The 113,148-nt window shown below is 62.7% G+C and carries 105 protein-coding genes and 5 tRNA genes (2 of these 110 only partly in view); 53 read left to right on the forward strand and 57 right to left on the reverse strand.

Going from position 1 to position 113,148, the window contains the following annotated elements:
* Positions 1–1,730, forward strand: the 3' portion of a protein-coding gene (locus tag JV18_RS0103830) for a DEAD/DEAH box helicase (protein ID WP_200879066.1). It extends 100 nt beyond the left edge of the window; 1,730 of the gene's 1,830 nt are visible here — the last part of the coding sequence; its start codon lies beyond the left edge, outside the window; its stop codon occupies positions 1,728–1,730.
* Complete coding sequence (locus JV18_RS0103835; RefSeq protein WP_033073477.1) at positions 1,727–2,587, forward strand: DUF3883 domain-containing protein; 861 nt, start codon at positions 1,727–1,729, stop codon at positions 2,585–2,587. Before JV18_RS0103830 ends, JV18_RS0103835 begins: the two co-directional genes overlap by 4 nt.
* On the opposite strand, the gene JV18_RS0103840 is transcribed toward JV18_RS0103835, so the two are convergent.
* The 3 genes from JV18_RS0103840 to traA form a co-directional block, all read right to left on the reverse strand.
* Positions 2,588–4,213 carry a DNA cytosine methyltransferase gene (locus tag JV18_RS0103840; protein ID WP_033074919.1) on the reverse strand — a complete coding sequence of 542 codons (1,626 nt, stop codon included), beginning with the start codon at positions 4,211–4,213 and terminating at the stop codon, positions 2,588–2,590.
* A gap of 391 nt (positions 4,214–4,604) precedes the next feature.
* Positions 4,605–5,303, reverse strand: coding sequence for a DUF6118 family protein (locus tag JV18_RS14585; RefSeq protein ID WP_052071717.1), 699 nt, complete (start codon positions 5,301–5,303; stop codon positions 4,605–4,607).
* Positions 5,304–5,312: 9 nt separating this feature from the next.
* A complete protein-coding gene (gene traA / locus JV18_RS0103850; RefSeq protein ID WP_033073478.1) occupies positions 5,313–8,225 on the reverse strand; it encodes a Ti-type conjugative transfer relaxase TraA in 2,913 nt (970 codons plus the stop codon).
* A gap of 172 nt (positions 8,226–8,397) precedes the next feature.
* Here traA and JV18_RS0103855 point away from each other — a divergent pair, with 172 nt between their 5' ends.
* Together JV18_RS0103855 and JV18_RS0103860 are read left to right on the forward strand one after the other, a co-directional pair.
* Positions 8,398–8,721 (forward strand): conjugal transfer protein TraD, encoded by a 324-nt coding sequence (locus tag JV18_RS0103855; protein ID WP_144243858.1) that lies wholly within the window; start codon positions 8,398–8,400, stop codon positions 8,719–8,721.
* Positions 8,722–8,737: 16 nt separating this feature from the next.
* The gene (locus tag JV18_RS0103860; protein ID WP_033073480.1) at positions 8,738–8,968 is read left to right on the forward strand and encodes a conjugal transfer protein TraD; all 231 of its coding nucleotides are present in this window, start codon (positions 8,738–8,740) and stop codon (positions 8,966–8,968) included.
* Here the strand turns inward: JV18_RS0103860 and JV18_RS0103865 are convergent.
* The 5 genes from JV18_RS0103865 to JV18_RS0103885 all read right to left on the reverse strand — a co-directional run bounded on the left by JV18_RS0103865 (position 8,940) and on the right by JV18_RS0103885 (position 11,739).
* Complete coding sequence (locus JV18_RS0103865) at positions 8,940–9,152, reverse strand: hypothetical protein (RefSeq protein ID WP_033073481.1); 213 nt, start codon at positions 9,150–9,152, stop codon at positions 8,940–8,942. The two genes, JV18_RS0103860 and JV18_RS0103865, sit on opposite strands and share 29 nt — an antisense overlap.
* Positions 9,149–9,589 carry a MucR family transcriptional regulator gene (locus JV18_RS0103870; protein ID WP_033073482.1) on the reverse strand — a complete coding sequence of 147 codons (441 nt, stop codon included), beginning with the start codon at positions 9,587–9,589 and terminating at the stop codon, positions 9,149–9,151. Before JV18_RS0103870 ends, JV18_RS0103865 begins: the two co-directional genes overlap by 4 nt.
* 13 nt (positions 9,590–9,602) lie before the next feature.
* A complete protein-coding gene (locus JV18_RS0103875) occupies positions 9,603–10,532 on the reverse strand; it encodes a HEPN domain-containing protein (RefSeq protein WP_033073483.1) in 930 nt (309 codons plus the stop codon).
* 62 nt (positions 10,533–10,594) lie between these two features.
* Positions 10,595–10,849: a sigma factor-like helix-turn-helix DNA-binding protein gene (locus tag JV18_RS0103880; protein WP_033073484.1), complete on the reverse strand. Its 255-nt coding sequence runs from the start codon at positions 10,847–10,849 to the stop codon at positions 10,595–10,597.
* Positions 10,846–11,739, reverse strand: coding sequence for an ArdC family protein (locus tag JV18_RS0103885; protein WP_033073485.1), 894 nt, complete (start codon positions 11,737–11,739; stop codon positions 10,846–10,848). Before JV18_RS0103885 ends, JV18_RS0103880 begins: the two co-directional genes overlap by 4 nt.
* Positions 11,740–12,194: 455 nt before the next feature.
* On the opposite strand from JV18_RS0103885, the gene JV18_RS0103890 reads away from it, so the two are divergent.
* Entirely contained in the window at positions 12,195–12,428 is a 234-nt protein-coding gene (locus JV18_RS0103890; protein ID WP_033073486.1) for a helix-turn-helix transcriptional regulator, read from the forward strand.
* Between the two features lie 57 nt (positions 12,429–12,485).
* On the opposite strand, the gene JV18_RS0103895 is transcribed toward JV18_RS0103890, so the two are convergent.
* Complete coding sequence (locus JV18_RS0103895) at positions 12,486–12,809, reverse strand: DUF736 domain-containing protein (protein ID WP_033073487.1); 324 nt, start codon at positions 12,807–12,809, stop codon at positions 12,486–12,488.
* A 567-nt stretch (positions 12,810–13,376) separates the two neighbouring features.
* Between JV18_RS0103895 and JV18_RS15165 the strand changes: the two genes are divergently transcribed.
* Positions 13,377–13,826 carry a hypothetical protein gene (locus tag JV18_RS15165; RefSeq protein WP_144243859.1) on the forward strand — a complete coding sequence of 150 codons (450 nt, stop codon included), beginning with the start codon at positions 13,377–13,379 and terminating at the stop codon, positions 13,824–13,826.
* A complete protein-coding gene (locus tag JV18_RS0103900) occupies positions 13,823–14,992 on the forward strand; it encodes a hypothetical protein (RefSeq protein WP_033073488.1) in 1,170 nt (389 codons plus the stop codon). Before JV18_RS15165 ends, JV18_RS0103900 begins: the two co-directional genes overlap by 4 nt.
* A 109-nt stretch (positions 14,993–15,101) precedes the next feature.
* Here the strand turns inward: JV18_RS0103900 and JV18_RS0103905 are convergent, their stop codons facing one another.
* Together JV18_RS0103905 and JV18_RS0103910 are read right to left on the reverse strand one after the other, a co-directional pair.
* Positions 15,102–16,406 carry a tyrosine-type recombinase/integrase gene (locus tag JV18_RS0103905; protein ID WP_081944670.1) on the reverse strand — a complete coding sequence of 435 codons (1,305 nt, stop codon included), beginning with the start codon at positions 16,404–16,406 and terminating at the stop codon, positions 15,102–15,104.
* A 184-nt stretch (positions 16,407–16,590) separates the two neighbouring features.
* Positions 16,591–16,664: transfer RNA gene (locus tag JV18_RS0103910), tRNA-Gly, on the reverse strand.
* A gap of 100 nt (positions 16,665–16,764) precedes the next feature.
* On the opposite strand from JV18_RS0103910, the gene dinB reads away from it, so the two are divergent.
* Positions 16,765–17,901: a DNA polymerase IV gene (gene dinB / locus JV18_RS0103915; protein ID WP_081944671.1), complete on the forward strand. Its 1,137-nt coding sequence runs from the start codon at positions 16,765–16,767 to the stop codon at positions 17,899–17,901.
* Positions 17,902–18,004: 103 nt separating this feature from the next.
* Here dinB and JV18_RS0103920 read toward each other — a convergent pair whose 3' ends face one another.
* The 4 genes from JV18_RS0103920 to JV18_RS0103935 are packed head-to-tail and all read right to left on the reverse strand — an operon-like array spanning position 18,005 to position 23,667.
* Positions 18,005–19,600: a peptide chain release factor 3 gene (locus tag JV18_RS0103920; RefSeq protein WP_033073489.1), complete on the reverse strand. Its 1,596-nt coding sequence runs from the start codon at positions 19,598–19,600 to the stop codon at positions 18,005–18,007.
* 46 nt (positions 19,601–19,646) lie between these two features.
* The gene (locus tag JV18_RS0103925) at positions 19,647–21,008 is read right to left on the reverse strand and encodes a PepSY-associated TM helix domain-containing protein (protein WP_052071718.1); all 1,362 of its coding nucleotides are present in this window, start codon (positions 21,006–21,008) and stop codon (positions 19,647–19,649) included.
* Positions 21,005–21,589: a hypothetical protein gene (locus JV18_RS0103930; protein ID WP_052071719.1), complete on the reverse strand. Its 585-nt coding sequence runs from the start codon at positions 21,587–21,589 to the stop codon at positions 21,005–21,007. The genes JV18_RS0103925 and JV18_RS0103930 overlap by 4 nt, the downstream gene beginning before the upstream one ends.
* A complete protein-coding gene (locus JV18_RS0103935) occupies positions 21,589–23,667 on the reverse strand; it encodes a TonB-dependent siderophore receptor (RefSeq protein ID WP_052071720.1) in 2,079 nt (692 codons plus the stop codon). Before JV18_RS0103935 ends, JV18_RS0103930 begins: the two co-directional genes overlap by 1 nt.
* A gap of 170 nt (positions 23,668–23,837) precedes the next feature.
* On the opposite strand from JV18_RS0103935, the gene JV18_RS0103940 reads away from it, so the two are divergent.
* Together JV18_RS0103940 and JV18_RS0103945 are read left to right on the forward strand one after the other, a co-directional pair.
* Positions 23,838–24,563: a hypothetical protein gene (locus JV18_RS0103940; RefSeq protein WP_033073490.1), complete on the forward strand. Its 726-nt coding sequence runs from the start codon at positions 23,838–23,840 to the stop codon at positions 24,561–24,563.
* Positions 24,564–24,683: 120 nt separating this feature from the next.
* On the forward strand, positions 24,684–25,487 hold the full coding sequence (locus JV18_RS0103945) for an enoyl-CoA hydratase-related protein (RefSeq protein ID WP_033073491.1): 804 nt from the start codon (positions 24,684–24,686) through the stop codon (positions 25,485–25,487).
* Positions 25,488–25,586: 99 nt separating this feature from the next.
* Here the strand turns inward: JV18_RS0103945 and JV18_RS0103950 are convergent, their stop codons facing one another.
* Positions 25,587–26,183 carry an HD domain-containing protein gene (locus tag JV18_RS0103950; RefSeq protein WP_033073492.1) on the reverse strand — a complete coding sequence of 199 codons (597 nt, stop codon included), beginning with the start codon at positions 26,181–26,183 and terminating at the stop codon, positions 25,587–25,589.
* A gap of 167 nt (positions 26,184–26,350) precedes the next feature.
* Between JV18_RS0103950 and JV18_RS0103955 the strand changes: the two genes are divergently transcribed.
* The gene (locus tag JV18_RS0103955) at positions 26,351–26,824 is read left to right on the forward strand and encodes an RrF2 family transcriptional regulator (RefSeq protein WP_033073493.1); all 474 of its coding nucleotides are present in this window, start codon (positions 26,351–26,353) and stop codon (positions 26,822–26,824) included.
* An 82-nt stretch (positions 26,825–26,906) separates the two neighbouring features.
* Here the strand turns inward: JV18_RS0103955 and JV18_RS0103960 are convergent, their stop codons facing one another.
* Positions 26,907–27,143, reverse strand: coding sequence for a hypothetical protein (locus tag JV18_RS0103960; RefSeq protein ID WP_033073494.1), 237 nt, complete (start codon positions 27,141–27,143; stop codon positions 26,907–26,909).
* A 153-nt stretch (positions 27,144–27,296) separates the two neighbouring features.
* Complete coding sequence (locus JV18_RS0103965) at positions 27,297–27,674, reverse strand: DUF3703 domain-containing protein (protein WP_033073495.1); 378 nt, start codon at positions 27,672–27,674, stop codon at positions 27,297–27,299.
* A 336-nt stretch (positions 27,675–28,010) separates the two neighbouring features.
* On the opposite strand from JV18_RS0103965, the gene JV18_RS0103970 reads away from it, so the two are divergent.
* On the forward strand, positions 28,011–28,619 hold the full coding sequence (locus JV18_RS0103970; protein ID WP_033073496.1) for an outer membrane protein: 609 nt from the start codon (positions 28,011–28,013) through the stop codon (positions 28,617–28,619).
* Positions 28,620–28,804: 185 nt separating this feature from the next.
* Here the strand turns inward: JV18_RS0103970 and JV18_RS0103975 are convergent.
* Positions 28,805–28,880: transfer RNA gene (locus JV18_RS0103975), tRNA-Ala, on the reverse strand.
* A gap of 124 nt (positions 28,881–29,004) precedes the next feature.
* Positions 29,005–29,325: an FYDLN acid domain-containing protein gene (locus tag JV18_RS0103980; RefSeq protein ID WP_033074926.1), complete on the reverse strand. Its 321-nt coding sequence runs from the start codon at positions 29,323–29,325 to the stop codon at positions 29,005–29,007.
* 124 nt (positions 29,326–29,449) lie between these two features.
* On the opposite strand from JV18_RS0103980, the gene aroA reads away from it, so the two are divergent.
* The 5 genes from aroA to JV18_RS0104005 all read left to right on the forward strand — a co-directional run bounded on the left by aroA (position 29,450) and on the right by JV18_RS0104005 (position 34,351).
* A complete protein-coding gene (aroA, locus tag JV18_RS0103985; RefSeq protein ID WP_033073497.1) occupies positions 29,450–30,802 on the forward strand; it encodes a 3-phosphoshikimate 1-carboxyvinyltransferase in 1,353 nt (450 codons plus the stop codon).
* Positions 30,799–31,068, forward strand: a complete 270-nt coding sequence (locus JV18_RS0103990) for a CBU_0592 family membrane protein (RefSeq protein WP_033073498.1) — start codon at positions 30,799–30,801, stop codon at positions 31,066–31,068. The genes aroA and JV18_RS0103990 overlap by 4 nt, the downstream gene beginning before the upstream one ends.
* A complete protein-coding gene (locus JV18_RS0103995) occupies positions 31,065–31,694 on the forward strand; it encodes a (d)CMP kinase (protein WP_033073499.1) in 630 nt (209 codons plus the stop codon). The genes JV18_RS0103990 and JV18_RS0103995 overlap by 4 nt, the downstream gene beginning before the upstream one ends.
* A 467-nt stretch (positions 31,695–32,161) precedes the next feature.
* A complete protein-coding gene (rpsA, locus tag JV18_RS0104000; RefSeq protein WP_033073500.1) occupies positions 32,162–33,871 on the forward strand; it encodes a 30S ribosomal protein S1 in 1,710 nt (569 codons plus the stop codon).
* A 180-nt stretch (positions 33,872–34,051) separates the two neighbouring features.
* The gene (locus tag JV18_RS0104005; protein ID WP_160174159.1) at positions 34,052–34,351 is read left to right on the forward strand and encodes an integration host factor subunit beta; all 300 of its coding nucleotides are present in this window, start codon (positions 34,052–34,054) and stop codon (positions 34,349–34,351) included.
* 109 nt (positions 34,352–34,460) lie between these two features.
* On the opposite strand, the gene JV18_RS0104010 is transcribed toward JV18_RS0104005, so the two are convergent.
* Positions 34,461–35,228 carry an ABC transporter permease gene (locus JV18_RS0104010; RefSeq protein ID WP_033073502.1) on the reverse strand — a complete coding sequence of 256 codons (768 nt, stop codon included), beginning with the start codon at positions 35,226–35,228 and terminating at the stop codon, positions 34,461–34,463.
* Positions 35,225–36,172 carry an ABC transporter ATP-binding protein gene (locus JV18_RS0104015; protein WP_033073503.1) on the reverse strand — a complete coding sequence of 316 codons (948 nt, stop codon included), beginning with the start codon at positions 36,170–36,172 and terminating at the stop codon, positions 35,225–35,227. Before JV18_RS0104015 ends, JV18_RS0104010 begins: the two co-directional genes overlap by 4 nt.
* 90 nt (positions 36,173–36,262) lie before the next feature.
* Between JV18_RS0104015 and JV18_RS0104020 the strand changes: the two genes are divergently transcribed.
* The 4 genes from JV18_RS0104020 (at position 36,263) to JV18_RS0104035 (ending at position 40,652) form a co-directional block, all read left to right on the forward strand.
* A tRNA-Leu gene (locus JV18_RS0104020) sits at positions 36,263–36,349 on the forward strand.
* 128 nt (positions 36,350–36,477) lie between these two features.
* Positions 36,478–37,992: an ABC transporter substrate-binding protein gene (locus JV18_RS0104025; protein WP_033074927.1), complete on the forward strand. Its 1,515-nt coding sequence runs from the start codon at positions 36,478–36,480 to the stop codon at positions 37,990–37,992.
* 41 nt (positions 37,993–38,033) lie between these two features.
* Entirely contained in the window at positions 38,034–38,456 is a 423-nt protein-coding gene (locus tag JV18_RS0104030; RefSeq protein WP_052071721.1) for a DUF4112 domain-containing protein, read from the forward strand.
* A gap of 78 nt (positions 38,457–38,534) precedes the next feature.
* Positions 38,535–40,652, forward strand: a complete 2,118-nt coding sequence (locus JV18_RS0104035; RefSeq protein WP_033073504.1) for a prolyl oligopeptidase family serine peptidase — start codon at positions 38,535–38,537, stop codon at positions 40,650–40,652.
* A 136-nt stretch (positions 40,653–40,788) separates the two neighbouring features.
* On the opposite strand, the gene JV18_RS0104040 is transcribed toward JV18_RS0104035, so the two are convergent.
* Positions 40,789–40,874, reverse strand: a tRNA-Tyr gene (locus JV18_RS0104040).
* A 78-nt stretch (positions 40,875–40,952) separates the two neighbouring features.
* Between JV18_RS0104040 and rlmB the strand changes: the two genes are divergently transcribed.
* A complete protein-coding gene (gene rlmB, locus JV18_RS0104045) occupies positions 40,953–41,720 on the forward strand; it encodes a 23S rRNA (guanosine(2251)-2'-O)-methyltransferase RlmB (RefSeq protein ID WP_033073505.1) in 768 nt (255 codons plus the stop codon).
* Positions 41,721–41,929: 209 nt separating this feature from the next.
* Here rlmB and JV18_RS0104050 read toward each other — a convergent pair whose 3' ends face one another.
* Complete coding sequence (locus tag JV18_RS0104050) at positions 41,930–42,247, reverse strand: 2Fe-2S iron-sulfur cluster-binding protein (protein WP_033074929.1); 318 nt, start codon at positions 42,245–42,247, stop codon at positions 41,930–41,932.
* Between the two features lie 100 nt (positions 42,248–42,347).
* Here JV18_RS0104050 and JV18_RS0104055 point away from each other — a divergent pair, with 100 nt between their 5' ends.
* Positions 42,348–42,965 (forward strand): DNA-3-methyladenine glycosylase family protein, encoded by a 618-nt coding sequence (locus JV18_RS0104055; RefSeq protein ID WP_033073506.1) that lies wholly within the window; start codon positions 42,348–42,350, stop codon positions 42,963–42,965.
* Positions 42,966–43,030: 65 nt separating this feature from the next.
* Positions 43,031–43,237: a hypothetical protein gene (locus tag JV18_RS0104060; RefSeq protein WP_081944810.1), complete on the forward strand. Its 207-nt coding sequence runs from the start codon at positions 43,031–43,033 to the stop codon at positions 43,235–43,237.
* Positions 43,238–43,370: 133 nt separating this feature from the next.
* On the opposite strand, the gene JV18_RS14590 is transcribed toward JV18_RS0104060, so the two are convergent.
* Positions 43,371–44,378 carry a FecR family protein gene (locus tag JV18_RS14590; protein ID WP_052071722.1) on the reverse strand — a complete coding sequence of 336 codons (1,008 nt, stop codon included), beginning with the start codon at positions 44,376–44,378 and terminating at the stop codon, positions 43,371–43,373.
* Positions 44,375–44,917, reverse strand: coding sequence for an RNA polymerase sigma factor (locus JV18_RS0104075; protein WP_052071723.1), 543 nt, complete (start codon positions 44,915–44,917; stop codon positions 44,375–44,377). The genes JV18_RS14590 and JV18_RS0104075 overlap by 4 nt, the downstream gene beginning before the upstream one ends.
* 312 nt (positions 44,918–45,229) lie before the next feature.
* On the opposite strand from JV18_RS0104075, the gene JV18_RS0104085 reads away from it, so the two are divergent.
* From JV18_RS0104085 to JV18_RS0104095, 3 genes are all read left to right on the forward strand, one after another.
* Positions 45,230–48,487, forward strand: a complete 3,258-nt coding sequence (locus tag JV18_RS0104085) for a TonB-dependent receptor domain-containing protein (protein WP_235302841.1) — start codon at positions 45,230–45,232, stop codon at positions 48,485–48,487.
* A 180-nt stretch (positions 48,488–48,667) separates the two neighbouring features.
* The gene (locus tag JV18_RS0104090; RefSeq protein ID WP_033073511.1) at positions 48,668–49,168 is read left to right on the forward strand and encodes a hypothetical protein; all 501 of its coding nucleotides are present in this window, start codon (positions 48,668–48,670) and stop codon (positions 49,166–49,168) included.
* A 187-nt stretch (positions 49,169–49,355) separates the two neighbouring features.
* Positions 49,356–51,605 carry a hypothetical protein gene (locus tag JV18_RS0104095; protein WP_033073512.1) on the forward strand — a complete coding sequence of 750 codons (2,250 nt, stop codon included), beginning with the start codon at positions 49,356–49,358 and terminating at the stop codon, positions 51,603–51,605.
* A 35-nt stretch (positions 51,606–51,640) separates the two neighbouring features.
* On the opposite strand, the gene JV18_RS14595 is transcribed toward JV18_RS0104095, so the two are convergent.
* On the reverse strand, positions 51,641–52,402 hold the full coding sequence (locus JV18_RS14595) for an IclR family transcriptional regulator (protein WP_052071724.1): 762 nt from the start codon (positions 52,400–52,402) through the stop codon (positions 51,641–51,643).
* A 51-nt stretch (positions 52,403–52,453) separates the two neighbouring features.
* A complete protein-coding gene (locus JV18_RS0104105) occupies positions 52,454–53,485 on the reverse strand; it encodes a hypothetical protein (RefSeq protein WP_033073513.1) in 1,032 nt (343 codons plus the stop codon).
* Between the two features lie 86 nt (positions 53,486–53,571).
* On the opposite strand from JV18_RS0104105, the gene JV18_RS0104110 reads away from it, so the two are divergent.
* The gene (locus JV18_RS0104110) at positions 53,572–54,549 is read left to right on the forward strand and encodes a fumarylacetoacetate hydrolase family protein (RefSeq protein ID WP_033073514.1); all 978 of its coding nucleotides are present in this window, start codon (positions 53,572–53,574) and stop codon (positions 54,547–54,549) included.
* Positions 54,550–54,770: 221 nt separating this feature from the next.
* Here the strand turns inward: JV18_RS0104110 and JV18_RS0104115 are convergent, their stop codons facing one another.
* From JV18_RS0104115 to JV18_RS0104170, 12 genes are all read right to left on the reverse strand, one after another.
* The gene (locus JV18_RS0104115) at positions 54,771–56,183 is read right to left on the reverse strand and encodes an aldehyde dehydrogenase family protein (protein ID WP_033073515.1); all 1,413 of its coding nucleotides are present in this window, start codon (positions 56,181–56,183) and stop codon (positions 54,771–54,773) included.
* The gene (locus JV18_RS0104120) at positions 56,180–57,172 is read right to left on the reverse strand and encodes an amidohydrolase family protein (RefSeq protein WP_033073516.1); all 993 of its coding nucleotides are present in this window, start codon (positions 57,170–57,172) and stop codon (positions 56,180–56,182) included. The genes JV18_RS0104115 and JV18_RS0104120 overlap by 4 nt, the downstream gene beginning before the upstream one ends.
* A gap of 2 nt (positions 57,173–57,174) precedes the next feature.
* Complete coding sequence (locus JV18_RS0104125; protein WP_052071726.1) at positions 57,175–58,140, reverse strand: fumarylacetoacetate hydrolase family protein; 966 nt, start codon at positions 58,138–58,140, stop codon at positions 57,175–57,177.
* Between the two features lie 29 nt (positions 58,141–58,169).
* Complete coding sequence (locus tag JV18_RS0104130) at positions 58,170–59,456, reverse strand: aromatic ring-hydroxylating dioxygenase subunit alpha (RefSeq protein ID WP_033073517.1); 1,287 nt, start codon at positions 59,454–59,456, stop codon at positions 58,170–58,172.
* A gap of 112 nt (positions 59,457–59,568) precedes the next feature.
* Positions 59,569–59,778, reverse strand: a complete 210-nt coding sequence (locus JV18_RS0104135) for a DUF2783 domain-containing protein (RefSeq protein WP_033073518.1) — start codon at positions 59,776–59,778, stop codon at positions 59,569–59,571.
* Positions 59,775–61,370: an FAD-dependent oxidoreductase gene (locus JV18_RS0104140; protein WP_033073519.1), complete on the reverse strand. Its 1,596-nt coding sequence runs from the start codon at positions 61,368–61,370 to the stop codon at positions 59,775–59,777. The genes JV18_RS0104135 and JV18_RS0104140 overlap by 4 nt, the downstream gene beginning before the upstream one ends.
* 6 nt (positions 61,371–61,376) lie before the next feature.
* On the reverse strand, positions 61,377–62,336 hold the full coding sequence (locus JV18_RS0104145; protein ID WP_033073520.1) for an MBL fold metallo-hydrolase: 960 nt from the start codon (positions 62,334–62,336) through the stop codon (positions 61,377–61,379).
* Between the two features lie 14 nt (positions 62,337–62,350).
* Positions 62,351–63,538: an amino acid aminotransferase gene (locus JV18_RS0104150; protein ID WP_033073521.1), complete on the reverse strand. Its 1,188-nt coding sequence runs from the start codon at positions 63,536–63,538 to the stop codon at positions 62,351–62,353.
* 78 nt (positions 63,539–63,616) lie between these two features.
* The gene (locus tag JV18_RS14475; protein WP_160174160.1) at positions 63,617–64,822 is read right to left on the reverse strand and encodes an FAD-binding oxidoreductase; all 1,206 of its coding nucleotides are present in this window, start codon (positions 64,820–64,822) and stop codon (positions 63,617–63,619) included.
* A gap of 209 nt (positions 64,823–65,031) precedes the next feature.
* A complete protein-coding gene (fahA, locus tag JV18_RS0104160) occupies positions 65,032–66,288 on the reverse strand; it encodes a fumarylacetoacetase (protein ID WP_033073522.1) in 1,257 nt (418 codons plus the stop codon).
* 45 nt (positions 66,289–66,333) lie between these two features.
* Positions 66,334–67,686: a homogentisate 1,2-dioxygenase gene (hmgA, locus tag JV18_RS0104165; protein ID WP_052072056.1), complete on the reverse strand. Its 1,353-nt coding sequence runs from the start codon at positions 67,684–67,686 to the stop codon at positions 66,334–66,336.
* Between the two features lie 11 nt (positions 67,687–67,697).
* Positions 67,698–68,609, reverse strand: coding sequence for a DJ-1/PfpI family protein (locus tag JV18_RS0104170; protein WP_235302843.1), 912 nt, complete (start codon positions 68,607–68,609; stop codon positions 67,698–67,700).
* Between the two features lie 310 nt (positions 68,610–68,919).
* Between JV18_RS0104170 and JV18_RS0104175 the strand changes: the two genes are divergently transcribed.
* Together JV18_RS0104175 and JV18_RS0104180 are read left to right on the forward strand one after the other, a co-directional pair.
* A complete protein-coding gene (locus tag JV18_RS0104175; RefSeq protein WP_033073524.1) occupies positions 68,920–69,513 on the forward strand; it encodes a carboxymuconolactone decarboxylase family protein in 594 nt (197 codons plus the stop codon).
* A gap of 68 nt (positions 69,514–69,581) precedes the next feature.
* Positions 69,582–69,902, forward strand: coding sequence for a thioredoxin family protein (locus JV18_RS0104180; RefSeq protein ID WP_033073525.1), 321 nt, complete (start codon positions 69,582–69,584; stop codon positions 69,900–69,902).
* 570 nt (positions 69,903–70,472) lie between these two features.
* Here the strand turns inward: JV18_RS0104180 and JV18_RS0104185 are convergent.
* Positions 70,473–72,590 carry a TonB-dependent receptor gene (locus JV18_RS0104185; RefSeq protein WP_033073526.1) on the reverse strand — a complete coding sequence of 706 codons (2,118 nt, stop codon included), beginning with the start codon at positions 72,588–72,590 and terminating at the stop codon, positions 70,473–70,475.
* A gap of 502 nt (positions 72,591–73,092) precedes the next feature.
* Between JV18_RS0104185 and JV18_RS0104190 the strand changes: the two genes are divergently transcribed.
* The 4 genes from JV18_RS0104190 (at position 73,093) to JV18_RS0104205 (ending at position 78,211) form a co-directional block, all read left to right on the forward strand.
* Positions 73,093–74,343, forward strand: coding sequence for an MFS transporter (locus tag JV18_RS0104190; protein ID WP_081944676.1), 1,251 nt, complete (start codon positions 73,093–73,095; stop codon positions 74,341–74,343).
* Positions 74,344–74,457: 114 nt separating this feature from the next.
* Positions 74,458–76,128 (forward strand): thiamine pyrophosphate-binding protein, encoded by a 1,671-nt coding sequence (locus tag JV18_RS0104195; protein ID WP_200879067.1) that lies wholly within the window; start codon positions 74,458–74,460, stop codon positions 76,126–76,128.
* A complete protein-coding gene (gene argE, locus JV18_RS0104200) occupies positions 76,128–77,357 on the forward strand; it encodes an acetylornithine deacetylase (protein ID WP_052071728.1) in 1,230 nt (409 codons plus the stop codon). Before JV18_RS0104195 ends, argE begins: the two co-directional genes overlap by 1 nt.
* Positions 77,358–77,392: 35 nt before the next feature.
* Positions 77,393–78,211 carry an IclR family transcriptional regulator gene (locus tag JV18_RS0104205; RefSeq protein WP_160174161.1) on the forward strand — a complete coding sequence of 273 codons (819 nt, stop codon included), beginning with the start codon at positions 77,393–77,395 and terminating at the stop codon, positions 78,209–78,211.
* Between the two features lie 53 nt (positions 78,212–78,264).
* On the opposite strand, the gene JV18_RS0104210 is transcribed toward JV18_RS0104205, so the two are convergent.
* Genes JV18_RS0104210 through ectA form a run of 7 tightly spaced genes read right to left on the reverse strand, consistent with a single transcriptional unit; the run spans position 78,265 to position 85,562 of the window.
* Positions 78,265–79,608, reverse strand: a complete 1,344-nt coding sequence (locus tag JV18_RS0104210) for an MFS transporter (protein WP_033073529.1) — start codon at positions 79,606–79,608, stop codon at positions 78,265–78,267.
* Between the two features lie 18 nt (positions 79,609–79,626).
* Positions 79,627–80,883 carry an MFS transporter gene (locus JV18_RS0104215; RefSeq protein WP_033073530.1) on the reverse strand — a complete coding sequence of 419 codons (1,257 nt, stop codon included), beginning with the start codon at positions 80,881–80,883 and terminating at the stop codon, positions 79,627–79,629.
* A gap of 21 nt (positions 80,884–80,904) precedes the next feature.
* Positions 80,905–82,350, reverse strand: a complete 1,446-nt coding sequence (locus tag JV18_RS0104220; RefSeq protein ID WP_033073531.1) for an aspartate kinase — start codon at positions 82,348–82,350, stop codon at positions 80,905–80,907.
* Positions 82,347–83,267 carry an ectoine hydroxylase gene (thpD, locus tag JV18_RS0104225; RefSeq protein ID WP_033073532.1) on the reverse strand — a complete coding sequence of 307 codons (921 nt, stop codon included), beginning with the start codon at positions 83,265–83,267 and terminating at the stop codon, positions 82,347–82,349. The genes JV18_RS0104220 and thpD overlap by 4 nt, the downstream gene beginning before the upstream one ends.
* 30 nt (positions 83,268–83,297) lie before the next feature.
* Complete coding sequence (locus JV18_RS0104230) at positions 83,298–83,711, reverse strand: ectoine synthase (protein WP_033073533.1); 414 nt, start codon at positions 83,709–83,711, stop codon at positions 83,298–83,300.
* Between the two features lie 20 nt (positions 83,712–83,731).
* The gene (gene ectB / locus JV18_RS0104235) at positions 83,732–85,039 is read right to left on the reverse strand and encodes a diaminobutyrate--2-oxoglutarate transaminase (protein WP_033073534.1); all 1,308 of its coding nucleotides are present in this window, start codon (positions 85,037–85,039) and stop codon (positions 83,732–83,734) included.
* 46 nt (positions 85,040–85,085) lie between these two features.
* Complete coding sequence (ectA, locus tag JV18_RS0104240; RefSeq protein WP_081944814.1) at positions 85,086–85,562, reverse strand: diaminobutyrate acetyltransferase; 477 nt, start codon at positions 85,560–85,562, stop codon at positions 85,086–85,088.
* Positions 85,563–85,831: 269 nt separating this feature from the next.
* Here ectA and JV18_RS0104245 point away from each other — a divergent pair, with 269 nt between their 5' ends.
* Positions 85,832–86,338: a MarR family winged helix-turn-helix transcriptional regulator gene (locus JV18_RS0104245; protein WP_033073535.1), complete on the forward strand. Its 507-nt coding sequence runs from the start codon at positions 85,832–85,834 to the stop codon at positions 86,336–86,338.
* A 29-nt stretch (positions 86,339–86,367) separates the two neighbouring features.
* Here the strand turns inward: JV18_RS0104245 and JV18_RS0104250 are convergent, their stop codons facing one another.
* A complete protein-coding gene (locus JV18_RS0104250; RefSeq protein ID WP_033073536.1) occupies positions 86,368–86,835 on the reverse strand; it encodes an Lrp/AsnC family transcriptional regulator in 468 nt (155 codons plus the stop codon).
* A 127-nt stretch (positions 86,836–86,962) separates the two neighbouring features.
* Here JV18_RS0104250 and JV18_RS0104255 point away from each other — a divergent pair, with 127 nt between their 5' ends.
* Positions 86,963–88,015 (forward strand): Leu/Phe/Val dehydrogenase, encoded by a 1,053-nt coding sequence (locus JV18_RS0104255; RefSeq protein WP_033073537.1) that lies wholly within the window; start codon positions 86,963–86,965, stop codon positions 88,013–88,015.
* 93 nt (positions 88,016–88,108) lie between these two features.
* Here JV18_RS0104255 and tig read toward each other — a convergent pair whose 3' ends face one another.
* Together tig and JV18_RS0104265 are read right to left on the reverse strand one after the other, a co-directional pair.
* On the reverse strand, positions 88,109–89,653 hold the full coding sequence (tig, locus tag JV18_RS0104260) for a trigger factor (protein WP_033073538.1): 1,545 nt from the start codon (positions 89,651–89,653) through the stop codon (positions 88,109–88,111).
* Between the two features lie 84 nt (positions 89,654–89,737).
* Positions 89,738–89,822, reverse strand: a tRNA-Leu gene (locus JV18_RS0104265).
* Between the two features lie 169 nt (positions 89,823–89,991).
* Here JV18_RS0104265 and JV18_RS0104270 point away from each other — a divergent pair.
* Together JV18_RS0104270 and JV18_RS0104275 are read left to right on the forward strand one after the other, a co-directional pair.
* Positions 89,992–90,201 (forward strand): hypothetical protein, encoded by a 210-nt coding sequence (locus tag JV18_RS0104270; protein ID WP_033073539.1) that lies wholly within the window; start codon positions 89,992–89,994, stop codon positions 90,199–90,201.
* Between the two features lie 91 nt (positions 90,202–90,292).
* Complete coding sequence (locus JV18_RS0104275; RefSeq protein ID WP_052071729.1) at positions 90,293–91,996, forward strand: amidohydrolase; 1,704 nt, start codon at positions 90,293–90,295, stop codon at positions 91,994–91,996.
* A gap of 138 nt (positions 91,997–92,134) precedes the next feature.
* On the opposite strand, the gene gatB is transcribed toward JV18_RS0104275, so the two are convergent.
* The 4 genes from gatB to JV18_RS0104295 all read right to left on the reverse strand — a co-directional run bounded on the left by gatB (position 92,135) and on the right by JV18_RS0104295 (position 97,243).
* Complete coding sequence (gene gatB, locus JV18_RS0104280) at positions 92,135–93,601, reverse strand: Asp-tRNA(Asn)/Glu-tRNA(Gln) amidotransferase subunit GatB (protein ID WP_033073540.1); 1,467 nt, start codon at positions 93,599–93,601, stop codon at positions 92,135–92,137.
* A gap of 1 nt (position 93,602) precedes the next feature.
* Positions 93,603–95,084: an Asp-tRNA(Asn)/Glu-tRNA(Gln) amidotransferase subunit GatA gene (gene gatA, locus JV18_RS0104285; RefSeq protein ID WP_033073541.1), complete on the reverse strand. Its 1,482-nt coding sequence runs from the start codon at positions 95,082–95,084 to the stop codon at positions 93,603–93,605.
* Entirely contained in the window at positions 95,084–95,386 is a 303-nt protein-coding gene (gene gatC / locus JV18_RS0104290; RefSeq protein ID WP_033073542.1) for an Asp-tRNA(Asn)/Glu-tRNA(Gln) amidotransferase subunit GatC, read from the reverse strand. The genes gatA and gatC overlap by 1 nt, the downstream gene beginning before the upstream one ends.
* Positions 95,387–95,482: 96 nt before the next feature.
* Positions 95,483–97,243 carry a DUF4153 domain-containing protein gene (locus JV18_RS0104295; RefSeq protein ID WP_235302845.1) on the reverse strand — a complete coding sequence of 587 codons (1,761 nt, stop codon included), beginning with the start codon at positions 97,241–97,243 and terminating at the stop codon, positions 95,483–95,485.
* 197 nt (positions 97,244–97,440) lie between these two features.
* Between JV18_RS0104295 and JV18_RS0104300 the strand changes: the two genes are divergently transcribed.
* From JV18_RS0104300 to JV18_RS0104325, 6 genes are all read left to right on the forward strand, one after another.
* The gene (locus tag JV18_RS0104300; protein ID WP_033073544.1) at positions 97,441–98,718 is read left to right on the forward strand and encodes a DUF3089 domain-containing protein; all 1,278 of its coding nucleotides are present in this window, start codon (positions 97,441–97,443) and stop codon (positions 98,716–98,718) included.
* A gap of 97 nt (positions 98,719–98,815) precedes the next feature.
* Complete coding sequence (gene ruvX, locus JV18_RS0104305) at positions 98,816–99,277, forward strand: Holliday junction resolvase RuvX (protein WP_033073545.1); 462 nt, start codon at positions 98,816–98,818, stop codon at positions 99,275–99,277.
* 9 nt (positions 99,278–99,286) lie between these two features.
* On the forward strand, positions 99,287–99,604 hold the full coding sequence (locus tag JV18_RS0104310) for a DUF1294 domain-containing protein (RefSeq protein WP_033073546.1): 318 nt from the start codon (positions 99,287–99,289) through the stop codon (positions 99,602–99,604).
* Positions 99,605–99,617: 13 nt separating this feature from the next.
* Positions 99,618–100,613: an aspartate carbamoyltransferase catalytic subunit gene (locus JV18_RS0104315; RefSeq protein WP_052071730.1), complete on the forward strand. Its 996-nt coding sequence runs from the start codon at positions 99,618–99,620 to the stop codon at positions 100,611–100,613.
* Positions 100,610–101,821: a dihydroorotase gene (locus JV18_RS0104320; protein WP_033074940.1), complete on the forward strand. Its 1,212-nt coding sequence runs from the start codon at positions 100,610–100,612 to the stop codon at positions 101,819–101,821. Before JV18_RS0104315 ends, JV18_RS0104320 begins: the two co-directional genes overlap by 4 nt.
* 434 nt (positions 101,822–102,255) lie before the next feature.
* Complete coding sequence (locus JV18_RS0104325) at positions 102,256–102,732, forward strand: hypothetical protein (protein WP_033073547.1); 477 nt, start codon at positions 102,256–102,258, stop codon at positions 102,730–102,732.
* Between the two features lie 337 nt (positions 102,733–103,069).
* On the opposite strand, the gene JV18_RS0104330 is transcribed toward JV18_RS0104325, so the two are convergent.
* Both JV18_RS0104330 and serB read right to left on the reverse strand, forming a co-directional pair.
* Positions 103,070–103,639, reverse strand: coding sequence for a septal ring lytic transglycosylase RlpA family protein (locus JV18_RS0104330; protein ID WP_052071731.1), 570 nt, complete (start codon positions 103,637–103,639; stop codon positions 103,070–103,072).
* A gap of 4 nt (positions 103,640–103,643) precedes the next feature.
* Positions 103,644–104,528 carry a phosphoserine phosphatase SerB gene (gene serB / locus JV18_RS0104335; RefSeq protein ID WP_033073548.1) on the reverse strand — a complete coding sequence of 295 codons (885 nt, stop codon included), beginning with the start codon at positions 104,526–104,528 and terminating at the stop codon, positions 103,644–103,646.
* A 40-nt stretch (positions 104,529–104,568) separates the two neighbouring features.
* On the opposite strand from serB, the gene miaA reads away from it, so the two are divergent.
* The 9 genes from miaA to JV18_RS0104380 all read left to right on the forward strand — a co-directional run.
* A complete protein-coding gene (gene miaA / locus JV18_RS0104340; protein WP_235302847.1) occupies positions 104,569–105,486 on the forward strand; it encodes a tRNA (adenosine(37)-N6)-dimethylallyltransferase MiaA in 918 nt (305 codons plus the stop codon).
* A gap of 85 nt (positions 105,487–105,571) precedes the next feature.
* Positions 105,572–107,326: an acetolactate synthase 3 large subunit gene (locus JV18_RS0104345; protein WP_033073550.1), complete on the forward strand. Its 1,755-nt coding sequence runs from the start codon at positions 105,572–105,574 to the stop codon at positions 107,324–107,326.
* Positions 107,327–107,331: 5 nt separating this feature from the next.
* Entirely contained in the window at positions 107,332–107,847 is a 516-nt protein-coding gene (gene ilvN, locus JV18_RS0104350) for an acetolactate synthase small subunit (RefSeq protein WP_033073551.1), read from the forward strand.
* A gap of 107 nt (positions 107,848–107,954) precedes the next feature.
* On the forward strand, positions 107,955–108,995 hold the full coding sequence (ilvC, locus tag JV18_RS0104355; protein ID WP_033073552.1) for a ketol-acid reductoisomerase: 1,041 nt from the start codon (positions 107,955–107,957) through the stop codon (positions 108,993–108,995).
* A gap of 84 nt (positions 108,996–109,079) precedes the next feature.
* Positions 109,080–110,210 (forward strand): 8-amino-7-oxononanoate synthase, encoded by a 1,131-nt coding sequence (locus JV18_RS0104360; RefSeq protein ID WP_033073553.1) that lies wholly within the window; start codon positions 109,080–109,082, stop codon positions 110,208–110,210.
* Positions 110,207–110,821: a dethiobiotin synthase gene (bioD, locus tag JV18_RS0104365; protein WP_033073554.1), complete on the forward strand. Its 615-nt coding sequence runs from the start codon at positions 110,207–110,209 to the stop codon at positions 110,819–110,821. Before JV18_RS0104360 ends, bioD begins: the two co-directional genes overlap by 4 nt.
* 5 nt (positions 110,822–110,826) lie before the next feature.
* Entirely contained in the window at positions 110,827–112,083 is a 1,257-nt protein-coding gene (locus JV18_RS0104370) for an adenosylmethionine--8-amino-7-oxononanoate transaminase (protein ID WP_033073555.1), read from the forward strand.
* Between the two features lie 81 nt (positions 112,084–112,164).
* Positions 112,165–112,584 carry a hypothetical protein gene (locus tag JV18_RS0104375; RefSeq protein WP_033073556.1) on the forward strand — a complete coding sequence of 140 codons (420 nt, stop codon included), beginning with the start codon at positions 112,165–112,167 and terminating at the stop codon, positions 112,582–112,584.
* A gap of 54 nt (positions 112,585–112,638) precedes the next feature.
* On the forward strand, positions 112,639–113,148 hold the 5' portion of the coding sequence (locus JV18_RS0104380) for a YceI family protein (RefSeq protein ID WP_033073557.1). The gene runs 138 nt beyond the window's last position; only the first 510 of its 648 coding nucleotides appear in the window; it begins with the start codon at positions 112,639–112,641; its stop codon lies off the right edge, out of view.

Consider the following 113,148-nt stretch of genomic DNA (forward strand, 5'->3'; position numbering starts at 1 on the left):
CCTATGACGCGAGCCAGGACGCGACGCTCGAAGGCGTTGCAGGCTTTTCCCTCCCTTGGTGGGCTTTCGTCGGGTCCCGGGACCAGTTCCTGCAGGTATTTCGCGCCAACGGACTGAAGCTCGGAACTGGCCTCTTCATCACCCCTGAAGCCACGGCCCTTTTGCAGCAATCCCAACGGGCAGCTGCAAGTTACCGAGCCGCGTCGGGCGCCGCACCATTGTCTCTCGACGCGCTGAAAGCCTCGCTCGAAAACTCGGGCTTCGGCCGCTCCCTTTCCGAACACCAGGGCGCGAATGTGGCGCGCCTCGCCGCCTTGCCGGCGGCCGCGACCTTTTCGGTGCCAGGCGCCGGGAAGACAACCGAAGCGCTTGCCTTTTTCACCCTTCGCGCACAGCTAGGCGATCGGTTGCTCGTGATCGCGCCGAAAAATGCCTTCGCGGCATGGGATGAACAGATTCAGGAGTGCCTGGGGGACACCGCTGGTAGCTTTGTCCGTCTTCGCGGCGGACGCGACCGCATACAAGCAAGTCTTGCGGACGACCCGCCGCTGATGCTGATGACCTATCAGCAGCTTCCGCGGGTCCAGGATTTGATTGCGCAGCATCTGGCCCGCTATCGAACCTTTGTGTTTCTGGATGAAAGTCACCGTATCAAGTCGGGTGTGAGCGGCGCGAGTGGACGCTCGATTATAGAGCTATCCCATCTGCCGGTCGGCAAGCTGATCATGAGCGGTACGCCAATGCCCCAGTCGGTTAGCGACCTGCTCCCTCAGTTCCAGTTTCTCTATCCCGAGGTCCGGGCCGAGGAAGCGACTGTTGTCGATCTGGTGCGGCCGATCCATGTGCGAACCAACAAGAGGCAGCTTGATCTTCCCGAGGTCACTCGCAATCTCATCTCCTTGCCGATGGCACCGGTCCAGCAAGAGCTTTACGAGCTGATGCGTCTGGAAGTGGCGCGGGAGGCTTCGGTCGTGCTCGATGCCCAAGGCAAGCAGACTTTCAGGGCCCTCGGCCGCTCCGTGTCCCGCCTGCTTCAGTTCGTCTCCAACCCCTCGCTTCTCGCCGCCCAGATCGGCTTTGCTCACCACGACCTTCTCGCGGCCGTGCTCGCGGAGGGGGAAGGTCCCAAGCTCGACTATGTGCTCCGGCGGGCGCGCCAGCTTTCACGCCAGGGGCACAAGGTGCTGATCTGGTCGTCCTTCGTCCGCAATGTCGAATATATGGCCTCACGGTTGGCGGACCTCGGCGCGGTCTACATCCACGGCGGGGTGGACGCTGGCGACGAAGACGATGCCGACACTCGCGAAGGCAAGATCAAGGCGTTCCACGACGATGAAACCGTCCGCGTGATGGTGGCCAATCCGGCGGCGGCCAGCGAGGGGATCAGCCTCCACCGCGTCTGCCACCACGCAATCTATCTGGACCGCACGTTCAACGCTGCACATTATCTTCAGTCGGAAGACCGGATTCACCGGTTCGGCTTGGGGAAGGACGAGGAAACGATCATCGAAATCGTCGAGTGCGCCGGAACAGTTGATGAAACCGTCCGCACCCGGCTTGGGTTCAAGATCGGGGAGATGGCCAAGGCGCTCGATGACTCGTCGCTTGCTCCAGATCCCATTCCGATTGATCCCGTCCAGGTCGGCACCGCGGATGTCGAGGATTATGTGACCGGCCTCCAGGTAGATGACATCCGGGCGATCGCTGCGGATCTCGGTTCGCCGAAGTGACGCTCGCCCTGTCGCCCGGCCTGGCTCAGGCGGGCATTGCCCTTCTCGACCTGCTGCAAAGGCGGCCCCTGTCGGCAGCAGACCTGCTTTCCGGCCTTCCCAAGGTCGGCGGCATGTCGTCGGCCTCCGCCCTATCTCTGGCGGAAGCTCTGGCTTGGCTGGACATAAATGAAGCGGGTGAGTTACAGGCGTCAGCGGCGGGAGTGCAGGTCTGCGACGCCGACGGGTATGAAGCCGCCTTGCGCTCTATCCTGCTGCATTATGTCGACACCCAAAATCCCGATTGGCTTCAGAATGCGACCTTCGGCCGTTCCCGGGTTTTAAACTTCTGCCCCGTCGGTGTGCGCCAAGTCTTCGTCGAGGCAGGCCTGGCCGGCGCGCTGGACGACGAGGTGGTCGCCTTCTGGGACTGGCTCGCAGCGATTGCCCGAGGACTTCAGAAGGATCAGCTCGTCAGCATCGGGCGCGAAGGGGAGCGATTGACCCTGATCCATGAAGAGGCTCGCACCGGAGCCAAGCCCCGCTGGATAGCAATTGACAGCAATCAGGACGGCTACGACGTTCTTTCGGTCAGGGCGACAGACGATCGCGCCTTTCTCTCTATCGAGGTCAAGGCCAGCCGCAGTGGGAGGAATGGGTCGCTGCACCTCACCCGCCACGAATGGGAGATCGCACTCGATCGCCCCTTTCATCTGTTTCACCTCTGGGATTTGTCGTGCGCCCCGCCAAGGCTTGCGAGTGTCGGAATGGACGAAATGGCGGCGCATGTTCCAATTGACGCCGGTGCCGGGGGTTGGGAAAAGGTCGAGGTCCCGTTTAAAGCCTTTGAAAGCCTTTTCGGTCCGGCTCTGATCTGACTAGGCCGCGGACTTCTCAAGGCGATGCCAGGGCAAGGTGTTAAACCAAGCGCCGACCAGCAACCCGCTCAGGATTGCGAGCGCATGGGTCGTGAGTTTTTTCGATCCCGGGATGCTGTCGCCTACCTCGCCCTCGGCCGCTGCCTCCATGACATAGCCGATAACCGCATGCTGGTCATCGATCGAGGCGGAGCGGAGCCGCTCGTGGACCCTGTCGGCCAGTTCGCCCAGAAAATCCGTGACCTGATAGGGGCGAAGCCCGCCAGCCCGGTGCGACCACGCCGCCTGGAGATCATCTGGGGTGCTCGTCTGCAAAATTTGTTCGATCCTAGCGAATTCGACGCCCAGCGCCATCATCATGGTCCGGATCAACGGCGAACTGCGGAGCTCGCGAAGCAGTTCGCCATCGAGGGTGATCTCACGAATATCGATCGATGGCCCGAAGAAAAATCGCACTTGCCAGTCTCGCTCCCGCCCGCGTCCGTTGGCAAGCTCGAACCTCATGCCGCTCTTGAAACGCAGGCCAGGCAAAGCGGCCCGGAAACTGCGCCCGGCGGGGTAGGTGCGCCCTTGCGCCGTCGGCGGAGTCACCGGTGCCGCCATCTCGGGCGGCCGCAGGTACGAGCCGGCGCTCGCATATGGGAGCAAGTCATCAGCCGAGACCCCCTGGCACGCCCGTGCGACCAGATAGGTGAAGGTAGGCGGAATGGCGTTGCCGACCATCTTTGCCTTTTCCGGGAAGGAGCGAGCATAGAATTGGTAGGTGATCGGGAAGCCCTGAAGGCAGGCGCGTTCCCGGATGCTCAGCCGGCGGAAGCCTTGGACGCTATCGCCGATGACGATGCTTTCGCGCGACACGCGGGTGCAGGTCGCTGTAACGGTCCGGGCCGGCAAATCCATCCCGTCGGGGAAGGCCATGTTGTTGTAAACCGGATGATAGGTCTTGGCCTCCCGGTTCATGCGAAGCTCTTCCGCGTTGAGGACGCCTTCGTTTTCCCGCTCCGTCACCGTCGCCGTCGCCAGCGCGCAACCCCAGACGGGATCGACGATAGTCTCGTCAGCCGCGATTGCTGAAACAACATCGCCGAGGGTCCGCCGCGGCAGGCGCGGCTGGTAAGCTTTGATCAGTTCGAATGGGATATTTCCCGCGATGCAGCGCCGGCGCGACTGCGGCGTCCCGTAATCGGAGAAGTCGATGATCTCGATTTGCATGCCGAGGTTGCGGAACCGATAAAGCGGATGGTCCGGATCGGCCATGCCTCGCTCGAGCACCTTCGCCACGCGCGGCACATTCTCCAGCGCCCAGAACCTCGGCTTCACATGTGCGACGACTTCCAGAAACCGCACGAGGTCCTTCAGCCCCTCGTCGAGGTCGCCGCCGCCGCCGCGGTTCGAATAGGAAAATTCGGTGCAGGGCGGGCTGCCGACGACCAGATCGATATCCGGCGGCAAATCATCGACCTGCAACTGGCGAACGTCGGTCGGCTTCAGAGCGCCGCCGTGATTGCCATTATGCGTATCGACCGCCGGCTGCCACCACTCATAAGAGGCAACGACCTCGACGCCGGCCAAACGCAGCCCGAGGCTCCATCCTCCGATGCCGGCGTAGAGATCAATTGCTCGCATTCGCGATCACCCCAGCGCGACTCACGCGCAACTTCCAAAGCAGCGTGATTGTTTAGCGAGCTGAGACCAAAGTGCAAGATCCAGCTGCCATTTAATTCCGCTGCGATCTTGAGAAACTGGACAATCTCGACAGGCCCATCAACGCGAGAAATCAAGCCTGACAGCCGCTTCGGCCTCATTGGACCCTCGGTTGGCCGCTCACAAGTTATCAATGCGGTGTCGCCGTTCGGCTCTACCTCCCTGCGCCCGCGATCACATAGCCGAGCTAAATGCGATCGGGCAATTCGATAACTGAAGAACAGAGGCCGCCATGGCTCATGGACGGAGTGGCCGCTTTCGAGCACTGTCGAAAGTCAACGTATGCCCGACATCAGGCGCAAAGCTGCCAGGCCTAAGGCGCTACCTTCGGTGACACGCCAATGGAGCAGGTTACCGCCTTCTTGCGGCGCTGCGCCTGCTCCTCACACGCGGTGATGGCGGTCCGGTTCTCGTCATAAAGACGCGCGCTTCTGGCCAGCCCGTTCCAGCTGTCGGGGTCGGCGACCTGCATCATCCGAACGCCCGCACTCCACATATCACGCGATAACTGACTCGCTGCGCGCTTCTCGGGCCAGTGCCAGCTCTCGGGAGCTGCCCGGCTCACCGCCGACGGAATGGTGCACCCTGCGAAGAAGGCAAGAATGGCCGCGATCCCGGCGCCAACGCCGATCCATTTGTTCTGCTCGTCGCGGGTCCGCGCCGCGCCGAGCCTCTGCTCAAGAGAACGGGCTACCGCTTCGAGCTGATTCTGCGCGCTTTGCCACCGGGCATGATCGGCTTCACGAACGCGCCGCCCCGCCACTTCGATCTGGTCGGCGATCACCTCGGGCGTCAGTGTCATCGCGGGTCGGGCCGCAAGGTTCTGGAAGACCTCGCGCGCTTTCTTCCAAGTTTGATCGATCCGCGCGAGATCCTCGCTATAGTCGCGCCCCACGAGTTCGTCCTGGCGAAGGCCGAACCGGTCGAACGCCGCGGTCAGCGTGTGGATGCGCCCCGAGAGCCGGTCGAAGGCTGCGTCGAGGGCGATGTTCTCGGGGTCGGTGTCACTCATCCCCCCGCACTAGAGGCCGAGCCCGCGCGAACGCGAGGGCGCGAGATAGTCGTGGAGCGCCTGGGACAGCGATTTCTTCTCAAGCGATCCCAGCCCCAGTTCGCGGGTTCGGTTGCGCAGCAGCGACTCGAGCTGCGGGTCGCGGTGCAGGCTTTTCGCCATCTCGCCGAGCTGCGCGCCCTCGCGCTCGGCGCGGGCAACATCATAATCTTCCCTATAACGGCGCAGCTGCCGCGATCGCGCCTGCCATTCGGCGACGAAGCGGTCGGCGCGCGCCGGGGCATCGATCCGTAGCGCACGCTCGGCGCGCATCGCCTGCATCGCGCGCTGGGTGCGTCCATTCGCTGCCTCGCTGATCAGAGTCGGATCATTGCGCAACGCCGAAGCCAGGTCCTTGGCACCATCGCTGCCGAGCGCGTCAAGATCGCGCGTTGCTGCCGCCAGGCTATTGCGCTGATGAGCGACCGGCGACAGATTCTTGGAGTGCATTCCCGCGATATCCTGATGCGCGCGGGCATAGCGCTCGATAGCCTTGTCGAGCGCCGACCGCTCCGGACCCGCGCCGAGCGTGCGGGCGTTAATGCGAACAGTCTTCGCTGGAGGATCGCGCTGCGGTTCGGGGACGGACTTCCCGAGCGCGCTGATGGCGATCGTGGGCTTTAGCTTGAGACCGGCGAAGATGCTGCGCTTCGGTACCTCCGCATTCGTCGCCTCTGGGGGCCGATAATCGCTCGCCATATCCTTGCCGCGCTCGCGCGACGCGGCACGGACGAGCTTGGCCTGGTTCGCGAAATCGTCGCGGCCATAGTATAGCTCTACCGTCTCGCGATGTCTGGACAGCGCCACGTAGGTCGAATGGCTGTCGACCCCCGGCGTCGCGAGCACTTGCACCCGGCCGACGGTCATCCCCTGCGCCTTGTGGATTGTCGCCGCATAGCCACGATCGATGTGCGCATAGTCCTTGAGGTCGAACGCCAGGCTGCGGCCGTCGTCGAGCAGCACCTCCATCCGCATCGCGTTCACTACCTGAACCGACCCGAGTGACCCGTTCTTGACGCCGAGCGAGCGCTCATTTCTGAGGAACATCACGCGGTCGCCAACAGCGAACGCGCGCGTCCCGCGCTCGACCGCGAGCGTCACCTCTTTCCCGAGCGCGCCACTCGCCTTCAGCCGCTCGCGTGCCGCTTCGTTGAGCGCCCGCACTTCATCATTGGTGTGGGTGAGGATGATCCGGCTCGCGTTGGGCGAAGCCTGCCGATCGCGGTCCCACGCATCGACCAAGTCGGCGCGCGCCGCTTCGCGCGTTTCGGCTGCATGCACAAAGCCAGCGTCAGCATAACGCCCGATCGCCTCTCCGGTCCGCCCGGTCGCGAGCTCGCGCGTCGCCTCGCGCTGCCAGTTCTCCTGATGGCGGCGGATATCGATGATCTCGACAGCGCCGTGGCGTTCGGCGGCCGCGCGGAACGCGGCACCCGCCTCGATCGCCTGGAGCTGCTGCGGATCGCCGACGAGCACGATCTTCGCGCCCTGCCGCTCGGCTTCGGATACGACGCGTTCGAGCTGGCGCGTGCCCACCATGCCGGCCTCGTCGATGACAAGGATATGCTTGTCGGTCAGCCGCTCGCGATCTTGTCCCCACTGATGTTCGAGGCTCGCGAGCGTGCGCGAGGCGATGCCCGAACCATGCTCGAGACCCTCGGCGGCGATGCCCGACAGCGCGGCGCCCTGCACCTGGTAGCCCGCCGCTTCCCACGCCTCGCGTGCGACCCCGAGCATCGCGCTCTTGCCCGTCCCGGCATAGCCGATGACATTGCTGATGCCGCGTGCGCTAGTCACATGTTCGAGCGCGCCGCGCTGCTCGACCGACAGCTTCAGCCCACGCGCCAATGCGCGTTCAATCGCAAGCTCGCGGTGATGTTCGCTGACGCCATGACGTCGCCGCGCATCGAGCGTTGCGGTCGCGCGTTCGAGCCGCTGCTCGGTCTCGATCATGCCGCGCGAGGTAAAGCGCTCGTCACCCTTCCCGTCCTTGCCCAGCGCGACCAGCTCGGGAGAGGATTTGACTGCGCCCAGCACTGCATCGAACTGCTCTTTGCCGTCGCTGTGGCGATGGACGAACATCGCAAGGTCGCGGGTCGTAAACGTCGCTTGCTTGTGCGTGATCGCGTCGAGCGCGATGCCGGGATTGGCGAGGATCTTGTCGCCATTCGACCGCGCGATCTCGCGATGCTCGGCAAGCCGCTCGGCTTTGAGCCCCTGCCCTGCCATCCGCGATGCTGCGGGACCGATCTTGTGCTGCGGTTCGAGGTCGATCCCCTGCGCTTCCAGACTGCGGTGATCGACGCGTGCATCGATGTCGAGCGAAGCCAGCCGTTCGTTGACATGATCGGCCCACGCCTCGCGCCAATGGGAGAGTAACTCGGTGCGATTCCACTCGCGCACCTTCGCGCCGAACCCGACCTCTCCATCCTCGCCGATCCGGATCTCGCGCATCGTCAGCATCACATGCGCGTGCGGCTTCGCGAGCCCGTCGGCGCCGATGTCCCAATGGACATTCAAATCGGCGACCATACCGCGTGTTACAAACTCGCGGGACACGAACTCGCGAGCGAGCGCGATCCCCTGCGCTTGGGTCATCTCGCGCGGAATAGCGAACTCGATCTCGCGGGCAAGCTGCGCGTCCTTCCGGACCTCCGCCGCTTCGACATCGTTCCACAGCTGTTCGCGATTGCGCCAGCGCTCGTCTGTCCCTTCGGGCAGCAGCACCTCGCTGTGAACCACGCCCGCCTTGTTCGAGAAATCATGGGCACGGCCAAGCCGCTCGTCGTGCAGCCGATCGGCCGAGCGATAGGCCGCGGCGGCCACCGCGCTGCTGCCCAAGCTGCGGGAGATCACTTTTGCCGAGAAGTGGTAAAGCGCCATAGCGCCGTACCATTTACAGCAAAACGGGCACATCGGCACGACGTATAAGCGCGCCCTCACACGATTTCATCGCGCTCGGGATCACAAAGTCTCGGGAGATTTCAGCTACTTGTTCGCCGCTGAGACCCGGCATAGCTGGATCGTCCGACCCCATTTCATGGAAGGACCAACGATGCGCAAACCGCGTGATTACGACGCCGAACTCCAGGCACTCACCGACAAGGCGAAGGCGCTCAAGACGAAGAAGCAAGGCCAGCTCGGCGAGCTCGTGATCGCCTGCGGCGCCGATGCGCTGCCGATCGAACAGCTTGCCGGCGCACTGCTCGATACCGCCCAGGCCGACGCCGCGCGGAAGGAGGCGTGGCGCAAGCGCGGCGCGGCATTCTTTCGCGGTGAAGGTGCCCGCGCTCGCAAAGGCGCTGGCAGCGACGCGGGCCGCGCATCGGCGAGCGGTGCAAGCGCGCAATCGCGTTCAGGCGAAGCGGGCGCGGCATGACACGCGGGCGTGGCAGGTGAAGCGCCGCGAACGCACGCGCCAGCTGATCGAACTTGGCGGCCTCGTCGCCAAGGCCGGTCTCGTCGAACTGACAGGCGACGATCGCGCGGCCATTTTGGGCCTGCTCGTCGAGGCTGCGGCGAAGCTGCGCGGCGAAGCCCGCGAGCAGCAGCTGACGCTATGGCGCCGTCGGGGACGACGCGCGTTCGCCGATGGCGTCAGCGGCGATGCGATATCGAGGTCTTGACCGTATTGCAGAATCCGCTGGGTCGTTTGTCGCGGGCGTAGCCGCCCACGCCGCCGAGACCGCGCGTCACGACATTGGCCTGCGAGCGGACCGACAGATTAAGCCTGTCGGTGATGCAGTCATCGCAGATCGCGACGCCTTCGAGGCGCTGGATCAGCGCCTCGATCTCGGCGGCGATAGTCATTTCGTCCGGGCGCGTCCGCGCCCTGCGGGCTTGCGGCCACCGCCGCGGCCCTTGGTGCCGAGGCCGATTTGCTTGGCCAGCGCGCGGCGCTTCTCGGTATAGTTGGGCGCGGTCATCGGATAGTCTTTCGGCAGATTCCATTTCGCGCGATACTCATCGGGCGTCATGCCGAAGTTGGTCATCAGGTAGCGGCGCAGCATCGTGAGCTTTTTGCCGTCTTCGAGGCAGACGAGATAGTCGGGTTTCACCGACGACCGGATCGAGACGGCGGGCTGTTGCGGTTCGGGTTCGGGTTCTGCGTTCGACGCCAGACCGGCGAGCGCCTCGTGCACCGAGCAGATGACGAGCGGGATATCCGATATGGCGACATTGTTGTTGCTGACGTGCGCGGCAACGATGTCGGCGGTCAGCGTGACCAGCGTTTCACGGTCTTCCATAGGTGTACTTTCCCTAACCCGCCTCGCGCGCGGTGTTTTCCAGTTCGGCGATACGTTCGTTGCAGATGGCCTCCACGATGGCCGCGAGCTGCTCGACGCGTTCGCCAAGCCACGCAAGTTCCTCCTGGGTGATCCGGTAATGCTTGCTGTAGCGCGCCTTCACATAGGCATCCTTGAGCTTCTCGAAGCGGGCGCGATCCTTGCGGTCCTCACGTGGCCATGCGTCGATCAGGCGCACGTCGATTCCTTCAGCCTGTGTCCGGAGGAACGCTAGGTTATGACTGTGGGGTGTGTAGAATTTGCAGACCAACAAAACGCAGTCATATAACCGTTCCGCGGTTTGGTGCATGAGGAATGCTGCATCCTTTAGCCGCCCCTCGCGCTCACTGAACTGCGCTGTCGCGAGCATGCCGGTCGCGGCGGGCAACCACTCGTCAAAATACTCCCGCGCCATATCGAGCGCCGCGTGCGGTGTCATCGGCTTGGGCTCGGCAAGCTCGCTGTTATGGTCCTGGTAAAGCGCGATGCCGTCGCGTGCGACATCAATGAAGAAATAGCGCCCATGGCTGAGCCCCGCGTTCACCTCGTCGAGGCTGTGGACGATGAAGTTGACCGGCGTGCGGAGCGTCCTCGTCACGCCGAATTCGCGGATCAGCCGGTCGTCGAGCTTCGCCCAATATTCGATGCGGTCAGTAAGCCGCTTGTCGCTGACAATGATGAGCAGGTCATAGTCCGACTGATAGCCCTTGGCGGTGTGCGGTTCGTCGACCCAGCCGCCCCGCGCATAGCTGCCGTAGAGGATGATCTTCGATATGCGCCCCTTCTTCTTCCAGCCTTGGGTCGCGAGCGCCAGCGCATCCTCGAACTCCTCGAAGATGATCTGCACCACACGCTCGAGCTCACGCTGCTTGTGCGGGGGAAGATGATCGATGTCGCTGCGCATGTCGGACCCGACCTTAGAAAGCCGTTCGACCCGATGGCAAGCGCCATCGGATCGAAGTTGGATTATAGCCATGGCCAGACGAGCGACGGGAAGCGCGCGTGCAGGCAGCGCGACCAGATCCGAAGCGCGCGGGCGAAGTCGGTCGTGACCTGACCGAGGGTGACGCCATGCCGCGCCGCCAGTTCCTCATAGGAAGTGCGGTCGAAGCGGATCGACAGGAAGATGTCGGCCTGCCGCGCGCTCATTTTGGCGAGCGCAATGACCAACCGCCGCTCCAGATCCTCGATCGTGACGGTGGAGAGATCACGGCGCCTCATTGTTCGTCCCCCGCAAAGGCGAGTAGGTAATCGCTCGACTTGCTTGCCGCGCTCGCGGCGCGAAAGATTGCCTTCTCGTCGCCGCGCAGCACCGAGAGCCACGACGCGATATAATCCGCATGGCGCACGGTCGGTGAGATGCCGAGCGAAGCGCAGGTGAACGCCGCCGCCATCTCGGCGACCAGTTCTTCCCGTGCATAAGCCTCCGACTCGAACCCGCCCTTCTGATCGCGGTCGAGGCGGCTGGCGTGTCCGGTCCAATGGCCAAGCTCGTGGAGCGCGGTGCGATACCAGTTGATCGGCTCATGAAAGGCCGCCTGCGGCGGCACCTGCACAAAATCATGGCTCGGGCTGTAAAAAGCTTCGCCGCCGCCGATATTCACCGTTGCGCCGCTCGAGGCGATCAGCGCGTCGGCCTCAGCGATCGCCAACACCGGATCAGGGCTGACCATCGGCGCAGTATAATCCTCGGGTAGTCCCTCGCACTGGTCGACATTGAACACGGTAAAGCGCTTGAGGAACGCCACCTGCCGGGCGTCGCGATCTTCGTTGCGTGCCGCTTCGGCTTCGGCTTTGGGCGTGAACCGGTCGGCGTAACAGATGATGGTGCCCTTTTCGCCGCGCCGGACATTGCCGCCGGCGCTTTCCGCCTGCCGGTAGGTCAGCCAGCGCTGCGAGACATAGCCCTTCGCAATCCCTTCGGCCCAGAGGAGCAGCACGTTGATGCCGCTATATTTGCGGGCCGTTCCCGCATTCTGCGGCATGGTGCATCCGCATGCCGCGCTGTCCCAAGGCTGCGCCCATGGCAGCCGCCCCTCTTCTAGCTCGGCGATGATCCGGCTCGTGACCTCGGCATAGAGGCTCTGCCGTCCGACTTTCTGATGTTTCATATCCCTTCTCCTTCCAACCACCGCACCCCGGCCCGGAAGGGGGCGGAGGGGGACGGCAGGAATGAGCCGGCAGACCCGCACGATCGGGCGGGCTGCATCCGTCAGGACCGCAATGCAATGGAGGACCCGCGGCACGCGGGTTGCGGCCCGGCCGGGGGGGGGCTAAGGCGAGTGACGCCCGCCTCCGCCCCCGCCTTGCCGGGACCACCAAGCGCCGCCGCGAAGCGGCGACCATCTGCGCGCCAAAGCCGGGAAGATGATTCGCGCCGCGAGCGGCGCGGCCATCGCAAATCGCATCGTCTGCGATTTGATCTGATGATGTTTATGAAGCGCCAGGCGGCGCCTTGCCGCGCCACGGGGAATCCAGGCGTCTCACCCGATTGACGCGACCGCCCGACATGCGAGCGTTCGCGCGAGCGCAGACATCGCTGCCCCCAATCGACAAGGACCCCACCATGCCAACCCATGCTCCCGTCCGCTATCTCCGCCTTCCCGCGGTGCTCGAGCGAACCGCGCTCAGCCGCGCGACGCTCTACCGCAAGATCGCCGCGGGTACCTTCCCGCAGCAGGTCAAGCTCGCCGCGCGGTGCTGCGGCTGGCGCGAGTCCGAGGTCGAGCTGTGGCTCCGCAACCCCATGACCTTCACCGTCGCCGACCTCGAGCGCGACGAGGACCGCGACGCCGCCTGATTGCCAGGCATGGCGATAGCCCTGCGCCGCCGAAGCTGTGCGGGGCCGGTCGCCCGCTCAGTCGGCGGGGTTCCAGATCAGCGCATAGGCATCATCGCCATCCTGGCGGGCAGCGCGCCCGAGGTTGGCATAAAGCCGGCGCGGTCCGAACTCGGGAGCCGCGAGGCTCAGCGACACATAGCGTTCGCCCGAAGCTTGGCCGACGCGGATCCAGCCCGCACCGATTTCGACGCCTTCGGAATAGACCCGGTAGTCGGGCTGAACGTCGCCCGCCTTCGAGCGGTTGGTCCGGATTTCGATGCCTGCGCGGATCGAGAGGGTTTTAAGCTGGCCCACGAAGCCTGCTTCGATGGTGCCGTTCACAAAACCGATTGCTGCCATTGGTCGTCTCCTTGAATTAGCCGCGGGACCATCCCTGCGGCATGGGCGGACCAGGGGCCGGCGCGTGAGGGTCCCCGCGAACCCCAAAGGGGCCGCAGCACAAGCGGAGGAGTGCGGCGGCGCGATTATTTGAAGCGAAACGGCCGCGAGGAGCGTGCGCAGCACGCGGGGAAATAATCGCGCCGCCGCGCTTTCGCGGGACGCCGGCCCGGTTCAGGTCACATCGCCCGTCGCCGGGATGGTCCTGCGGTCGGTGCGGATGCGTCCATGCCAACATCGCGTGAGTGCGAGTGCGCGCTCGTTGGAGGCCGCTCTCGATCGTACAACGGGAATACTCCCGTTTTCAGCCGTAGGCGATCACGTAATCTCGCCCACAAAAGCGGACTTAGCTGAACAAGGAGGACTCTGTCTGGCGAAGCGGAGGCCGCTATAAATTGGCGTAAAACTGACATTTATTGCCCACGCGGTGGCGTTTGGCCATCATAGCGCGTCCCTCCGTGGGCATGGTTTCTGCCATCGACATGACTATAGCTTTTTTACGATATTCGTATATTTGACGGTCTTCGTATGGGGAACGCTACTAAGAACGATCAAAAAGACGATGCTACAGGGACGTTTCCGACGACCTTTCCCGCCAATTGTCCGGCGTTAGGGCAAGCCGTTGATGCGACAATCTTTCATGGTTGCGAACATACGCCGCCGGACGGCGACGACTTCGTTCCGTTCGCCTATTCCACCAATGAAGGTAGGCGAAAACGCGCCGCCCGCAAAGGATGCGATGGATGGGGCATTTCGTGCTGGATAAGCGAAACTGCGGCCCGTCACGCGCAAGAGGCATTTGGCTGGGCCGCACGGTGGCACATCTACAAGGGCGATGTGACTTCGAAGGACGGCAAGCTGGCGCATACGCCTTCGGGTAATCAAGCAGAACATCACACGTTTTGGTGCTATGACGGGGTGAGCATCAAGGAGCGTTTCGCGTATGCGCTCCCTCCAAATCATGGGTTCGGCAAATGAAGTGGGCCGATTGGACAACCGGGAATACCGCATGGCCGTTTGGGACGCTCGTTCCAGACGACGTGCTGTATGAGTTCGGTGGGCCAGCCATCTTCACAAAAAGCATTGGACTTGACGATTTTCTTTTTTACAAGTCTGATGAATACAGCGATGGAGATTACTTCGTTGCCGTGGGCGTTACACCTGATGAAATTGACGCCCTGAAGCGTGGTCGCCTTTCTATTCGGGGCGCGCTCAATCAGTCCAAATGCTATATATTCGATGTTGATCTTGACCTAAACGTTCGGCGTTTTGAGCGAAAGAAGATATCGCAACTCGCCTCGCTTCTTCCGAGTAGCGGCGTTCCGCTATACGCTAATTTTAAGACCGCGCCTGATTCTGTCGTGCAATCTACGTCGCCGCTCGCGTTCAAATTTTTTGGCGATGAGTTGCAAGACGGTTTGATGCCGTTGGATATTTTCAAGACGCTCGTAACCAACGTATATGATGTTGTGCGCCGTTCATTCGTTCCGCCGTCACTTAGCGCGAGCAGAGCGGGAGATTTACTAGCATTTCCGATGCGTCAACCTGTGCTAGCTAGTTTGCTAATTGCGATTGATCATCCGTCGATTGACGTGGGCCGACTTCGTCGTAGAAACAGCACAAAGGGTCTGGACCCCAATCAACTTGTGGTTGAAGCTGAAGCGGAAGGCGCGCGGTTTGTTGAGAGTGTTGAGCGAACTGTTGATGTAGCTATGGCGGGGAAAGTCACAAAGACTTTTGCGCGGGATAATTTTTCATTGTTTGATAACATTAATGATATTGTGCCCGGTGAGCATGGCGACGTTTCAAAGCTTCAACTGTCTTCCTATCTAGCTGGACAAGATGTTTTCATCGAACTTGATCGTGAAGTCGGTGAAAAAATCCGTTTTGCTTATAAATCCGTTCGCGACAAGTCCGTTGATATCACTGGCGTGATTGTTGGCATGATTGAGAAAAGCCGCTCGTTGATCCTTCGGAACCGTTTTGGGCGTGAAGTGACATGTTACTTCGTTCCTTCGATTTACGACGACCTTCTTGTGCGAGGGGAATTATTCATCGGTCGTCGGTTGTTAGTGTCCGGCGGGTTTCAAAAGCGCGACAATCGCGACCTAATCAAAGTCGATGGTGCCCCCAAGCTTCTTTGATGGCGGAACCTACGTCCGCCATAATCGCGAGTGGCAACTAACCGATTCTGTGAATCCTAACCCGACATTCTGCTGTCGCCCAGTGCGTCTCAAAAATGGAGATCGACCGTTACCGCCGCCTAGAGGAACGACGCCAACCATTCTCCGGCCGGATCAGCACCGAACCAGGGTCGGTACAAGGCTCTACTGCTTTTATGATTTGTCGAGTGTCAGCGCCCGTTCCCGCTCTTAACTCGTCCAGATAATCAGACCACCATTGCGCCATGGCGACGCGCTCCTCCCAATGAGCGCCGCGGTGGTATGCAGCTCGCACGCGGTTGTTATCGCCGTGGGCAAGCGCCCGCTCGATCGCGTCGTAGGACCATTTCCCTGATTCATTTAGCAGCGTACTGGCCATGGCCCGGAAGCCGTGGGCCGTCATCTCGCTGCTGGTATATCCCATCCGACGCAGCGCGGCGTTCATAGTGTTGTCGGACATCGGTCGCTTCCTCGACCACAAGGAAGGAAAGATGTAGCTCCAAGGTTTGGTGATCTCGCGGATTTGCTCAAGGAGCGCCACGGATTGGCGGGACAGCGGCACGTTATGCGGCTTGCGCATCTTCATCTTCTCGGCTGGGATGGTCCAAACACGCGCATCAAGATCAAATTCTTCCCACTGGGCCGTGCGAAGTTCCCCCGGGCGGACGAAGACGTGCGGCGCCAATTTCAAAGCCCAGTCCGTCATTCCCTGGCTCTTGTAGCCATCGATGGCACGAAGAAGCGGCCCGACCTGGCTTGCATCCGTGATCGCTCCATAATGAGTGACGGTCGGATTGATGAGCGCGCCGCGCAAATCCCGCGTCGGGTCGGATCGTGAGCGCGCCGTCGCGACGGCATAGCGGAAGACCGACCCTGCTAACTGCATCGTGCGTCGCGCACTTTCGAGTTTGCCCTGCGCTTCGATCTTCCGCACAGCGGCCAAGACATCGATCGGCTCAATCTCCTGGATCGGCATCTTTCCAATGCTGTTATCGAGAAGGCTGAGCAGATACTCGCATCGCCTCGCAGTCGATGGTGCCCACGCCTTGTCGCCATCGCGGCGGCGCTTGTCGCAATACTCTCGCGAGATGCCCGAGAAGGTATTTTCAACGCTGGCGTGGGCACGCAGCTTGTTGCGCTTCTTCTCATAGGATGGATCGATGCCCTTGGTAATCATGTTGCGCGCCTCGTCGCGCTGAACGCGGGCATCGCGAAGGGAGACGCGAGGATATGGTCCGAAGCTCAGCTTCTTCTCGCGCCCATCGAATCGGTACTTCATTTTCCAATGCTTGCTGCCGTTGGGCATGATGTGGATATAAAGACCTTCGCTGTCGGCCATCTTGTAGGGCTTGTCGCGCGACTGAGCATGGCGAACGGCAGAATCGGTTAGTGGCATCACGATCTCTCCATTTGGCCGACTCCAATTTGGAGCGGAGGATCGGCAAAAATCGTCCCCGATAGGGGCCCCTTTTTGGAGGCGCTGCCATGAGATAATATGACACGCGACGAGCCGATAAATGGCAGATTACCGCCATTTTTTCGGTTTTGTAAATGGTGTGAGACGCCCTGAAATTGGCTTCTGGAGCGGGTAGCGGGAATCGAACCCGCCTAGCTAGCTTGGAAGGCTAGAGCATTACCACTATGCTATACCCGCATATCCAAGGTGGCGGCGATTGCCATTTTGGCGGGGCTTCGTCAAGCATATCTGTCGCCGCAGCATTGAGAACATTGCGCGAACATGATATGCGAGGCGTGTGAGCAGCAACGAAGATGGTGATGATCCCGCGCCCGAGGCCCCGGTGCGCAAAATCATCCATGTCGACATGGACGCCTTTTTTGCCTCGGTCGAGCAGCGCGACAATGTGGCGCTGCGCGGCAAGCCCGTGGCCGTCGGCGGTTCCTCGCGCCGGGGGGTGGTCGCGGCGGCTTCCTATGAAGCGCGCAAATTTGGCGTGCGTTCCGCCATGCCCAGCGTCACCGCAAAGCGCCAATGCCCCGATCTGATTTTCGTGCCGCATCGTTTCGAGGTGTACCGCGAAATTTCGCAGCAGATCCGCGCCATTTTTCGTGACTATGCCGATGAGGTCGAGCCGCTGTCACTCGACGAAGCCTATCTGGATGTCAGCAGCGACAAGGCCGGATTGGGCAGCGCGACGGCGACGGCGCGCGAAATTCGCGCGCGCATCCGCGCCGAAACCGGGCTGACCGCCTCTGCCGGCGTTTCCTATAATAAATTCATCGCCAAACTGGCGTCGGACCAGAATAAGCCCGACGGGCTGACCGTCATTCCCCCCGGCAAGGGGGCTGCCTTTGTCCAGACGCTGTCGATCCGGCGCTTTCACGGCATTGGTCCGGTAACCGCGGCAAAGATGGAGGGGCTGGGCATTTATTCGGGCGCCGACCTCGCGGCAAAGGATAGGACGTGGCTGGCCCGGCATTTCGGCAACAGCGCCGAATGGCTGTATAATCTGGCGCGCGGGATCGACCACCGCCGGGTCAAATCGCACCGCCCGCTGAAATCGCTGGGCGGCGAGCGGACCTTTTTCAACGATCTGGTCAGCGACGGAGAAATTGAGGAAGCGCTGGCGCATGTCTGCACCGTGGTCTGGGATCGCGCCGCCAAAAAGGGCGCGCGCGGACGCACGGTGACGCTGAAGCTGCGCTATGCCGATTTTCGCACCATCACCCGCGCCCGATCTTTTCCGCGACCCATTGAGGATGGCGCGGCGTTGCTCGCGGCGGCACAGGCCATTCTGGCACCGCTGCTGCCCGTTGAGCAGGGGGTGCGGCTGCTCGGCGTTACGCTGAGCAAGTTCGAGGGCGCGGCCGAGCGGCAGGAAGCGGAGGCGCCAGCAGAAGATGCGGCGGGCGACCTGCTGAGCTTGATTTGAGGGCTGTGGCGTCGCCGCGAAGGCCGGGACCGACATAGCACAGGACGCGGAAGGGCGATGGCGGCCCCCGCCTTCGCGGGGGCGACGGTGGATTGGTGGGCGGTCAGCCCTCGCCTGCGAAGACGCGTTCCTTGGTGGCAGTGAAGCGGATCCCAGGGTGGCGCTGGGTGACATAGCCGACTTCCCACGCATCCTTGGCCATGAAGACGGGCGCGCCGTCGCGGTCGGTCGCGCTCGCGCCGCGATTATCGGCCTGAAATTGCTTGAGCGCCGCCGCGTCGTCGCTCGCAATCCAGCGCGCCGTGTCCCAGGGGGAGGCCTCCAGCTTGGCTTCCACCTTATATTCGGCCTCCAGCCGGCTGATGAGCACGTCGAGCTGAAGCTGGCCGACGACGCCGACGATCATGTTCGCGCCGATTTCGGGGTAGAAGACCTGGATAATCCCCTCCTCCGCCATATCGTCGAGCGCTTTGCGAAGCTTTTTGGTCTGGGTCGGGTCGACGAGCGCGACGCGGCGCAAAATTTCGGGCGCGAAATTGGGAAGGCCGGTGATGGTGACATCGCTGCGTTCGGATAATGTATCGCCAACGCGCAGCGTGCCATGGTTTGGAATGCCGATGATATCGCCCGGCCAGGCTTCTTCGGCCATTTCGCGGTCCTGCGCGAGGAAGAGCATCGGGCGGCTGATCGCAATCGCCTTGCCCGTCCCGCCCTGCGTCAGCCGCATGCCGCGCGTGAATTTGCCCGAGCAAAGCCGCATGAAGGCAATGCGGTCGCGGTGGGCGGGGTTCATATTCGCCTGCACCTTGAACACAAAGCCGGTGACGGCGGTGTCATCGGGGTCGACCGGCGCAGGCTCGGCCGGCTGCGGCTGCGGCCCCGGCGCATGGACGGCGAGCGCGTTCAGCAGCTCTTCAACGCCGAACTCCTTGAGCGCCGATCCGAAATAAACGGGGGTGAGGTCCCCGCCGCGATAGGCGGCGGCGTCAAAGGGGGCATAGCCCGCCCCGGCCAGTTCGACCTCTTCGTTAAACTGTTCGAGCGCGCGGGTATCGACCGCGGCGGCGAGGCGGGGGTCGTCATGGCCCGACAGCGCGAGGCGCTCGCCCTCAAAAGCGCGCGAGGCTTCCTTGCCCGGCAGCGCCAGCGAAGGATTCACGAGATCGTAGAGGCCCGAAAACGTCCCGCCCATGCCGACGGGCCAGTTCATCGGGCACACATCGAGCGCGAGCCGGTCGGCAACTTCGTCGAGCAGTGCGAAAGGCGCCTGCCCTTCGCGATCGACCTTGTTGATGAAGGTGATGATCGGCACCGAGCGCAGGCGGCAAACTTCGAACAATTTGAGCGTCTGCGGCTCGATGCCCTTGGCGGCGTCGATCACCATAACCGCGCTGTCGACCGCGGTCAGCGTGCGATAGGTATCCTCGCTGAAATCCTCGTGCCCCGGCGTATCGAGCAGGTTGAAGGTCAGCCCGGCATGATCGAAGGTCATAACCGAGGAGGTGACCGAGATGCCGCGCTGCTGCTCGATCTTCATCCAGTCCGATCGCGCGCGCCGCGCCTGCCCGCGCGCCTTGACCTCGCCCGCCATATGAATGGCGCCGCCCGCGACGAGCAATTTCTCGGTCAGCGTCGTTTTACCCGCGTCGGGGTGCGAGATGATGGCGAAGGTGCGGCGGTCGGGACGAGCGTTGGACATGGCGCGGGCGCGTAGCAGGCCCGGGGCTGGCTGGGAAGAGGCTGGCTCAGACGATGAAGGCAGCCAGCCCGGCGATGAACGCTGCGAGCGCCGAAAGCCAGCAGGCGCGTTGCAGCATCGGCTTGACCGGCCGCCACCGCGCCGCAACGGTCGCTGCAAGGAGCAGCAGCCCAAGCCCGATCCAGAAAATGGCCGTCAGCGGCGCCGCATTGCCCAGCACGATGCGGGCGACAAAGCAGAGCGCCAGCACCGTCGGCGTGCCCCACACGACGCCGTCCCACCAGCCGCGCAGCCGCGGTTGGAGCACCCCGCGCCGCTCGCGCTTGCCGAGCCAGATCGACATGCCCGTCGCGGTCACGACGCAGAGCGCAAGGCCCAGCAGCGCATAGACGATCTTGACCGGCAGCCCGCCATAATTGCCGAAATGCAGATGATAGTTGGAAGCGGCAAGCTGTTGCCCGAGCTTGCCATCGGCCAGCCCCGCGCTGCCGGTAAAGCGTCCGGTATCGTCGAAATAATAATTTTCGCCATAGATCAGCCGCCGCGGATGTTCGGCGATAATCTGCACCATCTGTCCGCGCGTTTCGGGGTCATGCACGATGACATAATAGGGATGAACGCCGGGAAAGCGCGCCTCCATCGTGCGGAGCGCTGCGGCGATGTCGGGCAAGGGCGCCCTGGCGGGGTCCACTTCGGCATCCTTGCCGAAAATGGGGGTGTAAACCCGCTCTATCTCGCCCTTGTAAAAGCCTTCGGCCAGGCCATAGCTGACAACCGAGCCAAGGCCGATCACCGCGCCGGTCAGCGCAATGGCGATGGCAAAGGGCAAGGTCCACACCCCCAGCCGGTTGTGCCAGTCGGCGATCCCGACCCCGCCATTGCTGCGCGCGCGCAAACGAAAGGCATCGCGGAAAATACGCGGATGCGCGAGCACGCCCGACAGCGCCAGCGCCACCATCATCACCCCCAGCGCCCCGACAATGGTGATCCCCAACGTCGAGGGCAGGTGGAGCCGGTAATGGAGATGCAGCAGGAAATCGGCCCAGGCATTCTGCTCGCTGACCACAAGCCGCCCGCTCGCATCGGCGTGGGCGGCCTGCGTGTCGGTGATTACGGTGGTGCGCGGCAGGTCGCCGGTCGGCAAATGCACATAAAGATGGGTGGTCGGCGGCGTTCCTGCTTTTTGTTCGCGCGCCAGCATTTCCGCGGCGGCGCGCGCGACCGCTTCGGGCGCCACCGCGCTCATTTCGGGCGCGGCAGGCTGTTCGACCCGCTGCCACTCGTCATAAAAGACGAGCAGGACGCCGGTAACGCTGATCAGATAAAGCAACGCCCCCGCGAGCAAGCCGATGGCGGCATGCCCTGACAGCGCCCGCTGGACGAGCTGCTTGTCGATAGTGAAACTCATAAACTTCCCCCCGCCAGCGTAGCCGCCGTTCCCCCGATCAGGGGAAGCGCGAGCCAGACCCATTGCCGCATCCGGCGTGTTTCAAGCAACAGGATCGTGGCGAGCAGCGCCCAGAAGATCGGCACCGCCATGAAAGCCAGCACATTGGCATCGGCGTCCGCCCAGCCGAGCGCTCCGGCCCCGGCGCGCAGCGCAAAAGCCGCAAAGGTGGCGGCAAGAAAGGCAAGCGGAACGCTGATCACAAAGGTCATCAGGCGCGCGCCAAGGCGTAGCGGCTCCTGCCCCTCCGGCAGCATGTGTACCCGCCGCTGCGAGGCGGCCGGCACGCGTCCCGCCGGGGCGGTCCACGCCGCCTGCCCAAGGAAGACCGCGGCGAGCGTCATGGCGGCGAGCGAGGCGATGGCAACGCCCCAGGCCCCCTGCCCCGCCCCCGCGATCAGCACGCCCGCGAAGAGCAGCGCCCAGGCCAGCCCGTTCGCTGTTGCCTTGCGGCGCGGCAAGTTCCACGCGCGGCGCAGCAAGGCCACGCCGCCAGCGCTGGCGATACTTCCCGCCGCAACCAGCATCGCCCCGCCGTCCATCAGAAGCGATAGCCCAATGTGCCCATCACATTGCGCGGCGCGCCGACAAAGCAGTCGCCGCGAGCAAGGCAGGAGGCGTAATAGTCATTGTCGAACAAGTTGGTGGCGTTGACCGCAAAGCGCCAATTGTTCCAGCTGATCTCCGCCAGCGCATCGACCGTGGTGCGCGCCGGGGTGGTGATCGACCAGACGGGGCTCGTCGATACGCTTTTGCCGCTATAGACGACCCCCGCGCCAAGGCGGAGCTGCGCGCCGCCCGCCGTACCAAAGCTTTTGATCGACCAGAGCGAAGCGGTGTGGCGCGGCATATAGTTGAGGCTGGTGTCGCTTTCCGATTCCAGCTTGGAATAGCCATAATTGGCGAGCAGCTCGAAATTCTCGGGCAGCGTGTGGCTCGCCTCAAGCTCGACCCCCTTGGTGTCGAGTACGCCCGACTGGGTGGTGCCGCCGCCGGGAAGGTAAAGGACGCGGTTGCGCTCCTTGATCTTGAAGGCCGTGGCGGTGACGAGGGTGTTGGGCGCCGGCTGCCACTTCACCCCGGCTTCAAACTGGGTGCCGGTCTGCGGGACATAGGGGTCGCCGAAGCTGCCGTCACCATTGTCGATCCGCCCTGCCACCGGCAGGAAGCTTTCAGTGTAGCTGAAGAAGGGGGAAAGGCCCGCGCCAATTTCGCCGATGATGCCCGCGCGGAAAGTGGTGGCATTATCCTTTTGCCCCGACGATCCGGTCACCCGGTCACGCCGGGCGCCCAGCACGACCGAGACGCGGTCGAAAAAGCGGATCTGGTCCTGGACATAGAGGCCCAATTGCTTCTGGCTTTCCACCGCAAAGGGGCCGCTCGGTTCATAGGATTGCAGTGCATCGCCGTCGATGTCGTACAGGTCGACAATCTCGAAGCCGCGCACCTGCCGCTTCTGCACCTTGTTCCAGCTATAATCGAGCCCGACGAGCAGCTTGTGCTCGATATTGACGCCGGTGTTGAAATCGATCTGCAGATTATTGTCGGTCGAAAACACATTCATCCGCGCATCGCTGGCGCTCGCGATCAAGCCGATCGTCCGGCCATCGGTCCCATAGACCGAAAAGGGATCCTGCGGGTTCGAATAGCTGTCGGCATAATGGGTCTTATACTCAAGGTCGCTGTCGATATAGCGCGCCTTGAGGCTGAGCTGCACGGCTTCGGAAAAACGGTGCGTCACCGACCCGCCGCCCTGGAGCAGACGGCCATCATAACGGTCCCAGCCGGGCTTGCCGACAAAGGGATAGCGGCCAAGCTGCTCGCCCGCGACAGGGTTGGGGCGGAAGGTGCCGATGATCGGCAGGAATTGCGAGGTCGAGCCGGTATCATCCTCCTGATAGAGGCCGGAGAGGACCACATCGGTATCGGGGGTCGGCTGCCAGCGGATCGAGGGCGCGATCATCACCCGGTCGTCGGGCACATGATCGACATAGGTGTCGGCATCGCGCGCACGGCCGACAAGGCGGACCGCCAGATTGTCCGAGGCGGCGAGGTTGATGTCGCCGAGCACTTCCTTGCGGTCATGGCTGCCATAGACAAGGCTCATTTCGCCCTGCGTCGTAAATTCGGGCGTCTTGCTGACGAGGTTGATGATGCCGCCGATCGACCCTTGCCCGAACAGCACCGATGCCGGGCCGCGCACGACCTCTACGCGCGAGAAATTATAGGGGTCCGCAGTGATCGAGGCATAATAGCTGAAGATATCGCGCATACCGTCGCGAAACTGGAGCGCCTCCAGCCCGCGCACGCTGAAGCTGTTGACGCGCGTGTCGCGGCCATAGGGGCTGGCCACAACGCCTGCGGCATATTTAACCGTATCGCTGATGCTGATCGCGCCTTGCGCTTCATATTGCTCGGCGGTCACGACCTTGACCGGTTGCGGCAATTCGGTGAGCGCCGTGTCGGTCTTGGTCCCGGCATAGCCAGTGACCACAATCGTATCGCCCTCTGCACCGGCATCGGCTGCGGCATCGGCTGCAACGTCGTCGGCAGCGGCGGCAAAGGCGGGCGATACACAAAGCGCGGAACAGGCCAGCAAAGCGAATTTGGTGAATTTCATAAAAGCCCTTTTGGATGACGGAGCCCCGACGCCCCGTTCGAGTCGCCGACCCCACTAATGCGAGTCACTTTCATTATCAACTCTTGTGTACGCCAAAGCTGAACCAGATCGAGGCAGGACAAGTTAACCGGGGGGTGGCGGCACGGCCCGTAAAAGCCCTAGATAGGCCGATGCGATTCCCGCTTTTTCCCCTCGCCCTTTCCGCGCTCCTCGCTGTCCCGACGGCGGCAGGAGCGAAGCCCGGCACCGACGCGAGCGGGCGCGCGGTGGTCGTCGATGATGCTCGCGAAGACGCGTTAGAGGAGGGCCTGCCTCCCTTTGGCGATTACCGCATTGCCGATGGTCCCGATGTTGGCGGCGGGCTGCGGATCGCGGCCGAAGGGCATTTCTTCTACAGGCTCGTCGCCGGGGCACTCGACCAGCGCGCCGAGGGGCGCTGGGAAAAGCGCGGCGAGGCCTTTTGCCTGATCACCGAGCCAAAACCGATACCGCCGCTGTTCAGCCGGGTGGCGCCGGTCGCCGTCGATGGCCGCATCCCCACCATCTTCGCCAGCTGGCCGCGCGGAACGGGAATTGCCGGTATCGATTTCGTAATCGGCTTTGACGAAGGCGAACCAATCCACGGCTATACCCAGACCGATGGCTGGATGCTGCCTGCCGAAGAGACGCGCACCCCGCGCTGGGTCGAGGTGCGCGAGCCCGTCCATGATGTAACCGCGCCGCGCTTCCTGCTCGATGAAAGTGACGGTGGACGGCTGCACGTGCGCCTTACCCCCAATCATATGGGTATTATGGATTTTGACGGGACAAGCTGCGTGCAGCGCATGGGCGATGCTTTCCGGCTTGATCACCCCGATGGGCCGCTCCGCCTGCAATGGATGGGCGGGGAGGAATAGCCCCCCTCTCCCCCCTTGCGCCGGGACGTCAAATCGGTCACAAGTTTACGTGAACGTAAAGGTAAGGCTTGTCCGCGCCATCCAAAACCAAAGAGCAAGACCAGAGAGGATGTCTTCCCCATGACCGACCTGCCCAGCTTTGAGATGATCAAGCTCGAATGCGCCGACAATGTTGCGACCATCACGCTCAACCGGCCCGACCGGCTCAATTCGATGCCCCCCGCCATGGCCGACGAAATTCGCGCCGCGCTCGACTGGATGGGCGTGCTCGGCGCGCGCGCGCTGCTGATCACTGGCGAAGGGCGCGGCTTCTGTTCGGGCGCCGATCTGGGCGGCGACCGCAGCGCATCGGCCACGGGCGGCGGCGCGAACAGCCGCAAGGCGTTGCGGAGCCATTATAATCCGATGCTGCTCGCGCTCGCCAATCTCGACATTCCGGTCGTCACCGCGGTCAATGGCCCGGCGGCGGGCGTGGGGTGCAGCTTTGCCCTGTCGGGCGACTTCACCCTTGCAGGCAAAAGCGCCTATTTTCTGCAGGCATTCGTCAATATCGGACTGGTGCCCGATGGCGGCTCCTCCTGGCTGCTGCCGCGCCTCGTCGGCGTGCCGCGCGCCTTGCAGATGATGATGCTGGGCGAAAAAATCGGCGCCGATCAGGCCGCCGAATGGGGCATGATCTATAAAAGCGTCGCGGACGACGCGCTGATGGACGGAGCGCGCGCGCTGGCGCAGCGGCTCGCGCAGGGGCCGACACTGGCGCTCGGCACGATGCGCAAGATTTTGCGCGACGGCCTGTCGCAAAGCTATGCCGACACGCTCGATGCCGAAGCCAAGGGGCAATATATCGCCGGCAACAGCGCCGATGCGGTCGAAGGCGTCATGGCCTTTGTCCAGAAGCGCAAGGCGGCGTTCAAGGGCGCCTGACGCGCCCTCTCCTTCTATCCCGACCGTCATTGCGAGCCCGGCAAAGCCGGGCGCAGCAATCTCCCGTCCGCTGGCTTCCCGCAAGGACAGGCAGGCCGACTATTCCGCCTCGGCCATCACCTTCTTGTAGATGCTCTGCTTGGGCTTGGCGCACAGGCGCATCACCATCGGCTCGAAAAATTCGAGCGGCAGCGTGTCATAGTCGGGGTCAAAAGCCGGCTGGTCATATTTTTCGCAGAAATCGACGCACGCCTGATAATAGGGATGATCCCTATATTCCTCGCGCATGTCGCGGTTGAGGCCGATATAATGAAAGAAATAATGGCCCTGAAAAATGCCGTGATGCTGCACGATCCAGTGATTTTCCTCTGACAAAAAGGGTTTGAGGATCGCGGCGGCAATATCGGGGTGATTATAAGCGCCCAGCGTGTCGCCAATATCGTGGAGCAGCGCCATGACGACATATTCCTCATCGCGCCCGTCGCGATGCGCGCGCGTGGCGGTTTGCAGGCAATGCGTCAGCCGATCGACCGGAAAGCCGCCATAATCGCCCGCGAGCAGCTTGAGATGCGCCAATATGCGCGCGCCATTGTCGGGCGCGAACTGCCTTTGCTCGGCGGCGATAATATCCCAGTCCTGCTGCGTTCCCTCGGTCATGGCGCGGAATTTGGCGCGCGGATGCGACATGTCGTTCATCGTCTGGCTCTCCCTTGTGGGACCGAGATTAATGCACTGGTTGCATTTTGCAACGGCTCTCCCCCAAGGCCGCTATGAGTGGCGACATGCGCTTTTTCGGTCACAGCCGGGGAAATCTCATCCAGACAGGTTGAATTAAGCAAATTTATGGCTCACTAGGCCCCGTCATGCTTTCGCAAAAGACTCGCTACACCATCCGGGCGTTCCAGCATCTTGCCGACCATTGGGGCAAGGGGCAGGTGCAGCTTGCCGATATTGCCGAGGCACAGAATATCCCTCCCAAATTTCTGACCGTCATCCTGTCGGAAATGGCGCGCGAAGGATTGCTGATTTCGCAGCGCGGCCGCGATGGCGGCTATCAGCTTGCGCTGCCCCCGGTCGATATCAGCTATGGCGACCTCGTCCGGCTGACGCGCGGCTCGCTCGCGCTCGTTCCCTGCGCGAGCCGCAACGCGCATGAACATTGCAAAAATTGCCTGCCCGAATCCGAATGCCGGATGCGCAGCCTGATGCTGAAGGTGCGCGACGACACCGCCGCCATCCTCGACCGCATCACCCTCGCCGACCCCATTCGCATGGAGCCGGTCTTTGATCCGGGCAGCGAAAGCACCGCGCGGTCGGAAATGGAAACGGCCGTCTGACGCGGAAACACTGAGACGCGCCGCCAAAGAAAAGGCCGCCAATGCGGCGGCCTTTATATTATTCGATCACCAGGGCGGTTGATCAGGGGCTGACCGGATCGTCATCATTGTCATCGGCCGCCAGAACCATGGCCGTTACGCCGCCGATCAGGCCGATCAGACCGATAATCCAGCTTGCATTTCCGCTCAATTCGCTTTGATCGCTTGCGGACGAGATATCCACGCCCTGCGCGGCGACTGGGGCCGCCAAAGCGGCAACGGGGGCTGTCACCACGCTAGTGGCAGCGAGAATGGCGGCGGTTTTCTTAAGAAAAGGCATGTCTTCCTCCTTCCGGGATCGTACCGTGCGGCATGATCATGGCGCCAGCGAAACGTCTCACTGATTAATATGATCCGCTTTTCGGCCCGGTCAGGGCACCGTTCGTCGCCTAACGCGCCCGAAAATGGAAGTATTGGACCGCGGACCAAAGGGTCATTCCCGTCCTAGCCTCCCCTCAGCGCCCAGCGCCCGGGCGAGTATCGCCTGGATATCGGGCGGAACAGCCATGGGTGCGAAAGCGCTGACCCGCGCCCGTCCGTTGTTCCCGGCTGGTGTGCGCCCCGTCACCGCGCCCAGCGGCGCCAGCGCCAACCGCAAGGCTTGTCCCGCGACTTCCCGGATGTCGCCCAGTCGAAGGGCATAAATCAGCATCCAGCCATGGACACGCAGATGCGGAATCAACAGCGGCTGCGACAGGATATGCGCGCGCTCGAGCGCGCGCCAGGCTCCAGCCGGATCGCCAGTCCCCGCCGCCGCAACAAAGCGGCTCCGCTCCGCCGCAACCGCCCTTTTCAACAGCAAATCGTCCATGATCCCGCCCTTTCCGCAAATGGTGCGGGCGCCGATTTAACGCCTGTAGCCGCTACAGGGTCAAGCCCGCCAAGGGGACGGGCTGTCCCGGCAATCGACAGGGCGCGGAGGAAACCGCTCTGAAACCATGCCGATTTACTTTGCATCGGGTGCCCCATCGCGAATCCATCAAGTAGGCATAATATCGCTCTCCTTGAATATTCTTTCCGGCAAGCATTGTTGCCTTGTCGCCACAGTTAAGAATTTTTCTATGACCCATATAAATTTGAGTTGATAAGAAATTATTCGCCGCTATCGGCGCGTTCGAGCGCGTCGCTCACTATAGAGGAGAGTAAGGTGAAGAAATTAGCATTTGCAGCAATTGCCGCGTCGCTCATGGCTACCCCGGCATTTGCGCAGGAAGCCGAAGGAATGGGTGGCTTCAAACTTGGTGCGCTCGTCGGCTATGACAGCCTGTCCTTCAAGGTCGATGGCGAGAGCGATTCAAAGGGCGGCCTCGGCTATGGCGTGGTCGCGGGATATGATTTCGACGCGGGCGGCGCCCTCGTCGGCGTCGAAGCCGAATATGCTGATTCGACGGCGAAATATTCGGCGCGCGACATTGAAACCCCCGGCGACGAAGCCTCGATCAGCGCGGGCCGCGACCTCTATGTCGGCGCTCGCCTGGGCGTTCCGGTCTCGGCGAACATGCTCGTCTATGCCAAGGGCGGCTATGCCAATGCCAGCATCAAGATGCGCTATGACGATGGCACGGACGCTGCATCCATTTCGGAAAATGTGGACGGCTTTCGCCTTGGCGCCGGCGCTGAATATGTCAGCGGAACGATGTTTGCGCGCGCGGAATATCGCTATTCTGACTATGGCAGCTTTGAATATGAAGGCATCGATACCGGCCTGAAGGTTTCGCGCCATCAGGGCGTCGTCGCTGTCGGCTATCGCTTCTAAACAGCGGCCCCATGACGAACGCGAAGGGCGGGACGCTGTTCCCGCCCTTTTTCTTTGCCCGGACAAGAGGGCGATGCGGCGCAGATGGATCCCGGATCAAGTCCGGGATGACGAAACCGCTAGCGGGATCGAACCGCTGACCTCTAATATGCCATGAGGAGCGCTATACCGCGCCAAGGAGAAAATGGTGGAGCCTAGCGGGATCGAACCGCTGACCTCTACAATGCCATTGTAGCGCTCTCCCAGCTGAGCTAAGGCCCCATGCCATTTTCAAGCCGATCGCGTCTGGGTGATGCGATCGGGACGCCGCCTTTACCAGCGCGGGCGTCCGATGCAAGGGGGCAAATGCGTCTTGTGACGCTTTTTTGTCCCCTTGCCGAAAAACTCAGCTTTCGTCGTCGTCGTCGTCCGCCTTGGTCACGCCAAGATCGTCGTCGCCGCCAAGGTCGACGTCATTGTCGGGCGAATCGCTATCTTCATCGACATCGACGTCAAGATCCAGATCGTCATCCGCGACCTCTTCCTTCGCCTTTCCGGGCTTCTCAGCCTCTTCAAAAGGAATGGGTTGCTTTGATTTCAGGACCGATTCCGGGATCCAGGCATGACCGCAATTGATGCAGGTGACCGGATCATCCTTGGTCAAATCATAGAATCGGGTGGCGCATTTCGGGCAGCTCCGCTTGGCGCCCCACTCAGCCTTTACCATATGTGCCTCATAAATCCTTGAAAGGGGATATAAATTTCTTGAAAAGAGCAGCATAGCTATTGCTGCCCGTCAAATCGGCGTGCGCCTTGCCAGATTGTCGGGCCGCTGTCAAAAGCCGCACGCCATGACAGATCAGACCGCAACACCGCGCCGCTTTTCGGCATCCCCGCCGCTCAAGGGCGAAATTACCATTCCGGGCGACAAGAGTATATCGCATCGCGCGCTCATGTTCTCTGCGCTCGCCGTCGGAACCAGCCGGGTGACCGGCCTGCTGGAAGGGCATGATGTGCTCGCCACCGCCGACGCAATGCGCGCGATGGGCGCGCAGATCGAACGCAGCGAGGACGGCGCGTGGCGGATCGACGGCGTCGGGGTCGGCGGACTGCTCCAGCCGCGCGCTGCGCTCGACATGGGCAATAGCGGGACGTCAACGCGGCTTCTGATGGGGCTGGTCGCGAGTCATCCGATCACCTGCACGTTCGTGGGCGACGCCAGCCTGTCGGGCCGCCCCATGGGCCGGGTGATCGACCCCCTGTCGCAAATGGGCGCCGATATCCGCGCCACCCCCGGCGCGGGCGGCAGCCAGACGTTGCCGCTGATGGTGCGCGGCATTTTGCCCGCCGTCCCCCTCTCCTATCGCCTGCCCATGGCCTCGGCACAGGTGAAAAGCGCGGTGCTGCTCGCCGGGCTCAACACGCCCGGCATCACCGAAGTGATCGAGCCGGTACCGACACGCGACCATAGCGAGCGGATGCTGCGCGGTTTCGGCGCGGATCTGTCGGTGGAAACGGACAGCGAGGGCACCCGTTACATCCGCCTGCGCGGCGAGGCTGATTTTACCCCGCAAAATATCGTCGTGCCGGGCGACCCTTCTTCGGCGGCCTTTTTCATCGTCGCCGCGCTGCTGGTGCCGGGGTCGGATATTCTGATCGCCAATGTCGGCATCAACCCGACCCGCGCCGGGCTGATCCACCTGCTGCGCGATATGGGCGGCGATATCAGCCTGCTCAACGAACGCGAAGTGGGCGGCGAACCCGTCGCCGATCTGCACGTGCGGCACAGCATGCTGACGGGCGTAGAGGTAGACCCCGCCATCGCCCCCAGCATGATCGACGAATTTCCGATCCTTTTCGTCGCCGCGGCGCTCGCGAAGGGGCGGACGGTGACCAGCGGGCTCGATGAATTGCGCGTCAAGGAAAGCGACCGCATCGCCGTCATGGCGACCGGCCTGCAAGCCATTGGCGCGCGGGTCGAAGAGACCCCCGACGGGCTGATCATCGACGGCACGGGGGGCGAGCCGCTTCCCGGCGGCGCCAGCGTTGCAGGCCATCTCGATCATCGCATCTGCATGAGCTTTGCCATCGCCGGGCTGGTCAGCAAGGAAGCCGTCGAGATTGACGATATCGCTCCCATATCGACGAGCTTTCCCAATTTCGAGGCGCTGCTTCAGTCGCTGAGCGGGGAAGCCGACGCATGATCGACCTGTCGAGCCCCGTCGCCAATGCCATCGGCCTGTGCGGGACGGCCTGCGTCCTTGCGGCCTATGCCTATATCAATATGGCGACGAAGCCCAATCCGATCCTGTTCAACGGCGTCAACCTCGCCGGCGCGCTGCTGCTGCTCGTGTCGCTGATGGTTCACTTCAACCTCGCCTCCTTCCTGCTTGAAATCGCCTGGGGGAGTATTGCCATCTGGGGCCTGGTGCGCGGTTGGCGGCAACGCCGGGCGAGGAGCGCACAATGATTATCGCCGTTGACGGCCCCACTGCGTCGGGCAAGGGGACGATTGCCCAGGCGCTGGGACGGCATTTCGGCTTGCCGGTGCTCGATACGGGGCTGCTTTACCGCGCGGTCGGTTTTCAGACCCAGCAGCGCGGCGGCGACCCCGATCGGGCGGCGGACGCCCTCGCCGCCTGTGACTTCCCCGATACGCTTCTGGAGAATCCGGCGCTGCGCCATGAAAGCAGCGGGGGCCTCGCCAGCCGCGTCTCCATTCACCCCGAAGTGCGCTCCGCCCTGCTGCAGCGCCAGCGCGATTTCGCCAATCAGCCGGGGGGCGCGGTGCTCGACGGTCGTGACATCGGCACAGTGATCGCTCCCCATGCCGATGCCAAGCTGTTCGTGACCGCCACGGCCGAAGAACGCGCGCGGCGGCGCCATGGCGAAATGGTCGAGCGCGGCATTTCGCTCGGCTATGAAGAAGTGCTCGCCGATATCCGGGCGCGCGATGCCCGCGACATGGGCCGCGCCGATGCGCCGCTGATCCGTGCCGAGGATGCCATGCTACTCGACACCAGCCGCATGGACCGCGCCGCCGCCATCGCCGCCGCCATCGCGTTCGTCGAAGGGAAATTGGCGACACCGGGCTGAAGAGGAATTCGCGCCGAGGCGCAGAGAGCGCAGAGGGATTGAATTCACGCGGAGACGCGGAGGCGAGAAAGAAAGCCGCTTCGCGGCAGGCGCGCTCTCTCTCCGCGTCTCCGCGTCTCCGCGCGAAACTTCCCGCCCCCCCTCTGCTCTGGGCCTCTGCGCGAATCCTTCCTCTCCCCCTCCGGGCCGCACCCGCCTTTTTCCTTGCTGATGCCTGCTTTTCCGCCTATACGCGCGCGGTCCGACGGGCATTGCCGGTCGAGGCACGGTCAGACCGTCGCTCCCTATAATCGAGCGTCGGGCGTGATGGGGATGCACCCGTCGCGCCCTTTTTGCTTTGCCCACGCCTTGATCCCGGCCTTGTTCGAAGGATGTCTTGCCGAGCATTCGGCTGGCAGGACGGATCGGCCAAAAGACCAGCGGAACCAACCGCTTGGCCGGAACAAATGAAGTAAGGAATGTAGTTTATGGCCTCTACGGCTTTTCCGACGCGCGACGATTTCGCCGCGATGCTCGATGAATCGCTGGGCGGCGCCGACGGCGGCTTTGAAGGCCGCGTTGTCAAGGGCACCGTAACCGGCATCGAAAATGACATGGCAGTGATCGACATTGGCCTGAAGAGCGAAGGCCGCGTTGCGCTTCGCGAATTCGCCATGCCGGGCCAGAAGGCCGATCTGAAGATCGGTGACGAAGTCGAAGTTTATGTCGACCGTGTCGAAAATGCCAATGGCGAAACCATGCTGTCGCGCGACCGTGCGCGCCGCGAAGCTGCGTGGGACCGCCTTGAAGAAGAATTTACCAAGGAAGCCCGCGTCGAAGGCGTTATCTTCGGCCGCGTCAAGGGCGGCTTCACCGTCGATCTCGGCGGCGCCGTGGCCTTCCTTCCCGGCAGCCAGGTCGATATCCGCCCCGTGCGCGACGTCGGCCCGCTGATGGACCTGCCGCAGCCCTTCCAGATCCTGAAAATGGACCGTCGCCGCGGCAATATCGTCGTGTCGCGCCGCGCCATTCTGGAAGAAACGCGCGCTGAACAGCGTTCGGGCCTGATCCAGAACCTCGAAGAGGGCCAGATCATCGAAGGCGCGGTGAAGAATATCACCGACTATGGCGCCTTCGTCGACCTCGGCGGCATCGACGGCCTGCTCCATGTCACCGACATGAGCTACAAGCGCGTCAATCACCCGAGCGAAATCATCAACATCGGCGACACGGTCAAGGTGCAGATCATCCGCATCAACCGCGACACGCAGCGCATCAGCCTTGGCATGAAGCAGCTGGAAGCCGATCCCTGGGAAGGCGTCGCCGCCAAATATCCGGTTGGCGCCAAGCTTTCGGGCACGGTCACCAACATCACCGACTATGGCGCGTTCGTCGAACTCGAACCCGGCATCGAAGGCCTGGTCCACGTCAGCGAAATGTCGTGGGTCAAGAAGAATGTTCACCCCGGCAAGATCGTTTCGACCAGCCAGGAAGTCGAAGTGCTCGTCCTCGAAGTCGACAGCGAAAAGCGTCGTATTTCGCTGGGCCTCAAGCAGGCGCAGTCGAACCCCTGGGGCGCCTTTGCCGATGCGCATCCCATTGGCAGCGTCGTCGAAGGCGAAGTCAAGAATGCGACCGAATTCGGCCTGTTCGTCGGCCTGCCCGGCGACGTCGATGGCATGGTCCACATGTCGGACATCGCCTGGGGCATTTCGGGCGAAGAAGCGCTGCACCTCCACCGCAAGGGCGAGCAGGTGCAGGTCGTCGTTCTCGACGTCGATGTCGAGAAGGAACGCATCAGCCTTGGCATCAAGCAGCTTGAAAAGGGTGCGCCTGCCGTGGGCGCCGGCGCCGCTGCCGGATCGCTCAAGAAGAATGACGTCGTGACCGTCACCGTTCTTGAAGTGCGCGACAATGGCCTTGAAGTGCAGGCTGGCGACGATGGCGCCACCGGCTTCATCAAGCGCGCCGACCTTGGCCGCGACCGTGACGAGCAGCGCCCCGAGCGCTTCCAGGTCGGGCAGAAGTTCGACGCGATGGTTGTTGGCTTCGACCGTTCGAAAAAGCCGAACTTCTCGGTCAAGGCGATGCAGATCGCCGAAGAGAAGCAGGCTGTCGCCCAATATGGTTCGTCGGACTCGGGCGCCTCGCTCGGCGACATCCTTGGCGAAGCGCTGAAGGCTGGCAAGAAGGACTAATCTTTCTTTCACGCCAAATAATGAAAGGCCCGCAGAGTGTCCCTCTGCGGGCCTTTTGCTTTGGGCGATATATTTTGACGCCCCCTTGTTTCATGATAATCTTGGCTTTGCGTTGGGAGGGGGCCTTACGCATCCGTGCCGCAGCACTCCGGTTTCAAGAGTGTCGGGAGGGCGCGCGCGATGTGTCACAAGGGGAAGTATATGATCCGGTCCGAACTGGTTCAAAAGATCGCCAACGAGAACAGCGACTTGCGTCTCGATGAAGTCGAACGCATAGTCGATACTTTCTTTGATTCCATTGTCGAGCAACTGGCCGCTGGGGGGCGCGTGGAGTTGCGTGGCTTTGGCGCTTTTTCGACTCGCGCCCGCGAATCACGCACGGGCCGCAACCCCCGCACGGGCGAGCCGGTGGCCGTCGAGGCCAAAAAAGTGCCCTATTTTAAGCCCGGCAAGGAAATGCGCGAGCGCTTGAACGACTAATTCTTCGTTACGGCCATGGCCACACAGCAAAGCGATCTTTGGCTTTCGTGCCGAAGATCGCTTTGCTGCATTTCCCTTCCAGGAAATGTGGGGAGAGGGTTAAGCCCAATCAGTTTTTGAGGCGGTATCCGGTACGGAACATCCAGAAAATCACTGCCAGGCAAAGCAGGAAGAAAAAGCTGACCGCGGCCATGCTCACCCCGATGCCGACATCGCCTTGCCCGAAGAAAGTCCAGCGAAACCCGCTGATCAGATAGACGACGGGGTTGAACAAGGTCACCGTCTGCCAAGCCTTGGGCAGCATATCGAGCGAATAGAAGGCGCCGCCAAGAAATGTCAGCGGATAGACGACCAGCATGGGTATGACCTGAAGCTGTTCGAAACTTTGCGCCCAAATGCCGATGATGAAGCCGAAGAGGCAGAAGGTCACCGCCATCAAAAGCATGAATCCCACCATCAACGCGGGATGCGCGACCTGAACATCGACGAACAGGTGGGCGGTTGCGAAGATGATCGTTCCGATGATCACCGATTTGGTCGCCGCCGCGCCGACATAAGCGATCAGCAACTCCAGCGGCGACATGGGCGCCGAGAGCATTTCGTAGATCGTGCCCGTCCATTTGGGCATATAGATGCCGAAACTCGCATTACTGATGCTTTCGGTGAACATGGTGAGCATCATCAGGCCCGGCACGATGAAGGCGCCATAGGATATGGCGTTCACCTCGGTCATCCGGCTGCCGATCGCTGAACCAAAGACCACGAAATAAAGCGCGGTCGTAATCACCGGCAACATCAGGCTGGTCCAGAAGGTCCGGCCAAAGCGGGCCATTTCGAACATATAGATGGCGCGAATGCCGCGCATATTGCCGATCATTGCGCCTGCTCCTGCGCGTCAGTGCGGTCGCGGACAAGTCCGACGAAAATATCCTCCAGCGAACTTTGCCGCGTGTTGAGGTCTTTAAAAGCAATGCCAAGATCGCTCATCCGGCGCAGCAGCGAGGGCACACCTGTCGCTTCTGCCTGGCTGTCGAATTCATAGACAAGCTCATGCCCCTCCCCCGCCAGTTCGAGTGTCCAGTCGGACAAGCCTTGCGGGATAGCCGCCAGAGGTTCGGCGAGATTGAGTGTCAGCGTTTTACGTCCCAATTTCTTGATCAGCGCATGTTTCTCTTCGACCAGGATCAGGCGGCCCTTGCTGATCACGCCCACGCGATCGGCCATTTCCTCGGCCTCTTCGATATAATGGGTAGTGAGGATGACGGTGACGCCGCGTTCGCGCAGCCCTCGCACCATGTTCCACATGTCGCGGCGCAGCTCGACATCGACTCCGGCCGTGGGCTCGTCAAGAAACAAGACTTCCGGTTCATGGCTGAGCGCCTTGGCGATCATCACCCGGCGCTTCATTCCCCCCGATAATTCCATGATCTTGGCATCGCGCTTGTCCCACAGGGAGAGGTCGCGCAGCAATTGCTCGATAAAGGCGGGGTCGCGCGGCTTGCCGAACAGGCCGCGCGAAAAGGTCACGGTGGTGATGACCTTTTCAAAGGCGTCGGTGTGCAGCTCCTGCGGCACCAGTCCGATCATCGCCCGCGCCGCGCGATAGTCCCGCTGATGATCGTGGCCGCCGACGGTCACCGTCCCACTGCTGGGAGTAACAATGCCGCAGATAATGCTGATCAGCGTCGTCTTGCCCGCCCCATTGGGGCCAAGGAGAGCAAAAATCTCCCCTTTGGCTATGCTGAGATTGACGTCCGAAAGCGCCCGGTGGCCGCTTTTATACTCTTTGCCGAGCCCGGCAATGTCGAGGACCATTTCCATGCCACCCTATGTAGGGGCACGATATGACAAGTAAAAGCCGCAAACATCACTTGACCTGACGCGCGCCATCGGCTTTCCCGTGCGCGGTGCGCGGACGTGGCGGAACCGGTAGACGCAGCAGACTTAAAATCTGCTATCCATATGGGTGTGCGGGTTCGAGTCCCGCCGTCCGCACCAGATTTCTCCAATATAAGCGGCACAAGAAACGCGACACGGTCTTTGCCCCAAAGCCGCGCGGCACCGGTTCCCGTAGCGCGCCCGGCTCGCTATGCTGCATGCCATCGGCGCATGACGAAAGGATGGAAATGACGGCAGAAACGAGCCGCACAGGCGCAGGAAAAAGCCTGGCGACGCGCGCGGCGGCCGCGATGCTGCTTTTTTCCACAGCCAGTTGCGGCCTGTTTGGCGAGCAGGGACCCGTGCGTGTCGCCGCGATCGGGCCGCTTAATCCCGCCGCCAATCCCATTAATGGCGAGTTGTCGGCGCCCAACGTCGCCCTGCTTGATGCCACCTCGCAAGGATTGGTGGCTTATGATGGCGACGGCCAGATCGAGCCCGGGCTTGCCGAACGCTGGACCGTTACCAAAGATGGCCGCAGCTATATTTTCCGTATTCGCGAGGCGCGCTGGACCGATGGAAAAAAGGTTCTGGCCAAGGATGTAGCGGGAATTTTGCGATCCTATGTGGGGCCAAACAGTCGCCATCCGCTGAAAGATGATTTCCCGGAAATAGAGGCGATCCGGGCGATGACCGAAAGCGTCGTCGAAATCCGATTGCTGGTGCCGCAGCCCGAGCTGCTGGAACTGCTGGCGCAGCCCTCAATGGCCATTGTTCGCAAAGGTGGCGGATGGGGGCCGATGCGCGCCCACAAAATCGGGCGCGCGATGCTGCTGTCCCCTGCCCCCGACCCCTTGGCTGAGGACCCGGAAGTCGCCGAAGCCGCGGCGCGCAATCCGGCCGCTGCAATCGAGCTGATTGGTACCGATGCGCCGCGCGCGTTGGCCCGGTTCAAAAATGGTTATGCCGACGGCGTGCTGGGGGGCCGTTTTTCCACGCTCCCTTATTATGTTGCATCGAACATCGGGAGGGCGCGCCTAGTGGTCGATCCTGCGCCAGGGCTGTTCGGCCTGGCCTTTGTCCAGGCAGAGGGTTTTCTGGCAACGGACAATAATCGAGACGCGCTTGTCCGCCTGATCCGTCGCCAGCGGGTGATCGGCGCCTTCGGCCTGTCGGAGTGGAACACACAGGTGACGCTTCGCCCGGTTCATCACCTTCGCGATGACAACGGCCCGCCTTTGCTTCCCGGATGGGCCGAATATGACGATGCTTCGCGCATCGCGCAGGCCAAGCGGGTGGTGGATGCCTGGCGGCGCGCCGGACGCGATATAGCTCCGCTGAAGATTGCCGTGCCCGACTTGCCCGGCGGGCGTATCCTTTTCGCCTATATCGCTGCCGATTTCGCACAGGTCGGGATTGAGTGTGTACGCGTGTCGATGAAAGAGAAAGCCGACCTCAAACTCATCGATGAAGTGGCCCCGCATGACGATCCGATATGGGCCCTGCGCCGTCTTTCGTGCCGCCCGGACACGCTGTGCAATCGCGAAGCGCAAAATCTGATCGACCAAGCGACGCTCAACACCGATCCGACCCAACGCGCAGAGCAAATGGCGCAGGCCGAGAAAATCCTCGAACGCTATGCTCCCTTCATTCCGTTGGCGACCCCGCTCCGCTGGTCGGTTACAAGCCAGCGGCTGACGGGACTGCGCGCCAATGCCCATTCGCAGCACCCGTTGAATCGATTGGTTGCGCCCCCCAAATAGCAGCAACGCGCTCGCTTCCGGGCGCTTGGAAAGGACCCCCTATGGCCCCTTCAAAAGTAGATCCCGACGCCATTTTCGACGCGATCGTTGCCGACCGGACCAATCCCGCCGCCCTGCGGAAACGGGTCGAAATGCTGGAAATGATATTGGAGCGCAGCTTTGTCATCCCGGGGATCAACCGTCCCATCGGCCTTGACGCCATTGTCGGGCTGGTTCCGGTCATCGGCGATGTCATCACCGCTGTCATGGGCGCCTATCTGATCTGGGAAGCGCGCAATCTGGGCATGCCAAAATGGAAAATCGCCCGGATGATGGGCAATTTGGGAATCGATACGGCGCTGGGCGCCGTGCCCCTGGTCGGCGATGCCTTTGATTTCATGTTCCGGTCGAACACCCGCAATCTGCGGATCATCATAAAGCATCTCGACAAACATCATCCCGGCAGCCGGATCATCGACCAATAGCGCGCGACGCTGGCCGCTTCCCCGGGGTGTCTGATGATGCTAGCACAGCATCAGCTATAATCAGATGGAGAGCCCCCCATGATCCGCACCGGCCTGCTCGCGCTTGCCCTGTCCACCACCGCCGTCGCCGCCATTGCGGCCGACCAGAATACAGCCGACCCCTGGCTGTGGCTGGAGGAGATTGAGGGCAATAAGGCGCTGGGCTGGGTAAAGGCCGAAAATGCCGAGGCCGATGCCCTGCTGTTGGGCAGCGAGGGCTATGAAGCCGACCGCGCCCGCGCGCGCGCCATCCTCGACGATGACCGGCAGATTGCGATGCCGGGCACGGTCATGGGCGGCCAGATCACCAATTTCTGGCGCGATGCCAATAATCCGCGCGGCATATGGCGGCAAAGCCCGCTCGATGCCTGGCTGGCCGGAAAGCCCGAATGGACGACGCTGATCGACGTCGATGCGCTGGGCAAGGCCGAAGGAAAAAGCTGGGTCTGGCATGGCGCCGACTGCCTTGCCCCCGATTATCGCCGCTGCCTCGTTTCGCTCAGCCCCGGCGGCACCGATGCCGATGTCGTGCGCGAATGGGACCGCACGACCAAAAGCTTTGTCGAAGGCGGCTTCACCCTGCCCGAAGCGAAGAGCAGCGTAACCTGGGAAGATGCCGACACTTTGCTGGTCGCCACCGACTTCGGGGAAGGCAGCATGACGGCATCGGGCTATCCGCGCATCGTCAAGCGGTGGAAGCGCGGCACGCCGCTGGCGAGCGCCAAAACCCTCGTCGAAGGACAGGCGGATGACGTCGGCATGGGCGTTTATGGCGTCATGGACGGCGACAACCGCTGGACGCTGATCAGCCGCAACAAGAGCTTTTACACCAGCGATTATTATCTGCCCGCGGCCAAGGGCGGCGCCTATGTCAAGGCGGCCATCCCCGACACCGCCGACCTGCGCGCGCTGCTCGATGGCCAAGCGATCATCTTCCTCAACAAGGATTTTGCGGGCCATGGCCAGGGCGCGCTCATTTCCATGCCGCTCGCCGAACTGGCGGCCGGTCGCAAGCCGGCGGTGACCCCGGTCATGACCCCCACCAAGGCGCAGGCGATCGAAGAGGTGGCGACAAGCGACCATCTGCTCTGGGTCAAGGCGCTCGACGATGTAGAGGGCAAGCTGTTCGCGCTGCGCCGCGATCCCGCGACGGGGGAGTGGAGCCAGCAAGCCGTGCCGGTGGCCGACAATGCCACGGTGAAGATCGCGGGAACTGTTGGCGCGCGCGATCTGGCGCTCGTCACGGCGGAAACGATGATCGCCCCGCCGACGCTTTACGCCGTCGATGCCGCCAAGGGCGCAAAGCCGAAGGTCGTGCAGAGCCTGCCCGCCGCCTTTGACGCCGCCGGGATGAGCGTGGAGAAACGTTTCGCCACCTCGCGCGACGGAACCAAAATCCCCTATTTTCTCGTCCGCAAGGCGGGCGCCACCGGCCCCGTTCCCGCGCTCGTCCACGCCTATGGCGGCTTTCGCGCCGCGCAGACCCCCGGCTATCTGACCGGCCAGCCCTATCGCGCCGGGCCGCTGGGACTGTTCTGGGTCGAGGATGGCAATGCCTATGTCCTCGCCAATATCCGTGGCGGGGGGGAATATGGCCCGCGCTGGCATGATGCGGCGCTGCGCGAAAAGCGGCAGAACAGCTTTGACGATCTGCATGCCGTCGCCGAGGATCTGGTAGAAACCGGCGTCAGCGCCAAGGGCAAGATCGCCATTTCGGGCCGGTCGAACGGCGGCGTGCTCGTCGGCGCGGCGATGACGCAGCGCCCCGATCTTTATGGCGCCGTCATCTCCGGATCACCGCTCAAGGACATGAAGCGCTATAACAAGCTGCTCGCCGGAGCCTCCTGGGTCGCCGAATATGGCGATCCTGACAATCCGGACGACTGGGCCTTCATGTCCCAATATTCGCCCTATCAGAATATCCGCAAGGGCATCACCTATCCGCCGATCTTCCTTTACCTCTCGACCAAGGATGACCGCGTCCATCCCGGCCATGCGCGCAAATTTGCCGCACGGCTGAAAGAATATGGCAATCGCGTCTATTATCACGAGCATCTGGAGGGCGGCCATTCGGTCGGCGCCGACCATGCCGAAGACGCGGTGCGCGCCGCCATGCTCCACGCCTTTCTGAAGCGCGAACTGGTCGATTCCGAATAAGGCCTTCACCCCTGCCCGGCTTTTCCCGCAAAGGCCGGGCAAGCCCTTTGCGCGTCCCGAAACGGGCTGAACCCGGACGCGGAACAGCGCGGCGCCGAAGCGCCGCTCCTTCAAAATTGTCGAAGAAGAAAGAAGATGGTGGACAGGGCTGGATTCGAACCAGCGTACGGAAACCCGGGCAGATTTACAGTCTGCTGCCTTTAACCACTCGGCCACCTGTCCATGGGGCCCGTCTGGGAAGCGGTCCAATGGCGAAACGAGGCTTGCCTGTCAATGCCAGTCGTGGAAAAGGCCACACCTATGAGGCAATTTTCTCGACATCGTCGCCCCGCAGGGCAAAATTCGCGCGGCCAGGGCATTCGTTTCTGGGGCCGCCATGCCGTTTTGGCGGCGCTCGGCAACCCCGACCGCCGGGTCAAGCGAATCTGGGGCACGCGCGAAGCGCTGGGCCAGCTCGACCTGCCGCCCGTCATACCGATCAGCTATGCCGATGTCGCCGATCTGGCGCGACTCGTGCCGCGTGATGCGCCGCATCAGGGACTGGTGGTGGAGGTCGATGCGCTCGACGGCTATCATCTCAGCGATATTCTGCAGGCCGAGGTCGATGCCGAAAGCAAGCGGCCGCTGATCATCCTCGATCAGGTCACCGATCCGCATAATATCGGCGCCGTGCTGCGCTCCGCCGCCGCGTTCGACGCGGCGGCTATTATCACCCAGGATCGTCACAGCCCGCCTGAAAGCGGCGTCATTGCACGCGCAGCATCGGGGGCGCTGGAAAGCGTGCCCTGGGTGCGCGTCGTGAACCTGTCACGCGCGCTCGAAGAAATTGCCGAAGCGCAATATTGGCGCATCGGCCTGATGGGCGATACGCAGACAACGCTCGCCGAAACCCTCGATGGCAGCAAGGTGGCGCTGGTGCTGGGGTCCGAAGGCGACGGGATGCGGCACAATGTCATGGAACATTGCGACGTGCTCGCCCGCCTGCCCATTTCGCCGCGCATGGAGAGTTTGAATATCTCGAACGCTGCCGCGATTGCCCTTTACGCCGTAGCCACGGCGGCGGCCTAAGTTCAAACGCCGCCACCGCGAAGGCGGGGCATCGTCATTGCGAGGCGCCCGGATGCAATCCGGGAGCCGAAGCAATCTCCAGCTATCGGCACATCACGACGATAGCGGGAGATTGCTTCGTCGCTGCGCTCCTCGCCATGACGCAACCGATGCGCGAAGGCAGCCGGACAGGGCACCAACCTTGCCCCCGCCGTCGCGGGGCAACGCGATCAATCCTCTTCGGCGATACGGACCTTCAGCCCGTCGAGCGCGTCGGTAAAGGGAATCTGGCACGACAGCCGCGAATTGGCGTCACGGTCCGTCGTCGAATCGAGCAGATCATCCTCGTCTTCGCTTATCGCGGGAATCGCATCCTTGTTGCCCGCTTCGACATGAACATGGCAGGTCGCGCAGGAACAGCATCCGCCGCACAGCGCCAGCAATTCATCAAAGCCCGCGTCGCGGATATTCTCCATCACGGTCAGGCTGGTGTCGCCCTCGATCTCATGTTCGGTTCCATCACGCGTCACCACAATCAGCTTGGCCATGCTCATCCCCAATTATTTGTGTCGGGGGCGCTATGTCGCGCGTTGCATGGCAAATCAAGACTTGCTACGCCCAGAGCCGGGAACAAAAGGAGAATATGCGGTGGGCCTCAGTCAGGAAGAGCTGAATCGCGGCATTGATGCGCTGGCCGCACGCGATAGCAATTTCGCGCGCGCGCTCGGCCATGCCGGCTATCCCCCGCCGCGCATTCGTCCGCCGGGCTATACCACCTTGCTGCGTACCATCGTCGGCCAGCAGGTCAGCGTCGCTGCGGCGACGTCGATCTGGAACAAGCTCGAAGCCGCTTTTGGTGAAGGCTGCCCGGTGGAGGCCATTGCCGCCGCGGATTTTGATGCGCTGCGCGCCTGCGGCCTGTCGGGGCAAAAGCAAAGCTATGCCAAAAGCCTGGCGGAGCTCATTATCGCGGGCGAACTCGACGTCAGCGCCCTGCCCGCCGATGATGAGGAAGCCATCGCCTTGCTCACCAAGGTGAAGGGGATCGGTCGCTGGTCGGCGGAAATCTATCTGCTCTTTGCCGAGGGACGCCCCGATATCTGGCCTGCGGGCGACTTGGCGGTGCAAGAAGCCATTGGCCGTATTTTTCAGCTCGGCGCCCGCCCCAGTGAAAAACAGACGCGCGAACTGGGCGAGGTCTGGCGCCCCTATCGGGGCGCGGCAGCGATTTTCAGCTGGCATTGCTATAATATGGACGTGATCTGAGGAAATTGCGGCGGCTTGACGCCATGACTGGACGCGGGGGCCCGCTCCCGCTAACGGCCTGCCGCATGGCTATTACCGCAACCATCATGAACAGTTCCACCGGACAGCCCATCCAGCAGATGCGCTTTGAACGCATGCCCAAGCCGTGGGCAAGCTTCACCCTCGCTTCGGGCGAGATGGTCACTGCGCAGCGCATCGACGTGGGCAAGCCCCCGCCGGGAAAATTCGCCGCGCCTATTCACATTTGGGTGACCTCGAAACAGGCGGGCTGAGCGCGCGCGCGTCGGCGATCACCCGCCCCTGTTCGGTAAGATCAAACGCTGCGAGAGCTGAAGACGGCTTTCTCGCTCCGCTTCTCACAATAATGCCTGAAATTCATGAGGGCGAGCGACACGGTCGCCCGGATCAGGGAAGCGGCACCAGCTCGATCCGTTCCTCGCTGGTTGCACTGCGCCGGGCGATGCCGTTCAATTCCAGCGCCGTGACAAAGCCCTCGACATCGCCGGTTTCGAACACACCGACAATGCGGCGGTCGGGGGCCGCGCCGCCTGCAAATTCCAGCTTGCGGTCCGAATAGCGGTTCACCTGTGCGATGGCGTCGGCCAGCCGGTCGTGCATGAAGATCAGCCGCCCTTCGGTCCAGCTCGTTTCCTTGTCGACATCGACCCGGTTCAGCGTCCAGTTACGGTCCGCGCCGATGACGAGGCGCCGCCCCGGCACCATGTCGGTGCCATTGCCTCCCCCCGCGACGCCATCTTCGACGCGGACCTTGCCTTCGGCCAATATGACCCCGACCTCACCATCTTCAAAGCTGACCTCAAATGCTGTGCCGACGGCGCGGATACGCTTGCCGCCGGCGCGGACGATGAAGGGGCGCGCGCGGTCGGGCGCAACGCGGAAATAGGCGCGCCCGTCAACCAGTTCGACCAGTCGCTCGCCCGGCGTGTCGTCAAAGCGGATTTCCGTATCGGAATCGAGCGTCACTTCCGATCCATCGGTCAGGGTAACTGTCGTGCGCTGCCCGGTGGCGGTATGAAAGGTCTGATCAACCGCGCTTTCATTTTGCGACAAGAGCTGCCAGCTCAGCGACCCCAGCGCGACCATCAGCAGGATCGAGGCGGCAATGGCCAACGCCCGCCAGCGGCGCGCCGGGGCCTCTGCCTGCGCTTCCGCCTCCGTCTCCGCAGGCGCCAGAGCCTCGCGACCGAGCGCAGGATCGTTGATCGCAGCGCCCGCGATGCTCCAGGCGCGGTCGATCGACTGATAGGCGCGGCGATGTGCTTCCGATTGCTCCAGCCATTGCTGGAAACGAAAATCATCCTCCGCGCTCATGTCTCCCGACAGGCGCAGGTTGAACCAATGCGCCGCTTCGGACCGGAGCGCCGCCGGATTGTGAAAAGAGCCGTCGGTCATGGGTCCATCTCCATTTCCTCGGCAATGCGGGTGAGCGCGCGGTGCATCAATTCCTTCACTGAATGTTTGGAAATACCCATCCGCCGGGCGATGGCCTGATAGGTCATATGTTCAAAGCGGTGGAGTTCAAACGCCTGCCGCGCGCGGGGCGGCAGATTGACGATCGCCTGCACCACGCGGCGATATTCATCCTGTCCGATTGCGATGCGTTCGGGTGAGAGGGGGTCCCCGATTTCATAACCGGGGAGCCAGGCCTGGCTGAGCGCGCTTTTATGTGCGGCCTGTTTGCGATAGCGGCTGGCCAATACATTACGCGCCGTAGCAAAAAGATAGCCTTCGACATTATCAATGGGCGCGGCGAAACGCGCGGCTTGCAGGCGAAGGAACACATCCTGCACCAGATCATCGACGTCCGCCTCCGGCGCGCGGCGGCGAAAGAAGCTGCGCAGCCCCGGGGCATAGGCGGTGATCCATGCCTCCAGATCAGGGTCGGGCCGCGGTGCCGCCATCGTCAGATATTGCCTTTCCAGCGCCTGCATATCCTCTTGCTCATTCCTTTGCGATTCCTCCCTACCTTGCCGGCCCAGCCTCATCCCATTTTTCTCGCCGCCCCCTGTGCGCCGGAGGCTTACCCTTTCAAGACGCACGCCAGCCAAAAGAGGGGGGATAAAAAAAGCGCCGAAGAAAAAAATTTTTCGCAGTTAGCCTAGGCTTACATTAACATCACTGAAAATAATGCAGACGCCCATCCCCCCTCTTTTGGCTGGCATGCGTCTAGCAGGATGACACCGGCGAACGGCGTCACAAACAAAGCGGGAAAAACCCCGCGCGAACAAACAGGGGAGAGGGACATGCAGTTGCATGCATCTGATTTGCGTAAATTTCTGTTGGGTGGGGTAGCGGTCGGCTGCATGGCGCTGGCGTCGGCGCCCGCGACGGCGCATGAAAATGCCTATGCGCGCGAAGGCGCGGTCAGCTATCGCATTCCGGCGCAACCGCTGGGCCGCGCGCTGCGCGATTTCGGCCTGCAGAGCGGCATGACCATTTTGGCCGACACGATGATCGTCAATGGCAAGCGCAGCCAGAGCCTCAGCGCCAAGACCGACGCCGAAAGCGCGCTGCGCGTGCTGCTGGGGGGCACGGGACTCAGCTTTCGGCGCGACGGCAATATTTTCGTGGTCCAGCCGGCGGGAAACGCCGCGGCGCCCGCCGCGCGCGCGGAAAATGACGCCGAGATCGTCGTCACCGCGCAAAAGCGCGAGGAAAGGCTGATCGACGTTCCCATCGCCATCAGCGCCTTTTCCCCCGAAGCGCTCGACGAGAAAAAGGTGGAGGGCGGCGCCGAGCTGGTCCGCACCGTTCCCAATGTGAATTTTTCGAAGAGCAATTTCTCGGGCTATGATTTCACCATTCGCGGGATCGGGACTAAGGCGATCTCCGCATCGAGCGACCCGGCGGTCGCGGTCAGCTTCAACAACACGCCGCTGATCCGCAATCGCCTGTTCGAACAGGAATTTTTCGACCTCGAACGCGTCGAGGTGCTGCGCGGGCCGCAGGGCACGCTTTATGGCCGCAACGCCACCGGCGGCGTCGTCAACATTATTCCCGCCATGCCCGTCTATGAATTTGAAGCCATGGCAAAGGGCGAAGTCGGCAGTTTCGACACAAGGCGCCTGAGCGGCATGGTCAATGTGCCGCTCAGCGACAGCTTCGCCGTGCGCGCGGCGGGCGCGATGACGAAACGCGACGGTTTCGATTACAACAGCTTCACCCAAAAGCATGTCAACGACCGCGACCTCTGGTCAACCCGCGTGTCGGCGCAATGGGAACCCAATGACGATTTCAAGGCCAGCTTCGTCTGGCAGCATTTCGAAGAGGATGACCAGCGCTCGCGCACCGGCAAACAGCTTTGCACCCGCGACCCGGGGCCGGAGATGTTGAACGACACGCCCGTTCCTATCCATTTGCGCGGCAAGCTGAGCCAGGGCTGCCTGCCCGGTTCGCTCTATGACGATGCCGCTTTTGGCGCGCCCAATGCGTCCAGCTTTGCCTTCGTGTATGCCGCCGACGCATTGATTGACCTTGGAAACATCTTTGATCCGGGGGCCGGTCGCAACAATGCCGTTCCCGTCATCGATGCCACCCGCGACCCCTATGCCAATGTCGTACAATCGCGCAACTTACGCGAAATTTCGACCAGCTACGATCCGTTGTTTCGCGCCAAAAATGATGTGTTCCAGCTCAATCTGGAGGCGGGTGTCGGCGACCTGCGCCTCTACTCCCAAACCGCTTATTCGCGCGACCGCTATTATTCCTCGCAAGACTATAATCGTTTTGTTTCGGCCCCCCTTTTCAACGATTCCACCGATCCCAACCTCGTAAACCCTCATGGGCTCCCCCTGAGCGTCCCTGGCCCTACACCGGGCGGCATTTATACCGACCCCCAGCTTGGCCCTTCGGATCGTATGATTGCGGTGGACCTCAATAGATCGCGCAACTCGCAGTGGTCGCAGGAATTGCGCCTGCAATCCGACTATGCGGGCCCCTTTAATTTCAGCATCGGCGCCAATGCCCTGAACTTCAAATCACAGGATGATTATTATGTTTTCAGCAATATTTTTAGCCTGCTAGCTGAATACGCCTATAATCGTCATCCCGACCGCACTATCAATGGCATTGCAACCCAAAATTGCGATGGCCCCAATGAAGCACGCGAATGCGTCTATGTCGATCCCAACCCAATCGACCAGATTAATGGCGAAGGGCATAATTATTTCCGCAGCAAAAATGTCGTGCAAACCCGGTCGTGGGCGCTGTTCGGCGAAGCCTATTGGGAGATTGCTCCCGATGTAAAGCTGACCGCCGGTGCGCGCTATACCAATGACAAGAAGAAATCGACGCCCTATCCCAGCCAGCTTCTTCTGGGAGCAGAGCAATTTGGTAAAGTAACAGGGGAATCGAGCGGTGGACGGATCAGCCGGGGCTATCCCGCGTTGCCCCCCGTACATCAGAAATGGGAGGCTTTTACCGGGCGGCTCGTCATCGACTGGAACCCGCAGACCAGTTTCAGCGACGATACATTGCTCTATGCCTCCGCCTCGCGCGGCTACAAGGGCGGCGGATCGAACCCGCCACGCGTCGATATCGACCCCAAGGTCATCCAATATCAACCGCTCGCGGAAACCTTTGAGCCCGAATATGTCAACGCCTTTGAAGTGGGGATGAAGAACAGCTTTGACGGCGGACGCTTGATGCTCAATGCCACTGCCTTCCTCAATCTGTACAAGGATTATCAGGTTTCGCAGATTGTCGATCGCATTGCGCTCAACGAAAATTTCGATGCGACGACCTGGGGGCTGGAACTGGAGGCGGCATGGCGCCCGACGCGCAATTTCCGCATCGACAGCAATTTGGGCTATTTGCGCACGCGCATTGGCAAGGGCGAACAGTCGATCGACGTGATGAACCGCACCCAGGGCAATGAGGATTGGGTGGTGGTTCGCCCGCAACTTGGCGTGCCATCCAATTGCATCGCCCCAAAAGAAAAGGTGGAAGCCATTCTGAACTCCCCCTTTGCGGGACCCGGGAATCTGGGTGATTTGATGATCTCGGCACTATGTGCCGGGTCGAAACGCTATGGCAGCTTCAGCCCCAACGTCGACACTCGCCTCCGCTGGGACCGCTTTCTGGGCTTCACGCATGACCCGCTCACCGATGCTCCCAATGGTGGGCGCGGTTTCTATGCCGACCTCAGCGGCAATGAACTGCCCAATTCACCGCGTTATACCTTCAATATCGGTGCCCAATATACATTCTTCATGGATGATTGGAATCTCACCTTCCGCGGTGATTATTATCGGCAGGGAAAAAGCTTCGCGCGCGTCTACAACACGGAATATGACCGGTTGAGAAGCTGGGACAATGCCAATCTGGCGGTCACGCTCGAGCGGCCTGAATCGCAGTTTGCAATGCAGCTTTATGTCAAAAATCTGTTCAACGACACGCCGATCACCAACACCTTCACCAACAGCGACGATACGGGGCTGAGCGCCAATATCTTCACGCTCGACCCGCGCATCATCGGGTTCAATGTATCCAAGAAATTCTAGAGGTCCGGCACCGGCCGACTCCCTCCTGGGCGCGCTTTCGGGCGCGCCCTTTTTTTATTTTTCGATTTTTTTCAGTTTTTTTGAGAAACCATCCCCCCTCTTTTGTCCGGGCTGCGTCTTACAGGATGGAAAGACCAAAAGGGTCCTTCCGTTCACTGTAAATATGAGGAGAGGATTATCATGAAGAAGTTCACGAAAATCTCCATCGCCACGCTGGCAGCGCTCAGCCTGACCCCGGCGACGGCGCTGGCTGGCACCTATTCGCCGTCGGGCGCGGGTTCGGCCAGCGGTCAGCAACTTGAGGTCCGGAAAGGCATGACGCTGAAATGCGATGTCAATGCCGGTATCAACTCGGATGGCACCATCTCCAGTTCGGGTGCTCCCAGCGGAACCGACATTACCAGCATCTCCCTGAGCAATGGCTCCTTCTGCGGTGCCGTCGCCTTTACCAACTTCCCCTATGACGTTTCCGCGACAAGCGGCACCGGCATCGTCATCCATGATGTTGTCGTGCAGGGAATCACGGGCGATTGCCGGGGCGATATGGCAGCGACCATGTCGGGCGGTGTGATCACCTTCAACCACGCCAACACCATCCCGTCGGACCCGCCGGGCGGTTCGCCGTGCAGCATGGCTGGCAGCATCACGACCAGCCCCACCGCTTCCTACACCTATCCCTGACAGGCGCTGAAGCAAAAGGCCGTCTGCCCTTCTTTCCGGGGGCAGGCGGTTGCTGCTTTTCGCCGTTCTCCCCTCTCCCGATATTTGCAAGACCGTCCGCCATGGTCGGCGGAAGAGGCTGGACCCAAAGTCCCGCCACAGCATAATGGGGCGCCATGATTGCCAGAGAAGAAACATCCTGACTGTCATGGCGCTTCCCACCCCCCAGGATCGCGCCATCCCCGGACGCCGCCTGTGCCGCCTATCCGCGTTCAGCCTCTCCTTATCCGCCTTTATCTTCGTCCCCGTCGCCGCGGCGCAGGACACACTCCCACCCCTCCCCCCCGGCGTGGAGGAAATCATCGTCACGGCTCCCTATGGCGAAGCCCGCGTCCCGGCGGAAAGCCAGTTGGATGAGGAGGCCATCGCCGCCTATGGCGCCAACAGCATCGGCGAATTGGTCACCCAGATTACGCCGCTGACCGGGCGTCCTGACGAACAGCCGATAATCCTGATCAACGGCGAACGGGTCGATGGCGCGGGCGGCATCAACGGCTTTCCGCCCGAAGCCTTGGCACGGCTCGCCATTTTAAAGCCCGAAGCGGCGGCGCGCTATGGCTATGCGCCGGGAAAGCGCGTGGTCAATTTGGTGCTCAAGAAGCAATTTGCCTCCTGGCAGGGCGCCGCCGATATCAAGGCCGCCACCGCAGGCGAGCGCTTTGGCGGCGAAATATCCACCGCCCGCTTTGTCATCGACGGCAAGGCGCGCTGGAACGCCCGCACCGAATGGGGGCAGGAGGATCGGCTGCTCGCTAGCGAACGCGGCGGCACCGGGCCGGGCGACCGGCTACGCAGCCTGTTGCCCGCCAGCGATTCCGCCGCGCTGCAATTGGGGCTGGCCCGTCCGCTCGGCGATTATCAGGCCATGTTCGATATCAGCGCCAATCGCCGCAGTCGCCAGCAATGGCTCGGTTCGGCTTTCCCGGATGACGCAGGCCGTTCGCGTGCCCTGCGCGCCGATCAGGACAGCGCCAACCTCGCCCTCTCCGGCACGTTGACCGGCCGGATCAGCGGATGGCAAAGCAATGCCGCGCTGCGCTATTCGCGTCAGTGGTCGGACAACCGGATCGAAGAGGCGCCATCCGCCGCCGCGACATCGCGCTCACGCGGCGACAGCCTGAACGGTCAGATCACGGCGAACAAGCCCGTAATATCCCTTCCGGCCGGGCCGCTGACCGCCAATTTGTCGGTGAATGCGATACGCAGCACATCGACCAACCGGCGATGGGCCGCCGATGGGGTGGAAGGACCGGAAAACGGATTTCGTCGCAGCCAGCTCGATACGCGCGCCGCTTTCGTCCTTCCCCTATCGACTGACAGCGCGGAAGGATTTTCTGCACTTGGCAATTTGTCCGCCAATGTCGCGACCAGCCTGTCCTTTGCGAGCGGCGCCGCGCGGCAGCATCGCTATGATTTTGGCCTCGACTGGACGCCCCTGCCCGCCATCGAGCTTCATGCCACGGCCAGCTTCGCCGATCTGATCCCTACCGCCGATCAACTCGGAGGGCCCCTGGTTGAAGATGTCCGGCGCATCTATGATTATGGCGCCGAGCAATTTGTCGATGTGATCTGGATCACCGGCGGCAATCCCGCGCTGCGGAGCGGGACGCAGCATCTTTATTCGCTGCGCGCGACCCTGCGCCCCTTTGGCCCGCGCCTCAGCCTCAGCAGCGATTATAACCGCCAGCTTTCCATCGGCGGCGTCGGCGCCTTTCCCGATTTCAGCCCGGCGGTAGAGGCAGCCTTTCCCGAACGCATCCGCCGCGGTGCAGACGGCAAGCTGATCTCTGTCGACGCGCGCTCCATCAGCATCGCCCGTGCCATCGACGAAAGGTTCGATCATCATCTGACGCTGATGCTCAGCCCCGGTCCGGCGCGGGGGGGGAGGGAGGCGGATGAAGGGGATCCGAAAGCCGCTTCACCGCCCTGGCGCACCACCTTGTCATTCCATCATAGCTGGTTGCTCAAAAGCCAATTGCACCCCCATGACGACCTGCCGCCGCTGGACCGCTTGAGCGGCGACAGCGCCCAGTCACGACACCGGCTGCGCCTGCAACTGACGGCCGGGCTACCGGGAATGGGCGCATCGGTCGACGGTATATGGCAGAGCGGATTTCGGCTAACGAACCCCGCCGTTCCAGACGGCAGCCAAGACTATCTCCATCCGCCCATGATGCTGTGGAACCTGCGCCTCTTCGCAAACCCCGACCGGCTGATAGGTAAGAAGAAGGCTCCAACATGGCTGTCGAACCTTCAGCTCACCCTGGATATCCGCAACATGTTCGATGGCTATCGCCGGGTGCATTTTCCCGGGGGCGATATCCCCCCCGGCTATCGCCGCTATGACGCCGATTCGCTGGGCCGCACCGTTCAACTATCGGCACGGAAGCGCTTCTAACGCCGCGATCGGAGCAGCCCGGCATCCCCCCGCAGTTACGCCTCGCGCGGCGGCATCAAGGGCGATGTGGAGCCTTCCGCATATTCAGCCTGAAGACAGGCCGCTACATAGCTGACTTGCTCAAGCAAATCGCCCTCGGGTTCGGGCATGAGGAGCGAGGACGACAAGATGATCCCTAAAGTCCCCGCAATCAGACCGTCCGGTTCGAAAATGGGAGCGGCAATGCCGCCAAGGCCACTCCCGTGCGGATTGGCTTCAAAATCGACCCCATATTGACGCAGATTTGCCGCGACCCGCGGCGGCGTGGGCTTTTGATCCTCAAAGAAATAGATTAATCGTGCGGCTGGCGAGGTGGGCAATGTCAACAGCATGCCCGGATGAATCATTATCCCTGGCTCAAACTGGTTATTGACCGACGACACCACCATGGCCCCCCCGCGCGTGGGGGTTGCCAGAAGGGCTGTGTGCCCGGTGCTATTGAACAATTGCTGCAGAAAGGGCCGCGCCAGTTCGACCAGATTGCTGCGATAGACCGCCGCGCGGCCGAACTTCAGCAGCTTGCGGCCGAAAACATAGCCCTCCCCCTCGCGCGCACGGTCGACCAGGCCGAGACGGGTCAGCGTCTGCAGATGGCGCGACACGCGCGCCTTGGTCATGCCCAGCCGCCGCGCCATGTCGGTGACGCGCACGGGTTCGGTCGCCTCGGTCAGCACCTCCAATATCTGGACGGTAACCTCGACGCTTTTGACGCGCGCCGAACCCACATCGTCTTCGGCATTTCCGTTATCATCGGTCATGATGCCTCCTAACACGCGGCTTCGGATACGAGAAGGGAGAGCCGACAGAATCTATTCGCCCTGATTCCAGAGGGTAAAGGCACAGGAAGAACCGGTGCCGCCCTCTGTCCGATAGAGTTTCTGATAATCGACGAGCTGCATGTCGAGCCCTGCCGCATCCATCGCGGCCGAGGTCGCGATCCAGCTCTTGCACTCCGACGTTCCCGCCATCAGCTCATTTTGGGGAATCGACCGCAGCCACTGATGGTCGCGCGTCCGCATCGCTTCCAGAAAGCGGTGATCCCATTCGGGATCGACGACGAAATGGGTAAGCCCGCCAGTGGTGAGCACCGCGACGCGCGCGTCGCTGTCCCACGCCGCGATCGCCTGCGCAACGGCGGTGCCGAAATCATGGCTGCGCGCCGCGCTGGGGCTGTTGTCATAATACCAGCAATTGACGTCGACCGGCACATGCGGGCGGATATGGTCGCGCATGATATTCTTGTACAAAAAGCCATAAGCGTGCGGCATTCCATAAAGCAGCGACTTGTCATTCCGCACCGTCGGCTTTTCGTGGCACAGCGTCACGTCGAAACCGCTTTCGCGCACCAGATGACGCGCCAGATGCGTCCCGAAAGCACGGTCACCGGGATAGACGGTCGCCGCGTCGGGCAAATGGCCATGGTCCGAAATCTCAATCCCCACCGGCAGCCGCGCCTTTTGTTCGTCGGTGCGCGGAACATTGGCGATCTCGTCCGCCGCGATCACCGCAAAGCTGGGGACGATGTCCGAGAATATCTCGTGCTGGTCGTTGCCGATGATCACCACCAGATCGGGCGCCGCCGCCTTATAGGCTTCGTGCAGCCGGTCCATCGCGGCGAAGCTGGCGTCGAGCGCGGCCTGTCGCGTCGCGAGGTCGAGCTGGTCGCCGATTCGTTCGCCCGCGCGCTCGCGCTCCAGCTCGGCATAGCGAAGCTTGCGCCCCTTGAACCACAGCGGGATGCCGTCCTGCCGGTCGCGGGCGGCGCGAATATCCCAGTCTTTTGCCACGGTATGAAGCTGCGGCGTGTGCGCGCATCCGATCCCCAAGACTATCTTCGCCATTTTTCCTCCTCAACCGATTGACGACGCCAACTGTAGCGCTATGCGTGACACTGTAGCGAATTACGATATAAATGTGGAGAGCAAAGATGAAACTCGTCACTTTCGATGCCGGACAGGGCGAACGGGTCGGCGCGGTCGCCGCCGACGGGTCGATCGTCGACCTGGCCGCGAACGCCGCAGAGGCCGCACGCCCCGCGCTGGCGTCGATGCTGGCGCTGATCGAAGGCGGCGAGCCGGCGCTGGACCTGGCGCGCGACCTTCTGGCGCGCAACCGCGGCGACCACCGCCACGCGGCCGGGGCCGTCCGTTATTGCCCACCGCTGCCCATCCCCAATTCGATCCGCGACTTTTCGAATTTCGAGCTGCATTGCCTGCAGGCGCTGGAAACGAGCATGCGGATGCGCGCGGCGGCGCAGCCCGACCCCGAGGCCGCCTATACCCGGTTCAAGACGAGCGGCGCATACGACCTGCCCGCGAGCTGGTATGAACGCCCCTATTATTTCAAGGGCAACCGCATGACCTGTTCGGGGCATGAATCGACGATCCGCTGGCCCTGGTTCAGCACGACGATGGATTATGAGCTGGAATTCGCTGCGATCATCGGCAAGCGCGGGGTCGATATCGGCGTCGAGGATGCCGCCGACCATATCTTTGGCTATACCATCTATAATGATTTTTCCGCGCGCGACGAACAGGTGCGCGACCAGCAGTTCCGCATGGGCCCGTCGAAGGGCAAGGATTTCGACACGGGCAATGCGATGGGCCCGTGGATCGTCACCCGCGACGAAATCGCAGACGCATCGACGCTGGCGATGGAATCGCGGATCAATGGCGAGGTGCAGGGGCGCGGCAATTCGTCGGGGATGCAGTTCAGTTTCGAACAATGCATCGCCTTCGTCTCGCGCGCCGAAACGCTGTACCCCGGCGACGTCTTTGGATCGGGCACCGCCGGCAATGGCTGCGGGTTCGAGACCGGCCGCTATCTGGAACCCGGCGACGTGATCGAGCTGGAGGTCGAGGGCATCGGCATCCTGCGCAACCGCATCGGCGACCGCCGCATCTGATCCACCAACCCCTGGGGAGGGGTGGTCCGGCGCGCGGACGGCACGCCGGACCTTCTGCCCCAAATGATGCGGACGAAGCGGCGCGACATGATGAAGGATGAAAAGACAAGTGCGCCGGTTTATTGCCTGCGCTCATTTCTTGCAGGATGGCTGTTCGTCCCGACCCCCTGACCGGCCCGTCGCCAAGGGTCGAATAAGGCGACGGGGACCGCAGGCGCGCGTTAGACCTTGTTCACGCGCACCGTCTGAAGCTGCATATACTCCTCCAGCCCGTGGAGGCCGAATTCGGCACCAATACCCGATTGCTTGGCCCCGCCAAAGGGCACGTCGGGCGAGATGACGGCATGATCGTTGACCCACGCCGTCCCGGTTTCGAGCCGCAGCGCAAGCGCCGCCGCCGCGTCGGCGTCGGACGACCAGACCGACCCGCCAAGGCCGTTTTCATTCGCATTGGCGCGCGCCAGCGCATCTTCGGGATCGCTGAAGCGGATCAGCGGGACGATGGGGCCGAACTGTTCTTCATCGACGATGCGGTCGCCGTCGGACACATCGACCACGACCGACAGCGGGAAGAAATAGCCCGGTCGGTCGAGCGGTTCGCCGCCCGCAAGGAAGCGTCCGCCGCGCGCGCGCGCATCGTCGGCGAGCGCGCGGACGAGGTCGAACTGCGCGCGGTTCTGGACCGGGCCATATTGGGTCGCGGGATCGTCGCCCGGCCCGACCACCGCCGCGCGGGCGAGGTCGGCGATCTTTTCGGCCAGCGCATCGTGCAGGCTGTCGTGGACATAGATACGCTTTACCGCCGCGCAAATCTGGCCGCTGTTGCCGAACGCCTTTTGAAACAGCTTTGGCGCGACCTTATCGACGTCGGCGTCGGCAAGCACGATCGCGGCGTCGTTACCGCCAAGTTCGAGCGTCAGCCGCTTTAAATTGCCCGCGCCGCTGGCCATGATCGACCGGCCGGTCGGGGTCGATCCGGTAAAGACGATCTTGTCAATGCCGCGATGTTCGGACATGGCGCGGCCGATGTCGCCTTCGCCGGTCACCGAATTGACGACCCCCGCGGGCAGGTGCGCGGCCATGATCTCGATCAACCGCAGCGCCGACAGCGGGGTGTAGGAGGAAGGCTTCATCACCACCGTATTGCCGGTGAGCAGCGCGGGGATGATGTGCCACACCGCGATCATCACCGGGAAGTTCCACGGCGTGATCGACCCGACGACGCCGAGCGGTTTGCGACGGATTTCAACGCGCATCGCGTCATCGTCCTGCACCACCTGTACCCCCGGGCGGAGCTTCGCGGTGGCGCGCGCCCAGCCGATTGATCCGTTGATTTCGCCCGCCGCCCCGCCATGGCGGGGCTTGCCCTGTTCGAGCGAAAGGAGCGCGGCGAGCGCGTCCTTTTCGGCCTCGATCGCGTCGGCGATCGCGTCGATCGCCTTTGCGCGCTCGTCAATCGGGGTCGCCGCCCACGCAGGAAAGGCGCGCCGCGCCGCCGCGACGGCCTTTTCCAGATCGCCCACATCGGCGAGCGGAGCGTCGGCGAAGGCTTCGCCGGTGGCGGGGTTGACGACCGGGAAGGTCGCCGCCGCGGCGTGCGCCCGCCCGTCGATGATCAGCGAGAATGTGGTCATAGTTTGAACAGCTTTTGTGCGGTGAGGCTCTTGATCTGGCGTGCGGCGCCCGCGTCTAGCGCATTCACCCGGCCAAGGCAGCCTTCCATATCGCCGATATTGTGCGGATAGTCCGACCCGTACATCAGCCGTTCGGGCCCGCCCGCAACCTCGATGCACAGATCGAGCGCCGATTTTTCATAGACGACGCTGTCATAATAGATTTTGCGCAAATAGCTGGAGGGCTTGTCGCTGATCTTTTCGGCGCAGGCCGGGATCATTTCGTGGCAGCGATCGAGGCGCCCTGCAAGATAGGGCAAGGTCGCCCCGCCATGGCCCGCGATGATTCCCAGCTTTTCATAACGGTCGAAAAAGCCGTCGAAGATCATCCGCGAAATGGCGAGCGTCGTGTCGATCATGAAACCGACCGGCGGCACCAGCCCATATTCGTCGAGCTGGAGTTCGACCGACCCCTGCGGCGCGGTGGGGTGGACGAGGACGGGGAGCGCGAGCCGGTCGATCGCTTCCCACACCGGGGCGAACCGAGGCGCGGTCAGGCTTTCGCCGTCGATATTCGCCGACACGAACACGCCGACGGCGCCGGCCTTTACCGCCCGTTCAAGCTCTGCCACCGCGCGGTCGGCATATTGCCAGGGCAGCGAGGCAAAAAAGCGGAGCCGGTCGGGATAGCGGCCCTGCTGATAGGCCATGAGGTCGTTCATAGCGGCCGCCGCCGCGGTGCTGACCTCTTCGCCACCCCAATAGACATTGGGGCAGGTCAGCGACACGATCGCGACATCGACCGCCGCCTTGTCCATATTGGCGATGCGCAGGTCGTAATCGAACATTCCCGGCGTCAGCGTGACAAAGGGGTTGCCGCCCAGATAGACCGATTCCTGCCCGGCCTTGGTCGGCTTGACCTCATATTTGGGTCCGCCATGGTCGCGAAGCATGGCCACCCATTCTGCGCTGAGCATATGGGTGTGGACGTCGATAACCGGCCCCGACATGCTCATTTCTCCAGATTGATGCGGTTCGACAGGCGGCCGAGTCCTTCGACCTCCACATCGGTCAGATAACCGTCATATTGGTTGAGATAGGTGCCGATATTGCCGCGCGGGTGCTTTTCGGTACCCTTTGACGCGGTGCCGGTATGGATGCAGTCGCCCGGTTCCATCGTGAACCATTTCGACGCTTCGGCTATCACCCGTTCGACCGAGAAGAAATAATTGGCGGTCGAATCGTCGGCATAGCATTCGTCGCCGATATAGCCGCGAACGGTGAGCTTGTTCGGATCGGCGATCTCGTCCTTCGTCGTCAGCCAGGGACCCATCGAGGCGAAGGTGTCGGCGGCCTTTGACTTGGAATGATAGATGAAGAGCAGCCAGGTATCGTCGCCTTCGAATTTCGGGCGCCAGGCGGTGTGGTGCGGCTTGACGATGTCGGCGGTCTGTTTGAGCGCGATCGAGTCCTGGGTGAACTTCACCCCGCTGGCGGTCACGTCGTTGGTGAGCGTGTAGCCGAACACATAGTCGAGCGCCTCTTCGGGCGAGACATTCTTGGCCCTTTTGCCGAACACAACGACGGGTTCGGGTTCGGGGATCGAGGGGCCATGATCCTTCAGAATGTCGATCGTCTTGTTGTGCGCGGTGAGCGCCGAACGGCCCTTGATGAAGAACATCGGGGCGGTCATCGGCTTCATCGCCTTGTTATTGAGATTATTGTTGTTGACCGCGCAGCCAAGGATTTTCGACGGGCGCGGATTGGGCGGCATCCAATCGGCGTTCGACACGTCGATGACCGGCAGGCGCCCAGCCTGCGCCGCGACGATCGCTTCGTGCGCGGCGTCGAGCCCCGCCGCCTCCGCCTCGATCAGATCCTCCATCCAGCGATAGGCGTCGATCGCGACCGCGCGGTCGCCCTCGACGCGCGCGATCACCAGCGGCGTGCCTTCATGTCGTATCATTCCCAGCTTCATGGCCGTCCACTCCTTTGAAATATTGTCGATTAGATGGTTTCGGTCGCGTCTTCGGGGATCATCCCCATCGCGATCTGATATTCGCGCTTCACCGCTTCGGGCTGGCCGACCTGGTGCTGATAATCGGGGCGGTTGATCCGATATTGCAGCGTGTCGCCGAGCCGCCGGCTTTCCTCGAGCGTCATCGAGGCGGTGAAGAGTTCCTTGTGCTTGATCGGCAGTTCGACGCAGCGGTTGAATTCCGCGTCGCGGATCACCGCCTTGGGATCGCCCTCGCCCGCCTCGACCAATTTCATGTTCGCTTCGAAGCTGCGGCGCATCATGACGATGCCCCAGTCGCTCTTGCCCAGATGTTCCTGCGTGCGGTCGGCGATCACCCCCTGCCCGGCCCAGGCGACAATGTCCTGGTTCATCACATGGCTGGTGATCCACTGGCCCCGATCATCCTTTACCGGCCCCTTCCAATAAGGGATGCGCTGCTGGGAGAAGGGTTCGCGGTCGGCGGGGACGCGGTGGAACATCCAGGTGACCGACAGCGTGTTTTCATCGTCGACAGGCACGCGCCATTCGATGTGGTCGCCCAGGAAAAAGGCGTTGGGCCAGAGCGCGGTCGCGCCCACGGTCCAGTGCGGATTGTCCTTGTCGGTATCTTCGCGCACGCGCTTGTAGATATGGCCGAACTCAAATTCCTCGAACGCCAGTTCAAGATGGGTGGGGCCATAGCTGCCGTCGCCCTTCAGCACCGACGACCAGTTGCGGTGCATCCATTCGAAATGGACGGGATCGCAACTGTTTTCCTGGCACTGGAACCAGTTGCACGGCACGTCGGCAAAGACGATCTGCTGAAAGCCATTGGCCCAGGTGAAGGGTTCCCAATTGGGAACGAGCGGCGCGGGCTGCGGCCCCATATAGGCCCAGAGCATCCCCGCCTTTGCCTCCACCGGATAGGCTTTGGTGCGGATCTTGTCCTTGAAGCGCGCCTTGGGGTTGGCGATATCCTCGAACGGCTGTTCGAGGCACTGGCCCGACCCCGCGAAGCACCAGCCATGATAGCTGCAGCGCAGCCCTTCTTCCTCGATAATTCCGTTCGCCATGTCGGCGCGGCGGTGCGGGCAGTGGCGGTCGATGAGGCCATAGCTGCCATTTTTCGACTTGAACGCGACCAGATCCTCGCCAAGAAGGCGCAGGGGCTTGATGCCCAGATCGTCGATTTCGGCGACCGCCGCAAAGGGGTGCCAATAGCGCCGGAGCAACTCGCCCATCGGGGTGCCCGGTCCCACCTGTGTGAAGCGTTGATTCTGTTCGGCCCGCACCATGCGTCTCCCTAATTTATGAGACGTGTCTGGCTTTCTGGAACGCTATACGCAACACGAGCTGCTCATAGTTGCACATATCGCAACAAGTCGCAGATCTGACATAATCGCCCAATCAGCGCGGTTTGCCTTTCCGGCGCTGGGCGGCGAGCGTGATGGCCTCTGCCACCACTGCCGGATCGCCGATATGGTTGATCAGGATCAGGTTGAGCCGCGCCGCCAGCTTCAGACTCTCTTCGGTCGAGGCATCCGCGTGCATCGCGATCAGCCTTTCATAGATGTCGTCGACCCCGGCGATATTGGGTTCGGTGATCAGGCCGGTCATAGTTCCTTCCCCTTTGCCCGCGCGATCGCCGCACGGACGGCGTCGGCATCGGGATGGCGCCAGCGCGCGCAGACATAATGATCGGGCCGCACCAGACAGGCGGTGCCGGGTTCGATCGCATAGCGCGCGCGCAGCACATCATCCCCCGTCCCCGGTTCGATGAGCGCAAAGCCGTCGGCCGCCGCGGCGGTCGCGCCGTCGGCCCAGCCGTCGGCGATCAGCGTGAAGCCCGCGCCCAGGCTTTCGAGGAGCCAGCCGGTACCGAGCGGCGCGTCGAGCGCAGGAAAGCCCGGCGCGATGCCCGCGCCGCGCCAGTCGTCGGCATCGGGGGTGTTCAGCGGGCTGGCGGGCAAGGCCACCGCGGTCGACAGCCGCCCCGAATTGACGAAGGGTCGCGCGAAGGGCAGCTCGTTCGCGAGTTCGAGCACCGCGTCGCGATAGGCGCTGCTCGCCGCCGTTTTTGGCGTCATGAAATCGGTCGAGCGGCTGGAGTTCAGGATATTCTCGTCGGCGATCGCGATCGCTTCGGTATCATAGCTTTCGAGCAGCACCGCCCCCGCCTCGCCCTTCAGGATCAGGTCTAGCTTCCACCCCAGATTGTCGACATCGGCGAGGCCGCCGTTGCAGCCGCGCGCGCCAAAGGGCGAAACCAGATGCGCGCTGTCGCCCGCAAAGACCACGCGGCCGTGGACGAAGCGCGCCATGCGGCGGCACTGGAAGGTATAGACGCTATACCATTCGGGTTCATATTCGACATCATCGCCCAGCATAGCGCGGACGAGCGGATCGACATTTTCAGGTTTTACAGCGGCTTCGCGGTCAATGTTCCAGCCAAGCTGGAAGTCGAGCCGCCACACATCGTCGGGCTGTTTGTGCATCAGCGCCGACTGGCCGGGGTTGAACGGCGGGTCGAACCAGAACCAGCGTTCGGACGGCCGATCCCCCTTCATCTTCACATCGGCGATGAGGAAATTATCCTCGAACACCCGGCCTTCGAAATCGAGGCCGAGCGCGTCGCGCACCGCCGAGCGGCTGCCGTCGCAGGCGATGAGCCATTCGGCGTCGATGCGATAGCTGCCCTCTGCCGTTTCGACCGTCACGCGGACGCCGTCGGCGTGTGTCTCTACCCCGCCCAGCCGATGGCCCCAGCGCAGGTCGACATTGGGCAGCGCGCCGAGCGCGTCGATCAGCCGATCCTCGACATGATATTGCTGGATGTTGATGAAGCCGGGGCGCTTTTGATTTTTGACCGGCAGCATGTCGAACTGGAACACCGGTTCTTCGCGGTTGCCCCAGAACACCTTGCCGACGTTCCAGACCACGCCCTTTTCGACCATCGCGTCGCCGACCCCCAGCCGGTCGAAAATGTCGAGCGAGCGTTTGGCAAAGCAGATCGCCTTTGACCCCGCCGCCACGAAATCGAGCTGTGCGAGCAGCACCACCGGATGGCCGCGCCGCCCGAGGTCAAGCGCCATGGCGAGACCCACCGGCCCCGCCCCGACGATGACCAGCGGCGCCTGCTGCAACGATGCAGCGGGGTGCGGCGCGGCGCCGATATCGCGCCACACCGGAATATTCGCGACATTGGCCATGGCGCGTCAGCCCTGCAACTGGTCCCAGACCTCTCGGTCGCGCTCCATCGTCCAGATGCGCGGCCGTTCGATCCCGTCAAATTCGTCCCACAGGCGCTGGACGTTGAACGGCAGGCAATGTTCGAAGATCGGCCAATGGCCGAATTTGGGGGCGAGCGCCGCATGGGTCGCCTCGAACGCATCTTTGAGCGTCCCGCCGCGCTTGTGCGCCGCGCCGACATGTTCGATCATGCCGTTCAGAAATTCGCGCGTCTGTTCGACCGCGGCGTCAACCTGTGCCCGCCCGTTCGCGACGGCGCCGCGTCCGCCGACCAGATGTTCGGCCTGAAACGCCTTGACCCGGTCGAGCGTGTCCGACGCCCAGTCGAAGTGAAAGGCATCGCCGGTGTAGAGCGCGGCCTGCGCCTCGACCAAGTCGCCCGCGAAGAGCGTGCCGCTCTTTTCATGCCAGACGGCGATGTCGCCCTCTGTATGCCCGCGTCCGCAAAATTGCAGCTCAAGCCGCCCGCGATCGCCGCCCAGTTCGATCACATGATGGTCGGCAAAGGTGATTGTCGGGCGCGTGAGGCCGGGAATTTCCTCCGGCTGTTTGAACAGGCGCGGCATCCGGCCGAACTCGCTGGCCCAATCCTGTTCGCCGCGTTCCTCGACCAGCGCGGCGGTCGCGTCGCTCATGATGATGTCTTGGGCATCAAAGGCGCTGGCGCCGAGCACGCGGACGGCGTGATAATGGGTGAGCACCAGATAGCGCACCGGCTTTTGCGTGTGCTGGCGCAGCTGCGCCAGCCAGTCGCGCGCGGCGGCGGGGGTGGCCCGCGCCTCGATGCAGACGATGAAATCCTCGCCCTCTACCGCGCCGACATTGGGGTCGCCCTCTGCGGTCAGCGCATAGACGCCGTCGGCCAGAACCTCGAGCGTTTCCTTCTTTTCGGTCATGTCGGCCGACGATGCGAACGGCTTTGCCATGGCGATATTCTCCCTCAGTCGCGGCTGACGGCCGCGATCGCATCGGCGACCCGGTCGACATTATTGTTGTTGAGCCCCGCGATGTTCACGCGGCCCGAATTGGTGACATAGACATGATGATCGCTGCGCAGCTGCTCAACGCCTTCGGGGGTGATGCCCAGCATGGTGAACATGCCGCGCTGGCGCGCGATGAAGCTGTAATCGCGCGCGCTTTGCCCCGCGAGGCGCGACGACAGGCGCGCGCGCATCGCATTGATACGGTCGCGCATCGTGCGCAGCTCAATCTCCCACCCGCGGCGCATGTCGGCATCGCCGAGCACGCGCGCGACGACCGCGGCGCCATGATCGGGCGGCATCGAATAGAGGGTGCGTGCGACGGGCAGCGTGTGCGCATGGGCAAGCGCCGCATCCGTTGCATTGGCGCCCACCAGCGTCAGCGCGCCGACCCGTTCGCGATAGACCGCGAAATTCTTGGAATAAGAGCTGGCGACGATCATTTCGGGCAGCCGTTCGGCGAGCAGGCGAATGCCCGCCGCATCCTCGTCGATCCCGTCGCCGAGCCCCAGATAGGCAAGGTCGACGAGCACCCCGGAGCCGGTCTTTGCGACGATGTCGGCAACCGTGCCCCACTGATCGAGGTCCAGGTCGGCGCCGGTCGGATTGTGACAACAGCCGTGGACGAGCAAGGTATCGGCGCTGGTCATGCCGGCAAGGCATGCCATCATCTCGTCAAAGCGCAGCGCCCCGGTGGCGAGATCATAATAGGGATAGACGACGAGTTCGTGCCCGCTTGCCTTCAGCAGCACGGGATGGTTCGGCCAGGTCGGGCCGGGCACGAAGATGCGCCCGCCGGGGCGCAGCCGCCGGATCAGGTCCGACGCCAGCCGCAGCGCGCCGGTGCCGCCGGGGGCCTGGATCGTCCGGCTGCGCTGGTGTGCGTCGCTGCCTTCACCGAAGAGAAGCGCGCGGGTGTGGTCATTATATTCGGGATGCCCCGCCGACGACAGATAGCGCTTGCTCGGCTGGTTTTCGACCAGCCAGCGTTCCGCGGCCTTGACGCAGTCGAGCACGGGGGCCTGGCCGTTTTCGTCATTATAGATGCCGATGCCCAGATCGACCTTGTCGGGGCTCGAATCGCTCGCAAGCAATTGGGCGAGCCCAAGAATGGGATCGACCGGCGGATCGGGAAGCTGAGCAAACATAATCTCTCCATCTGTTCCATTATGCGATACAGCGTAGTGCATTGCGTTACAATAGGGCAATCGCCCATGCGGCGAAAATCACCCCGAAAGCGGCGCCGCTTCGCCGAGCATGTCCACCAGCGCACCGGGATTCATCGCTTCGGCCGGATCGAGCGCGCGCTTGACCGCGCGGAACAGGTCGATTTCGACCGTCCCCACCGCGCGCGCGACCGCGTCGCGCATGCTGCGCCCGACACCATGTTCGGCGCAGATCGACCCGCCAAGCGACAGCACGATCGCCTCGATCGCGGCGCTGATCGACGGCCCCGCGGCGGTGAGCGAAGCGGGTGCGTGCGCGCCGCGATGGACCGAGAAATGGATATTGCCGTCGCCCACATGCCCGACGCTGAGGCATTGGCTGCCCGGCAGCAGGCGTTCGGCGGCGGCGCTTGCCTGATCGATGAAAGCGGGGACGGCGCCAAGCGGCACCGCGACATCGACGCTGACCGACGGTTTCTGCGCAATCTTGCCCTCCACCACCATTTCGCGGATGCGCCACAATTCGCGCCGCTGCGTTTCATTTTCGGCGAGCGTGCCGCCGCGGACCACCCCATCGTCAAAGCCCTGCGCAATCGCCTGTTCGACCGCGGTGCGGATCGGGAAATCGGCGGCGGAGGACGCAAATTCGGCAAGCACGAACCAGCCATGATCGCCCATGTCGGGGACACGCAGCGCGGGGTTGCGCAGCAGAGCCCAGTCGCACCCGCGCCGCTGGACCAGTTCGAACGCGACGACCAGATCGCCGAGCGCGGCGCGCAGCCGGTGGAGCAGCGTGAGCGTCGCCGCAGGGCTGTCGACCGCCAGCCAGGCGGTTTCGACCTGCCGCCACGCGGGCACGATGCGCAGCGCAGCGGCGGTGACGACGCCCAGCGTCCCCTCTCCCCCGATGAACAGCTGTTTGAGGTCATAGCCCATATTATTCTTTGCGACGCGGCGCAGCCCGTCCCACACGCGCCCGTCGGGCAGCACCACCTCCAGCCCCAGCACCTGGGCGCGCATCACGCCATGGCGGAGCGCGCGCACCCCGCCGGCATTGGTCGAAACCAGCCCGCCGATCGTCGCGCTTCCCTCTGACCCCAGCCCGAGCGGGATCGCAAAGCCATGTTCGGCAGCGACCGCCTGCACATCGGCGAGGATGCAGCCCGCGTCGGCGACGATCGCCCCCGCGTCGGCGTCGACCAACCGGATGCGGTCCATCCGCCGCAGCGAGACGAGCAGCGCCGGGCGGCACGATCGCGAGGCCAAGGGCGACCGCGCAGCGCACGACATCGGCCAGCTCCGCCGTATCGCGCGGGCGCGCGACCGCGACGGCGTGCGCCGGCCAGCGCCCCGTCAGGTCGCGATAATAGCTTTCGCAATCCTGATCGCCGTCGAGGACAACTCCGCCGGGAAAGGCGGCCTTCAGCGCCGCCACCGCATCGCCGTTCCGCATCGCCATCCCCCCTTCTCGATCGTCAGCGCGCGTAGGGATCGGCGAGCGCGGGAAGCACCCGCGCGCGGCATTCGCCAAAGCCGATCTCATATCCCTCGCCAATGCAGCGGCCGCGCAGGTCGAGCGTGTCGCCATCGGCGACGAAGCTGCGCGTGCCGCCGTCGCCAAGCTTCAGCGGTTCCTTGCCGCCCCAGCTCATTTCCAGCAGGCTGCCATAACTGCCCGGCTCGGCGCCCGAGATGGTGCCGGTGCCCAGCAGGTCGCCAACCTCCATCCGGCACCCCGCGCTGGTATGATGCGCGAGTTGCTGCGCCGCCGAATAATACATGCTGCGATAATTGGTGCGGCTGATCACCGTTTCCGTCCCGCCGTCGGGGGTCAGCGCGACGTCGAGCGCGATGTCATAGAACATCGGCCCCGGTTCGGTAAGATAAGGGAGCAGCGGCTTTTCGCGCGCGGGCGCGGCGACGCGAAACGGCTCCAGCGCGTCCTTCATCACGATCCACGCGCCGATCGTCGTCGCGGTAGCCTTGCCCTGAAAGGGACCGAGCGGCTGATATTCCCATGCCTGGATATCGCGCGCCGACCAGTCGTTCAGCAGCACATAGCCAAAGATCATCGCGTCGGCCTCTGCCACCGTCACCGGCCCGTCGGACGGCTGGCCGACGATCGCGCCCAATTCGAGCTCGATGTCGAAACGCGCCGAAGGGCCAAAGCGCGGCGCGGCATCGTCGGGACCCTTCACCTGCCCCCACGGCCGCCGCACGTCGCGGCCCGACACCGCCACCGAAGAGGCGCGGCCATTATATCCGATCGGAAGGTGCAGCCAGTTGGGCGGCAGCGCATTTTCAGGCCCGCGGAACATCGTGCCGACGTTGAAGGCATGCTGGCGGCTTGCGTAGAAATCGGTGAAGCCCGCGACGCGGAAAGGCATATGCATCACCGCGCCATCCTGCGGCACCAGACATGCCTCGACCGCCGCGCGCGCCTCTGCGCCTTCGCCGAGCAGGTCGGCAAGCCGCCCGCGCATTGCGCGCCACACCGCCGGTCCCGCCGCCATCACCGCATTCCACGACGGCGCGCCGAACAGCGGGGCGCCATCGAGCACGATCAGCCCCGCCGCCTCCAGCGCCGCCATGTCGACGATATGGTCACCGATCGCGACCCCGCAGCGCGGCGCCGCGCCGCCGTGGCTGAACACCCCGCACGGCAGATTGTTGAGCGGAAAGGGACAGCCGGGGGCATTGGCACTTTCGAGCCACGAGTGCATCAGCGCCATAAACAACTCCTTGGAAATTTTCTCTCTATAAACAAACCATATAGGTTATAACGGATCGCGGCTTCCATCGAACTTGCGGTCGATCCCCGCCCAGCAATCGGCATAATCGTCCTGCATCGGCGCTTCGTGCGCCGCCCAATGGGTAAGATGCTGGGGAAAGCGCGTTTCGAACATGAAGCTCATCGTATCGTCGAGCTTTTGCGGCTTGAGGTCGGCGTTGCTCGCGCCCTCAAAGGCTTCGCGATCGGGGCCGTGGGGCAGCATGCAATTGTGGAGGCTCATCGCGCCGGGGGCAAAGCCATTGGGCTTTGCGTCATATTCGCCGTAAATATTGCCCATCAGTTCCGACATCACATTCTTGTGATACCACGGCGGCCGGAAACTATGTTCGGCGACCAGCCAGCGTTCGCGGAACAGCACAAAGTCGATATTCGCCGTCCCCTCCACTTCCGACGGCGCGGTCAGCACGGTGAAGATCGACGGATCGGGATGGTCGAACAGGATCGCGCCGACCGGGCTGTAGGTGCCGAGGTCATATTTGCATGGCGCATAATTGCCGTGCCAGGCCACGACGTCGAGCGGGCTGTGGCCGATCTCAGTCTGGTGAAACTGGCCGCACCATTTCATGATGAGGGTCGAGGGCGCCTCGCGATCCTCGAACACCGCCACGGGCGTCTTGAAATCGCGCGGATTGGCCAGGCAATTGGCGCCGATCGGGCCGCGGTTCGGCAGGTCGAATTTCTGCCCGTAATTTTCGCAGACGAAGCCGCGGCACGGCCCGTCGAGCAGCTCGACGCGGTACACCAGCCCGCGCGGCAGGATCGCGATTTCGCCGGGTTCGATGTCGACGATGCCAAGCTCGGTCGCAAAGCGCAGCCGCCCTTGCTGCGGCACCACCAGCAATTCGCCGTCGGCCGAGCAGAAATATTCGTCGGTCATCGACCGGGTGACCAGATAGATATGGCTGGCCATCCCCGTTTGCGTGTTGACGTCGCCCGCAGTCGTCACCGTCCGCATCCCGGTCACCCAGGTCAGCGGCGCATCTTCGTGCGGCACCGGATTCCAGCGATATTGGCCAAGGCTGGCGACGCCGGGAAGGATGTGCGGCGCCGATTTCCAGTGCGGCAGCGCGATTTCCCGAAAGCGGCCGACGTGGCGCACGCTGGGCCGGATGCGATAGCACCAACTGCGTTCATTCTGCCCGCGCGGCGCGGTGAAGGCGGTGCCCGACAATTGTTCGGCATAGAGGCCATAAGGGCATTTCTGGGGCGAATTCTGCCCCTGCGGCAGCGCGCCGGGAAGCGCCTCTGTCTCGAAATCATTACCAAAGCCCGGCATATATTGCGGGGCATTGCTTCCCTTGTTCGTCATCCTGCCCTCTCCACCCGGCAAAGCCATAATCCGTTCCTTCATTGTAGCGCGGCGGTGCCGCCCGCGCTGCCAGCCACGTCCGCCCAGCCCGCCGCGACCGCCGCCGCCTGTTCGCGGGCGCGCAGCAACGTGGGCCGGCGTGCCGCGCTGACCGCCTGAACAATCGCGGGCGGGGCCGTTTCGGGCGTGCCCGCGTGAAAGGGCGGCGCGGGCGCATATTCGATGACAAGCTGGATCCGCTGCGCCGCCTCCTCTCCCCGAATCAGCGCGGCGAGCGTCAGGCCGAAATCGATGCCGGCAGTGACGCCGCCGCCGGTCAGCCGATTGCGATCGACCACGACGCGATCGGCCGATGGAATGGCGCCGAGCAGCGCCAGTTCGTCGCGCACCGTCCAGTGGCTGGTTGCGCGATAGCCGCGCAGCAGCCCCGTCGCGCCGAGCACGAGCGAACCGGTGCAGTCGCTGGTGACATAGCGCGCGCGTGCGCCGCGATCGGCCAGGAAGGCGAGCACTTCTGCATCGGCCATCACCGCGACCGACCCATCGAGCCCGCCGGGCACGAACAATATGTCGAGATCGGCCGGACAATCGGCCAGCCGCGTCGTCGGCGTCACAGCGATGCCGACGTCGGTGGCGACGGGGTCGAGCGTTTTCCAGACCAGGTGGATATCGGCGCGCATCATGTTGAAAACGGTGAGCGGTCCGACAAGATCCTGCAGCACCATCTTGGGATGGACAAGCATGGCGATCACCGGCCGGTCGCCACCGGCCGCGCGCTGTGCGCCCGCCCCGGGCCCCGGGACCGAAGGTGTCGCTGGCGCTGGCCCGGCAACATTGCCCTGCCCCGCCTGCGCCGCCCCAGCCGAGGCGTCGAACGCCGCCGTCGCCATCGCGCCGCTCAGAAACCCCCGGCGGCTGGCGCCTGAAACCGGATCGAAACCACTGGTCATCGCCTCTCTCCTCTCACTCTTTCCACAGGCGCCGTCGCGCGCCAGGGCTGCAATGATCGCGGCTAACAGTTTCCATCGACAGCGACAATGATTTACGTTACGATGTTTCGCAATGCGATACAGATTGACTGGCATCACGCCGATGGCGGCACCTCAACCCGAAGTAGTTTGTTGCGCAATGCGCGACTAAATCTCATAGGAAGAGACATGATATCTCGGCTGTGCGATGCTGATTGGCAGGTAGGTGTCGGCGTCGTCCGCGCCGATCCGCACGTTGCGGGCCATATTATGAAAGGGAGACTGAAAGGCAATGGCACATCTCAGACCGCTTGAACTCGACGAGGTGCAGGACGAGGAAATCCTGGCGGCGTGGAAGGAGGGCATCAAGAAGCGCGGCTTCGTCGTCAACGCCGCGCGCACCATGGCGCGCCGCCCGAACATATTGAAGGCCTATACCAAGCTCAACAATGTCGTGATGTACGAAGGCACGGTCGACGGCCCGCTCAAGATGCTGCTCACCTTGGCCCGCAGCCTGGCGTCGGGATGCCGTTATTGCCAGTCGCACATGACCAACTTGTCGAACCGCTATGGCGCGTCGGACGAAAAGATCCAGGCGCTGTGGGAGTTTGAAACGAGCGAGCTGTTCAGCGACGCCGAACGCGCCGCGATCCGCGTCGCCTTCAAGGCCGGGCAGCTTCCGAACGAGACGACCAAGGAAGATATCGACGCGCTGCTCGAACATTTCGACGAGGGCGAAGTGATCGAGATCGTCGCCTGCATCTGCCTGTTCGGCTGGCTCAACTGCTGGAACGAAACGCTGGCGACGCAGGCCGAGGATGTCGCGGTCGAAGCGACGAGCCGCATCCTGGGCGGCCAGGGCTGGGAACCCGGCAAGCACGCCTGACCGGCCAACGCCCGCGGCAGCGACCCTAAACGCCGCCGCGGGCCCTTTTGCGCGAGAAGGAGAATGCGATGGACATTCACGACGCCGATTTCGAACAACAGGTGCTGAAGGCCGAAGGCCCGGTGCTGGTCGATGTGTGGGCGCACGGCTGCGGCCCGTGCAAGATGGTCGGCGCGGGGCTGGAACGTATCCACGCGCGCGATCCCGGCGCCTTTACGCTGGTCTACGCCAATCAGCAGGATATTCCCGAAGCCGCCGCGCGGCTGAGCGTCCGCGCATCGCCGACGCTGATCCTGTTCCACGATGGCGAGGAAATCGCCCGCCGTTCGGGCGCGCTGATCGAATCGCAACTGGTCAATTGGCTCGACCAGTCGCTGCCGAAGAGCTGATCCGGCACCAGCGGCGGCCGCATGAGTGGCCTAGCGAATGGCCCCGTCGGGAAAGGCGGGGCCTTTTTCGTGCGGGTGTTGAGGTGGTCGGTTCAGAACGGCGCGAAGGACCGAATAGGGGTGGAGAAGGTGGAGTCGTGAGAACTCATCGGCTTCAATTTGATTACTGAAGATCCCAACATTTGGCGAATGCAGACAAGACGCAGAGGAATGGTGCGACCGTAAGTGACAGCGGCATCGCCAGAGAATGTCCGCCATCGGTCGCTAGCCGACGAACCGCCTTTTCCGCTCGTGTCAAGCGAAGTCGAGACACCCGTCGACACAGCACCTGGCCCGAGAGGCATCTCGACTTCGCTCGATGCGAACGGGGCTTAGATAGGCTCCAACGTCCACACCTGGCCGTTTCCTGCCAAACCTTTTCTTTGTCATCCCGGTCTTGGTCCGGGATCCATTTGTGCGCCAGAGTGACCGAAAGCCACCATGTGCGGAGATAAAAGGACCCGCCTATCCCGGGGGATAAGCGGGCCGATTTTCGCGGGGTCATTTTATGGGGAAATGCCCCGCGAGCTTCTAGAAGTTATAGCGCAGGTTCATGCCGAACTCGCGCGGGCGACCGACGTCCATCTGGCGCATTCCGATCGTTTTAGGCGTCGCGAAATCGATGCCGCCGATGAAATACTCTTTGTCAGCAAGGTTGGTGGCAAAGGCCGCGATGCTCCATCGGTCGTCGGGCGCATTATACTGAATGCGCGCGGTCAGCAGGCCATAGGGGTCGAGGATGACGGTGTTACCGTCGCTCGATGTCGTGCCTTGGCTCGACCGGTAGTTATAGTCCATGTTCGCGACGATTTCACCGGCGCCCACCGGCTGGCGGAGCTGGGCGCCGACTGTATAGTTCCACTTCGGCGCACGCAGCACACGACTGTCCGTGGTCAGGCCCTGCGCCGACCCGATGCTCTTATACTGGGCATCGAGATACCCGAGTGTCCCCTGGAGCCTTAGCCAGTCGGCCACGGCCAGCGTCGATTCCAGCTCAAAGCCTTTGAACACCGATTTGCCCACATTCTGGATGTAGGTGATGTTCTGCGACGCATCGAAGGCACTGAGCTGCTGGTCGCGATATTTGCTGTAAAAGCCCGTTAGGTTGAACCGCAGAATATCGAGCGGGTCCGACCGGAGGCCGATTTCATAGGTATCGACCGTTTCAGGGTCATAGGCCAGGAAGGGCTGGATGCGGCCGCGATAGCTTTGCCCCGTACCCGGTTCGGTCGAGAGAAGATTTTCGTTGAAGCCGCCGCTGCGGAAGCCGCGGGCCCATGACGCATAGGTCATGACATCGGGCGTCCACTGATATTCGACGCTGATGCGCGGCGAGAAATTATCCCAGCTCTGCTTGTCGCGGCCTTCCAAAATCCCGTTGGGATAGGGGGTGCCATCCGGCCGCGGGGTCAGATTGCGCGCCCGGCCCGACTTCGTATCCTTGCTGTAACGCATTCCCAATGTCGTCGAAAGTTTGTCCGTCAGTTTGTAGGTGCCTTGGAAAAAGGCCGCATAGCTGTCGACCTTGTGATTATCGATCAACAGCCGGGGATGCGGAAACTGGGAATCAAAAGTCGTCGATTGCATCCGCTGATCGCTGGGCGTTTCCTGCATATAATAAAGGCCGCTAACCAACTTCAGCCGATCGTCGAACAAGGCGCCCGACAATTGCAACTCCTGCGAGAACTGCTCGATCTTGCGATCATAGGAAATGTCATAGAGGGGGATGGGCGTGCCGTCCCAATCAGAATCGATCAGCACATTTGCATTGAGGTAAGCCGTTACCGACTTCAATGATATGGTATCGGAAAGATCTACATTGACGACCCCGGACAGGCCATAACCGTCATAATCATAGCCCGTGTTCGTACCCCCATAGAGGGTGTAATGATCGGGGCTGAGATAGGTATCGTCATAGGTGATGCCGAGCTTCGTCTGCGTGGTGCGCGAGAAGAGCGCATCAGGGCTGATCTTGTCGATGATGAACGCCCGCCCCCGGGTTTTGGTGCGGATCTTGTTGGCTTCCAGGTCGATCGTGACGTTCTCGCCCGCCAGAAAGCGCATTTCCAGTCGGCCAACGCGCGTATTTTCGTCGCCATCGCGCTTGTCGTCGATGACATGTTTGACGAAGCCGTCGCGCTGCAAAGCCCCTAAGGTCGCCTTGGCGAAGACATTGTCACTCAGCGGAACATTGACAACGGCCTTCAGGTCGAGGCGGTCGAAACTGCCCACTGTGGCATCGACATAGCCACCGAAATCTGGCCCTGGCTTGCGCGAAATATAGCGGATAGCGCCGCCAATAGTATTCTTGCCATATAGGGTGCCCTGCGGGCCACGCAGCACCTCGATGCGCTCTACGTCGACGATGTTGATCAACGTATTGTCGCTGCGGCTATAGAAAACATCGTCAATATAGAGGCCGACGGCCTGATCAAAGGTGATGCCCGACCGGTCCTGGCCGAAGCCGCGGATGAAGAAGCCGCCATTCTGGGCGCCAGTGGTCGATTGGCTGCCAACGAGAACATTCGGCGCGATACTGCCGACGTCGAGCAGGCTGGACACATTTTTCGCTTGAAGGTCGGATTCGCCGAGCGCGGTAATCGCAAGCGGAGTTGTCTGAAGCCGCTCCTCCTGTCGCCGCGCCGTCACGACGATATCAGCTATCGCATGACGATCCGCGCTGTTAGCCGTATCCGATGCAGCCGTCGCTTGCGCTTGGGCTTGTACCGGAGCTACTAAAGCAGCGCTCGCCAATAACCCGGCTGTAAGCTGGCGCCCCACAGATATGCTGTCGCTTTTGTAAAACATGCAATCCTCCCTCACCTGTCTCGCATTTTGCGTTTTTGTCTCGCATAGCGCGATACATGTGAGCAGAAGAACCGAAAACAGACCAAGGGGCGGAGTTGCACTAGGCGATACTCCTTCGCAATGGCAACGCGAGCGAATTTGTGTTTCTTAATGCCAAGCGCCGACGCCTGGCTTCCTAAACGCCCGGGAACGCTTGTCTGCGACTAGGACGCCCAGTAAACCCCCTCATGTCGTCTCGTATGGCGATACTCAATTTCGATTGACGCGACAAATCTCCTGCTCCATTCTTCTAAAATCCAAGGATGAGCGACCATAGTCGCCGTACACTTGAGGAGGGGAGCGAATGACCAGTTTAACCGCGACGGACGACCACCGCCATGCAAAGTGGAATGTCGCTTGCGCCTTTATCATTTTCTTTGCGGTGCTGGGCATTCCGGCCATTATGATACCCGTATTATACGGGCCAATCATTGACGAAACGGGCTGGTCTCGCGGTGACGTCGCCTTATTAAGTTCCCTGAAATTCGGCGCGGGCGCTATCGCCGCATATCTCACTGGCCCGTTGGTAGAGCGCTACGGGGTGCGCCCCGTCACTATCATATGCTCCATTTTATCGGGAATCGCGCTGCTAATGATGGTCGGTGTGGACAGCCTTTGGACCCTCTACGCCGTTGGCATCTTTCTGGGCATCAGCGCCCTGGGGGTCGCAACCGCCATGAAAATCCTCGTGTCGCAATGGTTTTCGCGTAACCAGGGGCTCGCGATCGGCATAGCGCTGATGGGCATCAGCGTCGCTGGGGTTATTGTGCCTTATATCACCACGCTGCTTTCCCAGGCCTATGGCTGGCGCATGGCATGCGCCATTATGAGCCTTGGCATATGGGGCATTGCCCTTCCGCTCTTTATCATGCGCGCCCGTGAACGCAGCACGGAACAAGCGACCGCTGCGGTACAACAACTGGCGCTGGATCATCCCGACGCCCCAGGTTTTGCCGACATTCGCTTCACGCGCTTTTTCATCACTGCGGCGATCATCAACGTGCTGATCGGCATGGTCGACCATGGCATGTCGACCCATCTTATCATCTATCTCGACCGCGATGTTCAATTGGGCGCCGGAGTGGCCGCGCTCGGCTTTTCGGCGGTGATGGTAATGAGCAATATCGGCAAAGCCGGTTATGGCTGGCTGTTCGACCGCTTCTCGGTTCGCGGCGTCGCCTTTTGCTGGTTCGTCGTCGCGGCCGGGGTCGCGCTGACCTTCCCCATCGCCGGGACCGCGACGATGCTTCTTTTCGCATTCATATATGGCCCCACCCAGGGCGGCATGATGATCAACGTGCCCATTCTGGCGAAACATGTGTTCGGTCCGCGCGCCATGGCGCGCGCGATCGCGGTGCTGACCACCTTTTTCATGGCGGGCAGCGCGATCGGCCCCGCGCTGGCAGGATATCTGTATGACGCCACCGGGTCCTATCACCTGCCCTTTGCGATCTTCATCGTGTCGGCGCTGGTGGCGGGCGTGCTAGCGCTGACTATCCGCCCCGCCTTTCGGCCGATGCCCGAAGAAGGCGGAAAACTAGCCCCCGCGAACTGAGTTTCCGACAGCAGAAGCCGATTCCGACAAAGAATCCGCTTGCGCTTTGGATCGAAATTCGCAACAAAGTCTCGTATTACGTTACAAACTATGCAATCGACAGAAAGGGGCGGCATGGCCACCGTAGTGAAGATGGAAGCAAGCGATTCGAACCGGGCGACCCGCATGACGGGCGGCGACGCACTCGTCGCGGGCCTGCACCGTTGGGGCGTCGACACGGTCTTCGGGGTTCCGGGCGTCCAGCTCGACGAATTTTTCGATGGCCTGTCGCGCGGCGGCGGCGACATCCGCCTGTACCACACGCGCCATGAACAGGGCGCCGCCTATATGGCGCTGGGCTATGCCATGGTCACGGGCAAGCCCGGCGTGTGCGCGGTCGTCCCCGGTCCCGGCGTGCTGAACGCTGGCGCCGCGCTGTCGACCGCCTATGCCTGCAACGCCCGCGTCCTGTGCCTGACGAGTACGGTGCAAAGCGCGCTGATCGACCGCCGTTATGGCGCGCTGCACGAGATCAACGACCAGACGGGCCTGCTGCGCAACCTGTCGAAGTGGAGCGCGCGCGCCACCTGTGCCAGCGAGATCCCCGCGCTGCTCGACGAAGCGTTCTGCCAGCTGATGTCGGGCCGTCCGCAGCCCGTATCGCTGGAAGTGCCGCCCGACATTCTGGCGCAGACCGCGATGATCGCTTACCCCGACGCGCTGCCGTGGCTGGCCAACCCGATCCTCGACCCCGAACAGATCGCCCGTGCCGCCGCGCTGTGCGCCGATGCGAAGAATCCGATGATCGTCGTGGGTTCGGGCGCGCTGGAAGCGCGCGAGGAAATCCGCGCGCTCGCCGAACTGCTGCAAGCGCCGGTGGTCAGCCGCCACATGGGCCGCGGTACGCTGCGCGCCGACGATGATTATGCGCTGCCCGCCGCCGCCGCCCTGCCCCATTGGGCAGAGGTCGACCTGGCAATCGGCATCGGCACCCGCCTGACCCAGCTTCGCGAATGGGGCATGGACGACGCGCTGAAGGTGCTGCGCATCGACCTGGACCAGGCCGAGATCACCCGCATCGCGCCGCCGACCCTGGGCATATGCGCCGACGCCGCCGAAGCGACCGCGGCGCTGAACGCCGAACTGGCATCGCGCAACGTCCAGCGCGCACCGCGCGTCGAGGAATTTCGTGCAATCAAGCAGGCGTTTCGCGACGAGGTGGAACGCGATATCCAGCCGCAGGTCGGTTATCTGGACGTCATCCGCGAAGCGATGGCCGACGATGACATCTTCGTCGATGAGATGACGCAGGTGGGCTATGCCGCGCGCTATGCGTTGCCGATCTATGAGCCACGCACCTATGTCTGCTCCAGCTATCAGGGCACGCTGGGCTATGGCTATGCCACCGCGCTGGGCGCGCAGGTCGGCGCGGGCAAGCGCCGCGTCATCTCGGTCAACGGCGACGGCGGCTTCATGTACACCATGCCCGAACTCGCGAGCGCGGTGCTGCACAAGATCCCGCTGATCGCGATCGTCTTTGCCGACGGCAATTTCGGCAATGTGCGCCGCATCCAGGCCAATAAATATGCAGGCCGCGTGATCGCTTCGCACCTGCACAACCCCGATTTCGTCGAACTGGCGCGCAATTTCGGCGCGGTCGGCATCCGTGCCGAAGGCGCCGAAGGGCTGCGCGCGGCGCTGGAAGAAGCAAAGGCCGCCGACGGTCCGGTGCTGATCGAGGTTCCAATGAATCTGGAAACCACCGCATCGCCGTGGAAGCATGTCCACGGCCGCAAGGTCCGCTGATGCACGGGGCCACCAGCCGCCGGCGCCCGTCCGACGCGACGGTAGCGATGCTGGGCCGGTTGGTGGCCTTTCCCACGGTCAGCCGCGATTCCAATCTGGAGCTGATCCATTATGTCCGCGGCTATCTGGCGGACCATGGCGTCGCGAGCCGCCTCACCCACAATAGCGAGGGCAATAAGGCCAATTTGTTCGCGACGATCGGCGCGGGCGAAGGCGGCCTGTTGTTGTCGGGGCATAGCGATGTCGTCCCGGTCGCGGGACAGGCATGGGCCAGCGATCCCTTTGTCCTGACCGAGCGCGACGGCCGCCTTTACGGGCGCGGCACCTGCGACATGAAGGGATTTATCGCGGTCGTGCTGGCGAAAGTGCCTATGCTCGCCGCGCGCGCGGGCGGCAGTCCCTTTCATATCGCGCTGTCTTTTGACGAGGAAATCGGCTGCAAGGGCGTCGGCCATCTGATCGCCGACCTTGGCGAACAGGATGTTAGCCCCGCTGGCTGTATCGTCGGCGAACCCACCGACATGAATGTCGTCGTCGGGCACAAGGACGGCACCGCCTGGCGCTGTACGGTCGAGGGGCGCGAGGTCCACAGCTCGCTGGCCCCGCACGATGTCAACGCCATCGAATATGCCGCGCGGCTAATCGTCAAGATCCGCGAAATTGCCGAGCGGCTGGAGCGCGAGGAACCGCGCCATTCGGGTTATGAAATCCCCTTTTCCACCCTGCAGACCGGGGTGATCGAGGGCGGTCAGGCGAGCAATATCGTGCCTCGCCATTGCAGCTTTCGTTTCGACGTCCGCACCCTGCCGGCAACGGAGAGCGCCAAACTGATCGCCGAGATTCGCGGCTATGCCGAGCGCGACCTGCTTCCCGCGATGCGCCGGGTCGCCCCCGACGCTGCGATCCGCATCGAACAGCTGGGGCGCGTGCCCGGCTTTGCCATCGACCCCGAAGCGCCGCTGGTCCGCCATGTCCAGCGCGCCGCGCGCAGCAATGCCGCGCCCGGCCATGTCGCCTTTGGCTCCGAAGCCGGATTGTTTCAGGAAGCCGCAATCCCCTCGGTAATCTGCGGCCCCGGGTCGATCGCACAGGCGCACCAGCCCGACGAATATGTCACGCTGGACCAACTCGCGCGCTGCGAAGCCTTTATCGACCGGTTGGCCGACACCCCCTGGCGGCGCCTGAAAGGAATGCCCCATGTCAGAACGCGCAACATATCGACTTATTAGTTGCGGAGAATGCAACGATGCTTAAAATGATGGATATGGATAGCAGGGATGTCCGCCGCCGCGCACCGCAGGCCACTTCCGCCAAGATCGAGGCGGTGGCGACCGCGTCGGCGATCATCGATTTCCTGGCCGAGAGCGAGCAGCCGGTCGGCGTCCAGCATACCGCCGCGACATTGGGCATGACCAAATCGCGCGCGTCGCGCCACCTGGCCAATCTGGAATCGCTGGGGCTGGTGATGCGCAATCCCAGCGGGCGCGGTTTCCAGCTGGGCTGGCGGGTGATGCGCTGGGGTCAGATTGCGTCGGCGCGGCTGGACTTTGCCCGCACGCTGGAAGAGTCGTTGCAGCAATTGGGTGCGCGGATCAATCGCACGGTCCTGCTGTGCGCGCCCGCGGGCGGCGACGCGATCGTTGTCAATTGCATCCCGGCGCAATCGGGGATCCGCATCGACGTCAAGATCGGGCTGGTACTGAGCCTGCCTCATTCACCGACTGCGCGCGTCTGTTACGCCTTTCAGCAGCGCGAACAGCGACAGGCGCAGCTGGCCGAACTGCAAGCGCGCGAGCCCGATTTCCGGGTGGAGAATGAGGCGCAGTTCATGCGCCAGGTCGCCGATATCCAGCGCAACTATTATTGTTGGGACCGCGACAAATATGGGCTGGGCTATGCCGCCATCGCGGCGCCGGTGTTCAACCAGAACGCCGAACTGGTCGCCGCAATCGCGATCATGCTGCCATCGTCCGAACTCGACAGCTCGCTGGGCGACCATGTCCGCGAGCTTTTGATTTCGGCAGAACGCTGTTCGCGGCTGCTGCGGTCGCGGATGAAATATCCTATTCCCCCTATGCGATGACAGCATAGAATTGCAACGCTCCGCCCACCGCGCGACCTCTACTCGCTTCCCGTTCAGGCGATCTGCGGTTCCGGGGACTTTGCGAACAAGTCGCTGCGGAGCGAACGCCCCGCGCTTTCAGGCATGAAGCGCAGCGCGATCAGGCCGACGATGCAGGCCAGCATCATATAATAGGCCGGCATCAGATAATCGCCCGTCGCGCTGATCAATGCGCTGCCAATGGCAGGAGCTGTCCCGCCGAAGATCGAGGTCGAAATATTATAGGCGATGGCAAAACCGGCAAACCGCACGCTGGTCGGGAACATCGCCGGAAAGGTCGCTGAAATCGTCGCAAGCTGCGGTACGTAAAGCAGGCCAAGCAGCATAAAACCGATCACCGCGCCCCAAAAACCGGTGCCGATCAATATATAGAGCGGCGTCACCATCACGAAGAGGCCGATCAGCGACCAGCGCCACATCGGCTTGCGTCCAATGCGGTCGGACAAGGCGCCGGCAAAGGGCAGGAAGATCATCATGAACAGCATGCCGATAATCGGCACGATCAAAGCCTCTTCATTCGAGAGGCCGATGCGCCGCTGAAGATAGGTCGGCATATAGCTGAGCAGCGTATAATTAACGACGTTGAGCGCGACGACGAGACCACCTACAACGAGCAAGGGGCGCCAATAATCGCGCATGATGGCGCCAATACCGGGGGCGGCCCGTCCTTCGGCCACGACCGATTCCTCCACGAAAATCGGCGTATCGTCCATGCGCGAACGCAGATACATGCCAATCAGCCCCATGGGTGCGGCGACTAGGAAGGGAATGCGCCATCCCCAATCGTGCATGGCCGCATCCCCCAGCAGAAGCGAAAAGCCGAGCATGAGGATGGCGCCCAGCGAAAAGCCCGCAAGCGTCCCGAATTCCAAAAAGCTGCCGAAGAAACCGCGTCGGTCATCGGGGGCATATTCGGCCATGAAGGTCGCCGCGCCGCCATATTCGCCGCCGGTCGAAAAGCCCTGAATCATGCGCAGGATGATGAGCAGCGTCGGCGCCCAGAAACCAATGCTGTCATAGGAAGGGATCAGCCCGACGCCGAGGGTTGCCCCCGCCATCATCAGGATGGTGAGCGCCAGCACCGACTTGCGTCCAATCCGGTCGCCGAGCGGCCCCCAGAACAGCCCGCCGAGCGGGCGCACCAGAAAGGAAATGGCAAAGGTCGCGAGCGCAAACAGCGTCGCTTCCTCTACGCTGCCCGGAAAAAGCGCGGCGGAAATATAGGTCACACCATAAGCGTAAATGCCATAATCGAACCATTCGGTCGCATTGCCGAGCGCAGAGGCCGCGATGGCGCGGCGCAGCGTCGCCGGGTCTGTTTGCGAGGCCCCCGCAGGGGTGGCAGTGGTCGATGTCATGGCATTTCCATCCTATGGTTATGTTGTTGGGGGCGGCGCCTCGGGCGCCTCCTCTTCGGGTCCGGCGGGGTCGAGCAAGGCGGCCACCGGCGTGGTACGCGGGAGTATCTGGAAATCCTGCTGGCCTTCGACGGGAACCGCATCGCTGGCCGCCAGACGCCACAGGCCAAAGGCAAACATGGCGGCGGCGCACAGGGCGATGAAGAAGAAGAGCCCGCCCGGCCCGGTGAAGGTCATGGCGGCTGCGGCGCCCAGAGGCCCCAGCGCGGCCCCGGCCGAATAGAGAAGGACAAGCTGCCCGCTCGCCGTCACCCGCTCCGACGCTTCCAACCGGTCATTCGCATGGGCAACGCTCAGCGGATATAGCGCAAAGCTCAATCCCCCGAACAGGAAACCGAGGATCAGTAACAGCCACGGCTGTGCAGGCTGAAAGGCCATTGCAAGCGTCACCGCCCCGGTAATACCGAAACCGCCCACGAGGACGCGCCGCCGGTCATAAAGGTCGGACAAATGACCCAGCGGCCATTGCAGCGCGACGCCCCCCAGAATAACGATCATCATGAAATTGGCGGTATCGCCCAGCGACAGCCCGGTCCGCCGCGCATAAATGGCGGCGAGGCCGTAAAAGGCCCCCAGCAGCAAACCGGTGATCCCCGCCCCCACGACCCCCAGCGGCGATGCTTCAAACAGGCGGCGGATGGGAAGCGATGCCGCTTCGCCCAGATGCGGCGCCGCCGCGCGCGTCAGGCAGATGGGGATGATCGCAAGCGATATGAGGATCGACGCCAGCTCGAACGGCACCGCCGGCGCCGAACCGCCCGACCGCAACAGAATCTGCCCCACCGCCTGCCCCAGATAAAGGACGACCATATAGGAAGCGAGGACGCTGCCCCGTGTTTCCGGCTCGGCGCGGTCGTTGAGCCAGCTTTCAAGGCAGACGAACACCCCCGCCACACAAATGCCGTCGATAACGCGGAGAAAACCCCAGAGCAGCGGATGCTGATAGAGCGCATAGGTCAGCGTGCTCGCCGACAAAAGGGCGACAAAGGCGGCAAAGGCGCGAATATGCCCCACTTGCCGCACGACATCGCCTGCCCGGACAGCCCCCACCACCAGCCCCGCAAAATAGGCGGTGGCGACCAGGCCGATCACAATCGTACTGCTTCCCGCCCGCTCCAGTCGCAAACCGATCAGGGTGGATAAAAAGCCACTTCCCGCCATCAGGGTGAAAATGGCGACAAGCAGGCTGCGAACGGGCTGGATGATTGCAAGCATCAGTCTAGCTAAAAGCCTGCGTCAGGCGGCGCAACGACCTTCCGCCGCGCCTTCCTCATCCTCGACCAGCGCCTTGTGAAGCGCGACGATCGCTTTTTCAAAATCCCGGCTGGGAACAATAAATTGCACGTCGACATTGCGAATCTGGTGCTGCATCGCGATCATGTCGATCCCCGCCTCTTCGAGCGCGAGCAAGGCGTCGGGGACAAGGCCGGGACGCGAAATATCGCTGCCGATCACCGACACCATCGCCACCGCTTGCGCCGAAATGGCGGCGTCGGGATATTGCTTCTGCAGATCGGCGATCACCTTCTTCACCGCATCGGCGCTCGCCGACAGATAATGGGTGATGGTGTTGGCATTCGACGATTTGCTGACAATCCAGATGCCATGCCGCGTCAGGGAATCGAGGATAGCGGCGTCATAGCCCTTTACCCCCACCATATCCTGTTCGAAAAATTGCAGCGCCTGCATCTGGCGAATGCCGGTGACAATTTCGACGCGCGGCACATCGGAGACATATTTGCCCGAAACCACCGTGCCCGGATCCTCGCGGTCGAACGTATTGCGAACCCGCAGCGGAATGTCGGTCTGGCGCAGACCGCGCCCAGCTCCCGGATGGATCGCCTCCATCCCCAGATTGGCGAGCTGGTCGGCGACGTCATAATTGGTGCGGCCGATCTTGCGCGCCTTGTCCTCGCCCACCAGCTTGGGATCGGCGCTCGACAGGTGAAATTCCTTGTGAATGATCGCCTCGCGCGCGCCAGTCAAAACGGCAATGCGCGAGAAGGTCATTTCGGTATAGCCGCGCGAGAAACGCCGGACCATCCCGCCCTGACAGCCTGCATAGCCGGTGACGATCGGCAGCGTCGTCGTCAGGTCGATATCGGCAAATGCCTCTTCGATCCGTTCATCAAGCGTCCGCAAATCATCCTGGTCCCAGGCGGTCAGATCGACCAGCAGGGCGTTGACGTCGCGGTCGCGCAGTAACAGCGCGGTGCTGTGCGCGCTATGCGCCTCGCCCAGCCCCGCCAGCAATTCGCGCGCCGTGACAAGCTGTTCCTTGACGCAAAAGCGCCCATGGCTGCGGAGCCGTGCCAGATCGTCGAGGCAGGCCGAAACGGCGTCGAGGCGTTCATCGACAAATTGATCGGCCTCCGCCCGGCTTTCCTCACGCGCGAACATGGCGGCGTTGCGGTCGCGCATGGCGCTACGCACGGCGGCCATCGCGTCGACCCAGCCCTGCGCGCCTTCGTCATCGGCGACGAAGCGGCCGTAAACGCCGGGTTCGCCGGTCTTCTTGTCCTCAAGAAGCAAGTTGGTGATCCCCGCATAGGCCGAAACGACCACGATACGGTTGTAAAGATCGGCGCCCGATCGTCCCGCAATCAGGACGTTGTCGAACAGGGTGGCGGTGGCCGCCATCGATGTGCCGCCAATCTTCTCGACGGTATGCTGACCGGTCATGCGGGCACCGCCTCTCCAAAGGCGCCATGGCGGACGGACAGCGGCTCGGGCACGCCGCGATGTCCCAGAAACCACGGGCGCGGCTTTTCAACGCCAAAGGGCTTTTGCAGGCGGTTGCTCACCGCATTATAGACCATGAAGGCATTGGCGCGCGGGAAAGGCGTTATATTGCCATTCGATCCGTGCATCAGGTTGCAATCGAACAGGATCACCGTTCCCGGCTTTCCGGTCGGCGCCACAATGCCGTGGCGATGGGCAAGCTCGGCAAGGCTGTCTTCGTCAGGCACGCCATATTCCTGTTTTTTCAGCGAGCTGAGATAATGATTGTCCGGGGTCTCGCCGATGCAGGTCAGATAACTGTGGTGCGATCCCGGTATCAGCATCAACGGGCCGTTGTGCGGCGTATTTTCAGCGAGAAGCACCGACATGGACAGGGCGCGCATTCGCGGCATTCCATCTTCGACATGCCAGGTTTCAAAATCGCTGTGCCAGTAAAATTCCTTGCCCTTGAAGCCGGGCTTATAGTTGAGACGCGATTGGTGGATATAAACCTCGTCCCCCAGCAGGAAACGGGCAACCTCGGCCAGACGGCTGTCGGACGCCAGGCGTTCCATGATATCGCTTTGCCGGTGAATCTCGAAGATTGACCGGATTTCCTTGCTTTGCGGCTCGCTGATGATCGTTTCCGGATTGAGCGCGGCCGGGTCGGACAACAGATTGCCCGCGGCACGCTGAAGGAATTTCACCTCGTCGTCCGAGAAAATATCCTCAAGCACCAGATAGCCGTCGCGTTCAAATTGCTCGGCCTGCGCCTTTGAAACCGGGGCCTCCTCGGTCCATTCGCTATAGACGACAGGATCCTGTCGCGGCAGCATCTCTGGCTCGGCCGCGTGGCGGGATGGGTAGATGTCTTGCATGGGACTTCCCCCTTTCATGTGGTGGAAAACTCAGTCGGCGGCGACGGTCTCGCGCACCGCGTCGGGATCGGCCGGATAGGCACCGCTTTCATCATGGACTTCGCGGCCCGTCACGGGCGGATTGAAGACGCAAGCGGTCAGAATGTCCGTTTCCGGCCGCACAATGTGCCGGTCATGGCCGTTGAGCGCATACATGACGCCCGGCTGAAGCTGGTGGATCTCGCCCGTCGCCAGATCCTCGATCGTGCCCTTGCCCTTCAAGATCAGCACGGCCTCCAGATGATTCTGATAATGCATCTTCAGTTCAGAGCCGGCGAAAAGCGTGGTGACATGGAAGGAAAAGCCCATGCCATCATCCTTCAGCAGCAGGCGGGCGCTGGCCCAGCCGTCCGAACGGACATTGCGGTCGGTTTTGCGGATATCGCCAAGATTGCGAACGATCATATGATTATCTCCTGTTTTTCTTATTCGGCGGCGACAGCAAAATCGCTGTCCAGCGCATCGCCGATCTTTGCCTCAAGAATATCGAGGCCATGGGACAGCACGGCATCGTCGATCACAAGCGGTGCGAGGACCTTGATCACCTCGTCATGCGCGCCGCTCGTTTCAATGATCAGCCCGGCGTCAAAGCAGGCCGCCGTGACGGCGCCGGCAAGCTCTCCGGACCCGACATTGATGCCCCGCATCATCCCGCGCCCGCGGGTTTCAAAACCATGTTCCTCCGCCAGCGCGGTCAACCGCTGTTCGAGCAGCGCGCCGCGGCGACGCACATCACCAATGAAATGATCATCGCTCCAGAAATGGCGCAGCGCCGCCGTTGCCGTGACAAAGGCGTGATTATTGCCGCGGAAGGTGCCATTATGCTCGCCCGGCGACCATTGGTCGAGCTCGGGGCGGAAAAGCGTCAGTGCAAAGGGCAGGCCCATGCCCGACAGCGATTTCGCCAGCGTGACAATGTGGGGGGTGAAGCCCATGTCTTCAAAACTGAAAAAGCCGTTGGTCCGCCCGCAGCCCGCCTGAATGTCATCGACGATCAGCAGCGCGCCATGCGCCTTGGCGATGCCGGCGATCTTGCGTAGCCATTCGGGCGACGCCGCGTTCAGTCCGCCTTCGCCCTGCACCGTTTCGACCAGAATGGCCGCCGGGGCGTCCAGCCCGCTCGACGGATCGGCGAGCCGCTGTTCGAGCAGATCGGCAGTGTCGACTTCGGGGCCATAATAGCCGTCATAGGGCTCATGGCTGACATGGCTCAGCGGAACGCCTGCGCCGCCGCGCTTGGCGGCGTTGCCGGTGCAGGCAAGCGCACCAAGCGTCATGCCGTGAAAGCCGTTGGTAAAGGCGATGATCATCTCGCGGCCCGTTACCTTGCGCGCCAGCTTGATCGCGGCCTCGACCGCATTGGTCCCGGTGGGCCCGGTGAACATCGCGCGATAATCGAGTTTGCGCGGCTTGAGGATCACGTCCTCAAATGTTTCGAGAAACGCCTCTTTCGCCTCGGTGTGGAGATCAAGGCCATGGGCGATCCCGTCGCCCGCGATATAATCGAGCAGCGCCTGCTTCAAAATCGGGTGGTTATGGCCATAGTTGAGCGTCGAGCAGCCCGACAGAAAGTCGAGGTAGCGCCCGCCCTGATTGTCGTGCATCCACACGCCTTCGGCCTTGCCGAATTGCCGCGGCATGGCGCGGGCATAGCTGCGAACCACGGATTCGCGGCGCTCATAAATGCCTCGATCGGGGATGAGGTCCGACGGTTTGGGGGTAATGGTCGTCATATGTCCCTGCTCTTCCTGCTTTGATCTTTTTGATATTGTTCAATTATCAAATGTTCAGCGGCCCGATTCGGGCCTGATATTCGGTGTCGTGCGCCCCGGCGAAATGAACTTCGCGCTCAAACAGCGCGCTGCGCTCCAGGGGCGCCTTCCAGTCGCGCGCGAGGCCATGAAACAAGGCCCAGGAGGCGGCATTATCGTCGGTCACCGTCGTGATCAGATGGGTGACCCCCGCCTGTTCGGGGCGCGCCAGCAACGCCTTGATCATGCGTCCGGCCAGCCCCTGCCCGCGCCCTTCGGCTGCGACCGCGACCTGCCAGACGAAAAATTCGTGCGGACCGGACGGAGGGCGATGCCCGGAAACCCATCCAATGATCCTGCCCTGCTTCTCTGCCACGATGCAGTGAGCGGCGAAATGCGTGCACTGGATCAGGTTACAATAAGCGGAATTGCGATCCAGCGGCGGACAGGCGGCAATCAACGCCGTAACCGCCGGACCGTCGGCTGCGACGGGGCGGCGAAATATAAGGTCCGGCGACGCGGATGATGCGTACAAATCTTTCCCTTGAGGCAATGACTCGTCGTCTTTTTGCCGATCAAATATCGTTCATCTCCTGAAACATCTGCCCTGACCACCCGGCGACGGGCGATTTGAAAGCGCGCGAAACATAAGGATTTATCACAATGATGCAACCCCGCAGCCGACAATATGTTTCACAGATCGAAATATTTATTTCATAATCTGCAGCACGAATTGTCGTTGGTCCGCGCTCAAAGCCCCGCTAAACGGGGGCCATGGATATCCAGATTGCCAATGCGACGCTGAAGGCCGTGCGGCGGATCCTGCGCGCGACCGAAGCGGGACGGCGGGGCCTCGCCGCCGCCACGGGACTGACGCCGTCGCAGCTTCTTGTCCTGCGCGAAATTCACACGCGCGCGGGCGTGACCCCCGGCGCCATCGCCCAACATCTGCAATTCAGCCATGCGACGATCACGGCCATTGTCGACCGGCTTTCCGCGCTCGGCCTGGTCACCCGTACCCGCAGCGAGCGCGACAAGCGGCAATTTCTGCTCGATGTCACCGAAGAAGGTCGCCGCCGCCTCGCCGAGGCGCCCGACATGCTGCAGGAAAGCTTCGCGACCCGCTTCACCGCCCTTCCCGCCTGGGAACAGGCGATGATCCTTGCCGGAACCGAACGGCTCGCGGCGCTTTTGGGTGCTGAAGATATAGACGCCGCCCCCCTGCTCGATACCGGCGCAATAGACCGTGCGGGGGCCGAACCGCCCACTAGTAGCGGCTGAGCGCGCAGCGAAGAGAAGTTATTCGTCCCCTATGGATAAAGGGGCAGTTCGGTGGTCGACTTTATTTCCGACAGGGCAACGGTCGAGTTGATTTCCTGAACCCCTGGCAATTTACTGAGGCAGTCGAAAAAGAAGCGTTCATAGGCATCAATGTCACGCGCCACGATGCGCAGCATGAAGTCCATACTGCCCATCAGCACATAAGCGTCGAGCACTTCCGGAAAGGATTGGATTGCCGCGCTGAATTCATCGAGATTGGCACGGCCGTGCGCATTGAGCTTTACCTGAGCAAAGACATGCGCGTTCAATCCCACTTTTCGCCGATCGACAATCGCCACCCGCTGGCGAATATAACCCTCGCGCTGCAACCGGTCGATCCGCCGCCAGCAGGGTGAAACCGACAGCCCTACTCGCTCCGAAACTTCAGCCGTGGTCAGGCTGATGTCACGTTGAAGCTCGCGAAGAATTTTTACCTCATAGGGATCAAGATCGGTCATTTTATCCTTCCTATCCAGGACAATCCGAAATTCTATTTCGATTTATTTCAGAAGCAGCGAAAAATCGAGCAAGTTTATCCCCAATCCCGGTGACATGATGCGGCCTCTGTGTTGAAGGAGATATTTAATGGTTTCACGCCCCACCCGTCTGACGCCGCCACTAGAATGTGTGCGACTATTCGATCCGGCCACCGGGCTGGACGGGGTGATTGCCATTCACTCACTCGCTCTCGGCCCCGGCGCCGGAGGATGCCGCTTCTGGGATTATCCCCATGCGGACGATCTTCTCGCGGATGCGCTCCGACTTGCAGAAGGCATGAGCTATAAAAATGCCCTGGCAGGTCTACCCTTCGGAGGCGCCAAGGCCGTGTTGCGCCGTCCCGCAGAGTCTTTCGATCGCGCGACCCTCTTCCGTGCCTTTGGCCGCGCTGTTGATGCGCTGGGTGGCAATTATGTCACCGCGGAAGACGTCGGCACCAGCGTCGCCGATATGCAGGAGGTGGCGCGCCAAACCCGCCATGTCGCCGGCCTGCCCTTTCGGGAGGGGCGCGCAGGCGGCAACCCATCGCCATGGACCGCCCGCGGTGTTTTCGAAGCGATGCGCGTTGGCGCCGAGCGTGTGTTTGAGCGCGAACTTTCGGGATTGACCGTCGCGGTACAGGGCACAGGTCAGGTCGGCACCAATCTTTGTCGCCTGCTCGCTGATGCGGGCGCACGGCTGATCATCGCTGACCCCAATCCGCTGCGCCGGGACCGACTAAAACATATTCTGGATGCGCAGCTCGTCGACTCTACGGAAATTGCTGCGGTGGAAGCCGATATCTTCGCTCCCTGCGCCTTGAGCGGCGCGCTCAACGAGGCCAGTGTCGCGGCCATGAAAGCACGGCTGGTGTGCGGAGCGGCCAATAATCAACTCGCTGTCCCCGCCATCGCCGACAGGCTGATGGCGCGCGGAATTACCTATATTCCTGATTATGTCGCCAATGCGGGCGGGATCATCAGCGTGGCCGCAGAATATCTGGCCGAGAAGCCGGATCATGTTGCCGGGCGGGTCGACGCCATCGCCCCACGCGTCGCCGCGCTGCTAGATCGCGCTGCGCTCGAAGGCCGGTCTCCCGCGCTGGTCGCCGATGAAATGGCCGAAGAGGTGATCGCCGGGGTAGGACGCCGCGCTGCTTGACGCCCCTTCCCTTTCGCGGGAAAGGCGCTGACATATAAAAGGCCGGGCGGATAATCTCCACCCGGCCTTTTCTTTGGCTTTTTAACAACCGCCCTATTCTTTTGAAGTAGCAGTCTTCTTAGCCGGTGCCTTTTTGGCGGCAGGCTTGTCGCCATCGGCCTTTTTCTCGTCAGCCTTGGCCGCGGCCTTCTTGGCCGGAGCCTTTTTCGCGGGCGCTTCAGCCTTGTCGGCCTTGCTGTCCGCAGCATCGGCCTTTTTGGCAGTAGCCTTTTTAGCGGGTGCCTTCTTCGGCGACTGTTCGCCTTCATCTTCATCGGCTTCGATGGCGGCTTCCAGTTCTTCGCGGGTTACTTCGCGGTCGCTGATTTCAGCCTTTTCGAAGAGGAAGTCGACGACCTTGTCCTCATAAAGCGGCGCGCGCAGCTGAGCTGCGGCGAGCGCGTCCTGCTGGACATATTCGACGAAGCGCTGGCGGTCTTCGGGGCGATATTGCTGCGCCGCCTGCATGACGAGGCGCTGCATTTCCTGCGGGCTGACCTGAACGCCATGCGCCTGACCGATTTCGGACAGCAGCAGGCCGAGGCGCACGCGGCGGACGGCTATGGCGTGATATTCTTCGCGGTCTCTTTCGAGTTCGGCCTTGGCGGCTTCGGGGTCTTCCTCATGGCTCGCTTCATGTTCGAGCTGCTGCCAGATCTGGTTGAATTCGGCCTCGACCATCGTCGGCGGCACGTCGAAATCATGATTGGCGGCGAGCTGGTCGAGCAGCTTGCGCTTCATATAGGTGCGCGTCAGGCCGTTGAGTTCCTGTTCGACCTGATCCTTCATCAGCTCCTTGAGCTTTTCGAGGCTTTCGAGGCCGAGCGATTTGGCGAATTCATCGTCGATCTTGGTTTCAGCGGGCACCTTCACCTGCTTCACTGTGACGGCAAATTCGGCGTCCTTGCCCTTCAGCGTCTCGACCTGATAATCGGCGGGGAAGGTCACCTTCACCGTCTTTTCATCGCCGGTCTTCACGCCGACGAGCTGATCCTCGAAACCGGGGATAAGCTGGCCCGAACCGATTTCGACGGCCATATCCTCGCCCGTGCCACCATCGAAGGCGACGCCATCGACGCTGCCCGCAAAGTCGATGATCACCTGATCACCCGTCGCGGCCTTTTTCGTCTTGGGCGCGTCTTCAAAGCGCTTCATCTGCGCGGCAAATTCTTCGATCTTTGCCATCACCGCCTTGTCGTCGGCGGGAACGGTCAGCCGTTCGAGCGTCAGCCCGTCGATCGACGGTGCTTCAATATCGGGCAGCACTTCGAGCGCGACCTTGATTTCGGCATCCTTGCCGCGCTCATAGCCATCGGCGAGCGTCACGGCAGGCTGCAGCGCGGGGCGCAGCTTGTGTTCGGCCATCAGATCCTTGACGCCCTGGTCGATCGCCTTGTTCAGCGCATCGGCCGACAGCGCTTCGCCATGCATTTTGCGGACGAGGTTCGGCGGAACCTTTCCGGGGCGGAAACCGGGCATACGCACCTGCGGCGCCACGGCTTTGACCTCTTCATCGACGCGCGCATCAATATCCTGGGCGGTAATGGTCAGGCTATATTCGCGTTTCAGGCCTTCGTTCAGCGTTTCGACGGTCTTCATTGCCTTGTCTTGTCCTTACTCAAAATCTCGTACACCGACCCGGGCCATGTGGCGCGGTTCTTCTTTCCCGGCCTGCGTGAGGGATGGTGCGGGCGAAGGGACTCGAACCCCCACATCTTGCGATACTGGTACCTAAAACCAGCGCGTCTACCAATTCCGCCACGCCCGCAGGAGCTGTTTCGGCCGGGTGCACGGGTGCCATGCGCGGTGCCGCGCACGCCCGTGCGGGCCGCGCGGGGCTATAGCAGACGCGCGGCCAAGGGCAAGGGCGGAAAACCACGGATATGGCGAGCGGAACATGCGCCCCCGCTGGTTCGTTGCTGAACCAAGGAGACAGGATGATGACGAACCCCGACCCCATGCCCCGCCCCAAACCCGATACCATCGACCCGCAATCGCCCCCCGAAACGCCCGTGCAGCCAACCCCGCTGGAAGACCCCGCGGGCCAGCCCGAGGAAATTCCCGGCGCCCCCGGCGGCGGCGATATCGACGAGCCGGGACGCGGCCCCGATGAATTGCCGCCGATGGAGCTGCAAAACCCGCGTTGAGAAGGCCCTTGGGAGCCTCCCCGCAAATTGGTTTCATAAGAAGACTTGACGCTGCTTCCCGCCCTCCCCCAAGGGAGAGGCGGGAGATTTTATGCAGATCATTCAAGCGCTATGCCGCAGCTTTTTGGGGCTTTCGGTCCTGTTTTCGGCCCCTGCCCTCGCCAGCGAAGCCCCGCCAACGCTTTATCGGGGGGGCACCATCATCACCATGGACGGCCCCGCGCCGCAATTGGTCGAGGCAGTAGCGACCCGCGGTGACCAGATTTTGTTTGCCGGCGATGAAGCGGAGGCGCGCAAAGCCGCTGGCACGGACGCGCAGGTCCGCGATCTGGCGGGTGCGACGATGCTGCCCGGATTTATCGACGCCCATTCGCATTTTTCCGTCGCGATGCAGATGGCGGGCGGGTTGGACCTTGGTGACAAGAGCCTGCCCCCGCTGAACAATATTGCCGATTTGCAGAAAGCCATCGGGGATTTCATCGCTCGCCGCGCGATTCCGGCGGGAGAGTGGGTGATCATATGGCAATATAATGAGGAAGCCCTGTCCGAGCGGCGGCACATCACCCGCGCCGAACTGGATGCGGTGTCGCCCGACCATAGAATCGTGCTGCTCCATATCTCGCTGCATGGACTGGTTGCGAACAGCGCGGCGCTCGCTGCCGCGGGAATCGACGATGCGAGCCAGCCGCCGCCCGGCGGATTGATGCTGCGCGATGCGGCGGGCAAGCTGAACGGCGTGCTGCTCGAGAAAGCCATGTATCCCCTGTGGGCGGCCTTGCCGCAAGCGACGGCGGAGCAGAAGCTTGCCGCGCTGGGGGCGGCGGAGCAGCGCTATTTTGCCGAAGGCTATACCCATGCCCAGGATGGCGCGACCCAGCCGGCCGATGTCGCCTTTTTCACCAGCCCCGCCGCGCGCGAGGCGCTGAAGATCGACTTGGCGCTGCTGCCCGCCTTTACCGGGCTGGGCAAGCTGCTGGAGCGGCCCGAGCTGCGCTTTGGCGTCTATGACGGGCATGTGAAGCTGCAAGGGATCAAGTTCATGCTCGACGGCAGCCCGCAGGCGCGCACCGCCTATTTCACCCATGATTATGCGCGGGGCAGTCCGGATGGCGCGCATCCCTGGCACGGCCAGCCGATCATCCGTCAGGAAGAGTTTGAAGCTCTGGCGCGCAAGGTGCACACACGCGGCTGGCAGATGTTCGTCCACGCCAATGGCGATGCCGCCATCGATATGGCGATCAAGGGCTTTGATGCGCTGGGGATCAAGGCGGCGGACGACCGGCGGCCCATCGTCATCCATTCGCAATTCCAGCGCCCCGACCAGCTTGCCGACTATAAGCGCATCGGCGTTGGCCCCGCCTATTTTTCCAACCACACATGGTTTTGGGGCGATGTCCACCGCACCAATTTCCCCGATGAAGTGGTCAATTTCATCAGCCCGCTACGCTCGGCGCGCGCCGCCGGGCTGACTCCGTCGAACCATAGCGATTTCAGCGTGACGCCGCTCGACACGCGGCTGATGCTGTGGACGTCGATGGCGCGCCAGTCGCAATCGGGCCATGTGCTGGGCGCGGCGGAACGGCTCGATGCCTATGCCGCCCTGCAGGCGCTGACTACCGGCCCCGCGTGGCAGATTTTCGAGGAGGATCGCAAAGGGCGAATCAAGGCGGGCCTGCGCGCCGATTTCGTCATTCTCGACCAAAATCCGCTGACAACGCCGGTCGAGGCGATCCGCGATATCAAGGTGCTGGAAACGGTGAAGGACGGGCGGAGCGTGTGGAAGGCGGGGGGCTGACGCGGCCGATTTCGCGGGAGGCGGAGCGACGTCGGCTATTCCACCGGTCGCCGCGCTGTTTCGCGAAGATGCTGGACCCCGGGTCGAGCCCGGGGTGACGATGGGAGGGGGTCCGGGGGTGCGGCCCCTCCGGCGCCTTTAGCCCAGTACCTTTTTCAGCAGTTCGTTGACGATCTTTGGATTGGCCTTGCCCTGCATCGCCTTCATCGTCTGACCGACGAAGAAGCCGAACAAGGCTTCCTTGCCGCCCTTATATTGTTCGACCTTGTCGGCATTGGCGGCGAGAACCTTGGCGATTTCGGCTTCGATGGCGCCGGTGTCGCTCGTCTGCTTGAGGCCCTTGTCCTCGACGATCTTCGCAGGCGCGTCGCCGGTTTCGAGCATGATCTCGAACACCTGTTTCGCGATGCTGCCCGAAATCGTCCCGTCGGCGACAAGGCCGAGCAGCTCGGCGGCCTCGGCGGGACTGACGGGCGAATCCTCGATGCTCTTGCCGAGGCGGTTGAGCGCGCCGAACAGCTCGCTCGTCACCCAGTTTGCCGCCGCCTTGGGCTCGGCGCCCGTTTCGAGCAGCGCGTCGAACCAGCGGGCATTCTCGACCTCGGCGGTCAGAACATCGGCATTATAGGCCGAAATCCCGGCCGCTTCATACCGCGCGCGCTTTGCGTCGGGCAGCTCGGGCAGGCTCGCGCGGCATTCGTCGAGGAAAGCATCGTCGAGTTCGAGCGGCAGCAGGTCGGGGTCGGGGAAATAGCGATAGTCGTGCGCGTCTTCCTTTGACCGCATCGTCCGCGTCGTCCCGCTGTCGGGGTTGAACAGCCGCGTTTCCTGCACCACCGCGCCGCCGCTTTCGATCAGTTCGACCTGCCGCTGCGCTTCATATTCGATCGCCTGCATCACAAAGCGCACCGAATTGACGTTCTTCGTCTCGGTCCGCGTGCCGAACGGGTCGCCGGGCTTGCGCACGCTGACGTTGACGTCGGCGCGCATCGAGCCTTCTTCCATATTGCCGTCGCACGAGCCGACATAGCGCAGGATCGCGCGCAGCTTGCGAAGATAGGCCCCCGCCTCGGCGGGCGAGCGCATGTCGGGTTTCGACACGATTTCCATCAGCGCGACGCCCGAGCGGTTCAAATCGACGAAGCTCATCGTCGGATGCTGGTCGTGCATCAGCTTGCCGGCGTCCTGCTCGACATGGATACGCTCGATACCGATCATCTTGCCGGCGGGGATGCCCGCCTTTTCGTCGGCCTCGATATGCAGCGAACCTTCGCCGACAAGCGGATGGTAAAGCTGCGAAATCTGATAGCCCTGCGGCAGGTCGGCGTAGAAATAATTCTTGCGGTCGAACCGCGACCATTTGTTGATCTGCGCCTCGATCGCCATGCCGGTGCGCACCGCCTGGCGGATGCACTCGCGGTTCGGGACGGGGAGCATGCCGGGCATCGCGGCATCGACCAGCGACACCTGCGAGTTCGGCTCGGCGCCGAACGCCGTCGCGGCGCCCGAGAACAGCTTGGCGTTGGAGGTAACCTGCGCATGGACCTCAAGGCCGATCACGACCTCCCACTCGCCGGTTTCGCCCTTGATGCGATAATCGCTCATCTTACCACCACTTCTCGGCGCGCGCGTTGAAACCCGCGCGCTCTTCAATTGCCAGCCCGGCGTTGAGCACGCCCTGCTCGTCGAACGCCTTGCCGATGATCTGGAGGCCCAGCGGCAGCCCTTCGCGGTTGAGCGCCGCGGGAACCGACATCGCGGGCAGCCCCGCGAGGCTCGCGGGCACCGCGAACACGTCGTTGAGGTACATCGCCAGCGGGTCGGCCATCTTTTCGCCCAGCCCGAACGCCGCCGACGGCGCGGTCGGCGCGAGGATCACGTCGCACGAGGCAAAGGCCTGCTCGAAATCGCGCGCGATCAGCGTCCGCACCTTTTGCGCCTGCGTGTAGTAGGCGTCATAGAAACCGGCGGACAGGACATAGGTGCCGATCATGATGCGGCGCTTGACCTCCGGCCCGAAGCCCTCGGCGCGCGTCGCTGCGTACATGTCCTGCAATCCCGCACCCTGCGGCAGGTCGCGCAGCCCGTACCGCACCCCGTCATAACGCGCGAGGTTCGACGAGGCTTCGGCGGGCGCGATGATATAATAAGCCGGCAGCGCATATTGGGTGTGCGGCAGGCTGATCTCGACGACCTCGGCGCCCGCATCCTTCAGCATCGCGATGCCGGCATCCCACATCGCGTCGATGTCGGGATCGATGCCGTCGAGGCGATATTCCTTCGGAATACCGACCGTCTTGCCCTTCAAATCGCTCGACAAGGCGGCTTCCCAATCGGGCACCGGCAGGTTCAGGCTCGTCGCATCCTTGGGATCAAAGCCCGCCATATTCTCGAGCATGATCGCGCAGTCGCGCACGTCGCGCGCCATCGGCCCCGCCTGGTCGAGCGAGCTGGCGAACGCCACGATGCCCCAGCGCGAGCAGCGGCCATAGGTCGGCTTGATACCCGAAATGCCGGTGAAGGCCGCGGGCTGGCGGATCGAGCCGCCGGTGTCGGTGCCCGTCGCCGCGGGGCACAGCCGCGCCGCGATCGCCGCCGACGAACCGCCCGACGAACCGCCGGGTGCGAGCGCCGCATCCCCGCCATCATTGCGCCGCCAGGGCGAGATGACATTGCCGAAATAGCTCGTCTCGTTCGACGACCCCATCGCGAACTGGTCGAGGTTCAGCTTGCCGAGCATGCCCGCGCCCGCGTCCCACAATTTTTGCGAAACCGTCGATTCATAACGCGGCACGAAACCTTCGAGCATGTGGCTCGCGGCGGTCGTCTGGACGCCGTTCGTGCAGAACAGGTCCTTCATCCCGATGGGGACGCCCGACAGCGGCTTCAGCGTGCCCGCCGCGCGGTCGGCGTCGGCCGCCTTCGCCGCCTCGATCGCAAGCTCGGGCGTTTCGACGATAAAGGCGTTGAGCGCCTTCGCCGCCGCGACATTCGCGTTGAACGCCTCGGCGACCTCGACAGCGCTGAAATCACCCGCGCGGTGGCCGTCGCGGATCTGTGCGACGGTAAGGTTGGTCAGGTCGGTCATTATTCGATCACCTTGGGAACGCCAAAAAAGCCGTGCTGCGGCTCGGGCGCATTGGCGAGCACATCGTCGCGGCGCCCCCCGCCGGTCAGCGGATCGGCGTCGACGACATCGTCGCGCAGCCGCAGCTTGTTCGGGATCACCGCGGTCATCGGCTCGACGCCGCTCACGTCGACTTCGCCGAGTTGCTCGACCCAGCCCAGGATATTGTTGAGCTCGCCTTCGAGCCCGGCGGCCTCGTCATCGCTGATCGCGATGCGCGCCAGCGAGGCGATTTTCTTTACCGTTGCCTGATCAATCGTCATTCTATTCTGCCTTTGCGGGAGACGCTGCGCCGCTAGCACCCTGCCCCGCGCGCATCAAGCGTGGGCGCATGGAATAGGGTTCCAGGGGCGATATTCTTACTCGAAGGTACCGGGCTCGGCCGCCCCATCGACCAGCAGGCGCCGGCGTTCCACCGTTTCAAGGCGAATGCTGGCGGTCGACAGGTCCGGCGGCGCATTTTCCGCACGCGGAGCCGCGCGCGCGCCGACGTTCCATTGTCCGTCCGCCCGGCGCGTCACCATATCGGACTGGATCGCGGCGCCGGGCTTTTCCTGCCCCAGCACATAGAAGCGGTCTTCATCGAGCCAATAGGCGACACAATGCGCCGCCCGCGCGCACATATAGCTTTCGGCAATCCGGTCCCGCGCGGCATCGGGCAAGCTGCGGCCTTCGGGCAAGACGCGCAGCCGCTGTTCCAGCGGTACAGGCGGGGTGAGCCCGCCCGGTTCCCCAAGCCGGTAGCGATCGGTCGCAGCCAGCGCCGCCTTGGCCGCGTTGGCGCGCAGCTTGTCGGGTGATTTGGCGAGGGCGGCGAGCGCCGCGCGTCCTTCGGGACCGAAGTCGAATGCCATCGCTGCCCAGTCAAACTTTTCGGTGGGTACGGTCCCCGCTTGAAGCCGCGCAAGCTGGTCGCGCGTGGAGATGGCGCCGAAATCAACGAATGGCAGGGCCAGGAACAGCGCAAGCAGCATCAAGCCAATTGCCAGCCGCTGCTGAAGCGGGCGCAATATTTCCGCGAAGCGCCAGCGCCCCATCGCGACCGCCCACAGCCCCGCAATCCCGTAAGCGAGCGCAATAGCAACGGCGATCGCGCCCCAGATACGCTCGGGCGTCCAGCCATATTGGACGATGCGCGCCTGCATCGACACCGCCGCAATTGTCGCAAGCGGCAACACCGCCAGAGCGAGCAGCGCCGCAGCGCCGCGCATCACCCGGTTCGCCGAGCCTTCCTCCTCCCCATCGCCAATGACGGCATTGGCAAGCAACACGGCGAAGGCGGCAGCGGCGAGCATCAGCGCGGCAGTCGAAAAGCCCGAATTCCATAATCCGGTGAGACCGGTCACCGTCAACGACAAGAGGAACAGCGCCAGCGCCGCCGCAAAAACCGGTGCCAGTACCGCCAGCACGATCATGACCAGCCGCTGCAAAGTCGCCACCAGCCGGTCGCGCTCGCGAAGCAAGCCGAAGGCCCCGCCGAAGGCCGCACCGGCGAGCATCCAGCCAAACCATTGGTCATTGAGGAGATCGAAAATCAGATGGATCCCGATCAGTTTGAACATCTGTCCAATGAGCATGGTGAGCAGAAAGGTCACGCCGACAAAGGCAAGGCTCGCGGCGCCAAGGACCGCGTCGGCCCAGGCGTGGCTGTGGAGGCGCTGATAGGGCAGCTTCCCCAATGTCCAGAAGCGCCAGTGAGGCGCGACATCCCGCCACGTCTGGAACAGCGGGGTTGCCACAAGCACCGCGAGCATCCCCGACCAGAAGGGCCATTCGATCGGCGTGCCCTGCAGATTATAGCCCGCCCTCTGCCACGCGATCAGCCCCATGATGAGGCCCCACAGCGCCGCAAAGCCGAACGCCCAGCGCCAGCGCCGCTGCTCGACACCAAGCACGAACACGATCGTCGCGACCGCCACCGCGGTCGCGAGCGCGGCCCGCCAATCGGCGAGCCGTTCGGGATGTTGATGATCGATCAGCAAGTGAAACAGCAGCCCCGCAGCGGCGCATAGCGCTGCCATGATCCACGGCCGCATCGGCCAGGGCGCGTCCTGGTCATCGAGGCGCGCCGAGGCGGCGCGGGACGAATCGGCGGCGGGGGATGCAGCAATGTGGGTCATGCGCCACATCTGGGCTTGTTTCGATGCACGGAGCAAGCCAAATGCACAGGCTTGACGGGAACCAACGCCCGCCTCCGTTCGTGTCGAGCGAAGTCGAGATATTCTTCGTGCCGGCCATGGTGGAGGAGCATCTCGACTTCGCTCGATGCGAGCGGTTAAGCTACAGACTATTCTTGGCGTCCTGATGGAGCTGTTATTTGGCCCGAAAATTCCTCTACCTGATCGCCGCCATCATTCTCCTGATCCTTGCGGCGGGTATCGTCTATCAGCTTTTTCCCGGCTGGATCGCCCGCGTCGCCTTTGTCCCCAGCGCCGAATATGAGCAGCAGGTCGCGCCCGCGCCCAACGCCTATGACGATCCCGCCATGTGGTTTGCGCGTCCGGGCATGGAAGAAAATCCCGCGCACTGGCGGCCCGAAGCGAGCAAGGAAGAGGCCGACCGCAAGGCCGCGCCCGACAGCGCCGAGGCGCAGAGCGGCGACCAGATGCTGCCGACGGCGAGCGAAGTGAACATTGAAGGACAAGTGGCTCCTGCCCAGGGCAATGCCGCCGTCTTTTTCGTTCACCCGACAAGCTATTACAGCAAGTCGAGCTGGAACGCCCCGCTGAGCGACCGCGATTCCGATCATCGCGCCAATTTGTTCGTGCGCGGCATGGCGAGCGCCTTTGACGATGCGGGCGAAGTCTGGGCGCCGCGCTATCGCCAAGCGACGCTGGGCGCCTTTCTGGCAACCGACCGGGTAACCGCGGGCAAGGCGATCGATTCGGCCTATCGCGATGTCGAACAGGCGTTCGACGCCTTTCTGGCGGCGCAGCCCAGGAACAAGCCGATCATCCTCGCGGGCCACAGCCAGGGCGCGCTGCACCTCACCACCCTGCTCCGCACCCGCATCGCGGGAACGCCGCTCGCCAAGCGGATCGCTGCCGCCTACATCATCGGCTGGCCCATCAGCGTCGAAACCGATCTCGATGCGCTGGGCTTGCCCGCCTGTGAAACGCCAGAGCAGAAGGGCTGCATCCTGAGCTGGGCGAGCTTTGCCGAACCCGCCAATCCCACCATGGTCGATGAGGCCTATGACGGCACGGTCGGCTTTGACGGGCGCCCCCGCGCCGGCACGCCGATGCTTTGTTCCAATCCGCTGACCGGAACGCGCGACGTGACCGCTCCGGCCGAGGCGAATATCGGCACGCTCGTCCCCACCGAGGGTTTCAAGGGCGGATATCTGGCGGCCGGAAAAATTGGCGCGGCGTGCGATGCCGAGCGCGGCTATCTGATGATCGGCGACGGGAATGTCGCCAAAAATTTCGTTGTCGCGGGCTATGTACTGCCGGGCAATAATTTCCACGTCTATGACATCACCCTTTTCTGGGCCAATGTCCGCGCCGATGCGCTGCGGCGGCTGGCGACATTTGAGGGCAAGCCTTCGCCGGTGCCGCCGCCTGTGGCTGCGCCGGTCGAAACGCCGACGTCCTGACGTCCGTTCGTGTCGAGCGAAGTAGAGACACCGGGCGTGGGAGGGATACCGATGGGCATCTCGACTTCGCTCGATGCGAACGGGTAGAGGATAAGCCATGATCACCGCCGCTGCCCCCGATTTTGCCGCCGCGCTTCCCCATGGCGGACGCCTCGCGGGGCTGGATGTCGGGACCAAGACGATTGGCGTCGCGCTATGCGATGCCGGCTGGAGCTTTGCGACCCCCGACAAGACGATCATCCGCAAGAAATTCGCCGCCGACCTTGTCGCCCTGAAAGAATTGGTCGCGGCGCAGGGCGTCGCGGGGCTGGTTGTCGGGTTGCCGCTCAACATGGATGGCAGCGACAGCCCGCGCACCCAATCGGTTCGCGCCTTTGCCCGCAATCTGGCGCCGCTTTCGTTGCCGCTGCTGCTCTGGGACGAACGCTGGTCGACCGCCGCGGTCGAGCGAGCGATGATCGCCGCCGATGTCAGCCGCGCCAAGCGCGCCGAGCGGGTCGACAGCGCCGCCGCCGCCTTCATCCTGCAAGGCGCAATCGACGCCCTCGCCCGCCTGTAAGTCACCGCATTGGCGCCCCCTCTCCTTTTGTGGCTGGGACTGGTCAACGGGCTTTGCTTTGCGCTGATGCTCATCGACAAATATCGCGCCCGGTCGGGCGGTCGGCGCATTTCCGAAATCACGCTGCTCGGCTGGGCCTTGCTGGGCGGCGCCATGGGCGCGGCGGCGGCGGCGCATCTGGTGCGCCACAAGACACGCAAACAGCCCTTTGCCGCGCGTCTGCGCTTTCTGCTGTGGGCCGAGATCATCCTTCTGACGCTGTGGGCCGCCGCCCATGTCGTGCCGCATGTTGCAGCGCCTCTTGCGGAAATGGCCGAGGAAGCATAGAGGCTCGGCTTTAATGACAAGCGCAACCACCCGACCCGTCAGCGACTATCCGCCCGGCGGAGACGCCTTTCCGCACCGCCATCTGATCGGCATTGCCCAGATGACGCCGTGGGAGATCAGCTATATTCTCGATGCCGCCGAGCATTGGGTCGAAATGAACCGCGCGGGCGCGTCGAAACATGATGATGCGCTGTCGGGCCTGACCATCATCAACGCCTTTTTCGAAAATTCGACGCGCACTTTGCTGTCGTTCGAGATTGCGGGGAAAAGGCTGGGCGCCGATGTCGTCAACATGCACGCCGCGCAGTCGAGCGTGAAGAAGGGCGAAACGCTGATCGATACGGCGATGACGCTGAATGCCATGCGCGCCGATGCGATTGTGATCCGCCATTCGGCGTCGGGCGCAGTGCAGCTGATCGCCGACAAGGTCGATTGCCCGGTGCTCAATGCCGGGGATGGACGGCACGAACATCCGACGCAGGCGCTGCTCGATGCGCTGACGATCCGCCAGCGCAAGGGGCGGGTCGAGGGGCTGACCATCGCCATTTGCGGCGACGTGCTGCACAGCCGCGTCGCGCGGTCCAATATTCTGGCGCTGACCCTGCTGGGCAATGAAGTGCGGATCGTCGCGCCGCCGACGCTGATCCCGCCCGCGATGGAGCGGATGCACGTCGAGGTCTTTACCGACATGGACGAAGGGCTGAAAAATGCCGATGTCGTGATGATGCTGCGCCTTCAGAATGAGCGTATGGACGGCGCTTATCTGCCGTCGGCGCGCGAATATCATGCGCTGTACGGACTGACGCCTGTGCGGCTGGAGAAAGCAAAGCCCGACGCCATCGTCATGCACCCGGGGCCGATGAATCGCGGGGTCGAAATCGACAGCAGCATTGCCGATGATCCCGCGCGCTCGACCATCACCCAGCAGGTGGAAATGGGGGTCGCAGTGCGGATGGCCTGCCTCGACATATTGACCCGCCGCACGCGAAAGGTGCCGGGATGGGCATGAGCATGTTCCTGATCGAAAATGCCCGGCTGCTCGGCGGCGACACGGGCAGCTTGCTGGTGCGGGACGGCGTGATTGCGGCCATTGACGCGGGCGAGGCTCCGGCGGACGCCGAACGGATCGACGCGCGCGGCAAATGGCTGGCGCCGGGCCTGATCGACATGGGCGTCTTTGCGACCGACAAGCCCGCCTTTCACTTTGGCGGGATCACCCGCGCCGCGCTGATGCCCGATGGCAGCCATCCGCTCGATCATCCCGGCATGGTCGAACGCGCGGCAAAGGGCGGCAAGCCCGACCTGTGGGTCCATCCCATTGCCGCCGCCACCAAGGGCCTCGCAGGCAAGGAAATGGCCGAAATCGGCCTGATGAAAGCGTCGGGCGCGCGCGCGGTGGCGACGGGGCGGACGCGGATCGCCGACGCAGGCAGCATGCGCCGCGTTCTGGCCTATTCGGCGGCGCTGGGGCTGACCACCATCGCCCATGCCGAGGATGAAGGACTAACCGCGGGCGCGGTTGCGACCGATGGCGAAATGGCGACGCGGCTGGGGCTTGCCTCCGCCCCTGCCATTGCCGAAGCCATGGCGATTGCCCGCGATCTGGCGCTGGCCGAAGAGACGGGCGCACCGATCCATTTCCGGCAAGTAACAACCGCGCGCGGGCTGGACCTGGTTCGCGCCGCCAAGGCCAAGGGAATCGCCGTCACCTGCGGCATTACCCCCGCCCATCTGTTCTTGTCGGATACCGCTATCGGCGATTTCCGGACCTTTGCGCGCCTGTCGCCGCCGCTGCGCAGCGAGGACGACCGGAAGGCGTGCCTTGCCGCCATCGCCGATGGCACCATCGACATATTGGCATCGGGCCATGATCCGCGCGGCCCCGAAGACAAGCGCCTGCCCTTTGCCGAGGCACAGCCGGGCATGGCGGGGGCCGAGACGCTGCTCGCGCTGGGCCTGCAACTGGTCCGCGACGGGCATGTCACGGCAGAGCGGCTGTTCGACCTGCTCGCGCGCACGCCCGCCCGCTTGCTGGGGGTCGAGGCCGGGGGGCTGGAGCCGGGGATGGAGGCCGACCTTATCCTGATCGACGAGGGCGCGCCCTGGCAAGTCGATGCCAAGAAAATGGCCGCCTGGGCGGGCAACACCCCTTTTGATGGCATGCCGATGCAGGGGCGCGTGACCGCCATGTGGAAGGGCGGGCAGCGGATTCGTTAGGGCGATTTGCGGGCGTCGGCGTTGGAGAATCCACCGCCTGTTCTTGAAAAGCGAGAGCGCGCGCAACGAGTTTGGGCCCGACCAGATTTCCTGGAGAAATGATTCGCGCAGAGGCGCAGAGATCGCAGAGATACAGTGCCTTCTTCTGCCGTCCGCGCGTTACGCCCGGTCTTTGCGAGCGCCCCGGACCAAAGCGATTTCTCGCTGGCGGTCGTGCGAGAAGGCCCGCTGGGGATTGCTTCCTCCGGCTGCGCCGGACTCGCAATGACGGCTTGTAATAGGGAGAAGCATTAGGTCGCGTGGACAAATTCCAGCCATCGCGAACGTCCGCACTTGGGGCCGTCGGACCGACCACCGAATGACTGGAAGTGGGTGGAAAGCGGACGAAGCGAGAGGGTTTAATTGTCATCAGCAGCAAAGCGTTTCATAGTCGCTTGGTGAAAGCTATCTTCTTCCTACCTGTGCTGCTATCTCTCGGTTGCGAGCAACCTGAACCTGCTATTTCGGATGATGAATTTATCGCGTTCCGGGAATCCCATCCGGGCATGGTCCAAGCCTGTCTAGACGAGGTTCGCTTTGGTGGTTTCATCGAGTGGCGCCCTGATGACCCTGACTGCTATGAGATGCTCCCAGCACAGCGGTGGAGTGGGCTTTGGGAACATGGGTGGGAATGGACTAACTTCTGTCCTGATCCAGCAGATACTTGCGATTGGATGGCTAAGCGCGGCATTTGGCTTGAGTTTGCGGATAACGTAGAATTTGATGACAACCTACGTGATGGTATCCATCGCATCGAGTTTGTCGGGAGACGAACCAAGGTGCCTGGAAACTTCGGCCACACCGCCAGCTACAATCACCTCATGATCGTTGACCAGATTATCTCGCTCGAACCCGTCAACGTCCAGCGATAACCCGCATCCTTAGCTGGCGCATTTGAACGTCCGTTTTCGGGTCGTCTCCGGAAAGGCAGCTTTTGGGTCAGAAATTGCGGAGATCTGCCCTGCCGAGTGGCTAGCAATTTGTCCATGCAACCTAGGCCCCGAGCTTTTCCGGTTCGCGCGGAGACGCGGAGGCGCGGAGGGGCTTGCCGCAAAGGGGCATTCTTTTCCTGATATTGCGTCTGACGTGATGGTGCAGGAATAATGGGCCTTTCGGCCCGGCTCCATATCTCCGCGTCTCCGTGCGAACCGAAATTCTCTGCGCTCTCTGCGCGAATCTTCAGAGCCTCACGTAAGGGAAAGGGCCCGCCTAACCGCCCAAGCGCTCGCGTAATGCCTGAAGTTCGCCCTCCGATATCAGCGGCAGGCGCCGTGCGGGTTTGCCTTCGCGCAGGCGCTGGCGGTCCTTTTCATCGGGCTCGACCCGGCGGACGCGGACCGGGGCGTGGCCTTGCGCGCGAATGCCCAATTCTTCCGCCGCGCCTTTTGACAGGTCGATGATCCGCCCGCGCCCCGCAAAGGGGCCGCGATCATTGACGCGCACGAGGATGCGGCGCCCCGTGTCGAGCGCCGTCACCTCGACATAAGTGGGTAGCGGCAGGGTCGTATGCGCCGCGGTGATCCAGTCGGGGCGGAATTTCTCGCCATTGGCGGTCTGGTTGCCGCTTTCGCTGCCATACCAGCTGGCATAGCCCACTGCATCATAGCGCGGTGCGGCGGCCGGCGTGTAAGTGACACCGCGTATCTGATAGGGCTTGCCGATCTTGACAGGCACATCGGATACGCCGCGATATTTAGGGCCGCCCGCACAGGCGGCAAGCGTTGCGACCAGCGCCCCCGCAAGCGCCACCCGACCCCGCACGACCGCGCCCCCTGGCATCGCCTTATCCCAATACCCAGTCGCGCCGCGCATAGCCTTGTGCCCAGAGCAGTGCGGTCAGATCATGGTGGCGGATGGCAGCATCAGCCGCCGCGGCAGCGGCAGGGTGCGGATGATAGGCGATGCCGAGGCCCGCCGAGGTGATCATCGGAATGTCATTCGCGCCATCGCCGACCGCCAGCGTCTCGGCGAGCGAAATATGCAAGGCCTCGGCCTCGGCCTTCAGTGTCGCCAGCTTCGCATCCGCATCAACCACAGGTTCGATCACTTTGCCGCTGAGTTTGCCGTCCACAATCTCCAGTTCATTGGCGATCATGCGGTCAAAGCCGATGGCATCGCCGATGGGCCCCGCAAAGGACATAAAGCCCCCCGACACCAGCACCGCACGCGCGCCCTTGGATTTCATGGTCTGGATCAGCGTTCGGGCACCCGGCGTCAGCTCGACCCGCTCGCGGCGGCATTCCTCGACAAAGGAAGCGGCCATCCCGCCCAGCAGGCCCACCCGCTCAGCAAGCGCCGCGCGAAAGTCTAGTTCCCCCTTCATCGCGCGTTCGGTTATTGCGGCAATCTGCGGCTTGAGACCGGCGTAATCGGCCAGTTCGTCGATGCATTCACAGCGGATCATTGTCGAATCCATATCCGCAATGATCAGCTTTTTGGCCCGGTCTCCTTGCGGCTGGATCACAATGTCGAGCGTTGGATGATCAATGTGAGCCAGTTCCTTCCGCGCGCTGACCAGACTGCCCTGAAAATAAATGTCCGCGGCATCATGCTCGTCGATCCAGTGCGGCGCGCCGACATCATGTCCGGTCGACGCCAACCGGTCGATTGCTTCGCGAACCACCTCGTCGGTCAGCTTTCCGGCTGCTATCAGCGTGACGACGAACATGGCATATACTCCTTTTCCTAAGGCCGAACGGCCTCCCCTCATGCTTATTGCCGGGCCCACCGCCAGCGGCAAGAGCGCGCTCGCGGTCGCTTTGGCCCAGCAACTGGGCCGGGCGCAAGTCATCAACGCCGATGCAAGCCAGGTTTATCGCGACCTGGCGATATTGTCGGCCCGCCCCAGCGCGGACGAAATGGCGGGCGTGCCGCACCGGCTGTTTGGCCATATCGACGCCAGCGAAGCATGCAATGCCGCGCGCTGGGCAGGCGATGCACGCCGCGCGCTCGCCCGCGCGTGGGAGGATGAGGAGGTGCCGATCCTCGTCGGCGGCACCGGCCTTTATCTGCGCACGCTGCTGTTCGGCATCGCCCCCATTCCCGAAATTGATCCCGATATTCGCGAGGCGGTGCGGGCGATGAATGTGGGCGACGCCCATGTCGCGCTGGCCAAGGCCGACCCCGCCGCCGCCGCGCGCCTTGCTCCCGCCGATCGCACCCGCATCGCGCGCGCGCTGGAGGTGGTCCGCTCAACCGGACGCACCCTTGCCGACTGGCAGGAGGCGCGCGAAGGCGGAATCGCCGATGACGTCGCCCTTTCCCCGCTGATCCTGCTGCCGCCCCGCGACTGGCTGCGCGAACGCTGTGACCAGCGGCTGGTCCAGATGTTCGACGGCGGAGCCATCGATGAGGTCGCCGCGCTGCTGGACCGGAAGCTCGACCCCGTTCTTCCCGCAATGCGCGCCATCGGCGTGCCCCAGATCGCCGCCTATCTGGCGGGCGATATCAGCCGCGAGGAAGCGCTGGCCCGCGCGCAGGCGGCGACCCGTCAATATGCCAAACGCCAGTTCACTTGGTTCCGACACCAGCTCCCAGCGGAATGGGATCGCCACGAAATGATATTATCAGTCGATTGCATGGATAAATTAGTAATAATATTACATGATAAGTTATTGACAGGATAGATTCATACACCTATTCCCCCCGGCTCTGTTGCAATGCACAAGCTCCCTCGCGGGGCTGCGTGCAAATTTTGAAAGGAGCAAGACGGTGAAGGAAATGAGTGGTGCCGACATGGTGGTTCAAGCGCTGGTCGACCTGGGGGTCGATACAGTCTTTGGCTATCCGGGCGGCGCGGTCCTTCCCATCTATGACGCGCTCTTTAACCACCCGACAATCAAGCATATTCTGGTTCGCCACGAACAGGCCGCGACCCATGCGGCAGAAGGCTATGCCCGCTCAACCGGCAAGCCCGGCGTGGTGCTCGTTACCTCGGGCCCCGGCGCGACCAATGCCGTCACCGGCATCACCGATGCGCTGCTCGATTCGATTCCCATGGTTGTCCTCACGGGGCAGGTTCCGACGAATCTGATCGGTACCGATGCGTTTCAGGAATGCGACACGGTCGGAATCACGCGCCACTGTACCAAGCATAATTATCTGGTGATGGACCCCGACCGGCTGGGGTCGGTGATCCATGAGGCTTTTTATATCGCCACTCATGGCCGCCCCGGCCCGGTGGTGATCGACATTCCCAAAAATGTGCAGGTCGCCACGGGCAGCTATGCGATGCCCGAGAAAATTGACCATCAAAGCTATCGTCCCCAGATTGAGCCCGATGCGGAAGCGATCGCGGCGGCCATTGCCCTGATGGCGAAGGCCGAACGCCCGGTTTTCTATACCGGCGGCGGGGTAATCAATGCCGGTCCCGATGCGAGCGCGGCGCTCCGCCAGCTTGTCGCGCTCACCGGTGCGCCGATCACCTCGACGCTGATGGGCCTTGGCGCCTTTCCTTCGGACGATGACAAATGGCTCGGCATGCTGGGGATGCACGGCACGTATGAAGCCAATATGGCGATGAACCGCGCCGATCTGATCATCGCGGTCGGCGCGCGCTTCGATGACCGGGTGACCGGCCGCCTTGATGCCTTCGCGCCCGAAGCCAAGAAGATTCATATCGATATCGACCGCAGCTCGATCAACAAGATCGTCCGGGCCGATATCGCGATTTTGGCCGATGCCGGTCGCGCGCTCGATGCGCTGATCGCTGCCTGGCAAGACCAGGGGCACAAGGCGCGCGACCTTGGTGAATGGTGGCGGCGCGTGGACGGATGGCGCGCGACGCGCAGCCTCGATTTTCCTGAAAAGCAGGAAGCCAGCGCTGACATCATGCCGCAGCGCGCAATTAAGGCGCTGTTCGATGCTACGCGGGGCCGCGATCCGATCATCACCACCGAGGTCGGCCAGCATCAAATGTGGGCGGCGCAGCATTTTGGCTTTTCGGCGCCCAACCGCTGGCTGACGTCAGGCGGGCTGGGCACGATGGGCTATGGCTTTCCGGCCGCCGTCGGCGCGCAGATCGCGCACCCGGACCGGCTGGTCATCTGCGTCGCGGGCGAAGCCAGCCTCCAGATGAATATTCAGGAAATGGGCACGGTCAGCCAATATCGCCTGCCGGTCAAAATCTTCATCCTCAACAATGAATGGATGGGGATGGTGCGCCAGTGGCAGGAGTTGACCTATGAAAGCCGCTATTCGAACAGCTATTCGGACAGCCTGCCCGATTTTGTGAAGCTCGCCGATGCCTACGGATGGACGGGCCTTCGTATCGATACGCTGGGCGAGCTGGAAGATGGCATCAGGACGATGATCGACACGCCGGGTCCGGTGATCGTCGATTGCCGCGTCGCCAAGCTGGCCAATTGTTTCCCGATGATCCCTTCGGGCGCGGCCCATACCGATATGATCCTGCAACCAAGCGACGTCACCGGCACGATGGACGACGAAGCAAAAGCGCTGGTTTAATTTTCATGAAAATCACCACTACTCAGGGCGAGCGCCATGTGCTCGCCGTCACTGTCGATAATCAGGCGGGCGTGCTCGCAAAGATCACCGGCCTGTTCACCGCGCGCGGCTATAATATTGAAAGCCTGACGGTCGCCGATATCACTGCCGACCATGCCTTGTCGCGCATCACCATCGTTACTTCGGGGCCGCCGCCGGTGATCGACCAGATCATCGCGCAGCTTGAAAGGCTGGTGCCCGTCCACAAGGTCGTCGACCTCACGGACGAAGGCGCGCATGTCGAGCGCGAGATTGCGCTGGTCAAGGTTGCGGGCACGGGCGACAAGCGCATCGAAGCGCTACGTATGGCCGATGTGTTTCGCGCCAAGGTGGTCGACACCACCCTCACCAGCTTCATTTTCGAAATCACCGGGTCGAGCGACAAGATCGACCGCTTCGTCGCCCTGATGCGCGAATGCGGGCTGGTCGAAGTCGGGCGCACCGGCGTCGTCGCCATCGCTCGCGGGGCGGAGGCGCTTTAGAGTTTCAACAGGAATGAAGGTCCAACCTTCGTCACCCCGGACCTGATCCGGGGTCCATGGATGCCGGGCCAACTCCGGCATGACGAATGAAAATAAGGGAAGAAGATATGCAGGTTTATTATGATCGCGACACCGACCAGGATCTGATCAAGGGAAAAAAGGTCGCCATCCTCGGTTATGGCAGCCAGGGCCATGCTCATGCGCAAAATCTGCGCGACAGCGGCGTGAAGGACATTGCCATCGCCCTCCGCCCCGGCTCGCCGACGGCTAAAAAGGCCGAAGAAGCCGGCTTCAAGGTTTTGCCGAACAAGGAAGCCGCAGCCTGGGCTGATGTGATCATGATCGCCGCCCCCGACGAGCATCAGGCGAAAATCTATTATGACGACCTCGCCGACAATCTGAAGCCCGGCGCAGCGCTGGCCTTTGCCCATGGTCTCAACATTCATTTCGGCCTGATCGACGCGCGGCCTGATATCGATATTTTCATGGTCGCGCCCAAGGGTCCCGGCCACACGGTGCGCAGCGAGTATCAAAAGGGCGGCGGCGTCCCCTGCCTGATCGCGGTCGCGCAGGAAGCGCAAGGGTCGGCGGCGAGTGGCAACGGCTATGCCAAGGCGCTCGCCCTCTCCTACGCCTCGGCCGTCGGCGGCGGGCGCAGCGGCATCATCGAAACGACCTTCAAGGAAGAGTGCGAAACCGACCTCTTCGGCGAACAGGCGGTGCTCTGCGGCGGCATCACCCACCTCATCCAGGCGGGTTTCGAAACCTTGGTCGAAGCGGGATACGCCCCCGAAATGGCCTATTTCGAGTGCCTCCACGAAACCAAGCTGATCGTCGACCTTCTTTATGAAGGCGGCATTGCGAACATGCGCTATTCCATCTCGAACACCGCCGAATATGGCGACATCAAGACCGGCCCGCGCATCATCACCGAAGAAACCAAGGCTGAAATGAAGCGCGTGCTTCAGGACATTCAGTCGGGCCGCTTCGTCAAGGATTTCGTCCTCGACAACCAGGCAGGTCAGCCCGAACTGAAGGCGAGCCGCAAGGCCGCTGCCGCCCACCCGATCGAGCAGACCGGCGAAAAGCTGCGCGCGATGATGCCGTGGATCGCCAAGAACAAGCTGGTCGACAAGGCAAAGAACTGACCCATAGCGACGAAGCAATCCAGACTGTGATAAGCCGCGCTGGATTGCTTCGTTCCGCTCGCAAGGGCGAGTATAGGATAGTTGATGCCCCCCTTTGCCCCCCACCGCGCCGACCTTGCCGCGCTGGACGCCGATGATCGGCGCCGCGCGCTGGCGCCGCGCGAGGGGCTGGATTTTGCATCGAATGATTATCTGGGCCTTGCGGACAGCGAGGCGCTGCGCGCCGCGCTCGCCGAAGGCATGGCGCGCGGCCTTCCCGCCGGGTCGGGCGGATCGCGCCTGCTGCGCGGCAATCATGAGGCGCATGAAGCGCTCGAGGTTTTTGCCGCGCGTCATTATGGAAGCGAGGCGGCGCTCTTTTTTCCCACGGGATTTGCCGCCAATGCCGCGCTCTTTGCTACGCTTCCCCAGCGCGGCGATTTGGTGATCCACGATGCGCTGATCCACGCGAGCGCGCATGACGGGATGAAGCTGGGCCGCGCGGGGCGCATCGATGCGCGGCACAATGATCCGCAAAGCTTTGACGATATCATCGCGCGCTGGCGGCGGGGCGGCGGGACCGGCACGCCCTGGATCGCGGTGGAAAGCCTTTATTCGATGGATGGCGACCGGGCGCCGCTCGCCGATCTGGCGGCAGTCGCCGAGCGGCATGACGCGATTCTGGTGGTCGATGAAGCCCATGCGACGGGGGTTTATGGCCCCAATGGCCAGGGGTTGGCGCATGCGCTGGCGGGGCGGGGTAACATTGTCACCCTGCACACATGCGGCAAGGCATTGGGCTGTGAAGGCGCGCTGATCTGCGGCCCGCAGATTGTGCGCGATTTTCTGATCAATCGCGGGCGCCCCTTCATCTTTTCGACCGCGCCCTCCCCGCTGATGGCGTGGCTCGTGCGCCACGCACTGGAACTCATCGCGAACGAGCCCGAGCGTGCCGCGCGGCTGCATCAACTGGTGGGTCATGCCGAAAAGCGCCTCGCCGCGATGGGGCTTGGCGCCAGCGGATCGCAAATCCTGCCTATTCCCATCGGCGACAATGGACGCACGATGCGCGTGGCTGCGGCCTTGCAGCGGGCCGGGTTCGACATTCGCGGCATTCGCCCGCCGACGGTGCCCGAGGGCAGCGCCCGGCTGCGCATTGCCATCACCCTGCACGTCGATGAAATGGGGATCGATCGGATGACCGACAGCCTCGCCGCCGCTATGGCGGGAGCATGACTCGCAGATTCATTGTTACCGGAACCGATACCGGCATCGGCAAAACCATCTTCTCCGCCGCGCTCGCAGGCGCGCTCTCGCTGCCTTATTGGAAGCCGGTCCAGTCGGGGCTGGAAGAGGAAAGCGACAGTGAAATCGTCGCGCGGCTTGGCCGCGTGCCCGTCCATCCCGAAGCCTGGCGGCTCGTCACCCCCGCCTCCCCCCATATCGCCGCCGAAATAGACGGCGTGACCATCGACGCGGACGCCCTGACGCCGCCGGAAGGCGATCTGCTGATCGAAGGGGCGGGCGGCGCGCTGGTTCCGGTGACGCGCACGGTGCTTTATGCCGATATTTTCGCGCGCTGGCAGATACCGGTGATCATCTGCGCGCGCACCGCGCTTGGCACCATCAACCACGGCCTGTTGACGATCGAGGCGCTGCGTGCGCGCGAGGTGCCGATCCATGGTGTCGCCTTCATCGGCGATGCAGTGGAAGATAGCGAGGCGATTATCTGTGAACTGGGCGGGGTCAAGCGACTGGGGCGTTTGCCGATCCTCGATCCGCTGACGCCTGAAACGCTGGGCCAGGCGTTCGCCGCCAATTTCAACCTTGCCGATTTCGGCAGGTGACAAGCATGGGCAACTCCCCCTCCCCCGTCTGGCATCCCTTTACCCAGCATGGTCTGGGGGAGCCGATTCCGCTGATCGACCGCGCCGAGGGCGCGCGGCTTTATGATCGCGAGGGGAATAGCTGGATCGATGCCATTTCAAGCTGGTGGGTTACCACCCATGGCCACGCGCACCCGCGCATCATGGCGGCGATCCGCGCGCAAAGCGAAAAGCTGGATCAGCTGATCTTTGCAGGTTGGACGCATGAGCCCGCCGAACGGCTTGCCGCCGAACTGGTCCGCATCACGCCCAATCCGCTGACCCGCGTCTTTTTCTCCGATTCTGGTTCGACCAGCGTCGAAGTAGCGCTCAAGATGGCGCTCGGTTATTTCGCCAACATCGGCGAAGAGCGGCACCGCATCCTCGTCCTCGAACACAGCTATCATGGCGACACCATCGGCGCCATGTCGGTGGGCGAGCGCGGCGTGTTCAACCGCCCGTATCAACCGCTTCTTTTCAACGTCGGCACCATCCCCTTCCCGCAGGAAGGACAGGAGCAGCAAACGCTCGACGCGCTCGAAGCTGCCTGCGCTGAAAAGCCCGCCGCCTTCATCGTCGAACCGCTCATTCTCGGTGCGGGCGGGATGCTCATCTATCCCGCCTGGGTGCTCGCCGAAATGCGCGCCATTTGCGCGCGCCACGGCGTGCTGTTCATCGCTGATGAAGTGATGACCGGCTGGGGCAGGACGGGCACGATGTTCGCTTGCGATCAAGCAGGGATCATCCCCGACATCATGTGCCTGTCCAAGGGGCTCACCGGCGGCGCGATCCCGCTCGCGGTGACATTGTGCATCGAACCGATTTTCGCAGCGCATTTGTCGGAGGATCGTGCGCGGCTTTTCTATCATTCGTCGAGCTATACGGCGAACCCGATCGCCTGTGCCGCCGCCAATGCCAATCTGGAGATATGGCGCGACGAACCGGTGCAACAACGCATCGACACGCTCGCCGATGCACAGGGGGCGCATCTCGCCATGCTGACCCATGATCCGCGTGTCGCCAATGCCCGGCGTATCGGTACCATCACCGCGGTTGATATCGTGGCGCCCGATGGCGGCTATCTCTCGGGCCTCGCCCCGCGCCTTGCCGCCTTTTATCGCGAACGCGGCGCGCTCATCCGACCGCTGGGTAACAGCGTCTATCTGATGCCCCCTTATTGCACCACCGCCGCCGATCTCGCCCATCTCTGGCATGTAATTAAGGAGTCCCTCGATAGACTTTGATCTATGCCCTGACAGCGCCGATGACGAAGCGGTGGTTCGGCCTATGTTCATCTCCTGCCTCTATGCCAAGACCATGATGATATGCGGGCACTCATGATATTCAGCCGCCGCGCCTTGCCGGTAATGGCTGCCTTTTGCCTGTCTCCCGCCGCATGGGCGCAGGCCGATCTGGCCCAATCGGCGGAGCCTCCGCAGAAAATGTCGATCTTGATCACTTTCGGCGACGACCCCTGTCCCGAAGCCGAGGGTGATGAGATTGTCGTCTGCGCGCAGCAACCCGAATCCGAACGCTATCGCGTCCCTGCCCCGTTGCGCGAGGAGCTGAAGGATGACGCGCCCGCCGGAGGGGGCTCGTGGGCTGCAGCGGTGGAAGGTTATGACGATATAGCGCGCATAACGCGCCCCAACAGTTGTTCGCCCGTCGGCTCTTTCGGCTATACGGGTTGTAGCGCTGCGGCGCTGCGGCAATGGCATGCAGAAAGGCGCCAATCGGGCGATTGACCTGCGCCGTCCCGGCGCATAGCCTTGCGCTCTTCCTGTCAGGAGTGATGCCTCATGCGCCGCCGCCTTCCTCTTGCCGCCCTTCTCCTTTCCGCCACGCTCGCTGTCCCCCTGGTGATCGCACAGGCACCGCCGCAGGTGCCCGGCGCGCCGGACAAAGCCCGCGTCGCCGCCGGCAGCTATGCCGCCGACCCCGGCCATACGATGGTGGTGTGGGAGGTCGATCATTTCGGCTTCAGCAAATATAGCGGCATTTTCGGCGATGTGACGGGACGGCTCGTGATCGACCCCACCAATCCGGCCGCCTCAAAAGTCGATGTCGCCATTCCGGTGGCCAAGGTCACGACCGCGAGCAGCGGGCTGACCGACCATCTGCTTCGTCCCGGCAAGGATGGCGGCAAGCCCGACTTTTTCGGCGCGGCCCCAGCGGATGCCAAATTCGTCTCGACCCGGGTGCTGGTCGATAAGGATGGCGACGAGGCCAAGGTGACCGGTAATCTGACGCTGAACGGCGTGACGAAGTCGGTCACGCTCGACGTCGAATTTCACGGGGCGGGCACCAAC

The sequence above is a fragment of the Sphingopyxis sp. MWB1 genome (genome assembly GCF_000763945.1).
Taxonomy (GTDB): domain Bacteria; phylum Pseudomonadota; class Alphaproteobacteria; order Sphingomonadales; family Sphingomonadaceae; genus Sphingopyxis.

Excerpts from the sequence above, each read along its gene's own strand:
- JV18_RS0104125 (WP_052071726.1), bottom strand. The coding sequence starts at position 58,140 with ATGAAGCTGGGAATGATACGACATGAAGGCACGCCGCTGGTGATCGCG.
- JV18_RS0104245 (WP_033073535.1), top strand. The coding sequence starts at position 85,832 with ATGGATATCCAGATTGCCAATGCGACGCTGAAGGCCGTGCGGCGGATC.
- JV18_RS0103885 (WP_033073485.1), bottom strand. The coding sequence starts at position 11,739 with ATGAAACATCAGAAAGTCGGACGGCAGAGCCTCTATGCCGAGGTCACG.
- rpsA (WP_033073500.1), top strand. The coding sequence starts at position 32,162 with ATGGCCTCTACGGCTTTTCCGACGCGCGACGATTTCGCCGCGATGCTC.
- JV18_RS0104015 (WP_033073503.1), bottom strand. The coding sequence starts at position 36,172 with ATGGAAATGGTCCTCGACATTGCCGGGCTCGGCAAAGAGTATAAAAGC.
- JV18_RS0103935 (WP_052071720.1), bottom strand. The coding sequence starts at position 23,667 with ATGAAATTCACCAAATTCGCTTTGCTGGCCTGTTCCGCGCTTTGTGTA.
- JV18_RS0104075 (WP_052071723.1), bottom strand. The coding sequence starts at position 44,917 with ATGCAGGCGCTGGAAAGGCAATATCTGACGATGGCGGCACCGCGGCCC.
- JV18_RS0104105 (WP_033073513.1), bottom strand. The coding sequence starts at position 53,485 with ATGGCGAAGATAGTCTTGGGGATCGGATGCGCGCACACGCCGCAGCTT.
- JV18_RS0104035 (WP_033073504.1), top strand. The coding sequence starts at position 38,535 with ATGATCCGCACCGGCCTGCTCGCGCTTGCCCTGTCCACCACCGCCGTC.
- gatB (WP_033073540.1), bottom strand. The coding sequence starts at position 93,601 with ATGAGCGATTATCGCATCAAGGGCGAAACCGGCGAGTGGGAGGTCGTG.
- JV18_RS0104060 (WP_081944810.1), top strand. The coding sequence starts at position 43,031 with ATGGCTATTACCGCAACCATCATGAACAGTTCCACCGGACAGCCCATC.
- JV18_RS0103930 (WP_052071719.1), bottom strand. The coding sequence starts at position 21,589 with ATGGACGGCGGGGCGATGCTGGTTGCGGCGGGAAGTATCGCCAGCGCT.
- JV18_RS0104220 (WP_033073531.1), bottom strand. The coding sequence starts at position 82,350 with ATGACCGGTCAGCATACCGTCGAGAAGATTGGCGGCACATCGATGGCG.
- JV18_RS0104145 (WP_033073520.1), bottom strand. The coding sequence starts at position 62,336 with ATGGCAAAGCCGTTCGCATCGTCGGCCGACATGACCGAAAAGAAGGAA.
- JV18_RS0104275 (WP_052071729.1), top strand. The coding sequence starts at position 90,293 with ATGCAGATCATTCAAGCGCTATGCCGCAGCTTTTTGGGGCTTTCGGTC.
- JV18_RS0104150 (WP_033073521.1), bottom strand. The coding sequence starts at position 63,538 with ATGTTTGCTCAGCTTCCCGATCCGCCGGTCGATCCCATTCTTGGGCTC.
- miaA (WP_235302847.1), top strand. The coding sequence starts at position 104,569 with ATGCTTATTGCCGGGCCCACCGCCAGCGGCAAGAGCGCGCTCGCGGTC.
- JV18_RS0104190 (WP_081944676.1), top strand. The coding sequence starts at position 73,093 with ATGACCAGTTTAACCGCGACGGACGACCACCGCCATGCAAAGTGGAAT.
- JV18_RS0103880 (WP_033073484.1), bottom strand. The coding sequence starts at position 10,849 with ATGAGGCGCCGTGATCTCTCCACCGTCACGATCGAGGATCTGGAGCGG.
- JV18_RS0104230 (WP_033073533.1), bottom strand. The coding sequence starts at position 83,711 with ATGATCGTTCGCAATCTTGGCGATATCCGCAAAACCGACCGCAATGTC.
- JV18_RS0104250 (WP_033073536.1), bottom strand. The coding sequence starts at position 86,835 with ATGACCGATCTTGATCCCTATGAGGTAAAAATTCTTCGCGAGCTTCAA.
- ectB (WP_033073534.1), bottom strand. The coding sequence starts at position 85,039 with ATGACGACCATTACCCCCAAACCGTCGGACCTCATCCCCGATCGAGGC.
- JV18_RS0104180 (WP_033073525.1), top strand. The coding sequence starts at position 69,582 with ATGGACATTCACGACGCCGATTTCGAACAACAGGTGCTGAAGGCCGAA.
- JV18_RS0104360 (WP_033073553.1), top strand. The coding sequence starts at position 109,080 with ATGCCCCCCTTTGCCCCCCACCGCGCCGACCTTGCCGCGCTGGACGCC.
- JV18_RS0104030 (WP_052071721.1), top strand. The coding sequence starts at position 38,034 with ATGGCCCCTTCAAAAGTAGATCCCGACGCCATTTTCGACGCGATCGTT.
- JV18_RS0104085 (WP_235302841.1), top strand. The coding sequence starts at position 45,230 with ATGCAGTTGCATGCATCTGATTTGCGTAAATTTCTGTTGGGTGGGGTA.
- JV18_RS0104255 (WP_033073537.1), top strand. The coding sequence starts at position 86,963 with ATGGTTTCACGCCCCACCCGTCTGACGCCGCCACTAGAATGTGTGCGA.
- JV18_RS0103965 (WP_033073495.1), bottom strand. The coding sequence starts at position 27,674 with ATGGACGATTTGCTGTTGAAAAGGGCGGTTGCGGCGGAGCGGAGCCGC.
- JV18_RS0104215 (WP_033073530.1), bottom strand. The coding sequence starts at position 80,883 with ATGCTTGCAATCATCCAGCCCGTTCGCAGCCTGCTTGTCGCCATTTTC.
- JV18_RS0104270 (WP_033073539.1), top strand. The coding sequence starts at position 89,992 with ATGATGACGAACCCCGACCCCATGCCCCGCCCCAAACCCGATACCATC.
- JV18_RS0104120 (WP_033073516.1), bottom strand. The coding sequence starts at position 57,172 with ATGTCGGGGCCGGTTATCGACGTCCACACCCATATGCTCAGCGCAGAA.
- hmgA (WP_052072056.1), bottom strand. The coding sequence starts at position 67,686 with ATGGCTTTGCCGGGTGGAGAGGGCAGGATGACGAACAAGGGAAGCAAT.
- JV18_RS0104315 (WP_052071730.1), top strand. The coding sequence starts at position 99,618 with ATGACAAGCGCAACCACCCGACCCGTCAGCGACTATCCGCCCGGCGGA.
- gatA (WP_033073541.1), bottom strand. The coding sequence starts at position 95,084 with ATGACCGACCTGACCAACCTTACCGTCGCACAGATCCGCGACGGCCAC.
- bioD (WP_033073554.1), top strand. The coding sequence starts at position 110,207 with ATGACTCGCAGATTCATTGTTACCGGAACCGATACCGGCATCGGCAAA.
- JV18_RS0104195 (WP_200879067.1), top strand. The coding sequence starts at position 74,458 with ATGGCCACCGTAGTGAAGATGGAAGCAAGCGATTCGAACCGGGCGACC.
- JV18_RS0103955 (WP_033073493.1), top strand. The coding sequence starts at position 26,351 with ATGCTTTCGCAAAAGACTCGCTACACCATCCGGGCGTTCCAGCATCTT.
- gatC (WP_033073542.1), bottom strand. The coding sequence starts at position 95,386 with ATGACGATTGATCAGGCAACGGTAAAGAAAATCGCCTCGCTGGCGCGC.
- JV18_RS0104205 (WP_160174161.1), top strand. The coding sequence starts at position 77,393 with ATGGATAGCAGGGATGTCCGCCGCCGCGCACCGCAGGCCACTTCCGCC.
- JV18_RS0104295 (WP_235302845.1), bottom strand. The coding sequence starts at position 97,243 with ATGACCCACATTGCTGCATCCCCCGCCGCCGATTCGTCCCGCGCCGCC.
- rlmB (WP_033073505.1), top strand. The coding sequence starts at position 40,953 with ATGAGGCAATTTTCTCGACATCGTCGCCCCGCAGGGCAAAATTCGCGC.
- JV18_RS0104140 (WP_033073519.1), bottom strand. The coding sequence starts at position 61,370 with ATGGCCAATGTCGCGAATATTCCGGTGTGGCGCGATATCGGCGCCGCG.
- JV18_RS0104370 (WP_033073555.1), top strand. The coding sequence starts at position 110,827 with ATGGGCAACTCCCCCTCCCCCGTCTGGCATCCCTTTACCCAGCATGGT.
- ilvC (WP_033073552.1), top strand. The coding sequence starts at position 107,955 with ATGCAGGTTTATTATGATCGCGACACCGACCAGGATCTGATCAAGGGA.
- JV18_RS15165 (WP_144243859.1), top strand. The coding sequence starts at position 13,377 with ATGGGGAACGCTACTAAGAACGATCAAAAAGACGATGCTACAGGGACG.
- JV18_RS0103960 (WP_033073494.1), bottom strand. The coding sequence starts at position 27,143 with ATGCCTTTTCTTAAGAAAACCGCCGCCATTCTCGCTGCCACTAGCGTG.
- JV18_RS0104175 (WP_033073524.1), top strand. The coding sequence starts at position 68,920 with ATGGCACATCTCAGACCGCTTGAACTCGACGAGGTGCAGGACGAGGAA.
- JV18_RS0103840 (WP_033074919.1), bottom strand. The coding sequence starts at position 4,213 with ATGCGAGCAATTGATCTCTACGCCGGCATCGGAGGATGGAGCCTCGGG.
- JV18_RS0103980 (WP_033074926.1), bottom strand. The coding sequence starts at position 29,325 with ATGGTAAAGGCTGAGTGGGGCGCCAAGCGGAGCTGCCCGAAATGCGCC.
- JV18_RS0104050 (WP_033074929.1), bottom strand. The coding sequence starts at position 42,247 with ATGGCCAAGCTGATTGTGGTGACGCGTGATGGAACCGAACATGAGATC.
- JV18_RS0104010 (WP_033073502.1), bottom strand. The coding sequence starts at position 35,228 with ATGATCGGCAATATGCGCGGCATTCGCGCCATCTATATGTTCGAAATG.
- JV18_RS0103870 (WP_033073482.1), bottom strand. The coding sequence starts at position 9,589 with ATGGAAGACCGTGAAACGCTGGTCACGCTGACCGCCGACATCGTTGCC.
- JV18_RS0104135 (WP_033073518.1), bottom strand. The coding sequence starts at position 59,778 with ATGACCGGCCTGATCACCGAACCCAATATCGCCGGGGTCGACGACATC.
- JV18_RS0104330 (WP_052071731.1), bottom strand. The coding sequence starts at position 103,639 with ATGCCAGGGGGCGCGGTCGTGCGGGGTCGGGTGGCGCTTGCGGGGGCG.
- JV18_RS0103950 (WP_033073492.1), bottom strand. The coding sequence starts at position 26,183 with ATGAACGACATGTCGCATCCGCGCGCCAAATTCCGCGCCATGACCGAG.
- JV18_RS0104170 (WP_235302843.1), bottom strand. The coding sequence starts at position 68,609 with ATGACCAGTGGTTTCGATCCGGTTTCAGGCGCCAGCCGCCGGGGGTTT.
- aroA (WP_033073497.1), top strand. The coding sequence starts at position 29,450 with ATGACAGATCAGACCGCAACACCGCGCCGCTTTTCGGCATCCCCGCCG.
- JV18_RS0103920 (WP_033073489.1), bottom strand. The coding sequence starts at position 19,600 with ATGTCCAACGCTCGTCCCGACCGCCGCACCTTCGCCATCATCTCGCAC.
- JV18_RS0103905 (WP_081944670.1), bottom strand. The coding sequence starts at position 16,406 with ATGCCACTAACCGATTCTGCCGTTCGCCATGCTCAGTCGCGCGACAAG.
- JV18_RS0103925 (WP_052071718.1), bottom strand. The coding sequence starts at position 21,008 with ATGAGTTTCACTATCGACAAGCAGCTCGTCCAGCGGGCGCTGTCAGGG.
- fahA (WP_033073522.1), bottom strand. The coding sequence starts at position 66,288 with ATGGCGCTGATGCACTCGTGGCTCGAAAGTGCCAATGCCCCCGGCTGT.
- JV18_RS0103855 (WP_144243858.1), top strand. The coding sequence starts at position 8,398 with ATGCGCAAACCGCGTGATTACGACGCCGAACTCCAGGCACTCACCGAC.
- traA (WP_033073478.1), bottom strand. The coding sequence starts at position 8,225 with ATGGCGCTTTACCACTTCTCGGCAAAAGTGATCTCCCGCAGCTTGGGC.
- thpD (WP_033073532.1), bottom strand. The coding sequence starts at position 83,267 with ATGCAAGACATCTACCCATCCCGCCACGCGGCCGAGCCAGAGATGCTG.
- JV18_RS0103890 (WP_033073486.1), top strand. The coding sequence starts at position 12,195 with ATGCCAACCCATGCTCCCGTCCGCTATCTCCGCCTTCCCGCGGTGCTC.
- JV18_RS0103990 (WP_033073498.1), top strand. The coding sequence starts at position 30,799 with ATGATCGACCTGTCGAGCCCCGTCGCCAATGCCATCGGCCTGTGCGGG.
- JV18_RS14595 (WP_052071724.1), bottom strand. The coding sequence starts at position 52,402 with ATGACCGATGATAACGGAAATGCCGAAGACGATGTGGGTTCGGCGCGC.
- JV18_RS0104130 (WP_033073517.1), bottom strand. The coding sequence starts at position 59,456 with ATGGTGCGGGCCGAACAGAATCAACGCTTCACACAGGTGGGACCGGGC.
- JV18_RS0104090 (WP_033073511.1), top strand. The coding sequence starts at position 48,668 with ATGAAGAAGTTCACGAAAATCTCCATCGCCACGCTGGCAGCGCTCAGC.
- JV18_RS0103995 (WP_033073499.1), top strand. The coding sequence starts at position 31,065 with ATGATTATCGCCGTTGACGGCCCCACTGCGTCGGGCAAGGGGACGATT.
- JV18_RS0104025 (WP_033074927.1), top strand. The coding sequence starts at position 36,478 with ATGACGGCAGAAACGAGCCGCACAGGCGCAGGAAAAAGCCTGGCGACG.
- tig (WP_033073538.1), bottom strand. The coding sequence starts at position 89,653 with ATGAAGACCGTCGAAACGCTGAACGAAGGCCTGAAACGCGAATATAGC.
- JV18_RS0104095 (WP_033073512.1), top strand. The coding sequence starts at position 49,356 with ATGGCGCTTCCCACCCCCCAGGATCGCGCCATCCCCGGACGCCGCCTG.
- JV18_RS0104210 (WP_033073529.1), bottom strand. The coding sequence starts at position 79,608 with ATGACATCGACCACTGCCACCCCTGCGGGGGCCTCGCAAACAGACCCG.
- JV18_RS0104115 (WP_033073515.1), bottom strand. The coding sequence starts at position 56,183 with ATGACCACATTCTCGCTGATCATCGACGGGCGGGCGCACGCCGCGGCG.
- JV18_RS0103865 (WP_033073481.1), bottom strand. The coding sequence starts at position 9,152 with ATGACTATCGCCGCCGAGATCGAGGCGCTGATCCAGCGCCTCGAAGGC.
- ilvN (WP_033073551.1), top strand. The coding sequence starts at position 107,332 with ATGAAAATCACCACTACTCAGGGCGAGCGCCATGTGCTCGCCGTCACT.
- JV18_RS14585 (WP_052071717.1), bottom strand. The coding sequence starts at position 5,303 with ATGAGTGACACCGACCCCGAGAACATCGCCCTCGACGCAGCCTTCGAC.
- ruvX (WP_033073545.1), top strand. The coding sequence starts at position 98,816 with ATGATCACCGCCGCTGCCCCCGATTTTGCCGCCGCGCTTCCCCATGGC.
- JV18_RS0104110 (WP_033073514.1), top strand. The coding sequence starts at position 53,572 with ATGAAACTCGTCACTTTCGATGCCGGACAGGGCGAACGGGTCGGCGCG.
- JV18_RS0103875 (WP_033073483.1), bottom strand. The coding sequence starts at position 10,532 with ATGCGCAGCGACATCGATCATCTTCCCCCGCACAAGCAGCGTGAGCTC.
- JV18_RS0103895 (WP_033073487.1), bottom strand. The coding sequence starts at position 12,809 with ATGGCAGCAATCGGTTTTGTGAACGGCACCATCGAAGCAGGCTTCGTG.
- JV18_RS14590 (WP_052071722.1), bottom strand. The coding sequence starts at position 44,378 with ATGACCGACGGCTCTTTTCACAATCCGGCGGCGCTCCGGTCCGAAGCG.
- JV18_RS0104005 (WP_160174159.1), top strand. The coding sequence starts at position 34,052 with ATGTGTCACAAGGGGAAGTATATGATCCGGTCCGAACTGGTTCAAAAG.
- argE (WP_052071728.1), top strand. The coding sequence starts at position 76,128 with ATGCACGGGGCCACCAGCCGCCGGCGCCCGTCCGACGCGACGGTAGCG.
- JV18_RS0103945 (WP_033073491.1), top strand. The coding sequence starts at position 24,684 with ATGACCGACCTGCCCAGCTTTGAGATGATCAAGCTCGAATGCGCCGAC.
- serB (WP_033073548.1), bottom strand. The coding sequence starts at position 104,528 with ATGTTCGTCGTCACGCTGATAGCAGCCGGAAAGCTGACCGACGAGGTG.
- JV18_RS0103900 (WP_033073488.1), top strand. The coding sequence starts at position 13,823 with ATGAAGTGGGCCGATTGGACAACCGGGAATACCGCATGGCCGTTTGGG.
- JV18_RS0104320 (WP_033074940.1), top strand. The coding sequence starts at position 100,610 with ATGAGCATGTTCCTGATCGAAAATGCCCGGCTGCTCGGCGGCGACACG.
- JV18_RS0104375 (WP_033073556.1), top strand. The coding sequence starts at position 112,165 with ATGCGGGCACTCATGATATTCAGCCGCCGCGCCTTGCCGGTAATGGCT.
- JV18_RS0103940 (WP_033073490.1), top strand. The coding sequence starts at position 23,838 with ATGCGATTCCCGCTTTTTCCCCTCGCCCTTTCCGCGCTCCTCGCTGTC.